91 protein-coding genes, 4 pseudogenes and 1 riboswitch (2 of these 96 only partly in view) are annotated in these 115343 nt (G+C 72.6%); of the genes and pseudogenes, 43 read left to right on the top strand and 52 right to left on the bottom strand.

All coding sequences use genetic code 11. From position 1 onward, the window contains the following. A protein-coding gene (locus MID12_RS15035) for a glycosyl hydrolase family 18 protein (RefSeq protein WP_052482359.1) crosses the window boundary here: on the bottom strand, positions 1–216 show its 5' portion. 717 nt of this gene lie to the left of the window's left edge; 216 of the gene's 933 nt are visible here — the first part of the coding sequence; it begins with the start codon at positions 214–216; the stop codon falls past the left edge of the window. 149 nt (positions 217–365) lie between these two features. Next, complete coding sequence (locus MID12_RS15030; protein ID WP_263167756.1) at positions 366–932, bottom strand: dihydrofolate reductase family protein; 567 nt, start codon at positions 930–932, stop codon at positions 366–368. Between the two features lie 360 nt (positions 933–1292). Between MID12_RS15030 and MID12_RS15025 the strand changes: the two genes are divergently transcribed. The 6 genes from MID12_RS15025 to cpt all read left to right on the top strand — a co-directional run bounded on the left by MID12_RS15025 (position 1293) and on the right by cpt (position 8289). Further along, positions 1293–2057, top strand: a complete 765-nt coding sequence (locus tag MID12_RS15025) for a M15 family metallopeptidase (RefSeq protein WP_040250901.1) — start codon at positions 1293–1295, stop codon at positions 2055–2057. A gap of 346 nt (positions 2058–2403) precedes the next feature. Next, positions 2404–3261, top strand: a complete 858-nt coding sequence (locus MID12_RS15020) for a helix-turn-helix domain-containing protein (RefSeq protein WP_263167753.1) — start codon at positions 2404–2406, stop codon at positions 3259–3261. 259 nt (positions 3262–3520) lie between these two features. Next, positions 3521–4069 (top strand): DUF1062 domain-containing protein, encoded by a 549-nt coding sequence (locus MID12_RS15015; protein WP_263167750.1) that lies wholly within the window; start codon positions 3521–3523, stop codon positions 4067–4069. A 944-nt stretch (positions 4070–5013) separates the two neighbouring features. Continuing rightward, positions 5014–5985, top strand: a complete 972-nt coding sequence (locus MID12_RS15010) for an AAA family ATPase (protein WP_263167748.1) — start codon at positions 5014–5016, stop codon at positions 5983–5985. 14 nt (positions 5986–5999) lie between these two features. Next, on the top strand, positions 6000–7562 hold the full coding sequence (locus MID12_RS15005) for a VWA domain-containing protein (RefSeq protein WP_411577062.1): 1563 nt from the start codon (positions 6000–6002) through the stop codon (positions 7560–7562). Between the two features lie 193 nt (positions 7563–7755). Continuing rightward, on the top strand, positions 7756–8289 hold the full coding sequence (gene cpt / locus MID12_RS15000; RefSeq protein WP_263167746.1) for a chloramphenicol phosphotransferase CPT: 534 nt from the start codon (positions 7756–7758) through the stop codon (positions 8287–8289). A gap of 108 nt (positions 8290–8397) precedes the next feature. Here the strand turns inward: cpt and MID12_RS14995 are convergent, their stop codons facing one another. Then, positions 8398–8784 carry a VOC family protein gene (locus MID12_RS14995; protein ID WP_040250892.1) on the bottom strand — a complete coding sequence of 129 codons (387 nt, stop codon included), beginning with the start codon at positions 8782–8784 and terminating at the stop codon, positions 8398–8400. Then, positions 8781–9074: an ArsR/SmtB family transcription factor gene (locus tag MID12_RS14990; protein ID WP_040250890.1), complete on the bottom strand. Its 294-nt coding sequence runs from the start codon at positions 9072–9074 to the stop codon at positions 8781–8783. Before MID12_RS14990 ends, MID12_RS14995 begins: the two co-directional genes overlap by 4 nt. A 312-nt stretch (positions 9075–9386) precedes the next feature. On the opposite strand from MID12_RS14990, the gene MID12_RS14985 reads away from it, so the two are divergent. Then, a complete protein-coding gene (locus tag MID12_RS14985; protein ID WP_040250887.1) occupies positions 9387–10046 on the top strand; it encodes a peptidoglycan-binding protein in 660 nt (219 codons plus the stop codon). 158 nt (positions 10047–10204) lie between these two features. On the opposite strand, the gene MID12_RS14980 is transcribed toward MID12_RS14985, so the two are convergent. The 3 genes from MID12_RS14980 to MID12_RS14970 all read right to left on the bottom strand — a co-directional run bounded on the left by MID12_RS14980 (position 10205) and on the right by MID12_RS14970 (position 12935). Beyond that, positions 10205–11416, bottom strand: coding sequence for a S8 family peptidase (locus tag MID12_RS14980; RefSeq protein ID WP_040250885.1), 1212 nt, complete (start codon positions 11414–11416; stop codon positions 10205–10207). Positions 11417–11831: 415 nt separating this feature from the next. Then, positions 11832–12452, bottom strand: coding sequence for a MarR family winged helix-turn-helix transcriptional regulator (locus tag MID12_RS14975; protein WP_263167742.1), 621 nt, complete (start codon positions 12450–12452; stop codon positions 11832–11834). Between the two features lie 12 nt (positions 12453–12464). Beyond that, entirely contained in the window at positions 12465–12935 is a 471-nt protein-coding gene (locus tag MID12_RS14970; protein ID WP_263167740.1) for a hypothetical protein, read from the bottom strand. 124 nt (positions 12936–13059) lie between these two features. Here MID12_RS14970 and MID12_RS14965 point away from each other — a divergent pair, with 124 nt between their 5' ends. Beyond that, positions 13060–13314, top strand: coding sequence for a DUF5988 family protein (locus tag MID12_RS14965; RefSeq protein WP_263167717.1), 255 nt, complete (start codon positions 13060–13062; stop codon positions 13312–13314). Positions 13315–13426: 112 nt separating this feature from the next. Here the strand turns inward: MID12_RS14965 and MID12_RS14960 are convergent. Then, a pseudogene (locus MID12_RS14960) lies at positions 13427–13603 on the bottom strand (PH domain-containing protein); the annotation flags it as partial. A 141-nt stretch (positions 13604–13744) separates the two neighbouring features. On the opposite strand from MID12_RS14960, the gene MID12_RS14955 reads away from it, so the two are divergent. Continuing rightward, complete coding sequence (locus MID12_RS14955) at positions 13745–15310, top strand: recombinase family protein (RefSeq protein ID WP_263167715.1); 1566 nt, start codon at positions 13745–13747, stop codon at positions 15308–15310. A gap of 481 nt (positions 15311–15791) precedes the next feature. Here the strand turns inward: MID12_RS14955 and MID12_RS14950 are convergent, their stop codons facing one another. Genes MID12_RS14950 through MID12_RS14930 form a run of 5 tightly spaced genes read right to left on the bottom strand, consistent with a single transcriptional unit; the run spans position 15792 to position 19544 of the window. Then, positions 15792–17168, bottom strand: coding sequence for a replication initiator (locus MID12_RS14950; protein WP_263167713.1), 1377 nt, complete (start codon positions 17166–17168; stop codon positions 15792–15794). 6 nt (positions 17169–17174) lie between these two features. Next, the gene (locus MID12_RS14945) at positions 17175–17369 is read right to left on the bottom strand and encodes a hypothetical protein (RefSeq protein WP_263167711.1); all 195 of its coding nucleotides are present in this window, start codon (positions 17367–17369) and stop codon (positions 17175–17177) included. Next, positions 17366–18718 carry an FtsK/SpoIIIE domain-containing protein gene (locus MID12_RS14940; RefSeq protein ID WP_263167709.1) on the bottom strand — a complete coding sequence of 451 codons (1353 nt, stop codon included), beginning with the start codon at positions 18716–18718 and terminating at the stop codon, positions 17366–17368. The genes MID12_RS14945 and MID12_RS14940 overlap by 4 nt, the downstream gene beginning before the upstream one ends. A gap of 2 nt (positions 18719–18720) precedes the next feature. Beyond that, positions 18721–19185, bottom strand: coding sequence for a hypothetical protein (locus MID12_RS14935; RefSeq protein WP_263167707.1), 465 nt, complete (start codon positions 19183–19185; stop codon positions 18721–18723). Continuing rightward, on the bottom strand, positions 19182–19544 hold the full coding sequence (locus MID12_RS14930; RefSeq protein ID WP_263167705.1) for a hypothetical protein: 363 nt from the start codon (positions 19542–19544) through the stop codon (positions 19182–19184). The genes MID12_RS14935 and MID12_RS14930 overlap by 4 nt, the downstream gene beginning before the upstream one ends. A 192-nt stretch (positions 19545–19736) precedes the next feature. Here MID12_RS14930 and MID12_RS14925 point away from each other — a divergent pair, with 192 nt between their 5' ends. Continuing rightward, positions 19737–20477, top strand: a complete 741-nt coding sequence (locus MID12_RS14925) for a GntR family transcriptional regulator (protein WP_263167703.1) — start codon at positions 19737–19739, stop codon at positions 20475–20477. Between the two features lie 676 nt (positions 20478–21153). On the opposite strand, the gene MID12_RS14920 is transcribed toward MID12_RS14925, so the two are convergent. The 5 genes from MID12_RS14920 to MID12_RS14900 form a co-directional block, all read right to left on the bottom strand. After that, complete coding sequence (locus MID12_RS14920; protein ID WP_263167701.1) at positions 21154–21366, bottom strand: hypothetical protein; 213 nt, start codon at positions 21364–21366, stop codon at positions 21154–21156. 340 nt (positions 21367–21706) lie between these two features. Then, positions 21707–22156: an SH3 domain-containing protein gene (locus MID12_RS14915; RefSeq protein ID WP_263167700.1), complete on the bottom strand. Its 450-nt coding sequence runs from the start codon at positions 22154–22156 to the stop codon at positions 21707–21709. 325 nt (positions 22157–22481) lie between these two features. Further along, positions 22482–22880 carry a hypothetical protein gene (locus tag MID12_RS14910; protein WP_263167698.1) on the bottom strand — a complete coding sequence of 133 codons (399 nt, stop codon included), beginning with the start codon at positions 22878–22880 and terminating at the stop codon, positions 22482–22484. A 140-nt stretch (positions 22881–23020) separates the two neighbouring features. Continuing rightward, on the bottom strand, positions 23021–23815 hold the full coding sequence (locus MID12_RS14905) for a GntR family transcriptional regulator (RefSeq protein ID WP_263167696.1): 795 nt from the start codon (positions 23813–23815) through the stop codon (positions 23021–23023). Positions 23816–24494: 679 nt separating this feature from the next. After that, on the bottom strand, positions 24495–25295 hold the full coding sequence (locus MID12_RS14900) for a phosphotransferase family protein (protein WP_263167695.1): 801 nt from the start codon (positions 25293–25295) through the stop codon (positions 24495–24497). 1208 nt (positions 25296–26503) lie between these two features. Between MID12_RS14900 and MID12_RS14895 the strand changes: the two genes are divergently transcribed. After that, on the top strand, positions 26504–27844 hold the full coding sequence (locus MID12_RS14895; protein WP_263167693.1) for a tetratricopeptide repeat protein: 1341 nt from the start codon (positions 26504–26506) through the stop codon (positions 27842–27844). Between the two features lie 307 nt (positions 27845–28151). Here MID12_RS14895 and MID12_RS14890 read toward each other — a convergent pair. From MID12_RS14890 to MID12_RS14880, 3 genes and pseudogenes are all read right to left on the bottom strand, one after another. Continuing rightward, positions 28152–28352, bottom strand: a pseudogene (locus tag MID12_RS14890) (PH domain-containing protein); the annotation flags it as partial. Positions 28353–28386: 34 nt separating this feature from the next. Next, positions 28387–29415 (bottom strand): EamA family transporter RarD, encoded by a 1029-nt coding sequence (gene rarD / locus MID12_RS14885; protein ID WP_078844977.1) that lies wholly within the window; start codon positions 29413–29415, stop codon positions 28387–28389. A 162-nt stretch (positions 29416–29577) separates the two neighbouring features. Beyond that, positions 29578–32097 (bottom strand): tetratricopeptide repeat protein, encoded by a 2520-nt coding sequence (locus tag MID12_RS14880; RefSeq protein ID WP_263167691.1) that lies wholly within the window; start codon positions 32095–32097, stop codon positions 29578–29580. A 356-nt stretch (positions 32098–32453) separates the two neighbouring features. Between MID12_RS14880 and MID12_RS14875 the strand changes: the two genes are divergently transcribed. Beyond that, positions 32454–35723, top strand: a complete 3270-nt coding sequence (locus MID12_RS14875; RefSeq protein WP_263167689.1) for an AfsR/SARP family transcriptional regulator — start codon at positions 32454–32456, stop codon at positions 35721–35723. 511 nt (positions 35724–36234) lie between these two features. Here MID12_RS14875 and MID12_RS14870 read toward each other — a convergent pair. Both MID12_RS14870 and MID12_RS14865 read right to left on the bottom strand, forming a co-directional pair. Continuing rightward, entirely contained in the window at positions 36235–36807 is a 573-nt protein-coding gene (locus MID12_RS14870) for a hypothetical protein (protein WP_263167688.1), read from the bottom strand. Next, entirely contained in the window at positions 36804–38054 is a 1251-nt protein-coding gene (locus tag MID12_RS14865; protein ID WP_263167686.1) for a hypothetical protein, read from the bottom strand. Before MID12_RS14865 ends, MID12_RS14870 begins: the two co-directional genes overlap by 4 nt. 692 nt (positions 38055–38746) lie before the next feature. Between MID12_RS14865 and cbiE the strand changes: the two genes are divergently transcribed. Beyond that, positions 38747–40183 (top strand): precorrin-6y C5,15-methyltransferase (decarboxylating) subunit CbiE, encoded by a 1437-nt coding sequence (gene cbiE, locus MID12_RS14860; RefSeq protein ID WP_263167684.1) that lies wholly within the window; start codon positions 38747–38749, stop codon positions 40181–40183. Next, positions 40180–40929, top strand: coding sequence for a precorrin-4 C(11)-methyltransferase (cobM, locus tag MID12_RS14855; protein ID WP_263167682.1), 750 nt, complete (start codon positions 40180–40182; stop codon positions 40927–40929). The genes cbiE and cobM overlap by 4 nt, the downstream gene beginning before the upstream one ends. 179 nt (positions 40930–41108) lie before the next feature. Here cobM and MID12_RS14850 read toward each other — a convergent pair whose 3' ends face one another. The 3 genes from MID12_RS14850 to MID12_RS14840 all read right to left on the bottom strand — a co-directional run bounded on the left by MID12_RS14850 (position 41109) and on the right by MID12_RS14840 (position 44816). Next, complete coding sequence (locus MID12_RS14850) at positions 41109–42863, bottom strand: enoyl-CoA hydratase-related protein (protein ID WP_052482352.1); 1755 nt, start codon at positions 42861–42863, stop codon at positions 41109–41111. A gap of 204 nt (positions 42864–43067) precedes the next feature. Further along, positions 43068–44045, bottom strand: a complete 978-nt coding sequence (locus MID12_RS14845) for an aminoglycoside phosphotransferase family protein (protein WP_263167679.1) — start codon at positions 44043–44045, stop codon at positions 43068–43070. A gap of 60 nt (positions 44046–44105) precedes the next feature. Beyond that, on the bottom strand, positions 44106–44816 hold the full coding sequence (locus MID12_RS14840) for a helix-turn-helix domain-containing protein (RefSeq protein ID WP_317633384.1): 711 nt from the start codon (positions 44814–44816) through the stop codon (positions 44106–44108). 203 nt (positions 44817–45019) lie between these two features. Between MID12_RS14840 and MID12_RS14835 the strand changes: the two genes are divergently transcribed. Both MID12_RS14835 and MID12_RS14830 read left to right on the top strand, forming a co-directional pair. Continuing rightward, positions 45020–45418 carry a PPOX class F420-dependent oxidoreductase gene (locus tag MID12_RS14835; RefSeq protein ID WP_263167677.1) on the top strand — a complete coding sequence of 133 codons (399 nt, stop codon included), beginning with the start codon at positions 45020–45022 and terminating at the stop codon, positions 45416–45418. A gap of 97 nt (positions 45419–45515) precedes the next feature. Continuing rightward, on the top strand, positions 45516–46364 hold the full coding sequence (locus tag MID12_RS14830) for an SDR family NAD(P)-dependent oxidoreductase (RefSeq protein WP_263167675.1): 849 nt from the start codon (positions 45516–45518) through the stop codon (positions 46362–46364). Positions 46365–46395: 31 nt separating this feature from the next. On the opposite strand, the gene MID12_RS14825 is transcribed toward MID12_RS14830, so the two are convergent. Further along, complete coding sequence (locus MID12_RS14825) at positions 46396–47511, bottom strand: cobalt-precorrin-5B (C(1))-methyltransferase (RefSeq protein ID WP_263167672.1); 1116 nt, start codon at positions 47509–47511, stop codon at positions 46396–46398. Positions 47512–47528: 17 nt separating this feature from the next. On the opposite strand from MID12_RS14825, the gene MID12_RS14820 reads away from it, so the two are divergent. The 4 genes from MID12_RS14820 (at position 47529) to MID12_RS14805 (ending at position 50885) form a co-directional block, all read left to right on the top strand. Beyond that, on the top strand, positions 47529–48269 hold the full coding sequence (locus MID12_RS14820) for a cobalt-precorrin-6A reductase (protein ID WP_040250862.1): 741 nt from the start codon (positions 47529–47531) through the stop codon (positions 48267–48269). Positions 48270–48416: 147 nt separating this feature from the next. After that, positions 48417–48806, top strand: coding sequence for a PRC-barrel domain containing protein (locus tag MID12_RS14815; RefSeq protein ID WP_263167669.1), 390 nt, complete (start codon positions 48417–48419; stop codon positions 48804–48806). Between the two features lie 83 nt (positions 48807–48889). Then, positions 48890–49963 carry a polyphosphate kinase 2 gene (gene ppk2, locus MID12_RS14810; protein ID WP_263167667.1) on the top strand — a complete coding sequence of 358 codons (1074 nt, stop codon included), beginning with the start codon at positions 48890–48892 and terminating at the stop codon, positions 49961–49963. A 169-nt stretch (positions 49964–50132) separates the two neighbouring features. Further along, the gene (locus MID12_RS14805) at positions 50133–50885 is read left to right on the top strand and encodes a GAF and ANTAR domain-containing protein (protein WP_317633383.1); all 753 of its coding nucleotides are present in this window, start codon (positions 50133–50135) and stop codon (positions 50883–50885) included. Between the two features lie 140 nt (positions 50886–51025). Here the strand turns inward: MID12_RS14805 and MID12_RS14800 are convergent, their stop codons facing one another. Beyond that, on the bottom strand, positions 51026–52099 hold the full coding sequence (locus MID12_RS14800) for a medium chain dehydrogenase/reductase family protein (protein WP_263167664.1): 1074 nt from the start codon (positions 52097–52099) through the stop codon (positions 51026–51028). A 182-nt stretch (positions 52100–52281) separates the two neighbouring features. On the opposite strand from MID12_RS14800, the gene MID12_RS14795 reads away from it, so the two are divergent. Next, on the top strand, positions 52282–52953 hold the full coding sequence (locus MID12_RS14795) for a TetR/AcrR family transcriptional regulator (RefSeq protein WP_263167662.1): 672 nt from the start codon (positions 52282–52284) through the stop codon (positions 52951–52953). Positions 52954–53146: 193 nt separating this feature from the next. Here the strand turns inward: MID12_RS14795 and MID12_RS14790 are convergent, their stop codons facing one another. The 3 genes and pseudogenes from MID12_RS14790 to MID12_RS32470 all read right to left on the bottom strand — a co-directional run. Further along, positions 53147–54787, bottom strand: a complete 1641-nt coding sequence (locus MID12_RS14790; protein WP_078844971.1) for a precorrin-2 C(20)-methyltransferase — start codon at positions 54785–54787, stop codon at positions 53147–53149. Beyond that, the gene (locus tag MID12_RS14785) at positions 54784–55425 is read right to left on the bottom strand and encodes a precorrin-8X methylmutase (RefSeq protein WP_040257220.1); all 642 of its coding nucleotides are present in this window, start codon (positions 55423–55425) and stop codon (positions 54784–54786) included. Before MID12_RS14785 ends, MID12_RS14790 begins: the two co-directional genes overlap by 4 nt. A gap of 1374 nt (positions 55426–56799) precedes the next feature. Further along, positions 56800–57021, bottom strand: a pseudogene (locus MID12_RS32470) (cobalamin biosynthesis protein CobG); the annotation flags it as partial. A 200-nt stretch (positions 57022–57221) separates the two neighbouring features. Further along, positions 57222–57290, top strand: a riboswitch (cobalamin riboswitch). A gap of 54 nt (positions 57291–57344) precedes the next feature. On the opposite strand from MID12_RS32470, the gene cobN reads away from it, so the two are divergent. Continuing rightward, on the top strand, positions 57345–61067 hold the full coding sequence (gene cobN, locus MID12_RS14775; RefSeq protein ID WP_263167659.1) for a cobaltochelatase subunit CobN: 3723 nt from the start codon (positions 57345–57347) through the stop codon (positions 61065–61067). A 68-nt stretch (positions 61068–61135) separates the two neighbouring features. On the opposite strand, the gene MID12_RS14770 is transcribed toward cobN, so the two are convergent. Further along, complete coding sequence (locus MID12_RS14770; protein WP_411576959.1) at positions 61136–63631, bottom strand: glycoside hydrolase family 65 protein; 2496 nt, start codon at positions 63629–63631, stop codon at positions 61136–61138. Between the two features lie 2 nt (positions 63632–63633). Next, a complete protein-coding gene (locus MID12_RS14765) occupies positions 63634–64404 on the bottom strand; it encodes an HAD family hydrolase (protein ID WP_040250855.1) in 771 nt (256 codons plus the stop codon). A gap of 240 nt (positions 64405–64644) precedes the next feature. Between MID12_RS14765 and MID12_RS14760 the strand changes: the two genes are divergently transcribed. Beyond that, positions 64645–64866, top strand: a complete 222-nt coding sequence (locus MID12_RS14760; protein ID WP_040250851.1) for a hypothetical protein — start codon at positions 64645–64647, stop codon at positions 64864–64866. A 193-nt stretch (positions 64867–65059) separates the two neighbouring features. Here MID12_RS14760 and MID12_RS14755 read toward each other — a convergent pair whose 3' ends face one another. After that, on the bottom strand, positions 65060–65263 hold the full coding sequence (locus MID12_RS14755; protein WP_040250848.1) for a cold-shock protein: 204 nt from the start codon (positions 65261–65263) through the stop codon (positions 65060–65062). Between the two features lie 610 nt (positions 65264–65873). Here MID12_RS14755 and MID12_RS14750 point away from each other — a divergent pair. Further along, a complete protein-coding gene (locus MID12_RS14750) occupies positions 65874–66620 on the top strand; it encodes a helix-turn-helix domain-containing protein (RefSeq protein WP_263167655.1) in 747 nt (248 codons plus the stop codon). A gap of 153 nt (positions 66621–66773) precedes the next feature. Beyond that, a complete protein-coding gene (locus tag MID12_RS14745) occupies positions 66774–67130 on the top strand; it encodes a PRC-barrel domain-containing protein (protein WP_040250845.1) in 357 nt (118 codons plus the stop codon). A gap of 67 nt (positions 67131–67197) precedes the next feature. Here the strand turns inward: MID12_RS14745 and MID12_RS14740 are convergent, their stop codons facing one another. Next, positions 67198–67881: a class F sortase gene (locus tag MID12_RS14740; protein WP_411577061.1), complete on the bottom strand. Its 684-nt coding sequence runs from the start codon at positions 67879–67881 to the stop codon at positions 67198–67200. A 175-nt stretch (positions 67882–68056) separates the two neighbouring features. Then, positions 68057–68896: a CHRD domain-containing protein gene (locus MID12_RS14735; RefSeq protein ID WP_040250842.1), complete on the bottom strand. Its 840-nt coding sequence runs from the start codon at positions 68894–68896 to the stop codon at positions 68057–68059. 395 nt (positions 68897–69291) lie between these two features. Here MID12_RS14735 and MID12_RS14730 point away from each other — a divergent pair, with 395 nt between their 5' ends. After that, complete coding sequence (locus MID12_RS14730; protein ID WP_040250838.1) at positions 69292–69612, top strand: chaplin; 321 nt, start codon at positions 69292–69294, stop codon at positions 69610–69612. A gap of 231 nt (positions 69613–69843) precedes the next feature. On the opposite strand, the gene MID12_RS14725 is transcribed toward MID12_RS14730, so the two are convergent. The 6 genes from MID12_RS14725 to MID12_RS14705 form a co-directional block, all read right to left on the bottom strand. Then, positions 69844–70605, bottom strand: a complete 762-nt coding sequence (locus tag MID12_RS14725; protein ID WP_263167647.1) for an SDR family oxidoreductase — start codon at positions 70603–70605, stop codon at positions 69844–69846. 394 nt (positions 70606–70999) lie between these two features. Next, positions 71000–71554, bottom strand: a complete 555-nt coding sequence (locus MID12_RS14720; RefSeq protein WP_040250833.1) for an HAD family acid phosphatase — start codon at positions 71552–71554, stop codon at positions 71000–71002. Between the two features lie 122 nt (positions 71555–71676). Then, on the bottom strand, positions 71677–72405 hold the full coding sequence (locus MID12_RS14715; protein ID WP_263167645.1) for a type 1 glutamine amidotransferase: 729 nt from the start codon (positions 72403–72405) through the stop codon (positions 71677–71679). 216 nt (positions 72406–72621) lie between these two features. Continuing rightward, on the bottom strand, positions 72622–73023 hold the full coding sequence (locus MID12_RS32465; protein ID WP_411576958.1) for a hypothetical protein: 402 nt from the start codon (positions 73021–73023) through the stop codon (positions 72622–72624). Between the two features lie 66 nt (positions 73024–73089). Further along, complete coding sequence (locus tag MID12_RS32460) at positions 73090–73557, bottom strand: alpha/beta hydrolase (protein WP_411576957.1); 468 nt, start codon at positions 73555–73557, stop codon at positions 73090–73092. 305 nt (positions 73558–73862) lie between these two features. Beyond that, positions 73863–75422 carry a PQQ-like beta-propeller repeat protein gene (locus MID12_RS14705; RefSeq protein WP_263167643.1) on the bottom strand — a complete coding sequence of 520 codons (1560 nt, stop codon included), beginning with the start codon at positions 75420–75422 and terminating at the stop codon, positions 73863–73865. Positions 75423–75606: 184 nt separating this feature from the next. Here MID12_RS14705 and MID12_RS14700 point away from each other — a divergent pair, with 184 nt between their 5' ends. After that, on the top strand, positions 75607–76203 hold the full coding sequence (locus MID12_RS14700; protein WP_040250827.1) for a TetR/AcrR family transcriptional regulator: 597 nt from the start codon (positions 75607–75609) through the stop codon (positions 76201–76203). Positions 76204–76242: 39 nt separating this feature from the next. On the opposite strand, the gene MID12_RS14695 is transcribed toward MID12_RS14700, so the two are convergent. Next, a complete protein-coding gene (locus tag MID12_RS14695; RefSeq protein WP_263167642.1) occupies positions 76243–77673 on the bottom strand; it encodes an NAD(P)/FAD-dependent oxidoreductase in 1431 nt (476 codons plus the stop codon). 90 nt (positions 77674–77763) lie between these two features. On the opposite strand from MID12_RS14695, the gene MID12_RS14690 reads away from it, so the two are divergent. After that, a complete protein-coding gene (locus tag MID12_RS14690; RefSeq protein WP_205616937.1) occupies positions 77764–78375 on the top strand; it encodes a helix-turn-helix domain-containing protein in 612 nt (203 codons plus the stop codon). A 103-nt stretch (positions 78376–78478) separates the two neighbouring features. Here the strand turns inward: MID12_RS14690 and MID12_RS14685 are convergent, their stop codons facing one another. The 4 genes and pseudogenes from MID12_RS14685 to MID12_RS14670 form a co-directional block, all read right to left on the bottom strand. Further along, positions 78479–78763, bottom strand: a complete 285-nt coding sequence (locus MID12_RS14685; RefSeq protein ID WP_263173595.1) for a hypothetical protein — start codon at positions 78761–78763, stop codon at positions 78479–78481. 142 nt (positions 78764–78905) lie between these two features. Next, positions 78906–79073 (bottom strand): hypothetical protein, encoded by a 168-nt coding sequence (locus MID12_RS14680; RefSeq protein WP_163011115.1) that lies wholly within the window; start codon positions 79071–79073, stop codon positions 78906–78908. Positions 79074–79407: 334 nt separating this feature from the next. Next, positions 79408–80139: pseudogene (locus MID12_RS14675) on the bottom strand (M56 family metallopeptidase); the annotation flags it as partial. Between the two features lie 6 nt (positions 80140–80145). Further along, a complete protein-coding gene (locus tag MID12_RS14670) occupies positions 80146–80532 on the bottom strand; it encodes a BlaI/MecI/CopY family transcriptional regulator (protein ID WP_040250821.1) in 387 nt (128 codons plus the stop codon). 360 nt (positions 80533–80892) lie between these two features. Between MID12_RS14670 and MID12_RS14665 the strand changes: the two genes are divergently transcribed. From MID12_RS14665 to MID12_RS14640, 6 genes are all read left to right on the top strand, one after another. After that, positions 80893–82527, top strand: a complete 1635-nt coding sequence (locus tag MID12_RS14665) for a PP2C family protein-serine/threonine phosphatase (RefSeq protein WP_052482349.1) — start codon at positions 80893–80895, stop codon at positions 82525–82527. Then, on the top strand, positions 82524–83687 hold the full coding sequence (locus tag MID12_RS14660) for a B12-binding domain-containing protein (protein WP_263167639.1): 1164 nt from the start codon (positions 82524–82526) through the stop codon (positions 83685–83687). Before MID12_RS14665 ends, MID12_RS14660 begins: the two co-directional genes overlap by 4 nt. Further along, entirely contained in the window at positions 83684–84040 is a 357-nt protein-coding gene (locus tag MID12_RS14655; protein WP_040250814.1) for an STAS domain-containing protein, read from the top strand. The genes MID12_RS14660 and MID12_RS14655 overlap by 4 nt, the downstream gene beginning before the upstream one ends. A 211-nt stretch (positions 84041–84251) precedes the next feature. After that, positions 84252–85133, top strand: a complete 882-nt coding sequence (locus MID12_RS14650; protein WP_040250811.1) for a SigB/SigF/SigG family RNA polymerase sigma factor — start codon at positions 84252–84254, stop codon at positions 85131–85133. Positions 85134–85232: 99 nt separating this feature from the next. Further along, positions 85233–85604: an STAS domain-containing protein gene (locus MID12_RS14645; protein ID WP_040250808.1), complete on the top strand. Its 372-nt coding sequence runs from the start codon at positions 85233–85235 to the stop codon at positions 85602–85604. Positions 85605–85744: 140 nt separating this feature from the next. Continuing rightward, a complete protein-coding gene (locus tag MID12_RS14640; RefSeq protein ID WP_063778653.1) occupies positions 85745–86170 on the top strand; it encodes an ATP-binding protein in 426 nt (141 codons plus the stop codon). A gap of 251 nt (positions 86171–86421) precedes the next feature. Here MID12_RS14640 and MID12_RS14635 read toward each other — a convergent pair whose 3' ends face one another. Together MID12_RS14635 and MID12_RS14630 are read right to left on the bottom strand one after the other, a co-directional pair. Next, the gene (locus MID12_RS14635) at positions 86422–87117 is read right to left on the bottom strand and encodes a hypothetical protein (protein WP_263167636.1); all 696 of its coding nucleotides are present in this window, start codon (positions 87115–87117) and stop codon (positions 86422–86424) included. A gap of 170 nt (positions 87118–87287) precedes the next feature. Beyond that, positions 87288–88457 (bottom strand): phospholipase D-like domain-containing protein, encoded by a 1170-nt coding sequence (locus tag MID12_RS14630; protein ID WP_263167634.1) that lies wholly within the window; start codon positions 88455–88457, stop codon positions 87288–87290. Between the two features lie 156 nt (positions 88458–88613). Between MID12_RS14630 and MID12_RS14625 the strand changes: the two genes are divergently transcribed. Next, the gene (locus tag MID12_RS14625) at positions 88614–88856 is read left to right on the top strand and encodes a DUF6411 family protein (RefSeq protein WP_040250799.1); all 243 of its coding nucleotides are present in this window, start codon (positions 88614–88616) and stop codon (positions 88854–88856) included. A 188-nt stretch (positions 88857–89044) separates the two neighbouring features. Continuing rightward, the gene (locus tag MID12_RS14620) at positions 89045–89323 is read left to right on the top strand and encodes a hypothetical protein (RefSeq protein ID WP_040250796.1); all 279 of its coding nucleotides are present in this window, start codon (positions 89045–89047) and stop codon (positions 89321–89323) included. 117 nt (positions 89324–89440) lie between these two features. Here the strand turns inward: MID12_RS14620 and MID12_RS14615 are convergent, their stop codons facing one another. Next, a complete protein-coding gene (locus MID12_RS14615; protein WP_263167631.1) occupies positions 89441–90388 on the bottom strand; it encodes a methionyl-tRNA formyltransferase in 948 nt (315 codons plus the stop codon). Between the two features lie 254 nt (positions 90389–90642). Between MID12_RS14615 and MID12_RS14610 the strand changes: the two genes are divergently transcribed. From MID12_RS14610 to MID12_RS14580, 7 genes are all read left to right on the top strand, one after another. Further along, complete coding sequence (locus tag MID12_RS14610) at positions 90643–91998, top strand: lysine N(6)-hydroxylase/L-ornithine N(5)-oxygenase family protein (protein ID WP_263167629.1); 1356 nt, start codon at positions 90643–90645, stop codon at positions 91996–91998. A gap of 297 nt (positions 91999–92295) precedes the next feature. Beyond that, the gene (locus MID12_RS14605; RefSeq protein ID WP_263167627.1) at positions 92296–93285 is read left to right on the top strand and encodes an iron-siderophore ABC transporter substrate-binding protein; all 990 of its coding nucleotides are present in this window, start codon (positions 92296–92298) and stop codon (positions 93283–93285) included. 230 nt (positions 93286–93515) lie between these two features. Beyond that, the gene (locus tag MID12_RS14600; RefSeq protein WP_263167625.1) at positions 93516–107861 is read left to right on the top strand and encodes a non-ribosomal peptide synthetase; all 14346 of its coding nucleotides are present in this window, start codon (positions 93516–93518) and stop codon (positions 107859–107861) included. A gap of 237 nt (positions 107862–108098) precedes the next feature. Continuing rightward, positions 108099–108356 carry an acyl carrier protein gene (locus MID12_RS14595; RefSeq protein ID WP_040250783.1) on the top strand — a complete coding sequence of 86 codons (258 nt, stop codon included), beginning with the start codon at positions 108099–108101 and terminating at the stop codon, positions 108354–108356. Next, positions 108353–109594, top strand: coding sequence for a beta-ketoacyl-[acyl-carrier-protein] synthase family protein (locus tag MID12_RS14590; protein ID WP_263167623.1), 1242 nt, complete (start codon positions 108353–108355; stop codon positions 109592–109594). The genes MID12_RS14595 and MID12_RS14590 overlap by 4 nt, the downstream gene beginning before the upstream one ends. Then, positions 109587–110552, top strand: a complete 966-nt coding sequence (locus tag MID12_RS14585; protein WP_052482346.1) for an alpha/beta fold hydrolase — start codon at positions 109587–109589, stop codon at positions 110550–110552. The genes MID12_RS14590 and MID12_RS14585 overlap by 8 nt, the downstream gene beginning before the upstream one ends. 63 nt (positions 110553–110615) lie before the next feature. Beyond that, a complete protein-coding gene (locus MID12_RS14580) occupies positions 110616–111602 on the top strand; it encodes a hypothetical protein (RefSeq protein ID WP_263167620.1) in 987 nt (328 codons plus the stop codon). A 61-nt stretch (positions 111603–111663) separates the two neighbouring features. Here MID12_RS14580 and MID12_RS14575 read toward each other — a convergent pair whose 3' ends face one another. Together MID12_RS14575 and MID12_RS14570 are read right to left on the bottom strand one after the other, a co-directional pair. Next, complete coding sequence (locus MID12_RS14575) at positions 111664–113883, bottom strand: ABC transporter transmembrane domain-containing protein (RefSeq protein WP_317633382.1); 2220 nt, start codon at positions 113881–113883, stop codon at positions 111664–111666. Then, positions 113880–115343, bottom strand: partial view of an ABC transporter ATP-binding protein gene (locus MID12_RS14570; RefSeq protein ID WP_263167618.1) — the 3' portion only. It continues 234 nt past the right edge of the window; 1464 of the gene's 1698 nt are visible here — the last part of the coding sequence; the start codon falls outside the window, past its right edge — the gene reads right to left on this strand; it ends in the stop codon at positions 113880–113882. Before MID12_RS14570 ends, MID12_RS14575 begins: the two co-directional genes overlap by 4 nt.

Raw genomic sequence — 115343 nt, 5'->3', positions numbered from 1 at the left:
GGCGACCTCCACATCCGTCGCGATGCCCTTGAGCGGCAGCGGCGAGACGTAGGAGCCGTCCTTGTACTGGGTCTGGTAATACGCGAGGACGTGGGGGGAGTCCGCCTTCGCGGAGGGGGAGTCGGTGGCCGCGTGCGCCGGGCCCAGGGTGAATCCGGCGAGCGCGGAGGCGGTGAGCGCCGCTCCGAGGCCGGACAGGATCCGTCGTCTCTGCATGGGTTCCTCCGTGACGGGTGGGGGACCGCTCCGCCCCGGAGGAAATCCCACCGTGGCGGGCACAGTGGAGAATGTCCCGTATTGAACGGGGACCCTAAAGCGCTTAAGTTGACGGTGTCAATGGGTCGGCAAAGGGCGTTCAGGCGGACTCAGGACGCCGCGGTCCGGTACCGCAGCAGCACGATCCCCGAGGAGAACGGGCGGCACTCGACCAGCCGCAGGCCCGGCGTCGCCCGGGCGTCCGCGAAGAGCCGCTGCCCCTCGCCGCGCACCACCGGATAGACGAACAGACGGTATTCGTCCACGAGGTGACGGGTGATCAGCTCCGGCACCAGGGTCAGGCTGCCGGTGGTCACGATGTCCCGGCCGGGCGTCGACTTCAGGGCCCGCACCTCCTCGGCGACCGGCCCGCGCAGCACGGTGGTCGGCTCCCAGCCCGGTGCGCCCAGGGTGCGCGAGACGACGTACTTGGCGACCTGGTCGAGATAGGCGCTGACGCCGGTGGTGTCCTCCGTCTGCTGCGGCCAGTAGTCCCGCATCTGCTCGAAGGTCCGCCGCCCGACGAGGAATCCGTCCGCGGCCCGCATCTGCTCGTTCAGCGCCTCGGTGACATCGGACATGTCGGCGCCCGCCGCCCCCGCCGGGCCGAACCAGTCCCCGGCGGCGTCGATGACCCCGTCGAGCGTGATGTTCTCGGTGATGACCAGGTCCCGCATGATCGGCTCCCTCATCGCTGCAGGCCGGTGTCCGGCCTCCCCTCCCACGCTGGCACAGACGGCCCCGGACCTCCTGCCGGACGCCGCCGCGCCTCGGCCTCCGCCGCCGGGTGGGGGGAGTTCGCGGGCGCGCGGGGCCGACCTGCGCGGGACGGTGCGTACCCGAGGGGCGTGCGCGGGCGTGCGACCGTGCGCGCCCCTGGTGCGCACTCGCGCCCTCGACCAGGGCTCTTTTGCCCGGATTGACCACCCCTTTCCCCGGCTTGGGTGACTCTTGACATGCCCTTGACACAGCTTCGCAATACCGCCACCCTCGTGCCTCTCTGTCCGGTACCACCGATCGAGTAGAGGCAGCCCCACATGACTTCACGATCTGTCAGAGCGCTGGTGTCGATAGCGGCCGGTGCGGGCCTGATGCTCGCCGCGCCCGCGGTCGTCCCCGCGTCCGCGAGCCCCGCCCCTGTCTCCCAGGCGAAGATCGCCGACGGCTGCTACACCTGGAGCGGCTCCCTCAGCGAGGGCGCCTCCGGCGAGGCGGTGCGCCAGCTCCAGATCCGCGTCGCCGGATACCCCGGCAGCGGCAGCCAGCTCGGCATCGACGGCCAGTTCGGCCCCGCCACCAAGGCCGCCGTGCAGCGCTTCCAGTCGGCGTACGGACTCGCCGCCGACGGCGTCGCGGGCCCCGCGACCTTCAACAAGATCTACGCTCTCCAGGACGACGACTGCACCCCGGTCAACTTCGCCTACGGCGAGCTGAACAACTGCAACTCCGACTGGTCCGGCGGCAAGGTCAGCGCCGCCACGGCCAAGGCCAACGCCCTGGTCACCATGTGGAAGCTCCAGGCCATGCGCCACGCCATGGGCGACAAGCCGATCACCGTCAACGGCGGCTTCCGCAGCGTCGCCTGCAACAGCTCGGTCGGCGGCGCCGCCAACAGCCGCCACATGTACGGCCACGCGGCCGACCTCGGCGCCGGTTCGCAGGGCTTCTGCGCCCTCGCCCAGGCCGCCCGCAACCACGGCTTCACCGAGATCCTCGGCCCGGGCTACCCCGGCCACGACGACCACACCCACGTCGCGGGCGGCGAGGGCCGCTTCTGGTCGGCGCCCAACTGCGGTATCTGACCCACGGCCGTCTGAAGCACGCGCCCCTGGACCACGCCCAGGTCCACGTGCCCCTGCCCGCGCGGCAGGGGCACGTGGACGTTTTCTCGGCAGCGGGCAAGATCGCGTGATCTCTGGAGTCTCTGCGGTCTCGGCGATCTCGGCGGTCTCTGTGCTTTCCGTGATTTCCGTGCTTTCCGTGATTCCCCTGGTCCGGTAATGCGGCTGGTCCTGATAATGCAGGCGGTCCCGGTAATGCATGGATTCCCGCGCATTGCCTTACGCGTCCGCCCGCCCGTCCGTCCCGGCATCCCAGGGACAGAACTGGCCTCCCCACAGAAGTGGCGTGCCCTGGCAGACTTGTCGCATGAGCAGCAGTAAGGCGAATGAGCTGGGCGCCTTCCTCAAAGCGCGCCGGACGGAGGTCAGCCCCCGGAGCGCCGGGCTGCCGGACACCGGTACGAAGCGCCGGGTCACGGGCCTGCGCCGCGAGGAGGTCGCGCTGCTGGCCTCGATCAGCACCGACTACTACACCCGGCTCGAACAGGGCAGGCGCCAGGCCTCCGCGCCGGTGCTCAACGCCCTCGCCCGCGTTCTCCACCTGAGCGACGAGGAGCGGGACTACCTCTTCGAGCTGGCCGGGAAAGAGGCGGCCAAACCGCGCCGCCGGCCCGCTCAGAAGGTCCAGCCCGCGCTGCGGAGAATGCTCGGCGAACTCACCTCCACCCCGGCCCTCGTCCTCGGCCGCCGCATGGACATTCTGGCCTGGAACCCGATGGCCGAGGCGCTGCTCATCGATTTCTCGCAGCTCCCGGAGAAACAGCGCAATTACGCCTGGCTGATCTTCTCCGATCCGGCGATGAGAGCGCTGCACGCGGCGGACTGGAAACGCGTCGCGCACGACTGCGTGGCGATGCTCCGCATGGAGGCCGGGCACCATCCGCAGGACCAGCGGATGGCCCAACTCGTCGGCGAACTCTCCATGCTCGACGACGACTTCCGCCGCTGGTGGGCCGACCACCACGTCACCGCCCGCAGCAGAGGCTCCAAGACGCTGCGCCACCCCCTGGCGGGCGAGCTGACCCTCGACTGGGACGCCCTCGCCTGCGTGAACGACCCCGAACAGCAACTGGTCGTCTGGACCGCCGAACCCGGCACCCCCTCCCACGACGGCCTGCGCATCCTCGCCTCCTGGACCACCACGGGGAGTACGCGGCAGAGCTGAGGTCCGGCCCGCCCGGCTGCGGGCCTGAGGTCGGGTCGGTCCGGCCGGGCGCGTCCGTCCCCCCGGGTGCGGGGAGGCGCGAAAAGCGGTGGAGCGGCGCCGCCGGGCCCCGTTACCGTGCTGCCGAACCGAGTCGTCTGGGCAAGGACGTGCCGTTGTACACCGTGTGAGAACCCCCGAGCGCTGATTCGTCGCGCGCCGCGCCTTCGCGCCGCGCCCCTTTCTGCTGCCGCATTCTCACTGAAACCGGTGTACTTCTGTGCTCAACAGCTGGGTGGTCATGCCCGCCTGCCTGCCTCTCGTCCGCCGCCGCTGCACCACGTGCACGTCCGAACGCTTCCGGGCGAGCGGCAGATTCCGTGTCAACGCCCACCACAAACTCCTCGACGTCTGGCTCCTCGTGCTCTGCACCTCCTGCGGCCAGACCGCGAAGCTCACGGTCCTGGAGCGGCGCAACGTACGCTCCCTGCGACCCGAACTCCTCGACCGGCTGCACGCCAACGACCCCGCCCTGACAGCCGAGTTGCTCCGGGACCCGGTCATGCTGCGCCGCAATCGCGCCGCCCTCGACTGGGACGGCGCCTGGCGTCTCGACACCGGGGGCTCGGATCACCTGGACCGGGAGGTGATCGACATCGCGGTCCGTTTCGCGGCGCCGATCCCCCTCCGGCCGGTGCGACTGATCGCCGAGGGGTGCGGCCTCTCCCGGGCCGAGGTCGAGAGACTCCTCGCGGAGGGGAAGCTCGTCTCGGCGGTCCGGCTGAGCGGCAAGCTCTCCGGCGACTTCACCTTCACGCTCAAGCGCTGAGTTCTCGGGCCTGATGCCTTCTGGACCCGGAAGGCCTGGTAACCCTCGCCGGTGTAGACGCAGTTGCCCTCGGTGTCGGTGTAGACGCCGGTGCTGAGGGCCGAGGCGTCGCTGGTGGGGGCCGTCCTGTCCAGGGCGACGCGCAGGTCGAGGGAGAAGGACTCGTGGGGGCGCACGGCGGTCGTACCCAGGCGGCCGCGGATCTCCTCGGGCTGGTCGACGTCGAGCGGGACGCCGGTCCAGGCGCCGGTGGCGCGGTCCATGTACTGCAGGGTGACGTGGGTGAAGTCGGTGAAGACGTTGTCGTCGTCCACCTGGGAGGCGAAGGCGCGCAGGTCGACCTGCGGGTAGGCGCGGCCGCCGGTGTTCTCCACGTGGAGCGTGAAGGCGTGGAAGCCGCTGCCCGCCACGATCTTCGCGGGGATGCCCGAGAAGCCGGTGCGCAGCGAGCGGTCGAAGGGGTGGCTGCCGTCGTCCTTGCACACCACCTGGCCGCCCGTCGGCGCGGCGGAGGCGGCCGGTGCCGCGAGCAGCACGGCCGGGGCGAGAGCGGCGGTCGCGGCGGCGAGGACCAGGGACGGGCGAAGCTTCATGAGTACCTCAGCGGTAGAAGGGGTCGATGCGTCCGGATCGACCGGCCGGAGGTACGGGCGGTTGTCCCCTGCTGCGGGATCGCGCAGCAGGGGAGCGAGCTGTCGTTGCGCGGCCCTTTTCTGTTCCATCGGCTTTCCCCGCAAGGGAGTTGACGGCCGGTGCGGTCGGCTTCCTTCGGGTGCGGCCCCGGGACGGACCGGGCGTGCCGCGCCCGCTCGCGGCCTCCGGCACCCGGGTGCTTCTTCTCTCCGGTCTCCGGTCCCTCTTCCAGGGCGTCCGCCCCGGGTGCGAGGATCGGTGCCACGGCCACGGAACGGTTCGTGGCGGCGGCCGGGAGGAATGGGCGGCGGATGACTGAGCAGGGACAGGTGGCGGCCGGGTTCTTCGGCTCCGTGGACGAGGTGGCCGCCCGGCTCGCGGAGGTGGGCTATCTGGCCTCGCCCGCCGTGGCGACCACGGTCTACCTCGCCGACCGCCTCGGCAAGCCGCTCCTGGTCGAGGGCCCGGCGGGCGTCGGCAAGACCGAACTGGCCAAGGCGGTCGGGCGGGTGGGATCCGCGCCGCTGACCCGGCTCCAGTGCTACGAGGGCATCGACGAGTCCCGCGCGCTGTACGAGTGGAACCACGCCAAGCAGCTGCTGCGCATCACGGCCGGACGGGAGGCCACCGGCACCGAGGACCCCGCGGGCGGGAGCGCCGGGGGCTGGGACGCCACCCGGGACGACATCTTCAGCGAGGAGTTCCTGCTCGCCCGGCCGCTGCTCACCGCCATCCGCCGCACCGAACCCTCGGTCCTGCTGATCGACGAGATCGACAAGGCCGATGTCGAGGTGGAGGCGCTGCTCCTGGAGGTGCTGAGCGACTTCCAGATCACGGTCCCCGAACTCGGCACCGTCGAGGCCACCCACCGCCCCTTCGTGGTGCTCACCTCCAACGCCAGCCGCGAGCTCTCCGAGGCTCTGCGCAGGCGCTGCCTCTTCCTCCATCTCGACTATCCCGACACCGAGTTGGAGCTGCGCATCGTACGGCTCCAGGTGCCGGGCCTCGACGAGGTCCTGGCCGACTCCGTGGTCCGTACGGTGGCCGCGCTGCGCGCCCTCGGCCTGCGCAAGGCGCCCTCGGTCGCGGAGACCGTCGACTGGGCCCGCACCCTCCTCGCCCTCGGCGCGGACACCCTCGACGAACGCGTGGTGCGCGAGAGCCTGGGCGTGGTGCTCAAGCACCAGGACGACGTGGTCAAGGCGACCGAGAAGCTGATCACCGAGGCGACCGTGGCCACCGGCAACGCCCGCACCGTCGTCCGCCGCCCGGCCGCGGACTGAGCCCGGTGGACCCGGTGGATCCGGCGGCCCAGGGCGCGGCGCGGGGAGCGGACGGTGCGGGCGACCGGCGGGCGGAGGGCCTGGCCGAGCGGCTGACCGGCTTCGTCGGCGCGCTGCGCGGGCACGGCTTCCTGGTCGGGCCCGGCGAGAGCGCGCAGGCGGCCGAGGTCCTCGCCCTCCTCGGGCTCACCGACCGGGAGCGGATGCGGGCCGGTCTGGCCGCCGTCCTGCTCTCCGGGGAGCGCCAACGCTCCGTCTACGACGCGGTGTTCGACCTCTACTTCCCGCTCGGTGTGGGCGCGCCCACCGGGCGGCGCGAGGAGCAGGGGGCCGAGCCCGCGAGCACGGCGGACTCCGCCGCGGACGACTCCCGCACCGAACCGCCCGTACGGAGCGCCGCCGAGGAGCGGGCCCAACTCGCCGCACTGCGCGAGCGGTTGGCCGAGGCGCTGGCGGCGGGCGATCAGGCGGGGCTCGCCCGGCTGGCCCGCGAGGCGGTGGACGGCTTCGGCCGGTACGGCGGCGGCAGCACCGGCAGCGACGGCTGGTCCTCGCACCAGACCCTCGGCCGCCTCCAGCCGGAGACCCTGCTCGCCCGGGTGCTCACCGCGATCCGCTCGGCACGCGCCGCCGGGACCTCCGGAGCCCGGGACGGCGGCGAGGGCACCGGCGCGCTGGCCGGGGACCTGGCCGGGCAGGACTTCACCGCACGCCTGGAGGCGGACGAGATCCGGCGCCTCATCGAGTCCTTCCGCGGCGAGGTGCGGGCCGAGGCGCGGCGCCGGGTCGCGGAGCGGCAGGGCAGGCAGCGGATGGCCCGGCGGGTGATCTCGGGCAGCGTGGACGAGGCCGACTTCCGGCTGAGCGACGCCAAGCGCCGGGCCGAACTCCGGCGCGCCGTCCAGCCGTTGGCCCGCAAGCTCGCCACCCGGCTGGCCGCCCGGCGGCGCCGCGCCGCGCGCGGCACCGTGGATCTGCGCCGCAGCCTGCGGCGTTCGCTGTCCACCGGCGGCGTCCCGCTCGACCTCGCCTACCGGCGCCGCAGGCCCTCCCGCCCGGAGATCGTGCTGCTCTGCGATGTCTCCGGATCGGTCGCCGGGTTCGCGCACTTCACCATGCTCCTGGTGAAGGCGATGCGTGAACAGTTCGGCAAGGTACGGGTGTTCGCCTTCGTCAACCGCACCGACGAGGTGACCCGGCTGGTCGCCGAGACCGACGACGCCGAGGAGCTCGGCACCCGTATCTTCGAGGAGGCCCAGGTCACCGGCTACCACGGCAGCAGCGACTACGGCAGCGCGCTCGGCGAGTTCACCACCCGGTACCTGCGCGAGCTGACCCCGCGCACCAGCGTCCTGATCCTCGGCGACGCCCGCACCAACAACGCCGACCCCAACCGCCCCGCCCTGGCCGTCCTTGCCGAGCACGTCCGCCGCGTCCACTGGCTCAACCCGGAACCGGTCTCCCTCTGGGGCACCGGCGACTCCGCCGCCCTGCGCTACGCCGAACTCGTCGACATGCACTCCTGCCGCAACATCCGCCAACTGGAGGCGCTGGCGGCCCGGTTGCTGCCGGTGTGAGGACGGGGGTGGGGGCGGGGGTGTCGGCGGCCCGTACGCCTGCCAGTCGGCCCATCCGGTCGTCCGTCTGCCGGGCGGCCCGTTCGCGCGTCCGTCCACCTCTTCGCCCGCCCGCCCGCTCGTCCGCCCGTCCGTCGGCCCGCCCGGCGGAAATCGCTTCGCGGGGCCGGGGCTTCGCCCCTACCGTGAGCGGGTGAAGACTCAGGTGATCGTGTTGAACGGGGGCTCCAGCTCCGGCAAGTCCGGGCTCGTACGGTGCCTCCAGGCCGTACTGCCGGATCCGTGGCTCGCCGCCGCCATCGACTCGCTGGTGGAGGCGATGCCGCCCGCACTGCGCGGGACCGAGGGCGGGATCGGTTTCACCGCCGACGGCGGGGTGGAAGTCGGCGCCGCCTTCCGGGAGTTGGAGGGGGCCTGGCGGGAGGGCGTCGCCGCGATGGCGAGAGCCGGGGCCCGGGTCCTCGTCGACGACGTCTTCCTCGGCGGAGCGGACTCCCAGGAGCCGTGGCGCAAGGCACTCGCCGGTCTGGACGTGCTCTGGGTCGGCGTCCGGTGCGAGAGCGCGGTCGCCGAGGGCCGCGAACTCGCCCGCGGGGACCGGGCCCGGGGCATGGCGGCCGCCCAGGCGGAGTCGGTCCACCGGGGCGTGACCTACGACCTGGAGGTGGACACCACCCACTCCGAGTCCCTGGACTGCGCGCGGACGATCGCCGCCCGGGTGCGGTGAGCCGAGGCAGCCAGGGGAGCCGGGAGCACCGGGGAAGCCGGAGTGCCGGGGAAGCCGGAGCACCGGGGAAGCCGGAGTGCCGGGAGCGCCGCGGGTGCCGGGACGGTGCTACCGGCTGTGGACGAGCTGGATCAGATTGCCGCAGGTGTCGTCCAGGACCGCGGTGGTGACCTGGCCCATCTCCAGCGGCTCCTGGGTGAACCGCACACCGAGCCCCCGCAGCCTGCCGAACTCCGCCCGTACGTCGTCCACCGCGAAGGAGGCGGCCGGGATCCCGTCCTCGACCAGCGCCTCCTTGTACGGCCTGACGGCGGGGTGCCCGTCGGGTTCGAGCAGCAGCTCCGTACCGCCCGGGTCCTCGGGCGAGACCACGGTCAGCCACCGGTCCTGGCCGAGCGGCACATCGGCCTTCTTCGCGAAGCCCAGGGTCTCGGTGTAGAAGCGCAGGGCCTTCGCCTGGTCGTCGACGAAGACGCTGGACAGGTGGATTCTCATGGGGTGTCCTTCGGGGGGCTCGGCCTGAGCCACCGGGTCACGATGCGCTCAAGCGGCTGGGCGTGCAGATCGTGGAACTTGTAGCGGCCTTCGCGCCGCGTCCGGACCAGATCCGCGGCTTCCAGTACGGCCAGGTGCTGGCTGACGGCCTGGCGGCTCAGTCCCAGGCCGTGCTTGGTCACCAGGCGGGTGCAGATCTCGAACAGGGACTGCCCGTCGCGCTCCGCCAGTTCGTCGAGTATCCGCCGGCGGGTCGGGTCGGCCAGTGCCTTGAACAGCTCGTCTGCCACGGCCCCACCATAGGCAAGTCGCGGCTTGCCTATCAAGTAGATGAGGATGCCGGGCAAGGGGTACGTACGGGGCCGGACGGGTGCGGTGACGACTCCCCGGCGGGTGGCGGCGAACGGAATTCTTCCCGCTCTTCCCGACATTGGTCGAACCGCTGGCGGCAATCCGGGCGGTGAATCCGTACCCGATCGGCGGGTAAGTGACGTCAAAGCGGCATCTCTTCCTCGGTGGAATTCGGAGGTCCTATCTCCGTGCAATTCCCTTTTCCCGGAAGGCCCTTGACAGTATCTTCATGTACACGCCACCGTGCTTGCATGCGACGTCAGAAGAAAACAGCTCACCTCATGGCTGCCACGGTGGCCGCCGCAGGAGTATTCCTCCTCTCCTCGGCGCCCGCACAGGCAGCGACCTCCGACCCCACCGGCCACGGTCTGCGTGACTTCCAGACGGACCACGGACTCCGCCCCACCGGAACCGTGGACGCATCCACCGCCAAAGCACTGAATGCGGCCCCGGACAGCGAATTGAGAGGCGTGTTCGAAACCGCCGCCGACCTCGACCCGACGCAGCTGGCGAACGCCCGTATCGTCATCGGTGTCGGAAAGGGCGCGAACATTCCGGAGCAGGGCCAGGTCATCGCTCTCATGACCGCCATGCAGGAATCCAAGTTCGTCAACTACACGGTCCCCGTGGACCACGACTCGCTCGGCATCTTCCAGCAGCGTCCCAGCACCGGCTGGGGCACCCCCGAGCAGATCACCGACGTCCCCACCTCCTCCAAGTCCTTCTACGGAGTGGCGCCGTTCGGCAGCAACCCGGGCCTGATCCAGATCGCGGGCTGGGAGACCATGCCGCCCGGTGACGTCTGCCAGGCCGTCCAGCGCTCGGCCTACCCCGACCGCTACGCCCAGTGGGAGCAGTTCGCCCGCGACCTGCTGGCCCAGGAGGGCCCTTCGGTGGACCCGATCCCCTGACCCCTGAGCAGGGCGGAACTGATCCCTGAGCAGGACAGAGCAGAACGACCTGAGCAGGGCAGAACAGAGAGCCGGTCCGGACCTCCCGTGGGGGAGGTCCGGACCGGCTCTCTTGCGTACTACTGCTGCTCACCGCTTCCCGCGGGTCGACCGGGGACTTACTCGACGACCTTGAGGAGCTTGTTCGCGGTGCCCTCGCTCGGGTTGCTGATCTTGTCCGGAGTGGCACCGTCGGTCAGCGCCTTGGCGACGTCGGCCGGGGCGGCGTCCTGGTGGCCGGCCAGGTAGACGGCGGCGGCACCGGTGACGTGCGGGGTGGCCATCGACGTACCGGAGATGGTGTCCGTGGCCTCGTCGTCGGTGTTCCAGGCGGAGGTGATGTCCGAGCCCGGGGCGTAGATGTCGACGGCCTCACCGTAGTTGGAGAAGTCCGACTGCTCGTCCTCCTTGGTCGAGGAGGCGACCGTGATGGCCTCGGGGACGCGGGCGGGCGAACCCTCGGTCGGGGAGGACTCGTTGCCCGCGGCGACCGCGTAGGTCACGCCGGACTCGATCGACTTCTGGACGGCCGCGTCGATGGCCTCGTCCGCGGTGCCGCCGAGGCTCATGTTGGCGACCGAGGGGCCCTCGTGGTTCTCGGTGACCCAGTCGATGCCCGCGACGACCTGCTCGGTGGTGCCCGAACCGCTGTCGTCGAGCACGCGGACGGCGACGACCTTGGCCTTCTTGGCGACACCGTGCTTGGCACCGGCGATGGTGCCCGCGACGTGGGTGCCGTGGCCGTTGCCGTCGTCGGCGTCGTCGTCGTTGTCGATGGCGTCGAAGCCGGAGGAGGCGCGGCCCTCGAAGTCGGAGTGGGTCACCCGCACACCGGTGTCGATGACGTAGGCGGTCACGCCCTCACCCGCGGAGTCCGGGTAGGTGTAGGCGTTGTCCCCGGCCGTGTCCTCCTGGTCGATCCGGTCGATGCCCCAGGACGGGGGGTTCTCCTGGGTCGCCTGGGTGGTGAAGCGGTGGCTCTGGACGACCTTGGCGACCGCGTCGTCGGCGGCGAGGCGGCGGGCCTCGGTCTTGCTGAGGCCGGAGGCCGAGAAGCCGTTGATCGCGGAGTCGAAGCCGCGCTTGAAGGTGCCGCCGTACTCCTTGGCGAGGCCCTTGCCCTCGGAGGCAGCCTTGATCTTGGCGCCGCCCTTGAGCATCACGATGTAGTTGCCGTCGATGGCGCCCTTGGCCTGGGTGCCGTAGACGTCCGCCTCGGCGGGGGCCGAAGCGCCGGCCGGGAGCGCGACGAAGACGCCCGCGGTGAGAGCGCCCGCGGCGGCGACCGCCACGGCTATCTTGCGCTTGCCGACCCGCTTGTGCGTTGCCATGTGCAAAGTCCTTCTGTGGGGTGTGGGGGAGGAAGAACCGGCGTAACTGCCGCTGGACGTCGAACGGTTGACGCCAGGGGTTCGAAACTCTGTCTGATCCGGCGTACAGGACGCAAGACTTGACGTGATGAGTGATCCAGGTCACACCGACATGGGGTTTCTGTCGGACATGCGGCGTACGCCTCTGTGTACGGGGGACAGCGGAGGGTGAGGCGGTGACGGGGAGTTGACTGTTTGCGGTCGGACACTGCGACGGGCGGGGCGGGGGCGCCGACGGGTCGCGGCGGGGGCGGGGCCGGGTCGCGGCCGGGTCGTGGCCGGGTCGTCCGGCGGGTGTCCGGGCCCGGTCGCACGAGGGGGGAACACGACCGGGGAAGGGGTCGCACGACCGGAGAAGGGAGCGGGCGAGGGGGGATCAGGGGTGCGGTCCGCCGAGGCGGCTTTCCAACTGCACGAGCAGTCCGGCGAGGAGCCCGGCGAGCTGTCGCTGTGCCGGGGCCTCGATACCGGAGAGCACCCCGTTCTCGTACCCGAGTTGCTCGGGCAGGACGCCGTCGACGAGTTCGTGTCCCGACTCCGTCAGCCGTACGTGCGCCACCCGGCGGTCGCGGTCGTCGCTGCGGCGCTCGATCAGCCCGCGCTCGGTGAGCTGCTTGAGCCGCTTGGTCACCGCGGCGCCCGAGGAGAAGGTCTCGCGGGTGAGTTCACCGGGGGTCAGCTCGTGCCCGGTCCGCCGCAGCGCGCCCAGCAGGTCGAACTCGGGCCGGGTCAGACCGTACCGCCGCAGCGGAGCGTCCTCGGCATGCTGCACCAGGGCGGCACACCGGTTGAGCCTGCCGATGATCTCCATCGGCCCGGTGTCGATCCCCGGATACGCCGCCCGCCACTGCGCCACCACCGCCGCCACGGTGTCTCCCGCGGGAGCGCTGTCCCCAGTGGGGGCGCCGTCCCCGGGGAGAGCGCTGCCCTCGGCGGGAGCGACGTCCGCTGCGGGAGCGCCGTCCCCCGCGGGAGTGCGGCCGTCTTCCGTCGTCATACGAGAGCGTCCTTATACGAGAGCGTCCTTCACCGACCGGCCTCCGGCCCCGTACGCCCGGCAGCGCTCATGAGACGCGTACGCACGGCAGCGCTCATGAGAGGGGTGCCGCCGCGGCTGTTCGTGCCGGTCCTGCTTTCTGATCACCGCGGCGAGCGTACGGTGTCGGCGCCGCTCGGTGCGCGGCAGGCGGTCCCCGGGCAGCGCCCGCTGCCGCCACTCGTCCGCCGCCGTGTCGGCCGCGGCGCGCAGGGCGACCAGCTCGGCGGCGAGCCGGCGGCGCGCACGGTGGAGTCCGGCGGGATCCGGGGCCGGTACGCCGAGGGCGCGCTCGGCGTCCTCGCAGGCGCGTTCGGTGGAGTCCAGCGCGCTCGCGAAGGTGCCGGTTGCCCATCGGTTGGTGACGAGGGCCATCGGGGTCACGCACAGGGTGCCGAGCCCGTAGTTGCGGGTGATCAGCGACTCGGCGCCGAGGACGAGCACCAGGGTGCACAGGCCAGAGCGAGCGGCCCTCCCGCATCCCCGCATCCCCGTGCCTCTGTCTTCCCCTCCCCGTGCCTTCCAGCCCCCACATGCGTCCGCCCCCGCCCCCGGAGACACTGAGGGCATGGCTGGACAGACTGGAGAGACCGGGAGCGGTGGCCGGGGCAGGGCCGAGAGGGCCGGAAAGGCGGTTCTCGACGGCGGTCCCGCGGAGCTGGACGCGCGGGTGGTCGAGGTCGCCCCCGAGAGCGAGCGGGACCTGAAGATCCGGCACCGCGGCGGCTACGAGCACTTCAAGGCGACGTCGAGACAGGAGGCCTCGTCCGAGGGGCCGCTGCCCGTCTACGAGTGGTGGGAGCGCACGGAGATCGCGGAGTAGCCGCGGAGCAGCCGCGGCGGCGCCCGACAGCCGTCGCCCCGGTGGGCGCTGTGCTCATGGTCGCGGCTACCGCGCCGCGGACGCCGCGGCAGCCGCGCCGCGAACGTCCTGACTACCGCGCCACGAACTGCGTCAGGATCGCCTGCACCTGGTAGATGTCGACGCCCTTGGTGAAGGTCTTCTGGATCGGTGTGGTGCTGCTGGAGATCCAGATCTTCAGCTCGGCGTCGAGGTCGAAGTGGCCCGCGGTCTCCACCGAGAAGTGGCTGATGGAGCGGTACGGAAGAGATCCCTAAGCACACTTCCTAGGGATCTCGGCGCCATGGCATCTACGAGGACGTTTTGGCGTTCGTCGCGCACGGCACGAATGGCTAAACTCGTTTGCTTCCAGCCGAGAGCCCTAGGAACCTTTCTACGAGGGAGGGTTCTTATGGATCAGCCGAAAAAGCCGCCGACGACCGAGTACGACGGATGCGGAAAGTGCATGCTCGGATCACGGCGGCTCTCTCGGAGGAACGACATTTCGAGTAGCCCGACAAAGCAGGCTGAACAAGTAATCGATGCGGTGGAGGCCATCGGGGGCCACGTCATCGGTTGGGCGGATGACTGGGAAGTCTCCGGGGCAACGGATCCGTTTACGCGGCCGGGACTAGGTCCCTGGCTGCGTGATGAAAAGGGTCCTTATTCCGGGATCGTAGGTGCAGCCGTTGACAGGATCGGCCGCAACCAACGTGACGTGCTCAACACGGCGTACGCCATCCACGAAGCTGGCCGTCTATTGGTTACCTATGGCCACGGACCGTGGGACCTGGATGATCCGGCAGACGAAATGCTTTTGTCGATTGAGTCATTCGGGGCTCAAATCGAGTTGCGTTCCATCCAGAGGCGTAACCGCGAAACGACCGTGCGGACGCGAAACCGTGGGGAGCCTTCCGGAAAGGAAAGGTATGGGTATCGCTATAAGCGACTTCCCGGCAGCAGGAAGACCTATGGGTGGGAGCTGGATCCTCACCCGGCATCGGTTCTGCGAAACGTCAAGCGACGCATACTTGCAGACGAGACCGAAACGATCACTCCGTGGACAGAAGCCAGCCGACTTACCCGCGAGCAAGAGCTATCCCCCGAGGATTACCGTGCAGTAATGCATGGGCGGGAACCTAAAGGGCTGCCTTGGTCAGGAAGCATCCTGAAAAAGTACCTGGTGGAAGAGGGGTCACTCGGGTATCTCATGTATAAAGGGCGTCCCGTGCTGGATAAGAACGGTCACCCGATCCAGGTTGCCGAACCTCTCTGGGACGAAGCCACCCGGCAGGCGTTGATCAAGAAGACCAACAAGAGAACGCAGAAAGGAAGGGCGCCCAAAGGTGACTGGCTAAGCACCAGGGTGTCCACATGTGGACAGTGCGGACAGAGGCTAAATGTCGGACGAAGGCCAGCCAAGAAGAGCGACCGCACTAAACAGCGGTATACGCCTACTTACGGTTGCATCGGCAGAGTTCGAGGCTTGCCCGAATCAAAAAACTGCCGCCCCGCGCCCACGATCAATGCTGCATTCCTGGACGAGGAACTAGAGACATGGTTTCTCTCCCGGTATGGAGCCGGGCAAATGATGCGACGAGAGTACGACCCCGGCACCGGAATTGCCGCGAAAATCGCCAAGATCTCGTCAGACCGTACGCGCCTACAAGAGGATCGGAGCGCGGGCCTGTACGAGTCCCCGGAGGACGCGCAATGGTTCCGCAACGAATATGCGCGCATGACGCGTGAGATTGAGGAACTGCGAGAGATGCCGGACCGTACCCCGGGCATGCGCCTTGTTCCCACAGGGAAGACGGTCGAGGACGAGTGGCGGGAATGCACGAGCAACGCCGCGCGGCGGGAAATCCTGTTGGGGTTCGATGTGCGCGTAGCCCTCTACTCCAAGAAGGCAGATAGGCGCATCATCATCACCGGCGCGAATGTGGCGGAACAGCGTCTTTACGTGCAGGCGAGCTGATTTCAGCAGGAAGGGCCCGAGCGGCGTTATGCTCGGGCCCTTCCTGCTGTCACGCTCTTACTGGATGACTATTTGCGCCAGGAAGTATCGGATATAAATCCCTGTCCTTGTCTTGTACTCCACCGGTTTAAGTTGTATCTGCGCTTCGGCTCCGATGAGTTTGGATTGATCGGTGCCATTGTCGATTTCATCTATCAGCATCGTTCTCCTCAGCAGAAAAACTCTCGCGCTTTCGAGTGCGAGAAGTCGGAATGATATCGCCTTAGAGTTCGCGTCGGATATGCGTATCCGTAGGCTGTCGAACGCCGTGAGGACTTCCCATTGGCCTGCCCTCGCATTCGCCAATTGGACTGGAGCGCCGCCGAACCTTTCCGCGATTATCCGTGCGGTGTTGTATTCACGTGTGATGAGTACCCAGTGAGGGGTGACCCTGTTTCGTCCGCCCACTACGGAAATCGGTGAGAACTCTCCGTCCGTTTTGCTAGTCGCCATGAAGTGACTCCGAATACAGAAGTTCTCTCTTTATGCCGCGGATTTGTGACACGTCCTCGGCGATTCCAGCAGCTATCCAGGATTCCGCGGTTGTATGTCCTGATCCCACGTAACGCCATGAGGCCTGTTTTATGGCGCCAGGAGGGGCGGGAAGTTTGTGCCGCGTACGTGCACTGCGGAGGTTTCCGTACGTGGTGCTGTATCTGCGGGATTTGGTGAGGATGTGGCCTCGGTATCCCAGGGTGTGAGCCCAGAGCCTCAGGTTGAGGTCTGCGTATTCCTTGAGGCCACCCAGTCGCCAGGCTGTCGACATGAGCGCGCGTATATGTGGGGAGACCGGGGCGTGTCGTATCTCTGCGTACTCTCGGATCCGGTAGTCGATGCCGGATTCGCTGACTGACTTGGATGTGTATTTGGCGACGTAGGAAGCCACGGCGTCATCGCTGAGCCCGTGGCCGTCCGCTCCGGCGGTGTCGGCCTGGATGGCGTGTGCGTCGATCTGCGGGCCCCATGACACCCGGTACTCGCCTACGGCCGCCGAGTGGGGCGCGGTGACTTCCACGGCCGCAGCAGCGGAGCGCAGGGCGGAGATCAGGAGTTCCGTCGTGGCCCAGGTGGGTGGGGGAGAGGCGGGCCCGTCGGGGCCGTCGAGGCGGATCACCGCGTGCACGTGGACCGCCCCTCGGCGCTGGTACTCGGCGACCTTCGCGAACGAGACGATCAGGTGGTCTCTGAGCCGGGCCTGAGTGATGCCGCCTGCGCGGGCCAGGTGCCGCCGTACCGCGCCGCACCAGCGGTTCCACAGGCGGCCAGCGCAGGCGTGCCAGAGCACGTGTCCGGTGTAGTCGTAGCAGGCGGCGCACACGGGCTGTCCGACGAGGGGATCGGACTCGTCGTGTTCCTTGGTGCAGCTCACCGGGATCCCGTGGTCGCACAGGCCCCCGTCACGTCGAGGGCGGCACGGGCCGTTCGTAGCCCGGTGGACGGGGCCGAAGGAGGGCGCGGTCAGGGTGAGGAAGACGCGGGGACGGTAGCTGACTGCGCTGGTCACGCCCTTGCCGCCGGACAGGCCGGCCCGGATGAGCTGGTAGGTGTCGCCGGAGTGGAGCCAGGAGCAGGGTGGGCAGCGGGACTTGCGGCGGTTGCCGCAGCGGACCGCAAGGCGCCCGGTGGGTTCCTCGTGGGTGTCGTAGTGGGTGAGCACTTCCCCCGACACCGTGTCGAAGGTGGTCGAGGATCCGGCGAGGTAGACGGGGTGGGCGCATCCGCCGATCTGTTTTATCTGCTCGCGCCAGCGGTCGAAGCCCGGTTCGTGGACGAGTCGGATAAGGTCCCGGTCGGTGCGGGAAAGGGTCTGTGTCTGCATGGTGATTCAGCCTCCCGTGAGACCGTCGACCGCGAATACGAATGTCCACCAGACCGGATAGCTGAGGGGGGTCATGGCGAAGAGGTATCCGGCGAAAGCGATGATGATTACTTGGGTCACTTTCACTTCCCGGGATCGGGCGATCATGACCGCGAAGAGAATGAGGAAGGAGTCGATGACGTAAATGGTGTTGTGCGTCATGGGGTGTCTCCTGAAAGGACGGGAGTTCCCGCAGTGAACGGATCGTCCGGGAGTCCGTGCGCGTTGATTGCCGCGATATCCGCAGTGGTGATCAGGTGACTGCGGGCCCTGAGCCATTGCCCGCCCGCTGTCGTGACGGCTACGCCTTGTTCGTCTTCCGTAATGGACTGGGCGACGACCACGGCGTCAGGGTGAATGTCCCCGAGGGTCATTTCCGCGCTTGCTTCGTCGTGTTGCCGGTGGGCGATCCGGCCGCCGAGCTGCGCGCGCAGAGCCGTGACCCGGGGCCCGAGATCGGCACCGACGCGTTGGCCGGAGACGACGAGATGGCAGCCCAGCGCCGCGCCGAGTTGGGCCACACGCAGGAGCAGGGTCCCGCAGCGCTCGGACAGTTCCTTGGACTCCCGGGTGCCGTCCGTGAGGTACAGCTCCGCCACTTCGTCCACCAGGACCACCAGGGGCACCGGCCGTTGCCCGGCGGGCAGTTCCCAGATGTTGCGCACCCGGGCCGTGCGGCAGATGCGGGTACGCGCTTGGATCTCGGTGACCACCGCGTCCAGGAGTTCGGCCGCTTGCGTCGCGTCGGTGGCCAGCGCGGTGAACCTTGCCGACAGGGGGGCCAGCTCCATGCCGCCTTTCAGGTCGATGCCGACCAGGGCGACGGGTTGGGGCGCCAGGTCGCGCACCAGGGCCGACAGGAGTACGGACTTCCCACTACGGGTGGCCCCGGTGATCAGCCAGTGCGGCACCCGCCGAAAGCGCAGCACCCAGGCCCCGCCGTCTTCCAGCCTGCCGACGTCCGCTGTCAGCAGCTCGCCGCTCCCCGCGTCCCGGGGAACTTGGCTGTAGCGGCCGGTGAGGGGGTCCACCGCTGTGACCGTGATCAGGACCTCTCCGCGCCGGGGGGAGATCACCCGCACGCCGTGCACCCGCCATGCGTGTTCCATGGCCGGGGCCGCCGACAGGAACGGGGTGGGCACCTGACCGGCGTGCAGGACCACGCGCAGGCGCAGCCCGGTGCGGGTCGGGCTCGGGAACCCGAGGCGGGGCGGCTTGGGTTTGAGGGCTTGGCCCTGGACCACCAGGTCCCGGCCGACGATGCGCTGAGAGGGCCGCAGGCTCACACTCAGGCCCGTGAGTTGAGCTACCTGTTTCCAGGTGAACAGCAGGCGCAGGGCGACCCGTGGATACCCCAGCAGCCACCACCGCCAGGGCAGTGCCCGCACGCCGTCCAGGCGCCGGGGAACGCGGACTCCCCGAGCGGCGAGGCGGGGTTCCCACCAGCGTTGGGTGAGCACCGCCAGGAGGAACGCCGCAGTCGCGATCCAGATGATCAAGCTGAGCGCCATGGCTAGTCACCCCGCTCGGGCTCGGGGTCGATGCGCGCGTTGAGCCAGCGGGCCCGCGTGGACGCCGCCTCGCCATGCGCAGCGACCATCACCAGGAGCCAGGCCACTTGCTTCAGATCATCGGTCACCGCGAGCAGCGCCTCAGCGCCGACCAGGCTCCTCAGGTCTTTCATGAGCAGCCCGAACTGGCCGTCCGAGCCGAGGAGTTCGGCAGGCTCGGGCACCTTGGAGGCCTCGCCGAGGATGGCGCGCATCTCCCTGGCCATCGCTTCGGCTTCCTCGGCGATCACCGCCGCGCAGGGCCCCTTGCACGCATGCACGGGCGCCTCAGTCCCCGGGGCACGTCCCACCTTGACCGAGGCCCGCTTGCGCCGCAGGAAGTCGATGCCGCAGACCACGCAGGCCACCCCGTCAGCCTGCGTCGCCGACAGGTTCCAGAAGTACCGGTCAAACCCCTCCGTGCTCATTCCGCACCGCCCTTGCGGCCGGACGCTGCCGACTCGGCCCGGGGACCCGGAGCAGCCGTGATCGCTGCCGCCCGCCAAGAGGTTCCGCTACGGCCGTCCACCGTCCAGTCCACCGACCACAGGTCGCGCACCGTCACTACCGCGCCCTCCGTGATGCCTTCCGGCTGGGACCCGGAGACCACCACTTCCAGGACGTCTATCCGCCGCCCTTCCTGCTGACGGACCGCCAGGGCGGTGACCCACTGCAAGGCGCCGTCACGGTCTCGGCGCTGCTGGCCGTCCGGGGTCATCCGGGCCTCAGGAGCCGCCACGCACCGGATCAGCCCCAGGCGCGACGTGTCGACGGGCTTGTTCTGCATCGCACTTCACCTCTCAACTCTTACGGTCTTCCACTCATCCTAATAAGTGGATGTCCGATACTGAGCGGTGACCCCTGACCAGTCAAGCACTTATGCTCACAAGTGCCCTGACAGCCGCGGAGGCGGCTTCCCTCCCGATCCGAGAGGCCCGCCCGGATGACACCCCAAGACCGCATCAGCAGGCCCCTGCCCATGTACATGCAGCTGGCCCAGGAGTTGGCGAAGGCCATCAAGGAAGGCAGGTACGAGCCCGGGGACCGCTTGCCGAGCGAAGCCGAGATGAAGGCCGAGTACGGGGTCAGCCAGGTGACCGTGCGGTCCGCCCTCGACGAGCTGCGCGGCATGGGCCTGATCGTCAAGCGCCATGGGCTGGGGAGCATCGTCCAGGGCGCCCGCGAGGCATCGACCATCGTGGACCGCTCGGCCCAGCGCAGCGGGAAGGTCTGGCGCTTCCCGACCCTCCCGGAACGTGATGGCCCGTCAGTTTCCCGGATGGTCCTCGGTGGTCTGCCGGGGTCCCTGCTCGGCCAGGCGGACCAGGACGCGATCAGCGTCGATCGTCTGCTCTACGACCCCCAGACCGGCACGCGGATGGCGCACCGCCTGATCATCCCCATGGCCACCGCCGCCGAATTCCCGGCTCTGGCCGAGGAGCCGCAGGCCCCGCTGGAAGTGATTTTCCGGCATCTTTCGGCCAAAGGTCCCGTCGAGATCACTGACCACATCGGCGCGCGCATCCCGCTGCCCGACGAGCGCACGGCGCTGGGGCTCACCGACAGCTCGCCTCTGCTCATCACCTATCGCATCGCGGCGGATGCCACCGGCCGCCCGCTCGTCTGCGAGGAACACGCGCTTCCCGCTGCCGGGTCCGTGCTCAAGTACCCCGTCCGGCCCACCCGGTTGGCGAAGTCCCGCGAAGGGGATCCGGCGTAGATTTTCTCTACTTACTCAAGGGCGCGCCTGCGGCGCGCCAGGCGGATCGTGCCGCCCCGGCCGGGCATGCGGCCTCCGGCCGGTCCCGTCCGGTCGGCAGCCGCCTGACACGACGAGCCACGACCCTCATGCGAGAGCCCCCGCGATCACCTCACGCGGGGGCTCCTCTGCGTTCCAGGACAGATCTTGCAGTGGCCTGAGGGGATCTCTCGGCAGCGCCCTCCCGCACTCGGCGGACCACACGCGGGCCCCGACCGGCCGAGCCCGGCAGACGCCGACCGCAGGGCCCCCACCAGCCAGGAAGGCGGCTCCCCCACCCCCGCCCCGGCCCTGAATGCCATCAGGCGTGGCTTGGGCCGGCTCGGGTGCAGGGTGGACCTTGCGGTGCGGCTGTCGACTGCCGCCCGGTGGGGGTGCGCTGGCCGTGGTGCACGTCCACACGGGCTCACACAGGGGGTTCCTCAGGGTCTACGGCTGCACTGCCGCGCATGCGCTTCAGCCACGGCGGACGGGATACCCGGGCCCGTGATCAGGGTGCGGCACCGGCACCCCGCGCACCTGACGAACTCGCCCCGGGCCGTCTCCTCGATCCACACCCGGGCGCCTTCCTGGTTCGCCCACTCCCCACGGCGGGGACGGCGCGCGGGCTGACGACGAGGGCCCCGCGGATTCCGGCCTAACACTGCCCCTCCCTCTGGCGGATCAGGCACCGCACCGCCTGTGCCAGCTTGCGCGCCTCGCCGGGCCGCACCCAGACCACGCTGCATCCCTCACTGCGCACATGAGGCCGGGCCTGCACCAGGTCGACCGACACCCCCAGCTCGGCACAGATCGAATTCAGCTCACGGGCCGCCGCGTCCGCCTCCCGCCACTCCGCGAGGTAGTCCACCCCCGGGACCCATATCGCATCCTCCAGACCCCCCGATCCAGCCGCGCAAGACGGCTCCTCCGTGTCATCGTCCACGATCGTCCTTCTCACCGGGCGCACCACCGATGCCCTGATACCCCGCACCCCGTAGGCGCGAGGTCATCCCCCAGCAGCCAGCAGTCTTGCCCTCAGTTGATGTTGAGCTACCTACCGTCACATGCTCACCCGAGAAACCGCAAGCAAAGTCGGATTGGCATATGCGCGTGGCGCATGTCAAAGCAACCAGACCGGTACACAGCAGACACAGAGCCGGGCGGCCCCGGAAATCCCGAGACCGCCCGGTCTGTTTCTACGTACCCCCTTAGTAGAGGTAGGCCTGCGTCACCCAGCCCGTGTAGCCGGTCGGCAGGCCGCCCGCCGAGGCCGCGGTGAGGGCGACCTTGTTCCAGATCTGCCCCGAGGAGTCCTGGCGGGCCCCGATCAGCCGGACCCCCTCCCCTTCGTAGAGCAGGCCCAGGATGCCGTTGCCGGTACCGGGGCCCGTGCGAACCCTCAGGCCGTCCACGGTCACGTACGCCGAGTCCATGTAGCGGTAGCGGGTGCTCGCGCTACTGCCCCCGACCGGCCCCGGCAGCATCGGGACGCTGTACGACTCCGCACGGCTCTGCGTCTCCGCACGGCTCGCGCCGCCCGCACTGCCCGGACCGAGCGGCGCCTGAATCGCGGACGCCGTCGAGGCCCCCAGCACTCCCAGGCTCAGCGCCGAAGCCGCCGCCACCATGCCCGCCCGCACCGCAACCCGCTTGTCCATACGCATAACTGATCCTCCGTCAGATGACGCGGGTGGACGCAGGCCGACCGGACGCCGGTCCGTCACCCACCCGACTGAGAGCCATCCTGCGGTCAAGGGCATATGCGGTCAACCACTTATCCTAATGAGTTGGTTCCTGACGCACCGCCAGGACCGAGGGGACACCGACCGCGAGATGCCGCCCGCCCGCAGCGAAGCAGGCAGGCGGCACTCATCCGCATCCCCGGCGAGGAGCCGACCCCCGGCACAGCAGGGTGCGCAGCCTCAGGCCCGTGCACCGGAGCGCCGGTCGAGGCCGCCGCCCAGTACGCGAGGCAGGCACCGCCTACGCGTCGCGGTCCCGATTCCTCCTGGCTGCGAAATCGCGTATGTCCACCACAGGAGCCGGAGCACGCAGAGAAACCCGGTCCAAGAAATCGGCCTGTTCCGCAACCCTCTCGGCCAGCGCTTCCCATTCCGGATCATGCACATTCCACGAATGCTCGCCGAAATGATCCCGGAAGAAATCGCAAGCCACATTGTCACCCGGCTCACACCAGGGAACCGGTTCGCAGCGTACGGGAATCCCTTCATCCCAGCGCGCCCACAGAGCAACCACCGGGTCACACCCCCACTCGTCCCAGACCTGATCGGCATGAGGCCCCTCATGCCAGATCTGCAATTCGCACCGCAGCAAGGGAAACGGCTCAGGCGAACCCCATTCCCCCACATCCTGAAGACTCACATGCGGATGCTCAAGAAGGACACTGCGCCACAGGGTATCCCGGGGCATGATCCCTACTGCTTTGCACTGCCTCATAGGATTCCCCGAATTTCGCGATTCGACTGCATGACGAGTTGAACACAAGGGACTGGATCGAATCTCTAACCCGATGACACCGGCTCGCCGGTATGCCGAGGGCCGACAACCACAGGCCCCGCGCCTTTCCTGCCACCCTTGATGACAAGCCCCTGCCGGACCAGCTCCCCCACCACCCATTCCCATCGGCGGCAACTGAGGGTCAGTTCTTGCCGCAGATCCGTCACGTTCCTGAGACTCTCACCGGCCGGATAAGTGCCGTCAGTAATACGCGATCTCACGGTTTCCAGTGCGTGATAGGTGACTCCGAAGAACGGATTATCGGGCGCCTTCACCCACACCCCGACGTGCCGCCTGATATCAATCAGACCCTCGGTTCGAAGTTTTTTACACTCGGCGCGCATCAGACTGTGACCCACGCCGTAATGCGTTTCGAGCCAGCCCTGCGTATAGACCCGCCCTTTTTCCAGGTGCCCTTTTTTGATGTCGGCACGGATGGTCCGGGCGAAATCAAGTTCCGGGCCCCGAACCGCCGTGAGATCACTCCCTTTCAGGATCACCGAGATTTCCTCGGGCAGTGGCGGAACCTCAGAAGGGACACGCAGAACGACCGGGCGAATTCTCTGGCTGGTTGGCCTGCTCAGATATCCGTCACACATCAAAGATTGTGCCGCCCGCCTCGGCGTTTGCCGTGAGACGTCGAAAGTTCCGGCGAACACGACGTAATTGGGGATCGATGATCCGACACGGTAAACATTCCCGGCTATGCACCACCGCATCACGTGCCTGATCATCTCGGCCGAATTCTTGTAACCGCAGCGCTGAAAAAGCAGCGGACCGCCCCGGTATTCCCTCTTCACGCTACTCCTTTCCCTATCCGAGAGCCGAAGCCACTCAATGCGGCACTGTGCAGCATTCGAGGCCCCAGACTCTTCCCCTTTTTCCCCGCCGAAAATGAAGGGCCCCGAATGCGGCATGGGGGCTGCATTCGAGGCCCTTCCACCCTTGTCCCGTCTTCTTCTGCATCACGGCGGGGACTCGTGACGTCGCAGACGGAACGGAACAAGGGAGCTACCCCCAGATACCGAGCACCCCCCGTTGCTCCGACACCTGGGTATGCCAGAACGGATCCCGGACCCGGTAACCGGCATGGGCCATAAACGCTGTCGTCTCCGGGACCCTCATGTGCAAGGGTCGGTCCGCAGAATGCTGGGGAAGGCACGTCACCACGGGCCAGCCCCGACAGTGAAAGAAATCCTTGTACCCGTCATCCTCCATGAACACTTGCCATCCCGGGAGTATCAAATCCGAAACGGCAAGCCCGTGCCCTCTTCGCCTCTGCGCACATGTGGCCAGAAAGGCAAGGTTCTGGTCCATGATCTCGCCCGCAACAACAGGAGAAATGAACCGACTAGCCGAAAGGCGAAGTGTCAGTTCGTCGAAATAGGACGGACTTACCAAGTCCTCTCCCAGGAGTTCCATCCCTACGAGGTTTCCCATGCGTGACCCTCCTTCCTTTCCCCGGTCATCCGACCGCGCTCATTCCACGAGGGAGCGAAAACGGAGATTGCCCTTCCATGCCGCCTGTTCCCCCATGGCATGGTCCCGGTGACAACACACCACACGAATAAAGGCATCCACCGCACTCGGCTCGGCCTGACGCCAGCTGGGAAACTCCTCCATCCACGCCTGTGCCTCGCGTGCGTTGTGCCCGGCCTCCATCAGGCGCACGGCTGTATTCGCCACATCCACCCAGGCCGGGCCCCGCGCAGGCATAGCCCAATCCACCACATACGCGGTATTCTCCCGCCCCCTGTCCGTGACAAGGATGTTGAGGGGATTCGTATCCGTGTGAAGGAGCGAATTCCCCACAAGAAGACCCCTCTCCCTCTCGGTCGCGAAGCGGCTGTAGCGCTCCCACAGACCGGGAAGATGAACCGACCGGGGCGTGAGAATTCCCCCCATGGTCCGCAGGACCCTGCTCACGGGATCCAGATCCAAACTGCCCGGGCCCAAGTCGGCGTGCCACCCGTCCACGTAGGAGAAGACCAGCGCCACCCACTGACCGACGACAAACCGCGCCAGCAGAGGAGGCCCTACCCTCCTCTGCGACACCAAAGGCGCCAAAGCACGCTCGAATTCGCTCCCGGTCACCTGAGCGGCATTCGAGAACCGTACCGCCTTCAAAAAGACTTTGGAACGGGACGTAGTCACCACCATGGCCGCAGAGCAGTTCAGCCCGTACTCGACCTCAGACCACCGAACCATCAGACCGAACCGCGCAACGAACTCCTCACGCAGTTGCAACGGAAGGCCTTTCCAGGGCACACGCTCTTCCATATCCAACCTCACGTGCCAGCGAAATACGGGGTGACTCTCAGCGATAGGGTTTGCCCTTCCAGCGGTGCCACTGGTGAGCCCGAACCCAACATTTGGTGTTGTTCCAGGGGACCCACAGAAGCGTGACCGCAGGCCCCCTGGCGCACTGACAGGGCAGACGAACTCACCCTTCAGCACAGCCGGATTTCAATCCGGCTCCCCGGCGGCTGCGATTCCCTCAACAGCCCCGAGGGGTCTTTTCTAGCTCTACCCCCTCCAGGTGTGGCCGCAGTCGAAGCAGAGCCCCTGGCCCTTACTCTCGTCGTAAAACGCATTGCGACCACAACTCGGGCAAGAGACCTGCGCCACGATGATTCTCCCTAAGTCAGAAAACGCGGAATTCGAATGTTCCGCAAACAATTGGATTCGAGGGAACTAATGGAAGTCGCCCGGGAAACTCAGCGGCGCGGCAGACGCACCCCTGCCCGAGTCGCCGTCAGGCTGGAAGGCCTGAGAGGTGCCCGCTCCCCTGACGCCCGCCTCAACCCGCTGTGCCGTCGTGGCCACGCGAAGCTCACTGGGCAAGGCCTTCCACTCGTAGCCACCACAGGGCGGCCGCAGGCAGAGGTTTGCCTTGTCACGGTCGTCCACCAGGCGGCCGACCCGTCGAGTGGGGACGTGATACACCCACGTCCCCACCGGGTACGTCATGGACTCCGAGGTCACGACAACTCCCCATGCGAGTAGGCGAACTGAGCACCCGCCCACGCGGCGACACCAAGGCAGCCGGGTGTGAGGGTGAGGGTGGGGGCGGGCCCCGCCAAGGCCGTTCTCCCGGCGGGGCCCTCTCACTGGTGAACGCGCCAGCGAGGAGCAGACCCCAGAAGCACCCCGAGGAGGTGGGGTACTGCGGGGTCCATCTCGGTCGCCGTCCCCCAGGCAGACGACCGAGAGCTAAGAGACCGGGTCAGGACGCCACAAAGCCGTAAACGACGATGGCGGGCAACCCGAGGAGGAGAAGCAGGAGGAAGAGGGCGCTAATCAACGCCCCATCGATGGTGATCCGAACAAGTCTCATGCCGTTCCCTCCACGTCTGCACTCCTTGCGCCGCCGGCCCCGAGCGGTCGGTGCTCGCACAAGGAAACCGTCCGACCACACACAGCGGTACCGTTGGGAAGGGGGCGAGAGTTAAGAGCGTTAAGTGCTCAGAGCACGGGAGTTGGGGCAAGTGACGACACGACAGCCGAACAGTGGACTCGAACGCTTGTTCCGCGAGAGCGGGTGGACCCTGCGGCAGTTCGCCCAAGAGGTGAACCGCATCGGGACCGAACGCGGAACCCCTCTGAAGTATCAACAGCCCTCAACCCACCAATGGCTGAACGGTCACCTACCGAAGGAATCCGTCCGACCGCTGATTGTGGAAGCGCTCGCCCGCAAGCTGTTACGGCCCATCACCCACGCCGAGGTGGGTTTTCCAGCGCCCCCGGAAGAGTCGAACAGCCATCCCACTACGGTGGAAGGGCTTATTGACCTCGGAAGGCAAGACATGGACCCCTCACGCCGAAGCATCCTAAGCGCAGGACTATTCTCCGTGGCGCTCACTGTTCCCGGATGGCCAGACGTCGTGGGTCGTATGGAGGCAGTTCAGACTGGAAAGATTCAGCGCATAGGGATGGCCGATGTGGATATGGTCATCGCAATGACAGAGCGCGTATCGGACCTGGACGACCAATTCGGAGGAAGGCATGCCCGTCCGATGGCTGCGGCGTTTCTCGTAAACACGGTCGCGCCCTACCTTCGTGCCGATGCCACAGATGAAGTCCGGAAGGCGATGATGTCGGCCGCTTCCGATCTCTGCTACCTCACCGGATATATGGCGGTGGACGAGGGAGTTCACGGCCTAGCGCAACAGTATTACCTGAAGGCGCTTGAGCTAGCAGGCGCTTCAGAAGACCATCTCACCTACTGCACCACGCTACGAGGAATGAGTGTCCAAGCCGTTGATCTACGGCATGGGAAGGCCGCAATGCGTCTCGCCGATGCCGCCGCCTCTGCATCACCGCAGGCTGGCCCGCGAATGCGTGCCTTCTTGGCCGGTCAACAAGCACATGCATCGGCGCAGATTGGAGAGCGGAAAAATGCGTTGATGTACCTCCAAGAGGCTGAAGTAGCGATGGAAAAGGCCGAATCACAGACAAAGACTTTCGGCTCATACAACCCGTCTTCGTTGACTTACCATGCAGGCCAGGTTCGCTATGAACTTGGAGATGTTCGCGGATCGGTCAAAGAATTGGAAGAGTCCGACAAGTTGCGGCACGGAACCTTCAAGAGGAACCGAATTCGCTATCTCTCGATGCTTGCTGAACGCCAACTGGAAATCGGCCACCTTGAAAACGCGTGCGCTACATGGGCGAAAGTGGTGGAGATTTACCCTCATGTGCAATCAGGGCAGTGCGACCAGAGTATTTCACGGATGCAAGCGCGGATCCGTCCCTACCTGAAGAATCAAGCCGCCCGGAATCTATATGAGCATGCACGTCTTATTGCACCATCATCGGTGACGGTTTAATCCGAATACTGCAATAACCCTGCATCTCGTCGCCCAGATATAGGGAACAAGTGCGGGACTACATGACAATGTGAGGTCAGCCCCGAGAATCCGAATTATCAGTGGCGGACACAGGGATGATCAAGACGGTGCGGACGCTCAACAGGAGGCTCAAGCCGGAGCTAGGCAAGCCGCCCGCATGTCGCGGGAGCGCCAAGGGAGGAACGGGCCGCAACGGCGGCAGGCTTGAGGCAGTCACTCTGAATCGTCCCAGGTCAGAAGGGGTCTGGGTGATCTGCGTCAGGAAGTATGTTTAGGCAGTCTTGCTGTAGGGCACCGAGTGGTACTCGACCTTCTTGCCGGTCACCCCCTGCTTGTCGACGAGGATCAGGCGGCGGTCGGTGAAGAGGAGGGTGTCGCGGATCAACTGGTAGGCGCCGTAGATCTGTTCACCCTGGCCGAGGAGGCGGGCGTACTCCTGTGCGGCCTTGCCCGGGTCGACGGTGTGCGCGTTTCCGAACAGTGCCATGGTGCGGTCCCCACCTCGTGAAATTACCGGTTCGTCAGACCTTATCCCGGTCGCCGGACGGCTTCGCCTCCTGCTCCCCGGGTCCTTCCGGGGCGGGATCCTCCGGCCGGAGCGCGGCCTGCGGGAGGCCGCTGTCCTGGAGGGCCAGTTCCCGGGCCAGCTGCTCCACCCGGGCCCGGTTGCCGCGGGCGGTGCGCAGCGCGTCCCAGGTGAGGACCACCAGCGCCAGCCAGACGAGCCCGAACCCGGCCCAGCGCTCGGGCGGCATCTCCTCGTGGAAGTAGAGGATGCCGAGCAGGAACTGCAGGACCGGCGCGAGGTACTGGAGCAGGCCGAGGGTGGACAGCGGCACCCGGATCGCGGCGGCGCCGAAGCACACCAGCGGGACGGCGGTGACGAGTCCGGTGCAGGCGAGCAGTACGGCGTGCCCCGGGCCCTCGGTGTGGAAGGTGACCTCGCCCCGGGAACCGAGCCAGAAGAGGTAGCCGAGCGCGGGCAGGAAGAGCACCGCGGTCTCCGCGGCGAGCGATTCGAGTCCGCCGAGTCCGGCCTTCTTCTTGACGAAGCCGTACGCCGCGAAGGAGAAGGCGAGGACGAGGGAGATCCACGGCGGCCTGCCGTAGCCGATCGTGAGCACCAGGACGGCCGCGAAGCCGGTGCCGACCGCCGCCCACTGCGCGGGCCGCAGACGTTCCTTGAGAAGTAGGACACCCAGGGCAATTGTCACAAGTGGGTTGATGAAGTAGCCGAGCGAGGCCTCGACCACATGGCCGGAGTTGACCGCCCAGATGTAGATGCCCCAGTTCACGGAGATGGTGGCCGCGCCGATCGTCACCAGGCCGAGCTTGCGCGGCGCCCGCAGCAGCTCACCGGCCCAGGCCCAGCGCCGCAGCGCGAGCAGTCCCGCCGCCACCACGACCAGCGACCAGGTCATCCGGTGGGCGAGGATCTCGGTCGCCCCGGCGGGTTCGAGGACCGGCCAGAACAGGGGGACGAGCCCCCACAGCACATAGGCCGCGATCCCGTTCAGCAGCCCGACCCGCTGCTCGCCCTTCGCCCGCACGGCCCCTCCTCGGCTCACCGGCGCCCCACCCTCCGGCGGAGGACGCGCCCCGCTCGACGGTAACGGCGCCGGAGGCAGCTGTCATGTGTGTTCCGCATTATGGTCGTGACGGGATGCGGGGCGCGGGGACTCCCGGTGGCGCGTTCGGTGTCGGGCGTGGCCTCAGCCGCCGCCACGGGGAAACCGGGGGTCCGCCCGGAGCCGGGCCGCGTCCTTCGGGCTGGTGGTGTCGAAGAGCGCGGCGGCCCGTACGAAGTGCTCCGCGGCGGCGTCCGGCTCGCCCAGCTCGGTCAGGCTCAGGCCGAGCATCTCCAGGGTCCTGGCCTGCCAGTGCAGGGCGCCGGACTCCTCGAACACCCCCAGCGCGCCGTGGAGTTCGGCCAGGCCCCCGGCATCCCGCTCCGCGCGCACCCGGGCCCGGCCGAGGAAGGCGCGGGCCCGCGCGACATTGTGCGCGTCGTCCACCGAGGCCAGCGTCCGCCGCGACTCCTCGAAGCGGGCGACGGCGCGGGGAGCGTCCCCGTCGGCCAGCGCGACCTCGCCCTGGAGGGTGAGGACCAGGCCGACCCCCCGGACATAGCCGCACTCCTCCCAGAGGGCGCGGGCCTCGCGCAGGTACTCCTCGGCCCGGTCCAGCCGCCCGGCCTCGTAGCAGCAGGCCCCGAGTCCGAGCAGCGACTGGCCCGCGTCGCGCCGGTCGCCCGCGGACCGTGCCGCGTCGAGTGCCTCCTCGTACCAGGCCAGCGCCTCGTCCAGTTTCCCGGCCGCGCTCAGTCCGATGGCACCCGAGGTGAGCAGCTGCCGGAAGGCGGGCGCGCTGCCGTCGAGGCGCGCGGCGTCCCGGCCGATCTCATGGGCCTCGATCCACAGGTCGTAGTGGCGGACGTTCAGGAAGTACGGCCACATCGCGTCGACCAGCTGCCAGGCGCCGGCGTGCCAGCCGCGGGCGACGGACTCCCTTACGCAGGCGACGAGTTCGAGCCGGTGGCCCTCCAGCCAGGCCAGCGCCTGCCGCTCGCCGTCGAAGCGGGGGAGGGCCTCCGGCTCGCACGGGTACGCGTAGGTGCGGGGCAGCACCGCCTGGGCGGGCGTCAGCAGCCGCTGGGCGGTGGAGGCGGCGGCCAGGTGCCAGTCCACCGCGCGGCGGACGGTCCCGGTGCGCGACTCCGCCGAGTCGAGCCGCTCCGCGGTCTCGCGCGCATGGACCCGCACCAGGTCGTGGAACCGGTAGCGGCCGGACTCGTCGTCCTCGACCAGATTGGCCTCCATGAGTTCGTCGAGCACTTCCTCGCTCTGATGCGCCGTCAGCTCGCTTATACAGGCGATGAGTTGACTGTCGTAGGTGAGGAGCGGGAGCGCGCCGAGGCGGCGGTAGAGGAGCGCGGCGCCCTGACCGAGGGCGTCGTAGGACGCGTCGAGCGCGTTCCGCACGGGGTGGACTCCTTCTGCGTGGAGGGCGGTGAGCGGCCCGGACTCATGGGCGAGGGCCTCGGCCAGTACGCGGATGGGCTGGCGGGGCCGGGAGGCGAGCCGCGCCGAGGCGAGCGAGACGGCGAGCGGCAGCCCGGCGCACAGGTCCACCACCCGCTGGGCCGCCTCGGGTTCGCGGGCGACGCGCTCCCCGCCGATCACCCGGCTGAGCAGGGCGTGTCCCGCCTCGGCGCCCAGCGGCCGCAGTACGTGGGAGCGGGCGCCGTCGACCAGGAGCCCGGTCAGCCGCTGGCGGCTGGTCACCACGACCACGCTGCCCGTGCCGCCCGGTATCAACGGCCTGGCCTGGGCCGCGGTGAGCGCGTTGTCGAGCAGCAGGGCGAGCCGTCGGCCCGCGGTCATCGAACGCCACAGCGAGATCTGCTCGGCCTCCCCCGCGGGAACCGAGGCGGCCCCGAGGGAGCGCAGCAGGAGGCCGAGGGCCACGGTCGGCGGCAGCGCGCCCTGCAGCGTGTCGCCCCGCAGATCCACGTACAACTGCCCGTCAGGACAGGCCTGTTCACCTATCGCCCGCAGCCATGCGGTGGCGAGCGAGGTCTTGCCGACCCCGGCGGGCCCGCTGAGGACGAGCAGCAGAGGGGCGTCCGGCAGGGGAGCGGCGAGCAGCCGGTCGAAGAGGCCCAAGTCCTCGGCCCGTCCGGTGAAGTGCGAAGTGGTGGGCGGGAGTTGGCGGGGCGCGATCGCCTCGGGAGCGGCAGGCCCGGCCGCTCGCGGCGCCGCGTGGACGTGCACGCTGTGCAGATGGACGGGCCCGGTGATCCGGCCCGCCTGCACCACGGGGCCGTACTGCTGCGAGTCGCCGGTGACGGTGTTGTGCACGCGGCTCGGGGGTGGCTCGTCCGCGGGATGCGGGGCGTCCCCCGACTCGGGGGTGCCATGGCCGGGTTCCGGCGGCGGGACCTCATCCGCCCCCGTGGGCAGGGAAGTTGCGCCGGTGCGGCGGATCAGGTCCCCGAGCCGCTGCTCGGTTGCGGGGTGCTGGGTCGCCGTGGCGAGCAGCGCCGCCGCGAACGCAGCCGGGATGCCGCCGTCGGGAGCAGACCTGGCCCGCACCCATAACTCCCCTAAGGCCGCGTCCGGTTGGGTGCGGTCGAGGTCGGCGGCGAGTTCGTCGAGCCCGGTCCGTGCCTCTCGGGACCCGTGCGGCGGCGGGGCCCCGTCCGGGCCGAGGCCGCCCAGGGCCCGTGACACCAGCCCCAGGACCTCGCGAAGACTGACCGGTTGCATGCGTCCCCCCGGATCGGCAGAGCCCTCTGTGTGGTGCTGACGTCAACGCGTGCGAAACAGGAGCCGGTGTTCTCTCTGACTCTTCCCCTCAACCGGTCATTTACATGATCGGTTACGGACAATACTGGTCCGGCTCCGGAAGAAACTCGGCCATCTGGCGGGCGCAATACGGCAGCGAACGGCTCCTTCTCGCGCCGTGCCGTCTGGTAACCGCCCCTGGGCCCGTGGCATGCTCGTCAATTCCTGAACAGCCGTATCTGCACTGCGACTTCATCTGATCGCCCGCCTCACGGGATCACGGATCATGGGGAGTGACGCCGGTGGAACTCTTACTGCTGGGGCCGGTCGAGCTGAGTGCGGCCGGGGCGACCCACTCGTTCAGCGCGGGGAAAGAGGAACGGCTCGTCGTGAGCCTCGCCCTCAATATCGGGCGGCTGCTCACCGTCGACACCCTGATCGACCGGCTCTGGGACGGTGATCCTCCCGACCACGCCCGCTCCAGTGTGCATACCCATGTCTCGCGCCTGCGCCGGAAGTTGAAAGAGGCGGGAGCGCCCCCGGGAGCGCAGCCGCTCATCCGCCGCAATCATGCGTACGGATTAGAGGAATCGTTCATCTCCGTCGATTACCTCGGATTCCGCAGACTCATCGAGCAGGCGCGCACCGCGGCCTCCCGGGGCGAGGACGAGCGCGTGGTCGAGCTGCTGAGCACGGCGCGTGCCCTGTGGCGCGGCGAGGCACTGGCCGGGATGGACGGCCTCTGGCCGAAGCGGGTGCGGCGCGAGTTCGCGGAGAAGCACGCCGACGCCGTACTGACCCAGAGCGCCGCCTGCCTGCGCCTCGGCCGCTACCCCGACCTCGTCCCCGACCTCACGGAACTGTCCCAGCAGGAACCGGAGGACGAAGTCCTCGGTCTCCAGCTGATGTTGAGCCTCTACGGAGCGGGCCGCTACTCCGACGCGATGCGCGTCCACCAGCGCATCAGCAGCGTCCTGCGCAGCGAACACGGCACCCCGCCCGGCCCGCGCCTCGCCCGCCTGCACGAGGACATGCTGCGGCGCAGGCCGGTGGAGGAGCTGGTGCGGGAGTGCTTGGGGGAGCGGGGCGCGGCGGGGGGTGCGAGGGAGGCGGAGACGGTTCCGCGGGAGGCACCCCTGCCCGGGGAGCACGAGGCGCGCACGCCGGCTCCTCCCCGGGACCCGGCCGCCCGGTCCGCCGTCCGGGACGTGCCGAAGGCGCTGCCGCCCTATGCGCGCGTGATCGGCCGGAGCCGCGAACTGGACGCGATCACCGGCGAGTTGAGCGAGGTCGGCAACGCCGGGGGCACCGTGGTGGTGACCGGCACCGCGGGGGTGGGCAAGTCGGCGCTCGCGGTGCAGGCGGCGCGCCTCCTGGCCGAGCGGTACCCGGACGGCGAGCTGTACCTCAACCTCCGTACCTACTCCGGGTCCCAGCCGCCGCTGGACCCCGAGGAGGCCCTCGCCACCCTGCTGCGCATGCTGCTCGGCCATGAGCACCCCGTCCCGCACACGCTCGCCGAACTCACCGCGATGTGGCGCTCCTCGCTCGCCCGGCTGCGCTGTGTGGTGGTCCTGGACGACGCCAAGGACGCCGCACACATCGGCTCGCTGCTGCCGGGAGACTCCACCTCGCTCATGCTGGTCACCAGCCGCCGCCGGATCGGCGGGCTCCCGCGGGCGCTCAATGTGGCCCTGGAGCTCCTGGAACCGCAGGACGCCATCGCGATGTTCCGGGAGATCGTCGGCCCCGAGCGCACCCAGGACATCGCCGTGGTCGCCAGGATCGTGCGCCTCTGCGGCTATCTGCCGCTGGCGATCGACCTCGCCGGGCACCGCCTCCGCGGCCGGCCCGCCTGGAACCTCGGCGCCCTCGGCGAACGCCTGGAGCGCCATCCGGGGCGGCTGCACGAACTCCGCGACTCGGACCGGCAGGTGGAACGCGCCCTCGCCATGTCCTACGAGGCCCTCACGCCCACCGAGCAGTCGGCCTTCCGCCTCCTGAGCCTGCACCCCGGCGCCGAGTTCTCGCTCGGTGCGGCGGCGGCCCTGCTGGACCGTGCGGAACCGCAGGCGGAGCCCCTCGTGGACGAACTCCTCACCACCCACCTGCTGCAGGAGGCCGAGGCGGACCGGTACCACTACCTGGATCTGCTGGGGGAGTTCGCCCGCTCACTGGTCCAGCGGCACGACTCCGCCGAGGAGCAGGAAGCCGCGATGCTCCGGCTGCTCGCCTTCTACGGAAGGGCAGTTGCCCAGGCGGACCTGAGCGCCCATCCGCACACCTGGCGTCCCCCGGCCGACCCGTACTCCCCGACCGGCCGACCCGGGCCCCTGCCCTTCGCCACCACCGCCCAGGCGGCCCGGACCTGGCTCCGGAAGGAGCGTGGCACCCTTCTCGCCCTGGTCCAGTACGCGCGGACGCGGGGCGACACCGACACCGCGGTCTTCCTCGCCCAGCATCTCTTCGCCTCGCTCGACGAGGACGGCCGCTGGGGAGAGGCCCGCGCCCTCGCCGAACTGAGCGCGGACCACTGGCGGGCGCGCGGCCGGACCGCCCCGCTCTGCCGCGCGCTGCTGGTACTGAGCGGTGCGCTGATGCAGCTCAGTGATTACCCGCAGGCGCGCAGAACCGCCGAGGAAGTGCTCTCCCTCTCCCGCGCCCAGGAGATCAGCGTCGCCGAGGGAGAAGCCTTGAGAATTCTCGGGGTTCTCCAATGGCACCAGGGAGCCTTCGCCCCGGCGATCGAATTCTTCGAGGCCGCACTGCCGATCAAGAAGGCGACGGGAACCGCGATCGAGACGGCGAGGATACTCAACAACATCGCCATCTCGTCAAACTATCTCGGTCGGTACGAGGAGGCTCTCAGCTCTTTGGGGGCCGCTATCGAGGAATTCCGTCGAGCGGGGGACACGAAGGCGGTGGGGTCGGCTCTGAGCAATAAGGCGACTTTCCATATGGACCGTGAGGACAACGAGCTGGCCCGGGAATGCCTGGAAGAAGCGATACCGCTTCTGGAAGCGTCGGGGAATCTTTACGAGAGCGCCACCGCGCGCGCGAACATGGCAGATCTGCTCGTGAAATTCGGGGAGCCCTCGAAGGCTCTTCCGGTATATCGGGAGAGCCTCGCCATACACCGGGAATCCGGCGACCAGAAGAGCCAGGTGAACTGTCTGAACGGTCTGGGCGCGTCCTACTTCGCCCTGGAGCGCCACGAGGAGGCGCTCGATCAGTACCGCGCCTCGATCCGCCTGGCCCAGGACCTGGGCGCCACCCACTACGAGATCGTCGCCCGGATCGGTGCGGGGCGGACGATGCATTCCCTGGGCCGGGTTTCCGATGCCTTCGACATGCTGGCCACCGCTGTCGCTCTCGCGCGCCGGGTGGGAGAGGCCGACGAACAGGTGCGGGCGCTCGCGCATTTCGCCCGTTTCCTGCGGGCGGAGAATAATATGCGCGAGGCATATGTCAGAGTCATAGGAGCCCTTGATGTACTGGGAAGTCGCACTCATCCAGATCGGGAATACTTGCTGCGGGTGCGCGGAGAGTTACATCAGGTGAGCACCGAGTGAGCCGCCGGGATTCGCCACTCCGCGCCACCTCGGGGGCGTTACCGAGGACGTGAGTCGGCATGATAAGAATTCGCTCCGAGCAGTTCGATCTATGCTTTTCTGGAGCGAGAGTTGCCGAACCGTGGGGTGCGCATTTCCCGGACGGTCGTCCTTTTCCCTTTCCTCGTGGCGGGTGTGGTGTCCGGGTCGCCGACGGAGGGTCGAATACCGTACGCCTCCGTGCAGAGCCTCGGTGACCCGTCCGGTGCGGGGCGCGTGGAGGATGTCTCGTGGCGTTTCTCCGTCGATGTGGCTGCTGCGGAGGGGGTGCCCGCCCGGAGGGTGGTGGCCTCGGCCTGCATTCCGATGTTCAAGAAGTCCGGGACGGGCGGCGCGGCGACGGCGATGACAGAGGAAGGCATTTTGAGGTGTCCATGTAAGGAATGGAGGCGGGTCGCGTAGCTGCCGACCCGCCTCTTCCGCGAATTCTCCGCGCGGCTCGCGTTTCACCTCGCGTGCCCCATCCGCTGCCTCACTCCAGCAGCGTGACTCTCTCCCTTCCTTGCAGACGCCGCCCGGTGGTCAGCCAGCCGTGGAGGCAGGACGGAAGCAGCAGTCGCGCTGTCGCCGACGTGAACGACCCGCTTTCCAGGCGGAGTTCATGGAGCGACGGCATTCCCCGGTACATCCCGGTGCCCCGGACGGCCACCGCCCATCCATGCGCCGCGGGGGCCGCCGCCAGCAGGCAGCCGGGGTGGTCGCGCAGCAGTTGTCCTGCCGAACTGCGCGCCTGGGCACAGGGGTTGACCTCCAGCAGCGCCAGTACGTCGGCCTGGGCAAGGCCGTCCAGGTCGGCGTGTGCGTGAGGCTCGGACGTGGTGACGGAGAGATGGATGTCGAGGGGTGCGTCCGACTCCGGTAGGGCCCGCTCCCACGGCTCGCCCCGGGAAGGGTCCGGACGCGTGAGCGTCGCGACCAGCCCGAACCCGTCCACGCGGGCCCCGAGAGCCCTGAGGCCGCGCGCTTCCGCCTCCCGTACGAGTGTCCGCACCCGCCCGTCCGGCACCCCCTCCCCCAGCAGACGCACCGCCACGAACCCGCTCACGCCGACACCTCCCAAGCCGCCCCCGATGCGCCCGGTCCCGACCACTCCGGCGGGCGTACCGGCAGTGGCAGGCGGGCCGTGGCGGGTTCGTGGGCGGGCTGGCCGAGGCCCAGGGCGAGGTAGAGGACGCGGCGCATGCGGCGGGCGAACTCGCCCGGGCAGGAGGTCAGTCGGGCCGCGATCGCCGCGTACTCCTCGCGCCGGTACTGCGAGGCGGCGTAGGCCAGTTGCTCGGGGAGCGGGGTCGATCCCGTCAGGGCGGGGGCCGTTGCCGCGAGGGTGGCGGCGGGGGAGTCCGGGTTGATCTCCCCCTCCGGCGAACTCGCCAGCAGAATGGGCGCGTTGGTGAGCGTGGCGTAGACGGACAGGCTGCCGTGATCGCCCAGTATGTGATCGGAGGCGACCAGCAGGCTCCGCCACTCCGCCTCCGGGGGCAGTACGGCGATACCGCGCCGCACGCAGGCCGCGAGCCAGGCGGACACCTGGTAACGCCCGTGCCAGGCGAAGACGTTGGGGTGGAGCAGCACCGCGGTGCGGAAGCGGTCCTTTGGGAGTTCGGCGGCGAGCCGGGGGAGCAGGGTCTCCGCCTTGGCGAAGGCGGAGTGCGGGCCCCAGGTGGAGAGGAACAGGACCAGCTTCTCGTCGGCGCGCAGTCCCAGGGCCTCGCGGTAGGCGGCGCGGTGCGGGAGGCTCGCCGTGACCCGGTCGCACACCGGGTCCCCGACCACCCGCGTGATCGGCAGGGCCTCCGGGCAGCTGCGGGCCAGACCCCGCAGCTCCTCGGTGTGCGGGATGGTGAGCGCGGCCGGCAGGGTGGCCCCGTCCGGCATCACGTCCTTCCTGCGCAGCCCCGGGATTCCGTCCTCCTCCGGTCCGAGGCCGCTGATCCGCTTCACGTACCCGGCGCCGTGCGACAGGGCCACCAGCGGGGCGTCCACCTCGCTCACCCCGCGCGGCCCCGCGGCCAGCGCCAGGTCGAAGCGCTCCCGGGTCGCCTCCTCCCAGGGCACCACCGCACTGCCCAACTCGCGCAGGGCGTACGGCACTTCGCCACTGAAGACATGCGGCGGCGCGGTGAAGAGCACCTGCACCCGGAAGTCGCCCTCGAACAGGGCCAGTACATCGCGCATCCGCTTGAGGTAGGTGAGGGAGTGGACGATGGCGAGTACGCGCTTCTGCCCGGGGAGGGTGAGCCACTGACGGCCCCCCGGGCTCCCTTCCTCGGCTGTCGCGTGAGATCGGTTCATGTCCCCCGTGTCCCTTCTCTGAAGTACCGCTTGACGGAGGCCTGTTGGCCCCCGTGCCTGACGGGCGCCCCCGTTCTCGGGCGCCGGTGAAGGGACTGTCACCGCGCGCCCGCACAGAGCTCGTATGAGGAACTGTCAGAAACCTTGCACGGAACCTGCGTTCAGGCGCCGACCTCGGTCGTGCGCCCCCGCTCGGGGTGTTCGGCTGCCCCGTTTCAGTGAGGGCGGGGGTGTGCCGAGGGAGGCCTTCCGCCGAGGTGGAGTGGGGGCGGTGAGGCGGGAGAGGACGCTGCGGTGGGCGGTGGCCGTACCGGGCGGTCCGCTTGCAGGAGGCGTATGCCCTTGTCAGGTGAGGTGCCCGGCTTCGGGGCCCTTGCACCGCCGGGAATTCCGCGTACGGGCGCACGGGTGGCAATGGGAGCACTTCGGGCGTGCGGGGTCGCGCGGTACGGGCGGAGGGCGCGATCCGGTGGAGGAGCGGGGAGGGCGGGGCGCGCCGCCGATCGGGGGAGCGAGCCGGTCCCGCCCCGGCGCCGGGCTCGGCGCCCCGCCCGCCCGGGACCGAGAACCGACTGGCCAGTAAAGTGCGGTTGCCTGCCCTTTGCCCCTCCTGCCCCGCTGACCCTGCCGTTCCTCTCCCTTCTCCCGCTTCCCCTCTCCCGTCCCCCCCCGTCTTCTTCGAGGTGCCCGCAGTGACTCCCTCAGTTCCCTCCGTGCCGGTGGTGACCGTGGCCGGGATCGGGGCCGACGGCTGGGAAGGGCTGCCCGGGGCGGCGCGGGCGGCGCTGCTGGACGCCGAGGTGCTGCTCGGCGGGGCGCGGCAGCTGGCCCTGCTGCCGCCGGAGTGCCGAGGGGAACGGGTGGCCTGGCCCTCGCCGCTGCGGCCCGCGGTGCCGGGGCTGCTGGAACGGTATGCGGGTCGCCGGGTCGCCGTACTGGCCAGTGGGGACCCGCTGTTCTACGGGATCGGGCGGACGCTGGCCGAGGTGCTGGGGGCGGAGGCGGTCGCGGCCGGGGCGCTGCGGGTGCTGCCGCATCCCTCCTCGGTGTCCTATGCCTGCGCCCGGCTCGGCTGGGCGGTGGAGGAGACCGCGACGGTCACCCTCGTGGGGCGCCCGCTCGCCGGGCTCGCCGCCGCGCTGCACCCCGGGCGGCGGCTGCTCGTCCTGAGCGCGGGGGCGGCGACCCCGGCCGAGGTGGCCGCCCTGCTGCGGGACCGCGGCTTCGGGCCGAGCCGGATACGGGTACTGGAGCAGCTCGGGGGCGAGAAGGAACGTACCGGGCCGGAGCGTACGGCCCAGGAGTGGGCGGAGCCGCTCGGGGATCCGCTCAATCTGGTGGCCGTGGAGTGCCGCAGGGCGGCGGAGGCACTGCCGCTCGGTGCGGTGCCGGGGCTGCCGGACGCGGCGTACGCGCACGACGGGCAGCTCACCAAGCGCCATGTGCGGGCCGCCACGCTGGCCGTCCTCGCGCCGGAACCCGGCGAACTGCTCTGGGACATCGGCGGTGGCTCGGGCTCGATCGGCATCGAGTGGATGCGTACGCATCCCTCCTGCCGCGCCGTCTGCGTCGAACGCGACCCGGCCCGCGCCGAGCGCATCCGCGCCAACGCCGAGCATCTCGGTGTCCCCGGGCTCCAGGTCGTGACCGGTGCCGCACCTGAGGCGCTTGCTCAACTCCCCTCCCCCGATGCGGTGTTCATCGGCGGCGGTCTCACCGCTCCCGGGCTGCTCGACGCCTGCTGGCAGGCGCTGCCGCCCGGCGCCCGCCTGGTCGCCAACACGGTCACCCTGGAGTCCGAGGCCCTGCTCACCGAGTGCTACCGGCGGCACGGCGGCGACCTCGTGCGGCTGGCCGTCGCGCACGCCGCGCCGGTGGGCGGCTTCACGGGCTGGCGGCAGGCGATGCCGGTGACGCAGTGGTCGGTACGCAAGCCTTCGGCGCCGCCCGGTTCCGCGTCCTCCACCCCCGGTGTCCGTCCCCGGGTGGAGAACCGGCCCGCACCGGAGGTGGAGAACCCGCCCCCGCCCAGTGAGGAGCCGCCCGGAAGCAGCACCCCGGACCCCTCCGCCACCCGCTCCACCCCTGACTCGCCCTCGACCTCGACCCCTCCGGGAGCAGGCGCATGACCGTGTACTTCATCGGCGCGGGGCCCGGCGCCGCCGACCTGATCACCCTGCGCGGCGCCCGCACCCTCGCCGCCTGCCGGGTCTGCCTGTACGCCGGCAGCCTCGTCCCGCGCGAACTCCTCGCCGAGTGCCCGCCGGGCGCCCGCCTGGTGGACACCGCGCGGCTCGATCTGGACGAGATCACCGCCGAACTGGTCCGCGCGCACGCCGAGGGCCACGACGTGGCGCGGCTGCACTCGGGCGATCCCTCCGTCTTCAGCGCGATGGCCGAGCAGATGCGGCGACTGGACGCGGCGGACATCCCGTACGAGGTGGTGCCGGGGGTGCCCGCCTTCGCCGCCGCGGCCGCCGCGCTCGGGCGGGAGCTGACGGTGCCGACGGTGGGCCAGACGGTCATCCTCACCCGGGTCGCCCAGCAGGCCACGGCGATGCCGGAGGGCGAGGACCTGGCCACCCTCGGCCGCAGCGGTGCCCTGCTGGTCCTGCATCTGGCGGCGCGTTACGTGGACCGGGTGGCCGCCGAACTGGAGCCGCACTACGGGGCCGACTGCCCGGCCGCCGTCGTCGCGATGGCCAGCCGCCCCGAGGAACTGGTGCTGCGCGGCACGCTGGCCGACATCGCCGCCCAGGTGAAGGAGGCGGGCGTGGTCCGTACCGCCGTGATCATGGTCGGCCGCACCCTGGGCGCCGAACAGTTCGGGGACAGCTACCTGTACTCACCGGACCGGGCGCGGCACGACTGCTGAGCCGCGGCACCCGGGGATCCGGGCACCCGGGCACCCGGGGATCCGGGGATCCGGGGATCCGGGGATCCGGGGATCCGGGGATCCGGGGATCCGGGGATCCGGGGATCCGGGGATCCGGGGATCCGGGGATTGTTGAACGATCCCCTCGCTCACTCCGCCCCGCCCCCCACCCCCCCCCCTCACCCCACCGGCGCCGCCACCCGCAGTGCCCCCGGAAGCGCCATCGGTCCCGAGCCCGAGCCGGCCAGCGGGCGCGGGCTCCCCGTCCCCGGTGTCTTGTGGACGAAGGCCGTGCGCAGGGCGTGGTACGGGGCCTCCGGGTCGAAGAAGGTGCGGCGCATGTGCTCCAGTTCCTCGCGGCGGTAGTCCGCGAGGGGGCGGGCGGTCTCGTCGCGCTGCCGGGCCGCGGCCTTGTCGCTGATCCTGCGGTGCAGGTCGAGGGAGCCGGCCAGGGCGGCGGCCAACTGCTCGACCTCGTAGGGGAAGTCCTCGGGGGCGACGGGGAAGAGCCGGTCGGCGAGGCCCAGGCGCAGGGCGCTCACCGCGGTGACCGGTTCCGCCCGCTCCATCAGCTCGGCCGCCATGGCGGGGCCGACCCGGCGCGGCAGCGTGTACGTCCAGAACTCGGAGCCGTACAGGCCCATCCGGCGGTAGTGCGGGTTGAGGACGGCGCCGCCGCGGCACCAGACCTCGTCGGCGGCGAGGGCGAGCAGGGCGCCACCGGCGGCGGCGTTCCCGCCGAGGGCGGCGACGACCATCCGGTCGGTGGTCCGCAGGATCGCCTCGACCAGGTCGTCCATGGCGTTGATGTTGGCCCAGGACTCCTGGCCGGGGTCGGCGGCGTGCTCGATGACGCCCAGGTGGATGCCGTTGGAGAAGAAGTCGCGGGGCGCGCCGAGGACCAGGACGTCGGTGGGCCGGGTGAGGGCGAACCGGTAGGCGGCGAGCAGGCGGCGGCAGTGCGCGGTGCTCATCGCGCCGCCGGGGAAGCCGAACCAGAGGTAGCCGATGGTGCCGTCCTGCCGGTAGCGGATGTCCGACCAGGTGCGGCGGTGGGCCGGCAGTTCCAGGGCGGCGGGCATCGGCGGCAGCGCGTCCGCCGCCTCACCGAGGGCGAGGGCGGCCGGGAGCTTGAAGGTCCGCGGGCCGCCGGGCATCCGCCGGGCCCGCAGTTCGGGGATCCACACCGCCCCGTCGACCGTGGCCCGGCACACCGCCCCGGCGCGGGTGGCGAGGAGTTCGCCGGGTTCGCCGCGCAGCCGGTCCTCGGGCCACCCGCCGTGCAGGTAGAACTCCTCGCCGTGCAGCGCGTCGAGGACCCCGGGCTGGGAGTCGGCCGCGCGCAGCTTGCGTACGACGGTCCCGGTCGGGTCGGCGGACCAGTCGATACGGCGCTGGGCCTGCCGGAACCAGTCGCGCCAGACGACCTGCACGGAGTCCGCGCCCGCCCCGCTCTGCGGCTGCGGCCGGTGGCTGCCGCCGGCGAAGCGCTCCACGGCGAGCAGCACGGCGCGTACCGCGGCGTCGGAGGCCTCGCCCCGGTACAGGTCGCTCTTGGAGACCGGCGGCACGTCGAAGGGCACCTCGGCCCAGACGTCCCCGGCGTCCAGCTCGGCCCCGGCCTGGAGGACGGTGACGCCCCACCGCCGGGCCCCGGTGTGCAGCGCCCAGTCGAGCGCCGAGGGGCCGCGGTCGCCGAGCGGCCCCGGGTGGACGATCAGGCAGGGGCAGGCGGACCAGATGTCCTCGGGCAGGGGGGTGCGCAGCATCGGGGCGACGATCAGCTGGGGCGCCGTCTCCCGGACGGCCGCGCGCACCGCCTCCTCGCCGTGCGAGGCGAGGACGACGTCCACCCGGTGGCCGTGGTCGGTGAGTTCCGCGTACATCCGCTGGCAGAGACTGTTGAAGGCGCTGGCGACGAGCAGGACAAACATGGGACCGCTTTCCGGGGCCGGCACACCGGGCCGGTAACCCCCGGCCCGGCGAAGGACATCGACGGATCGTCACACCAATGCGGCCGGGCCGCGCGGCAGGCTGGCCGGATGCGCCGGTATTTCCGCCGGTCGGGCGAGGAAGGTGCGGCCGGGCGGGGGAACGGCCGCGGTGCGCCGGGCTGAGGCGGGGCCTTGCGGGTCGGGTCAGGCTTCCCCGGACCCGCACTCCGCCAGCACCGCCCGGATCACGTGGCGGGCGTTCTCCGCCATCGCCGGGTTCCCGGTGCGGTGGTGGGGCAGCGCGATCAGGGCCTGGGAGAGGGTGCGGGCCCGGCCGCGGACCCAGGTCGCCTCGTCGGCGCCGAGGGTCTCGCGGAAGACCTCGCGCGCCCCGGCGGGCAGCAGGTTCCACGCCGGGAACAGGTCGCAGGCCGGGTCGCCCCGCCCCGTGCAGCCGAAGTCGATCACCGCGGTCAGCCGCCCGTCCGCCACCAGGAGATTGCCCGGCATCAGGTCGGCGTGCAGCCAGACCGGCTCCCCCGCCGGTCCGGGCGCGCGCAGCGCCTCCTGCCAGACGGCGGTCACGGCCGCGCAGTCCACACCTTCCTCGGGCAGCGCTCGCAGCGCCTCGATCGCGGCCCGGGTGGCGCCGTCGAGCGAGGCCAGCGGCCCGCCGCGATACGCCGCCGGTGCCCCCGGCAGCTCCACCCGCCGCATCGCCGCCACGAACTCGCCCAGCTCCCGGGCCAGTTGTACGGCTCCGCCCGGCGCCCCCGCCTCGGGATGCCGCCCCGGCAGCCACCGGTGCACCGACCACGGCCAGGGGTAGCCCGCGGCGGGCTCCCCGGCGCCCAGCACCTCGGGTACGGCCACGGGCAGCAGGGGCGCGAGGCGCGGCAGCCACTCCTGCTCCCGGGTCACGTCCTCGGCGCCGTCCGCCCGCAGCGGCAGCCGTACGACCAGGTCGGGGCCGAGCCGGAACATCGCGTTGACCGTGCCGCCGGACGGCACCCGCGCCACCGGGAGCCCCGCCCACCGCGGGAACCGCCCGGCGATCAGCCGCCGGACGAGGGCCTCGTCGAGGGGAGGGGTGCTGTGGCTCAGCGAATTCCCGGCGTGCGCAGGGGAGTTGGCGGGGGTGTCCGCGGGGGAGGTCGCGGGGGTCTTCCTGGGGGTGCTCATGGGGCGCCATCCGACCGCCGGAGGGCGGGCGCGGTCAACGGGTTTCCGGGCGGGGCGGGTTCAGGGGGTCCCCGGGGCTCCACCCGGGTCGATGCCGCCGAGTCCGCCGAGTCCGCCGAGTCCGCCGATGCCCCCGATGCCGCCGAGCCCGCTCAGCCCGTCGAGTCCACTGAGCCCGCGGGTCCTGTCGAGTCCGCCGGTCCCGTCGGGTCCGCCGCTTCCGCCGGTGCCACCGCTTCCGCCGATCCCGGTGAACAGGGTCCGCGTCACCATGTCGGCGCCCCGCTCCGGGGTCAGTTCCGGCATCTCCAGGGAGGCGAGGGTGGTGAGGTGGACGAGGAGGGTGCGTGCCCAGCCGCCGGGGAGGCCGGGGCGTACCGCGCCTTCGCGTACCGCCCGCTCGAAGAAGGCGTCGAGGTGGCCGAGGAGCCGGTCGAGGCGGGCCCGCGCCTCCGCGTCCTGGACCTGGCGCAGGTCCACCGGCCACTTCCTGGTGGCGGTGATGATGCCCTCCGCGTAGCGGTGCAGGGCCACGGCCACGGGTGCCTCGTCGAGGCGGGCGCGGGCGACGACCTCCTCGCAGGCGTCGAGCTTGGCCGTGTGCACGGCGGCCATCAGCGCCTCGCGGGTCGGGAAACGGCGGTAGACGGTGCGCCGGTCGACGCCGGCCGCCCGCGCGATCGCCGCGATGCTCGTCCCGGGGTCGCGCGCGAGGAGGCGGGCGCCGGTCCCGAGGACCGCGTCCAGATTGCGTGCCGCGTCAGCTCTCATCGTGAGCGGAGCTTAGGCAGGGGCGGCAGCAGTGAGCCAGCTGCAAGAGGAAATGCCCCACACACCTTGCCAATCTGGCGGTAAGTGTCACATGCTTGTGGCAGTTGAAGTATGGCGCCCTCCTCGCCGTCGCCTGCGAGGGGTCGAGGTCGTCGAACGCTGATCCGGGGGTGTGCGCGGTGGTGTCGGTGAGTCCGGTCCGGATGTCCGAGAAGCTGAAGGAGGTCCTCGATTCCCGGGTCTTCGTCACGGTGGCGACCCTGCGCCCCGACGGCAGCCCGCACCAGTCGGTGGTCTGGGTGGGGCGGCGCGGCGGGAGCCTCTTCTTCGTGACCGGCGTCGACAAGGTCAAGATCCGCAATCTGCGGCGCGACCCCCGGCTCAGCGTGGCGGTCAACCCGCCCGAGGATCCCTACGGTTACGCCGTGCTCAGCGGCACCGCCCGCTTCGAGAGCGCGGGCAGCCGCGAACGGATGGACGAGCTCGCCCTGAAGTACAGCGGCAAGGTCTACGCCGAGCACCACCCGGAGTCGTACGCCGTCCTCCCGGAGCTGGTCACCGTCTACCTCGCCCCCGAGCGCATCGCGGCCCGCTTCCTGTGAGCCCGCGGACCACGCCACCCCGCGCAGGAAGCCACAGAGGCAGTCGCAGAAGCAGTCGCAGAGGCAGTCGCGGAGACAGCAGGAGGAGCGGCGGACGATGAGGACGTATGTCATCACCGGCGGTACGGACGGCATCGGCCGGGCGCTCGCCGATACGTATCTGGAGCGCGGGCAGGAGGTGGTGGCCGTCGGGCGCGGTGCGGAGAAGGGGGCGGACTGGCTGGCGGCGGCGCGGCGGCGGGGCGCGGCCGGGCGGGCGCACTTCCTCCGCGCCGATCTGGGCCTGGTGGCGGAGAACCGGGCGCTGGTGGCGAGGCTGCGGGAGTCCTTCGCGCGGATCGACGCCCTGGTGCTCTGCGCCCGGCACTTCCGCAGCGACCGGCTGGTCACGGCCGAGGGCCTGGAGTACACCTTCGCGCACTTCTGCCTGAGCCGCTTCCTGCTCGGCCACGGGCTCGCGGAGCTGCTCGAAGCCGCCCCGGAACCGGTCCTGCTCAATGTCGCGGGGCCCGGCGGCGGGGCGCCGGTCCACTGGGACGACCTCCAACTCGCCCGGAACTACGACGGCTTGACCGCCCTCGCCCAGGGCGGGCGGCTCAACGACCTGCTCGGCGCCGGCTTCCACGCGGCCCGCCCCGGCAGCCCGGTGCGGTACGTCCTCTTCCACCCGGGGGTGGTGCGCACCGGCTTCTCGGGGCAGTACACCCCCGAGGCAGGAGCCCAGGTGGAGGCCATGCGCCGGTCCGCTCCACCCGTGGAGGAGGCGGTGCCCCCGCTCCACCGGGTCCTCGACCACCCGCCCGCCGCCCCGCTGTCCGCCTTCGTACGGGGTGAACCGCTCGACCCCTACGCGCCGTACGGGCCCGAGCGCACCGCCGAGGAGGCGCGGCGGCTGCACCGGTACACGCAGGAGCTGCTGGCGGCACGGGGGTTCGGGCAGCCGTAGGCAGGGTGAGGGGCTCGCGACAACCAGCCGTTCAGCGCACCCCGCTGCGGCCCACCACCGTGCCCGCCCGGTCGATGCAGAGCACGTCGACCGCGATCGGGGCGCCGCGCAGTACGGACAGCGCCTCGTCCCGGGCCGCGACCGCGACCAGGTCGCCGAGCGGGACCCCGGCGGCGGCGCACAACTGGAGTGCGCCGAGGCCGGTGTTGGCGCCGGCGACCTCGGCGGCCAGGGACGCGTCGGCGCCGCCGCGGCGGGCGAGTCCGGCGAGGAAGCCCTTGTCGACCTGGGAGCGGGCGGAGTGCAGGTCCAGGTGCCCGGCGGCGAGTTTGGAGAGCTTGGCGAAGCCGCCGCAGAGCGTCAGGCGGTCGACCGGGTGGCGGCGCAGGTACTTCAGGACCGCGCCCGCGAAGTCGCCCATGTCGAGCAGGGCGTCCTCGGGCAGCGCGTAGGCGGCGGCCGCGGTCCGCTCCGAGGTGGAGCCGGTGCACCCGGCCACATGGGTGCGCCCGGCGGCCCGCGCCACGTCCACCCCGCGGCGGATGGAGTCGATCCACGCCGAGCAGGAGTAGGGCACCACGATGCCGGTGGTCCCCAGGATGGAGAGGCCGCCGAGGATGCCCAGGCGGGGGTTCCAGGTGGAGCGGGCCAGCTCCTCCCCGTGGTCGACGGAGACCTCCACCCGCACATCGCCGGACCCCCGGTACCGCGCGGCGACCGCGGCCAGGTGCTCGGTGATCATCCGGCGCGGCACCGGGTTCACCGCCGGTTCGCCGACCGCGAGCGGCAGCCCGGGGCGGGTGACCGTGCCGACGCCGGGGCCCGCCGCGAAGCGCACGCCCGAACCCGCGGGCCCCGGGCGCACCGCCGCCCGTACCAGCGCCCCGTGGGTGACGTCCGGGTCGTCCCCGGCGTCCTTGACCACGCCCGCCGCGGCCCAGCCCGCGCCCCGGTCCTCCACCGCCAGGGCGAAGGCGGGGGTCTGGCCCTTCGGCAGCGTGATGGTCACCGGGTCCGGGAAGTCGCCGGTCAGCAGCGCGGTGTACGCGGCGGTCGCCGCCGCGGTCGCGCAGGCACCGGTCGTCCAGCCGGGCCGCAGACCGGTGTGCTTGAGTTGGGCGCCGCGCCCGCCGCCGTCACCGCTCATGAGAGGACCCGGACCCCGTGCATGTACTGATCCTCGGCGGTACGACCGAGGCCCGCCGCCTCGCCGAACGGCTGCACGGCGAGCCGGGGCAGCGCGTCACCAGCTCGCTCGCGGGGCGGGTGGCCAGCCCCCGGCTGCCCCCGGGCGAGGTGCGCGTCGGCGGCTTCGGGGGCGCGGCGGGGCTCGCCGGATGGCTGCGCGCACACCGGGTGGACCTGCTCATCGACGCCACCCACCCTTTCGCCCGGACCATGAGTTTCCACGCGGCGACGGCCGCCGCCACCGCCCATGTTCCCCTGCTCGCCCTGCGCCGCCCCGGCTGGGTCGCGGGTCCGGGCGACGACTGGCGGCCGGTCCCCTCGCTGGCGGCCGCCGCGGAGCTGCTCGGCGGGGGCCTCGGCAGCCGCGTCTTCCTCACCACCGGGCGGATGGGCCTGGCCGCCTTCGCCCCGCTCGCCTCCACCTGGTTCCTCCTCCGCTCGGTGGACGCCCCCGAGCCGCCGCTCCCCCCGCGGGCGGAGGTGCTCCTGGACCGGGGCCCCTTCAGCCTCGACGGGGAGCGCGCGCTGCTGCGCCGCCACCGCATCGACGCCCTGGTCACCAAGGACAGCGGCGGCACCGCCACCGCCCCGAAGCTCACCGCCGCCCGCGAGGCCGGTGTCCCGGTCGTCCTGGTGCGCCGCCCGCCGGTGCCCGAGGGCGTACCGGTGGTGCCGGGGGTGGCGGAGGCGGTGGAGTGGGTGCGGGAGCGGCGGTAGCGGCCGGACGCGCGCGAACGGGGGAGCCTTCCGGGTGGACGGGGCGGGTTTGCGGCGGGACGGGGCGGACAAACGGAACAGCGGCCGGGAGGATGCGCGGTGCGGTCCGCACCCTTCTCCGGGCCGTCACGCCGTGGAGGTCAGCTCATGAGCAACACCGTCTGGGGCTATGGATCCGGCTCGGGTCACGTGGCCGACGCCGATCTGACGGGGTACGAGGTCGAGGCCGAGGACGGGCCAATCGGCAAGGTCGACAAGCACTCCGACGAGGCCGGCGCCCAGTGGATCGTCGTCGACACCGGGGTGTGGATCTTCGGCAAGGAGGTGCTCATCCCCGCCGGAGCCGTCAAGCTGGTCGACCTGGAGGCCTTCCGCATCGAGGTGGGCCTCACCCGGGAGCAGATCAAGGCCGCCCCCGAGTTCACGCGGGACAAGCACCTCGGCGACCCCGAGTACCACGAGCAGCTCGGCGTCCACTACGGCCCGTACCTGCCCGGCTTCCCGGGGCCCGGCCCGGGCTCGGGGCCCGCGATCTGAGGGCCGCCGGCCGCGCGCCGGCAAAGGAGCGGTAGGGCGGGCGAGGTCCGCGAAGGGAGCGGAGGGAGGCGAGAGGGACGGGAATGGACGACGAGGACCTGCTCGACGGGCTCCAGGTGGACGACGCCCGCCCGGAGCGTCCGGTGCTGCTCGACGAGCAGGGCCGGGCGCTGCGCACCTGGCGGGAGAACTATCCGTACACCGAGAAACTCCGCCGCAAGGAGTACGAGCGCCGCAAACGCATTCTGCAGATCGAACTGCTCAAGCTGCAGCGCTCGGTGAAGACGCGGAAGCAGCGGGTCGTGGTCCTCTGCGAAGGGCGCGACGCCGCCGGAAAGGGCGGCACGATCAAGCGCTTCACCGAGCGGCTGAATCCCCGTACCACCCGCACCGTCGCCCTCGACAAGCCGACCGAGCGGGAGTCGGGCCAGTGGTACTTCCAGCGCTATGTGGAGCAGCTTCCGTCCGCCGGGGAGATCGTCTTCTTCGACCGGTCCTGGTACAACAGGGCCGGGGTCGAGCCGGTGATGGGCTTCTGCACGCCCGAGCAGCACCAGCGGTTCCTGGAGCAGGCGCCGCTCTTCGAGAAGATGCTCACGGACGACGGAATCGTCCTCGTCAAATTCTGGTTCTCCGTCTCGCGCAATGAGCAGAAATCCCGTTTCGCGATCCGCCGGGTGGACCCGGTGCGCCAGTGGAAACTCTCGCCCACGGATATCGCCTCGCTCGATCTGTGGGATTCCTATACCGACGCCAAGGTGCGGATGTTCCGGGCCACGGACATGCCGTACGCGCCCTGGACCGTGGTCAAGAGCAACGACAAGCGCCGCGGCCGCCTGGAGGCGATGCGGCATCTGCTGCTCCGCCTCGACTACGAGGCGAAGGACACGGAGGCGGTCGGCGAGGCCGATCCCCTGATCATCGGACCCGCCGACACCCTCCTGGAACCGGGCGAGAGCGCGACGGACCTCTCGCCCAGCAAGCTCGCCGAACACCAGGAGGGGCCGGGGCAGCATCCGGACGGGGAGGAGCCGGAGGGCGAGCGGGCGGGCGGCGAGCAACCGTCCGGTGCGCACGCGGACGACGAGCACGCGGACGGCGAGCACGCGCACGGCGAGGATCCGCACCGCCGCGAGGACCCGCCCGACGAGCGGTAGCGCGGTCGCGGCCGGGGAAGCCCGGAACTCGCCCCGGCCACCGGTGACTTCACCGCCGCCCGCGCCCGGCACCCCTACCCCCCTCCGGTGCGATCCGGCCGCGACCGGGACCCGGGCCGAAGACGGCCGGCCCACCGCGTGGATGCGGTGAAGGCGGCGTGAAAGGCTGGTGCCCGAGGGGCTGTGGTCGGCGGCGAACCGGGAGAAGAAGGCCATGGGAGAGCAGCGCAGTGGGGAAGAGCTGGCGGTCGCGGTGGCACGCATGTCCCGGACCCTGCTGGCACAGCCCTCCGTACAGAGCACTCTCGACGAGATCGTCCGGCACGCCGTGGACCTCGTGGAGGGCTGCGAGGAGGCGGGCGTCCTGGAGCTGGACCGGGGCTCCGAGGTCCGCACCCTGGCGGCCAGCAGCGATCTGGTGATCGCCTCCGACCGCGCCCAGCAGGACGCGGGCGAGGGGCCCTGCTTCGACGCCGCGCGCAGGCTCCACGAGGCGTACCGCATCGCGGACATGAGCGAGAGCCAGTCCCGCTGGGCGCGCTACGCCCCCCGGGCGCGGGAGCTGGGGGTCGGCAGCATGATGGGCTTCCTGCTGTGGACCGAGGAGGGGACGCTCGGCGCGCTGGACATGTACTCCTCCCGGCCGCGGGCCTTCACCGACTCCTCCGAGAACGCCGGGTGGATCCTCGCCTCCCACGCGGCCGTCGCCCTCTCCAGCGCGCGCAGCACCGCCCAGCTGCACACCGCGATGGCGACCCGCAGCGAGATCGGGGAGGCCCTCGGCATCATCATGGAGCGCTACAAGGTCACCGGCGACCAGGCCTGGGACGTCCTCAAGGAGAGCTCCCAGCAGCAGAACATCAAGCTCCGGGATGTCGCGCACACCATCGTCACGACGGGTGAGATCCCGGGGGCGCGGTAGCGGCGCTGCTCTCCAACAGCCGCCCGAGCGGGTGAGGTTGACGACCACTCAGGACGACTGCCGCGCAAGCGGGTTGTCCGCGGCTGGAACTGCGACCGTATTCAACACCGGTTCTGTGCCGACGAGTTACGCCACGTCGGCTACGGGACGAGGACGACCTTCCCCGCCACCGTCCCCGACTCCGCGAGGCGCAGGGCCTCGGCGGTGCGGGCGAGGGGGAGCCGGGCGGCGATCCGGGGGCTGATCTCGCCGCGCTGGAGGGCCCCGAAGACCTGGCCGAGGTCGGCGCGGAGGCGGGCCCGGAAGCGGCTTTTGGCGAGCGCCCGGCCGGCCCAGACGTTGTAGAAGCAGGCGCGGCGGCGGTTCGGCAGGGCGTTCCAGAGCCATACCCGGCCGAGCAGTCTGAGGATCGGCCACTGCTGGGAGCCTTCCGCGTCGCGGGTGGCGGCGCTGCCGTAGCAGACCAGGGTGCCGCCGGGGGCGAGCAGGCCCCAGGAGTCGACCGCGCTCCGCTCGCCGAGGTGGTCGAAGACGGCGTCCACTCCCTCGGGGGCGAGCGCGCGGACCCGGGCGGCGAGGTCTCCGGCGCGGTAGTCGAGAGGGGCCACGCCCTGGGCGCGCAGGGCCTCGTGGTGGCGTGCGGAGGCGGTGCCGATCACCTCCGCGCCCGCGGCCAGGGCGAGTTGGACCAGGACCGAGCCGACACCGCCGTTGGCGCCGTGCACCAGGACGGTCCCCCCGGCGCGGACCCGGGCCCTGCGGTGCAGCATCTGCCAGGCGGTGATGCCGTTCACCACCAGGGTCTCCGCCTCCGGGGCGCCGATCCCCTCGGGCACCGCCACCACGTCGGCGGCGTCGATCGGCAGATGGCTGGCCCAGCCGCCGGTCTTGACCAGGGCGGCCACCCGGGTGCCGGTCAGCGCCGGGTCGACGCCCGCGCCGGTGGACTGCACCCGGCCGACCAGGTCGTAGCCGGGGACGAAGGGGAACGGCGGCTGGTCGAAGTAGCGGCCGCGGCGCATCTGCTGCTCGGCGAAGGAGACCCCGGTCGCCTCCATCCGGACGAGCACCTGACCAGGGCCCGGCTCGGGCACGGCCCCGTACCGGATCTCCAGTCCCTCCGGCTCGACCTTGCCCGGCAGGACGACCTCGACGAGTCCTCCGGGGTGCGGGGCGGGTCCGGTTGCCTGAGCGTCGGGTCCTTCTGCGGTCATGGCGGTCTCCCTCGCCCCGTCGCGGACGGGGTCGCTGCTGCGGACGGGCGGTCGGTTATCGCTCATCGCTTTAGTGAGAAGGTATAACTCACGATCGCTGGGAGTCAATAACGTGAGTGATAGCCTCTAACTCGCACCTCGCCGGGCATCCTTCCGGCGGCGAGCAGGGAGAGGGGCGGAGCATGGCCGGGCCGGGCGCACCGCGTACGGAGAGTCCTCGCGAGCGGTACCGCAGCCAGGTGCGGGCCGAGGTCAAGGAGCGGGCCTGGGAGCAGATGGCCGAGGCGGGGGCGTCAGCGCTCTCGCTGAACGCGATCGCCAAGCAGATGGGCATGAGCGGGCCCGCCCTCTACCGGTACTTCGCCAGCCGCGACGACCTGATCACCGCGCTCATCCGGGACGCCTACCGGAGCCTCGCCGACACCGTCCGCACCGCGTACGCGAGCGGAGAGGGGACGGGGGACGCCCCCCTCGCCCGGATCGCGCACGCCCTGCGCGGGTGGGCGCTGGCCGACCCGCAGCGGTACTTCCTCGTGTACGGCACGCCCGTCCCCGGCTACCACGCGCCCGAGGACATCACCGCGATCGCCGACGAGATCATGACGACGCTGCTCGACGCCTGCCCCGCGCCGCCCGCGGACCGCCCCGCGACCCCCTTCGAGACCCACCTCGCGGACCACCGGCAGTGGGCGGAGGGCCACCCCGCCCCGCCCGCCGCGCTGCGCCGCGCCCTGTCCTTCTGGACCCGGCTGCACGGCGTGCTCTCCCTCGAACTCGCGGGCCACTTCGGCGGGATGGGCCTGGACCCCGCCCAGCTCTTCGCCGCCGAACTGGACGGACTGCTGGCACCCTGAGTCCGCTTCAGCTACCAACTCGCCGTGCAATCAGGTGAGTTGCTTCCGCCGTGGCCCCCGCCCCCGTCAACTCGCCGCGGAACTGTACGAGTTGTTCGCGCGGCCTACGCGAGGCCGGGCCGTACGAGAGGCGAGCCCACCCGAGGACGTCACCCGGGGGAGGCCCCCGGGAAGCCGCCCGGAGGAGGGTGCCCTACCCCTCCGGATACCACCGCGGCGTCCACACCGCCCGCTCGATCGGGCCGCCTGCCCCGGGCGCCGCCGCCCCGCCCCGGTCCGCGACCCGGGTTCGGGAGGAGCCCACGAGGAGCAGGGTGCGCATGTCGACCTCGGTGGGTTCGAGGTCGGCGAGGCGCAGGACGCGTACCGACTCCTCGGGGCCGCCGATGTCGCGGGCGACCACCACCGGGGTGTCCGGGGCCCGGTGCTCCAGGAGCAGTTCCTTGGCCTTGCCGACCTGCCAAGTCCGGCTGCGGGAACCGGGGTTGTAGAGCGCGAGCACCAGGTCCGCGGAGGCCGCCGCGGCCAGCCGGGCCGCGATCACCTCCCAGGGCTTGAGGCGGTCGGAGAGGGAGAGGGTGGCGTAGTCGTGGCCGAGGGGCGCGCCGACCCGGGCGGCCGCGGCGTTGGCGGCCGTCACCCCGGGCAGCACCCGCACCGGTACGTCCGCGTAGGCCTCCTGGGCGGCGGCCTCCAGGACGGCGGTGGCCATCGCGAAGACGCCCGGGTCGCCGCCGGAGACCACCGCGACCCGGTGCCCGCGCCGGGCCAGGTCGAGGGCGAACTCGGCGCGCTCGGACTCCACCTTGTTGTCCGAGCCGTGCCGCCGCTGGCCCGGGCGCTGCGGCACCCGGTCCAGGTAGGTGGTGTAGCCGACCAGGTCGTCGGCGGCGGAGAGGGCGCCCCGGGTCTCCGGGGTGAGCCAGCGCGCGCCCGCGGGGCCGGTGCCGACGACCACCACCTCGCCCCGCGCGCGCGGCACCGGCGAGGACCGCTGCTCCGGCAGCGGGGCCACCCTGCTGGGCAGCACGGCCACCGAGAAGTAGGGCACCGAGTCGGGGTCGATGTCCGTGAAGGCGCCGGTGCGTTCGCCGTCCATGGTGGCGCGCTCCACATAGCGCGCCTCCTCCAGACGGCCCGTGCGCTCCAGCGCCCGGCGCACGGCCGGGAAGGTGCGCCCCAGCTTCATCACCACCGCGGAGTCGGCCGCCGCGAGCCGGGCCGTCAGCTCCTCCTCCGGCAGGGTGCCGGGGATGACGGTCAGCGTCTCCTCGCCCTCGGTGAGCGGTGTGCCGAGCCGGGCCGCCGCCGCGCTGAGCGAGGTGACGCCGGGGATCACCTCGGTCGGGTAGCGGTGCGCGAGGCGCTTGTGCATGTGCTGGTAGGAGCCGTAGAAGAGGGGGTCGCCCTCGGCGAGCACGGCGACCGTGCGGCCCGCGTCCAGGTGGGCGGCGAGCCGGGCGGAGGCCTCCTCGTAGAAGTCGTCGAGGGCGCCGCGGTAGCCGCCGGGGTGGTCGGTGGTCTCCACGGTGAGCGGGTACATCAGCCGCTCCTCGATGTGCTCGGGCCGCAGATGCCGGTCCGCGATCCGGCGGGCGATCGAGCGCCCGTGCCGCGCCGAGTGGTACGCCACCACGTCCGCCTCCGCGATGACCTCCACCGCGCGCACGGTCAGCAGCGAGGGATCGCCGGGGCCGAGGCCCACGCCGTACAGCTTGCCGGTACGGGCCCCGGGCTCCCTCAACTCCCCTGCCGCGCCTCTCTGTTCGGCGTCCCCGGTCTCCGCGGACCCGTCCACTTCGCCACCGCTCACGCCTGCTCGCCCCTCGCTCATTCCTGCTCGCTCGCGATCGCGTTGAGGGCGGCGGCGGCCATCGCGCTGCCGCCGCGCCGGCCGCGGACCACCAGGTACTCCAGACCGAGCGGGGAGGCGGCCAGGGCGTCCTTGGACTCCGCGGCGCCGATGAAGCCGACCGGTACGCCGATGACGGCCGCCGGTCGGGGCGCCCCCTCGGCGATCATCTCCAGGAGCCGGAAGAGCGCGGTCGGCGCGTTGCCGACCGCGACCACCGCGCCGTCCAGGCGCTCCCGCCACAGTTCGAGGGCGGCGGCGCTGCGGGTGGTGCCCGACTCGGCGGCGAGCGACGGCACTTCGGGGGCGGAGAGGGTGCAGAGCACCTCGTTGTCCGCGGGCAGCCGCTTGCGGGTCACCCCGGAGGCGACCATCTGCGCGTCGCACAGGATCGGCGCCCCGGCGCGCAGCGCCTGGCGGGCGCGGGCCACCACCCGCGGCGAGTAGGCGAGATCGCCGACCAGATCGGTCATCCCGCAGGCGTGGATCATCCGCACCGCGACCCGGCCGACGTCCTCGGGCAGCCCCGCGAGATCCGCCTCGGCCCTGATGGTGGCAAAGGAGCGGCGGTATATCTCGGCGCCGTCCTTCTCGTACTCGAACACGGTGCTCTCGCTCATCTCGAAGCCCCGGTCCTCGGCGCGAGGGCCCGGGGGTATGGGTGGTGGGGGTGCCGCCGCGGGGGTACGGGGCGGGGGCGCGCTCCGGCGCACGGTGCGGGCCGAGGTGATCGCCCCGCGGAGCCCGTCTCCGGTGTCCGGCACCGTGCAGCGCAGGTCGGGAAGGCCGCTCCGGCGCACGCTCACCTCGTACGCCCCCTCCGCGCGGGCGAGGACGTCGACGAAGTCGCCCGCCGGGTGGCCGCAGCGCCGCTCGCACCCGGACCAGTACACCGGCAGTCCCCGGCCGGGCGCGGGCAGCGCCTCCGCGCGGACGTCCGCCCGGGATTTCCCGCAGCCGGGGCGGCCGGTGCAGGCGCCGACGTGCAGCCAGGGCGAGTCGGGAGCGGTCGTCAGCCCGGCGGCGGCCAGCGCGGCGAGCCGTTCCCCGGCCTCGCGGCGGGTGAGTCCCGGCACCAGTACGGAGCGCCAGGGCGTGAGCCGCACCTCGCGCGCGGGCGCGGACAGCAGCGCGCGCCACTGCGCCGGGCCCAGCCGACCGAAGGGCGCCCCGGCGACCACCGTGCAGCTGCCGTCGGCGGCCTCCAGGATCCCGGGCAGGGGACCGGCGGCCGCGGCTCCGGGCACGGGGGCTCCGTGGGCCGCCGCCGCGGATCCGCCCCCGCACGCCGCCGCCTCGGGCCCGTTCCCGTACGCCGCCTCGATCCCGTAGGCCGACTCGTTCCCGTACGCGGACCTCTTCTCGTACGCGGACCTGTCCCCGTACGGCCCGTCCCCGTACGACCTGTCCTGGTACGCCGACCTGTCCTCGTACGCCGACCCGTCCTCGTACACCGCCCCGGACCCGGCAGCCGACTCCGCGCTCTCCACCGCCCGCGCCGGAATTCCCGCTGCCCGCAGGTACTCCCCGAGCGGCAGGTCCTGGCCCGGCGGCAGGTCCCGTACCCGCCAGGCGCCGTTGCCCGCCGCCCCGGCCGCCGTGAGGAAGGCGCGGGCGGCGGCGAGGGCCGCGCGGGGGGCCTCGGTGGCCGGGATCCGGAATGACAAGTTTCCTGCCTGTACGAGGGCTTCGTCGGCGGGAGTTGCGAGCAAGCTCACATCGGCGCCGAGGGTGAGGACATCGCCGCGGCCGTCGTCGAGGGCGAACAGGAAGCGGCCGGAAAGGGCCGCGGTCCAGTCCTCGGCGCACAGCAGCGCGTCCAGCTCGCGGGCCCACAACTGGGCGTCGGCCGAGCCGAGTCGGTCGAGTCCGGCGGCGGGGGAGGCGACGATGTTGCGTACCCGCTCGTGCCGCTCGGAGGGGAGCAGGCCCGCCTCGTGCAGCAGGGCGGCCAGTTCGGCGCCGCAGCCGCCGTCGAGCCCGCGCAGCTCGGCGTTGCCGCGCGAGGTGACGCTCAGGCTCCCGTCCCCGAGGCGTTCGGCGGCCGCGCCCAGAACCCGTGCCTGACGCACCGTCAAAACTCCACCGGGCAAGCGGAGTCGGGCGAGGAAGCCGTCGTCCGCGCGGTGCAGGCGCAGCGCGCCGGGGCAGGCGTCGCCCCGCGTCCTGGAGGGAGCCTCGCCCGTACGTGAGGAAGGTGTCGAAAGGGGCGGCATGGCGGCGAGCATACCCACGGCCCCGACCGGCGGCTTTGGCCCGCTCGGCGGCCGGAACCCGCGCCCGGCGCCCGGCGGTGCGGTGACGAAGGCCCCACCGACAAGTCGGCCACCGGGGACTTACTATGCCTGCGGCGGGCCGCCTGGTCCGTCGACGGCAACGGGCCCGGCGACCGCAAGCGGAAGACGGGCCCCGACGCGAGGAAGCCGGTGCGAATCCGGCACGGTCCCGCCACTGTGAGCCCGGTCCCCGGGCGAGTCAGGAACTCCGCCGTCCGACACCAGCCCGGGGCGTGGACACCCCGAGGAAGGCCAGACGCCGCATGCCGCACGCGCCCGAGGACCAGCCCCGCGAGACCGCCGACGAGATCCGCGAGCCCTCCGCGAGCGGCGGCGGGGCCCCCGCCCCGGACGGCCCCGGCGGGATCCTGCTCCTGTCGACCTCCGACACCGACCTGCTGAGCGCCCGCGCCGCCGAGGGCCCGGTGCGCTACCGGTTCGCCAACCCCTCCCGCCTGCCCCTGGAGGAGCTGCCCGCGCTCCTCGCGGGCACCGGCCTGGTCGTGGTCCGCCTGCTCGGCGGCGTCCGCGCCTGGCAGGAGGGCCTGGACATCCTGCTCGCGGGGGACCGCCCCGTGGTGGTGCTCACCGGTGAACAGGCCCCGGACGCCCAGCTGATGGCGGCTTCCACGGTCCCGGTCGGCATCGCCGCCGAGGCGCACGCCTACCTCGCGCACGGCGGCCCGGCCAACCTCGGCCAGCTCGCCCGCTTCCTCTCCGACACCGTGCTGCTCACCGGCCACGGCTTCGATCCGCCTGCCCCGGCGCCGAGTTGGGGCCCGCTGGAGCGCACCCCGCGGGAGGCTTCCGGCACCGAGGGCACCCGCCCCACGGTCGCCGTCCTCTACTACCGCGCCCACCACATGAGCGGCAACACCGCCTTCGTGGACGCCCTGTGCGGCGCGATCGAGGAGGCGGGCGCCACCGCGAAGGCCCTGTACGTGGCCTCGCTGCGGGTGCCCGAGCCGGAGCTGATCGAGGAGTTGCGCACCGCCGACGCGCTGGTGACCACCGTGCTCGCGGCCGGGGGCACCAAGCCCGCCGAGGCCTCCGCGGGCGGCGACGAGGAGGCCTGGGACGCGGGCGCGCTCGCCGGACTCGACGTGCCGATCCTCCAGGCCCTGTGCCTGACCGGCTCCCGCGCCGCCTGGGAGGAGAACGACGAGGGCGTCTCGCCGCTGGACGCGGCCACCCAGATCGCGGTGCCCGAGTTCGACGGCCGGCTGATCACCGTCCCCTTCTCCTTCAAGGAGATCGACGAGGACGGGCTGCCCGCCTACGTCCCCGACCCCGAGCGCGCCGCCCGGGTCGCCGGGATCGCGGTGCGCCACGCCCGCCTGCGGCACGTACCGGCCGCCGAGAAGCGCCTCGCCCTGGTGCTCTCCGCCTACCCGACCAAGCACTCCCGGATCGGCAATGCGGTCGGCCTCGACACCCCCGCGAGCGCGGTCGCCCTGCTGCGCCGACTGCGCGCCGAGGGCTACGACTTCGGGCCCGAGGAGGACATCCCCGGCCTGGTCTCCGGCGACGGCGACGAGCTGATCCGCGCGCTCATCGAGGCGGGCGGCCACGACCAGGACTGGCTCACCGAGGAGCAGCTCGCCAAGAACCCGGTGCGCATCCCGGCCGCCGACTACACGCGCTGGTACGCCACCCTGCCCGAGGAGCTGCGCAGCGCCGTCGAGGAGCACTGGGGGCCGCCGCCCGGCGAGATGTTCGTGGACCGCAGCGCCAACCCGGAGGGCGACATCGTGCTCGCGGCCCTGAGGCGCGGGAATCTGCTGATCGTCATCCAGCCCCCGCGCGGCTTCGGCGAGAACCCGATCGCGATCTACCACGACCCCGATCTGCCGCCCTCGCACCACTACTTGGCCGCCTACCGCTGGATCGCCGCCCCGGCCGCCGACGGCGGCTTCGGCGCGGACGCCATGGTCCACCTCGGCAAGCACGGCAACCTGGAGTGGCTGCCCGGCAAGAACGCCGGGCTCTCGGCGGCCTGCGCCCCCGACGCCGCCCTCGGCGATCTGCCGCTCGTCTACCCCTTCCTGGTCAACGACCCCGGCGAGGGCACCCAGGCCAAGCGCCGGGTGCACGCCACCCTGATCGACCACCTCGTCCCGCCGATGGCCCGCGCCGAGTCCTACGGCGACATCGCCCGCCTTGAGCAACTCCTCGACGAGTACGCCCAGATCAGCTCCATGGACCCGGCGAAGCTGCCCGCCATCCGCGCCCAGATCTGGACCCTCATCCAGGCCGCGAAGCTCGACCACGACCTCGGCCTCGACGACCGCCCCGACGACGACGGCTTCGACGACTTCCTGCTGCACGTCGACGGCTGGCTCTGCGAGGTCAAGGACGCCCAGATCCGCGACGGTCTGCACGTCCTCGGCAACCCGCCCGCCGGGGGCGCCCATGTCGACCTGGTCCTGGCTATTTTGAGGGCCCGTCAGATCTGGGGCGGCACCACGGCCCTGCCCGGACTGCGCGAGGCGCTCGGCCTGGACGAGTCGGCGGCGACCCGTACCACCGCCGACGCGGCCGAGGCGCGGGCGCGCGCCCTGGTGGAGGCGATGGAGGCGGCGGGCTGGGACCCGGCCGCGGCCGCCGAGGTGGGCGCCGAGCACGGTGAACAGGCCGTCGCCATCCTGGAGTTCGCCGCCCGCGAGGTCGTCCCCCGGCTCGCCGCGACCACCGCCGAACTGGACCACGCCGTGCACGCGCTCAGCGGCGGCTTCGTGCCCGCCGGGCCCTCCGGGTCCCCGCTGCGCGGCCTGGTCAACGTCCTGCCGACCGGCCGCAACTTCTACTCCGTGGACCCGAAGGCGGTCCCCTCCCGGCTCGCCTGGGAGACCGGACAGGCCCTCGCCGACTCCCTCCTGGAGCGCTACCGCACCGACAACGGCGACTGGCCCGTCTCGGTCGGCCTCTCGCTGTGGGGCACCAGCGCGATGCGCACCGCGGGCGACGACATCGCCGAGGCACTCGCGCTGCTCGGCATCCGCCCGGTCTGGGACGACGCCTCCCGCCGGGTGACCGGCCTGGAGGCCATCCCCCACGAGGAGTTGGGCCGCCCGCGGATCGATGTCACGCTGCGCATCTCCGGCTTCTTCCGGGACGCCTTCCCGCACACCATCGGCCTGCTCGACGACGCGGTACGCCTCGCCGCCTCCCTCGACGAGCCCGCGGAGCACAACCACGTCCGCGCCCACGCGCAGGCCGACCTCGCGGCGGGCGCCGACGAACGCCGGGCCACCACCCGCATCTTCGGCTCCCGGCCCGGTACGTACGGGGCGGGCCTGCTCCAGCTCATCGACTCCCGGGACTGGCGCACCGACGCCGACCTCGCGGAGGTCTACACGGTCTGGGGCGGCTACGCCTACGGCCGCGAACTCGACGGCCGCCCGGCCCGCGAGGAGATGGAGACCGCGTACAAGCGGATCGCGGTGGCCGCGAAGAACACCGACACCCGCGAGCACGACATCGCCGACTCGGACGACTACTTCCAGTACCACGGCGGCATGGTGGCCACCGTCCGCGCCCTGCGCGGCACCGCCCCCGAGGCCTATATCGGCGACTCCACCCGCCCCGAGACGGTCCGCACCCGCACCCTGGTCGAGGAGACCTCCCGGGTCTTCCGCGCCCGGGTGGTCAACCCCAAGTGGATCGAGGCGATGCGCCGCCACGGCTACAAGGGTGCCTTCGAACTCGCCGCCACCGTGGACTACTTGTTCGGCTACGACGCCACCACCGGCGTGGTCGCCGACTGGATGTACGACAAGCTCACCGAGACCTACGTCCTGGACCCGGCCAACCGCGCCTTCCTCCAGGAGGCCAACCCCTGGGCCCTGCACGGCATCGCGGAACGCCTCCTGGAGGCCGAGTCGCGCGGCATGTGGGAGAAGCCGGACGCGGCCGTGCTCGAAGCGCTGCGCCAGGTGTACCTGGAGACCGAGGGCAACCTGGAGGGCGAGGCGGGGGAGGAGTGAGCGCCCGGAGCCGACGGGGGGCGCGCTGAGGGGCGTGGTGCAGAGGGCTGGCCCCAAGTCGCCCTCCCTCAGCGCCCGTTGACCTCCACCCAGGGTGCCGTCCCCGGCTCCACGAGCATCTCGCGCCGGCCGACCCGCACCCGCAGCGGGCGGGGGCTCGCGGCGGACAGCGCGACCTGGACGCGGTTCCTGCGCAGCCGCAGCTTCACCTCGCCGTACTCCGCGAGCCGGAAGCCGATCGCGAACTTGGAGAGCTGCGGCAGCGGCGCGGGGGCCAACCACAGGGCCCCGTCGCGCACTTCGAGACCCGGCAGCCCCCGCTGGACCAGGTCGAGGGTGCCGCCCATCGCGCCCAGGTGGATGCCCTCGCCGGTGGTGCCGCCCTGGAGGTCGGCCACGTCCCCGGCGAGGGCCTCCTCGCAGTAGCGCCAGGCCTCGGCGCGGCGGGCGCGGGCGAGGATCCAGGCGTGCACCACCGCGCTCAGGGTGGAGCCGTGGCTGGTGCGGGCCAGGTAGTAGTCGACGGTGCGGTGCCAGCGCGCCTCGTCGAGTACGTAGCCCAACTGCGTGAAGAGGGCGGCGAGTTCGGTGGGCGGGAAGAGGTAGCCGAGCATCAGCACATCGGCCTGCTTGGAGGCCTGGTAGCGGTTGGGGCTGTCGCCCTCCGCCTCCAGGATCCGGTCCAGGCGCCGGATGTCCCCGTACCGGGCGCGCAGCCCCTCCCAGTCCAGCGGGGCCAGCCTCTCGTAGCCGCTGAACTGGCTGATCACGCCCTCGTGGTGCGGCAGGTGGAGCAGCCGCGAGACCTCCTCCCACCGGGCCCGCTCCATCTCGGTCAAGTCGAGGCGTTCGCAGAGGAGTTGGCGCTCGCGGGCAGGCAGCAGGGCGTAGGTCTCGCGGGCGCGGGCGAGGACCCAGGCCGCGGTGGCGTTGGTGTAGGCGTTGTCGTCGAGGCCGGGCAGGGGCGCGTCCGGGTAGCCGTCGTGGTACTCGTCGGGGCCGACCACCCCGCGGATCCGGTAGCGGCCGAGCCCGGGGTCGAAGCGCGCCAGCGAGGACCAGAAGCGCGCGATCCCCCAGAGCATCTCCGCGCCCTGGGTGACGAGGAAGTCCCGGTCGCCGGTGGACTGCCAGTACCGCCAGATGTTGTACGCGACGGCGGAGCCCACATGGTGCTGGAGCCGGGAGTGGTCCGGCAGCCAGCGGCCCGAGCGCGGGTTGAGGTGCATCTCCTGGGTCTCCTCGCGCCCCTCGCTGCCGCTCTGCCAGGGGAACATCGCCCCGTCGAGCCCCTTCTCCCGCGCCGCCCGGCAGGCCGCGGGCAGCCGCCGGTACCGGTAGCCGAGCAGCGCCCTGGAGACCTCGGGGAAGTGCAGGTTGAGGTAGGGCAGCACGAACAGCTCGTCCCAGAAGACATGGCCCCGGTAGGCCTCGCCGTGCAGCCCCCGCGCCGGTACGCCCGCGTCCAGGGCGGCGGTGTGCGGCGAGAGGGTCCCGAGGAGGTGGAAGCGGTGCAGCCGCAGGATGCGTCCGGCCCGGCCCCGCACCTCCAGCGGGGTGCGCTGCCACAGGCCCTCCCAGGCCCGCCGGTGCGCGGCGAGCAGCACCCCGAAGTCGGCTGCCCCGGCGGCCAGTCGGGCAACCTCCCGGTCCTGTTCCGCCGCTTGCTCCCGCGCGGTGGACAGCGCGACCGTCTTGTCCACGAAGACCGTCACCCCTGCCCGTACCGGCAGCGAGAGCTCCTGGAACACCTGCCGCTCGCCGGTGACGGTCCGCACCGCCTCCGCGGGCACCGGCGAGGCCACCGCCCGCGTCCGCCGGTTGCCGTTGCGCCCGCCGCCAGTGCCCCCGTTTCCCTCAACCGGCGTGCCGGGTACGTGCGTTCCGGCCCGGGTGCGGGCGGCCAGGGCGAGGTGGATGCCGGAGGCGTTGGTGCGGCAGGTGAGGGTGACGGTGTCCTCGGCGGCGGTGCCGGTGCGCCAGTCGCGCAGATGGTGGCCCGCCAGATCGCGGTAGCGGGGCACGCCCGCGTTGCGTACGTCGCCGTCGATCCCGCTGCGCACCTCCAGCGTCCCGGACCAGCCCTCGGGGGTGAACTCGGTGCGCTGGACGGCGAGATGGGGATCCCCCATGTGCACAAAGCGGAGGTGACGCACCGTCAGGCGCCGCCCGGCCCCGTCCTCGTACACCGTCTCCCGGGTCAGGGTGCCGTGCCGCATGTCGAGGGTCTGGCGGTGGCCGCGCAGTTCCGGGCCGTCCGGGGTGAGCCAGTCGCCGGGGGGTGCCCCGGCCGGGCGCATCCGGTAGCGCAGCGGCAGCCAGTCGGGGAGGTTGACCATGTCCTCGTTCTCCACCTCCCTGGCCCCGGGCCCCTGACCGACACGGGAGGTCAGCCGGTTGTAGACGCCCGCCGCGTAGGTGCCGGGGTAGTGCACCTCGCCCGCCGGGGTCTCCGAGGCGGCCCCGCGGGTGGCGAAGACGCCGTTGCCCAGCGTGCAGATCGACTCCCGCAGCGTCTCCTCGGCGGGGTCGTAGCCCTCGTACGTCCAGGTCCAGGCGGGCACCGTCAGCCGCTCCCGGGCCGGGCCGGGTCGGGGTCGAGCAGGGCGGCCAGGTCGGTCACCACCAGGTCGGCGCCGTGCTCGCGCAGTTCGGCGGCGCTGGTCGGGCCGAGGGTGCGGTCCACCCCGACGACCAGGCCGAAGCCGCCGCGCCGCCCCGCGGCCACCCCGGCGAGGGCGTCCTCCACCACCGCGCACTCGCCCGGCGCCGCGCCCAGTCGGCGGGCCGCCTCCAGGAAGAGCGCCGGGTCGGGCTTGCCGGGCAGGCCGAGCCGCCGGGCCTCCTCGCCGTCCACGGTCTCGCGCAGCAGCCCGCGCAGCCGCGCCCCGGCGAGGAACTCCCGCGCGTGCCGGGAGGCGGAGACCGCGGCGCAGGGCACCCCGGCGACGTAGAGGGCCTTCAGGAGCCGCACCGAACCGGGGTAGGCGGGGACGCCGGGGCCGCGCAGCCGCTCGCGGAGGAGTTGCTCCTTGCGGGCGGCGACCGCGGCGACCGAGCCGGTGCCGGGGGCCTCGTCCGACGCGCCCGGCGGCAGGCCGAGGTCACGGGAGGCGAGGAAGGCGGCGGCCCCGTCGAGGCGGGACCTGCCGTCCACGTAGCGGCGGTAGTCCTCGACGGCGTCGAAGGGGCGCGGGTCACCGGCCGCCCGCAGGCAGGCGTCGAAGGCGGTCTTCCAGGTGGCGGCGTGCAGCCAGGCGGAGTCGGTGAGCACCCCGTCGGTGTCCAGGACCACCGCGCGCAGGGGGGCGAGGTGGCGGGACAGGGCCACTGCCATGCCCGTCTCCCTTCGCCGGAGTCCTCCCGCGGCGCACCGGGAGTCCTCCCATGGCAGCACGGCTCACGGGGGGACGGCACCTTGTGGGCGGCCGGGGGCGGCGGGGTGCGGGCCGTCGGGAACGGCGTCGCGGAGGTCCCGCCGCTCGCTGCGCGGGGGCCGCCGCCCGGGCGTCGTGTCCAATCTGCAGCCCGCGGACCGGACCCTTCCGGCTCGCGGCGGCGCATACTGGAGGACACGATGACGAAGCCCTCCGCGCCGCGGCGCCACCTGTCCACCAGCCCCTTCAAAGCTCCCGTCGCCTCCCCCGTCAAGGAGTTCGCGCTCGGCGACCGGGTCTCCCACGACCAGTTCGGCCTGGGCAGAGTCCTGCACGTCGAGGACCAGGTCGCTCTGCTCGTCGACTTCGGCGCGGCCCAGGTGCGGGTCGCCAGCCCGTACACGCGTCTGCACAAGCTCTGAGGCCGGCGCGCGCCGGGCGGCGGTCCGGCCGGCGCGCGGACGGCAGGCGGCAGCGCCCGCCGGACAACGGAACCGCCGGACAACGGAACCGCCGGACAACGGAACCGCCGGACAACGGAAACGGGGCCCGCACCACGAAGGTGCGGGCCCCGTTCACGCGGGAGCGGATCCCGCGGAAACCACCGAGCCTGGATCAGGCGGGGAGGATGTTCTCCGCCTGCGGGCCCTTCTGGCCCTGGGTGACGTCGAAGGTCACCTTCTGGCCCTCCTGGAGCTCACGGAAGCCCGAGGTGGCGATGTTCGAGTAGTGGGCGAAGACGTCGGCGCCGCCACCGTCCTGCGCGATGAAGCCGAAGCCCTTTTCCGAGTTGAACCACTTCACGGTTCCAGTAGCCATGTCATTCTCCTGAATGGGGCAGTGTCGAAAATCCGCACTTCACGGATTCCTCGTCGCCGCATTGAGCCCCACTCCGGAAACGGCCACCCGGTACGGAAGAGACTCCCGGATCCGTTGTGTCCACCGGCAAAACAAAATAATGCGCCCGAAGGGATAGTCCTGTCAGGCGCACATAAAGTTCATGGGTACCAAAACTGCAACCCGGCGAGCGTAGCACGTCCTCGTGGTGGCGCCGCATTCTTCTCCGCCGGGCGCGGCATCCGGCCCGCGGAACGGTCGCCTCCCTTTGGCGCAGGTCAGCGGCGGTCGGGGCGGCTCGGGGGCGGGTCCCTCCGCTCCGGCCGCCGGGCGCGGAGGGGGGAATTTCCGGTGCCGTACCGGAAATTTCTTCCGTCGTGCGGGTGACGGGCGGACGCCCGCCCGCGCCCCGGCCGGAGGGTCCGGCCCTCCCGCCCGCGCCCGGATCCCCGCCCGGACGGGCGCCTGCCCGCCGGGCCCGCGCGGCGGTCCTCCGCAGGCGCCCGCGGCGGCGAGGCCCCAAGGTGGTGAGGGCGGCCGGGGCCTCAGTACCCCGGGGCCGCCAGGGCGAGACGTACCGGGGAGCAGGCACGTGACAGAGCAGACACCGAGCGGGGGCGAGACGGCCCGCGCGGGCGCGCACGCCGGAGCGCCGGACGAGGGGCTCGCCCTCAGCCGGAGCGACCTGGGCCGCCGGGTCCGCGCCCGCCGCGAGGCGCTGGGCCTCAGCCGGGAGGCGGTGGCCGAGCGGGCGGGCTCGGCGCCCGGCTACCTCCAGTACCTGGAGGACCACTCGGCACGGCCCAGTTCGGGGCTGCTGCTGCGGCTCGCGCACGTCCTGCGCACCTCGGTGGCCGAGCTGGTCGGCGGCACCGCCGAACTCCCCGCCGGGATCGGCCGGGCCGGGCGCCACCCCGAACTCCTCGTCCTCTCGGCCGCCGAGAGCCTCTCGCTGCTCGACGGCCACGGGGTCGGCCGGATCGCGGTGACCCGGGAGGGCGCGCCCGCCATCGCCGTCGTCAACTACACGGTCCGGGACCGCACGGTGGCCTTCCGCACCGAGCGCGGCGGCCCGCTCGCCGCCGTCGCCGGGCAGGAGGCCGCCTTCGAGGCCGACCACCTCGACGAGGCGCGCAGCGAGGGCTGGAGCGTCCTGGTCACCGGTACCGCCCGCGAGGTCACCGAGGAGGCGGAGGCACGGGCCTGGGACGCCGCGGAGTTCTCGGCACCCTGGGCGGGCGGCGACCGCCCCCAGTGGATCGCCCTGCCCGCCGAACGCGTCACCGGCCGCCGCATCCGCGTACCGGGCACCTCCGGCGGGGGATCGGCGCCGGGATGACCGGGAAATCCAGAGAATCCGGGTGATCCGGGGTATCCGGGAGATTCGGGGTACCCGGGACCGTGGAAGACCGGGAGCCGCCGAGAGCCGAAAGCCCGGGCCGAGGACCGAGAAGCGATCGGGAACCGACCGAGAACCGTAGGAGCGGACATCATGGTGCATGCCGGGGACATCCGGGAGTGGCGGGGTTACGACGTGGTCGACTCCGACGGCAAGAAGATCGGCACCCTGGAGGCGGTCTACGTGGACACGGCCTCCGACGAGCCCTCCTTCGCGACCGTCACGGTCGGCCTGCCCCTCCAGCGCAAGCTGGTCTTCGTACCGCTGGCCGAGGCGGTCCTCGGCCCCGTCTACGTGAAGGTGCCGTACGACCGGAAACTCGTCCGCGAGGCCCCCTCGATCGACACCGACGGCGAACTCCTCGCCACCGAGGAGCCCGCCGTCTTCGCCCACTACGAGCTGCCGTACGCCACCGGCAGCGGCGGCGAACGGCGGCTCGCCCGCCGCTGAGGCACCCGGAACGCGGGGCGCCCCCGGGCCGTACGGCACCCCTCGGCCGTACAGCCCGGGGGCGCGGTCAGGAGTGGCTGCCCGTCAGCCGGGCGTAGACCACGACGTTGTCGGCGTAGCGGTGGTCGGCCTCCGAGTAGGTGCCGCCGCAGGTGATCAGGCGCAGCCCGGCGTGGTCCAGGTTCCGGTAGACCTCGATGGTGGGGAACTTCGCCTTGGTGTAGCGGGCGACGCGTTCGACGGTGAACTCGGCGGTGCGGCCGTCCTCGCGCGCGACGTCCACGCGGTCGCCCGGGTCGAGGTCCGCCAGGCGGAAGAAGACCGCGGGCGCGCCGTCCCAGGTGACGTGCCCGGCGATCACGGCCGGGCCCTGCGCGCCGGGCGCCGGGCCAGGCCGGTACCAGCCCGCCCTGGCCGGGTCGCGCGGCGTCTCCATGGCCCGGCGGCCGTCCAGGCCGAGGCTCTCCAGCGAGGAGGACACCTTCAGCTTCGGCACGCTGACCCGGACCGGCGGCGAGGACGGCAGCGGCGGCGTCCGCTTCCCCTCCGGCTCCGGCGCCGTGGACGAGCGGCCGGGAGCGGGGTCCCGCGCACCGGGCTCCCCGGACTCGCCGCCGGGGGAGCCCGGGACGGTGACGGTGGCCCCGGGCTTGTCGACCGCCTCGGGCGGGGCGGGCTGCTGGTCCCGCAGCCCGAGGGCGAGCAGTCCGCCACCGGCGGCCAGCAGCGCGAGGGCCGGCGCGAGCACCAGCCGCCGCCGGGGGCCGCGGCGAGCGGGCCCGGGCTCACACGCCTCCGACGGCCCCGGTGTCTCCGGCGCCCCCGGTATCTCAGGCGGCTCCGGCTGCTCCGGTATGTCCGGCATCTCTGCTCACCCGTCCTTCAGCGCTCGCTCGCCGCTCGTCCCGGTCCCTCGGCCTCCGTGCTCAGTGGCGGTCCGTACGGGCCTCGGCGGTGCGCTGGTGGTTCCTGCGGTTCACGGCGAAGAGTCCGGCCGCGGCGAGGAGGGCCGCGCCGCCGCCCGCGAGGAGGCCGGGGGACTCGATGCCCTGGGTGCCGCCCGAGCCCGTCTCGACGCCGCCGGAGGGCATCGAGCCGACCGCCGCGCCCTTGACCATGCCGCAGTCCGCGGGGGCGGTGGCCTCCTGCGGGAGCTTCGGGTCGAGCTCGCTCTTGCCCTTGCCGAAGTCGTACTTGCCGTCGCCGTTCGGGTCGATGCCGTGCTGGACGACGTGCAGGTCCTTGATGTGGTCCACGACGTCCTGCGAGACGGTCAGGGTGCGCTCGTACGAGACCTTGCCGTCCTTGTCCGCGGCGGGCATCCGGTCGACGGCGAGACCGCTGTCCTTGGAGGTGTCGCCCTTGGTGGTCAGCGAGATGTTGATGTCGCCGTAGGCGGGCAGGCCCTCGGCGGTGGTGGTGATGCCGTCGCCGTTCTTGTCGGCGCTCGCGTCCGGGCAGTGGAAGTCGTGGCCGTCGGTGGAGCCGTGGATGTGCTGGGCGTGCGGCTGGCCCGGTACCAGGCCGGAGGCCTCGATCTTCACGGTGAGCTTCGTGCCGTCGAGGCTGAGCATGGCCGTTCCGGAGGCGCCCGAGTCGTTCAGCTGCTCCAGGTTGATCTGGTACGCCTGCGAACCCTTCGCCGCGGCGGCTTCCTTGTGCCCGCCGTGTCCTTCGTGGGCGAGGGCGGGGGCGGCGGCGGCGAGGGTCAGGGCGGCGGGCAGCGCCAGGAAGGCGGAGAGGCGGGCTGTGCGGTGGCCTGTCACGGAAATGCACCTCGATGCTGAGGGTGCGTCCGGCTCGTCCCGGGCCGGGCGCGCGGTGGTACCTCTGACAGCGGGTATTCGGTCCCGATCCCCCGGCGGATTGGTGTGAATCTGTCAACCACCGCCTCCCGCCCGCCCGATGCGGTCCTGACCCCGGCCGCCCGGTCTGCCGGTACGTCAGCTTGTGTCCTGCTTCGTCCACTTGGTGGCCGCGGGTTCATCCGATGGGGTTGCCGTCCCCCGTGCGGCCAATCCCGCCCCTCCTCACCGGCGAATGACGACAGCAACCGCAGGTTCGCACCGCCGCCCGCGCGGATCCGGTCCGTACGGGCCGCGGTGGCGGAACCCGCAGCCGAGAAGAAGCGATCGAGAAATCGAGAATTGAGGAATCAAGGATGTTCCGTGTGATCAAGAGCGCCGGTCTCGTGGTCGCGGCCGGTGCCGCGCTGATCGGTGGCGCCACCGCCGCCACCGCCGACTCGGGCGCCGAGGCCGAGGCCTACGCCTCGCACTCCCCGGGCGTGCTCTCCGGCAACGTGGTGCAGGTGCCGATCGACATCCCGATCAACGTCTGCGGCAACAGCGTCAACGTCATCGCCGCGCTCAACCCGACCGCGGGCAACGTCTGCGTCAACGGCGACATCGACCGCCACGGCGACAAGGACCACCACGACGACAAGGACCGCCACGGCGACTACGCGGGATACGAGCGCTGAGGCGCTGAGCACCGCCCCGCACGTTCGGAGACAGGCCGGGCCCGGCACCGCCCCGCAGGGGGAGGCGCCGGGCCCGGCCATGTGCGGATCCGCCGCCGGCCCGGGTCCACCGCGGGCCCGCGCGTACGGCGGCGGGCTCCCGTACGGCCGCGGACTTCCGTACGGCGGCGGACGCCCGTACGGCTTCCGGTTCCCGTACGGCGCCCGGCACCCGTCCGGGCCCCGGAAGGCTCAGCTCACCCGCTCCGCGAGGAACTCCTCCCAGGTGCGCTTGCCGACGTCGTTGCCCTCCAGGGCCAGGTTCTCGCCCGCGCGGTAGGACTTGCCGGCCTTGCCGGGCATCCGCATCCCCATCATCGGGCGCTTCTTGCCGCGGGCCAGGAGGTAGCTGGTGGCCAGCTCGCGCATGCCGTAGACCTTCGGGCCCGCCAGCTCGCGCACCATGCCCTGCGGCTTGCCGAGGGTCAGATCGGCGAGGCGGGCGGCCACCTCGCGGGAGTCGACCGGCTGGAAGCGCAGCCCGCCCGGGCAGGGGACCACCGGCATCTTGGTCATCTTCTCGACCACGGTCAGGATCAGGTCGTTGAACTGCGAGGCACGCAGGATGGTCCAGGGCAGGCCGGAGTCGATGATGGCCTGCTCGGCAGCGTGCTGCTGCTTCAGCCAGGCCACCGGGACGCGGTCCGCGCCGATCACGGAGATGTAGACGACGTGCTTGACGCCGGAGTTCTTCGCGGCGGCCATCAGATGCGCGGTCGCCTTGTCGTCGCCCTTGGGGCCGCCCGCGAGGTGCAGCAGGATCTCGACGTCCTTCAGCGCGGGCTCGATCCCCTCGCCCTTGAGCAGATCGACGCTGACATGCTCGATGCCCGGGCTGTTCTCCTTGGGGTGGCGGCTGAGGATCCTCACGTCACGGCCCGCTTCGCGCAGGAGCGGTACGACGTGGCTGCCCAGGGTGCCGGTGCCACCGGTGACCAGGATGGGTGACGTCATGGCTTCTCCAAAGTCGCTCGGCCGGGAGTCGCTCTCCCGGTCAGATCAGCTTGGTTCCGTCTCTCTGCACCAGTGACGTATGGGGCGGGGAGAGTGTGACGGGCACGCGTGGGCGACTACGGGAACGGGTGTTCTCCGGGGAAGGGAGGCACCGCTCATTCCGGCGGGCGGGCGGGCGGCCGAGGTCGGGTGCGGCCCGGTTCGGCGAGCAGGCCACCAAGGCGGGGGAGGGGAAGAGGGGGCCGCTGGACCGGTGAGGTGCTGCCCACTCGTCGAGAAGCAGCGCGGATGTCTTCGGTGCCGTCACCGCCGCCGCGGTACGCGGCGACTTCGCGACCCCGGGGGCCTGAGCCGCGGGCCCCCGGGGTCGCTTCTCCGGTTCGGCCGCTCCGGCTCAGCTCAGTTCGCCGTAGTCGGGCAGGTCGTAGGTGCGCTCGCTGTGGCCGCCCTCCAGGTCGTGGGTGTGGTTACCGATGTTGGCGGTGATGGTGTACCCCTCGCCTTCCAGCCGGATACGGCAGTTGGTCTTGATCTCGGCGGTGCTGGAGCCGTCGACATCACCCACCATGCAGAGGTTGTCGACGGGGTAGCCGGCCGACCGCAGTTCGTCGATGGTCGCCTCGCGGCTGTCGTTGTCGCGCGCGGTGACGAAGGAGACGGCGCTGCCCTGCTTCTTGGCCTCCTCGACGAGCGCCAGCATCGAGGGGATGGCCTTTCCCCGCTCGTAGTGCGTCTGCATCGTGGTGTTGTCGATGTCCAGCACCAGCGTCGTCTTCTCGTCCGCGGGAAGCCGGTCGGCGAGGTACTCCTGTGCCGGGGCGACGCGGGCGTCCACGTCCGCCAGCCATTCCTCCTGGGTCGGCAGGGCGCTCGCCGCGCCGGTGGCCAGGGCCACCGTGGCCGACGCCGCGGCAAGAGCACCGATCCCGCGGATGACACGCTTTCTCATGACCGCTCCTTCGCTGGGGTGGGGGGGGAAGCGAACGGCCGAGACGCTACCTCTTGGGTGGTGGTGCGGTTAAGGTCCGGCTCTGGTGTTGTTCGGCCGGTCTGTGCCATGGCACAGACCGGTCAGGCGCCGCCCCGCCGCTCCCGCGCCAACACCCCGAAGTTCGCCACCAATTGGCGCGCCGCCCGGGCGGAGTCCGGCTCCGACTCCTCGGCGTGGGAACGGAGTCGGGCCAGGTCGAGGCCGTCCGCGCCGAGGGCGGCCTCGGACCAGTGGGCGAGGCGGTCGGCGCCCACCTCGGGGTGGAACTGCACACCCCAGGCGGCCTCGCCGAGCCGGAAGGCCTGTACGGGGCAGGGCGCGCTCTGAGCCAAGTGGACCGCGCCGGGCGGGAGTTCGGTGATCTGGTCGCGGTGGTTCTGGATCGCGGGGAAGACCGGGGGCAGGCCGTCCAGGAGCGGGTCGGCCGCGGCCTCGGGGCGCAGGGTGATCCGGCAGGAACCGCGTTCGGGTGTGCCGTGGGAGCCGAGGACGGTACCGCCGTGGGCCGCGGCGAGGACCTGGGCGCCGAGGCAGATGCCGAGGAGCGGGACGCCCTGGTCCACCGCGCGCCGGGCGAGGAGCCGCTCGGCGGGCAGCCAGGGGTGGCGGGTGTCGTCGTCGGGGAGGAAGCCGCCGCCGAGCAGGACGACCGCCGCGTACCCCGCCGGGTCGTCCACCGCCTCGGCGCCCTCGGCCTCGACCGCGGTCAGCCCCTCCTCGCGCAGCCAGGGAAGCAGTCGGCCGGGTCCGCTGCGGGGGCTGTTGCGGACGACGAGGACACGGGGTGCGGCGGGGTGGTGCGCAGACATCCGGACACCCTACGGGGCGGGGGGAGACGGGGCAGGGCACGAGGTGGAGGGAGAGGTGGAGAGAGGCGGGCCGGGGCGCGGAGGAGGCGGCGCATCGGATCGCTGGTGTGGTGGGCGGCTCCCGTATCGGGACCGCCCACCACGAGGTGGTGTCAGAGGTGCTGCTCGTAGCTCACCAGAGGTGCTGCTCGTAGCTCAGAGGTGCTTCTCCGTGGCTCAGAGGTGCTTCTCGTAGAAGGGGACGAGGTGGCTCAGTGCCTCCTCGACCGGCCCGGGCCGGTCGTAGAGGTCGTAGTGCGACGCGCCTTCGACGACGACGAGTTCCTTCTCCTCGGAGGCGGCGCGGCCGTAGATCTCGAAGCCGGCGCGGTAGGAGCCGAAGCCGCCCGGCCGGTCCCCGATCACGATGCACAGCGGCTGGGTCAGCAGCACCTCGGCCCGGTCGAAGGCATCCCAGTTGGCCAGGGCCGCCTGGCGCGAGAAGCGGAAGCTGGTCGCGCCGTTGGGCGCGCCACCACGACCGGTCTTGTAGTAGTCGGTCGCCTCGCACAGGTCGATCTCGGTGAGACCGGCCTCCTCGGCCGCCTCGGGCGACGCGGGGAGCAGGTCGTTGACCACGCCGTCCGCTCCGCGGGCCTCGGCCGTGCGCTGAGCACCGATGGCCTCCAGCGCGGCGACGGGGTCTTAGTCCACGAAGCCCTCCCGCATCAGGCGGCCGACATTGGCGGCGGCGACGGTGCCGAGCGCCTTGATCCGGCGCTCCGTCATCGTGGCATTGACGGCGTAGCCGCCTCCGCCGCAGATTCCCAGGACACCGATGCGGCTCTCGTCCACGTAGGGCTGCGTGACCAGATGGTCGATCACGTAACTGAAATCGCCCACCCGGAAGCCGGGGTCCTCGGTGAACCGCGGTTCGCCGCCGCTGGCGCCCTGGAAACTGGCGTCGAACGCCACCACGACGAATCCCTGCCGGGCCAGCGCCGTGCCGTAGACCGTGCCCGAGGTCTGCTCCTTGCAGCTGCCGGTCGGGTGGGCGCTGATGATCACGGGGTACTTCTGGGTCTCGTCGAATCCCGGCGGAAAGTAGATGTCCGCCGCGATGTCCCAAGCCAAGCCCTTGATACGGACCGGCTTGACGTTGTCGTCGGTCATGTCGTCGTCTCCTCGGGGAGGGGGGTACTCCCACTGGTGCCACCTGCGAGCGATCGGTACGGGGTGCCCGCCTGTTCTCGCCGGGCAGCAGCAATTCCGGATCGCCGGACGGGTGTTTGTTCTTCGACGGCCGCGCAATTCCCGCGGGCCACGCATTCGAGGCTGGCACGCGCCGCACACACCTGCAATGGGACATTCTTGTCCCCGGCCAATTCCGTCCTGGGACAGAATTGGCCCCCCTCACGAAAGGGCCCCCACGCCGTAGGGAATGCACTTACCCGGGCGGCAGCGGCGGCAGAAGCGCCTCAGGCCCCCGGCCCGAACCCGTACGCCAGATGCTGCTTGACGCTGCCGCCCGCCGGGTCGCCGAGCAGCGGGCTGCCGACGTACAGCCTGCCGTGGGTGAAGCGGAGGTCGGCGTACTCGGGGCTCAGGCCGATCGGGCCGTCGGGGGAGGTCAGGAGGGTCTCCTGGGTGCCCTTGCGGGGGTCGACCGAGACCACGGAGACGTCGGTGCCGCTCTTGTAGGCGAGCAGGCGGGGGCCGTCCATCCGCAGTGGCAGCAGGGTGTTGCCGTCGCCCGCCTCGAAGCGGTCGCGGGTGGGCTTTCCGTCGGCGAGGGAGAAGGAGACGATCTCGTTCCAGTAGCCCTTGCCGTGGGCGCGGCTCCTGGTGGGCACGTAGAGGCGGTCGTTGCCGACGGCGAGCGAGCGGCAGCTCTGCGCGATCTCGGCGCCCCGGCAGGAGTGCTGGAACCTGTCGTCCTTGAGCGCGATCCGGTAGCGGAGCCTGCCGCGCGCGTCCAGGGAGAGGACGTCGTCGACGCCGGTGAGCGAGGCGGTCCCGGTGTCCACGCCGAGGACCACGGGGTCGGTGGAGAGCACCTTGGGCGCGGTGGTGCCCGCGGGCAGCCGGTACCGCCACGCGTTCCTGCCGGTGTCCGGGTCGATCAGATGCGCCTCGAACTTCCGCTTCCCGAACGGCCCGCAGACCCGTACGGCGACCAGCCGCGGCCCGCCGCCGTAGCCGCGGTCGCCGCATTCGCCGACCTCCGGCTCCCAGCGCAGGCTGCCGTCGGCGAGGTCGAAGCCCGCGCCGCCGCGGATGCCCCCGGCGGCGACGGTGTCCTTGCTGATGACGACCTGGTCGAACGGCGTCTTGCGGGACTGGTATTCGGCGGTGAAGGACGTCGACCAGACCGTCTTGCCGGTGTCGAGGTCGAAGGCGAGGACCTCGGTGCAGGGCGCGGGGTAGCCGCGGTCGTCGAGCGGCTTGTCCTGGACGACCACCGCCGCGATGTTGCCCTTGCCGACCTGCGGAGAGCCCCCGCAGGAGGCGCCCTTGAGCGGCAGCGACCAGAGCTTCTCGCCGGTGGCCGCCGCGTACCCGGTGATCTCCCGTACCGAGGTCTTCGCGTAGACCCGCTCGGTCAGCCAGGAGCCCTCGGCCTTCCAGGTCGTCTGCTTCGTCACGCTGCCCGGGATCTTGGGGAACTCCGGCACCAGGGTGTGCATGAGGGTGGCCGCGGTGGGGTCGGCGGGTGCCTTCTCCTGCGGCTTCTGCTGTGCGGCGCCCGGGAGTTGGCCCTCCCCGGAGGGCTTGGCCCGGGGGCTGCCACCGTCCTTGCCGCGGTCCGCGAGCAGGTACCAGGTGCCGCCCGCGATCAGCACGGCCAGCGCGAGTACGGCCGCGAGGAGGACCGCCGGGCGCCCGCCGCGGCGCGGGCCGCCTCCGGGGGGTGTCCCCCCGGGCTGCGTCAGCGGGGGCGGCGGGCCGAAGGCGCCCTGCGGGGGCGGGCCGAAGGAGCCGCCCGGCGGGGGTCCGGCGGGCGGGGGTGGGACGGGTGCGGAATCGTGCGCGTTCATGGCGGCGAAAATAGGCCAGTTGACGATTCATCGGAGGCATTTTCTAGAAAAGTTCTCCAAACTGTTTCTGTGCGGTTCTGTTCTAGGCTGTGCGGCATGAGTGAGGAAAGCGGAACCCGGAAGTCAGGACAGGGGGCCGCGGCGGCACGCGGTGGTCCACGGGCGCGGGGGTGGGCGGTAGGCGATGTCGCCTAAACAGCAGCGCGGCGAGGCCACCGTCGACCGCATCCTGGACACCGCCCTGCGGGTCTACGCCGCCTCGGGCCAGCAGGGCTTCACCGTCAACGCGGTCACCAAGGCGGGCGGCGTCAGCTTCGGCAGCCTCTACCACCACTTCGGCAGCTTCGACGGACTCGCGGCGGCCCTCTACACCCGATGTATGGAGGAGCTCTTCGACGCGATGACCGCCGCCGTCGTCCGCTCCCGCACCGCACGCACCGGCGTACGGGCCCTGGTCCGGGCCTACTTGGACTTCACCATCGAGCACCGGGAGGCCGCCCTCTTCCTGCACGCCTCCTCCTACTCCGGCTACCTCTCCGCCCACGCCCGGCAGATCCGCGAGGCCCGGGACGCCAAACTCGCCCCGATCAGCGCTTGGTTGGAGCCCCGCGTCCGCCGCGGCGAACTCGCCCCCCTGCCCCCGCAACTCATCGAGATCATGGTCATGGGCCCCGTCGCCGAGGCCGCCCGCCGCTCCCTGTCCAGCACCTACGACGTGGACCTGAACCAGGTCGCACGCCTGCTGCCGGACGCGATCTGGCAGTCGTTGCGGCCGGAGTGAGGGCGGAACTCCCTTTGCGGGGCGCTGTGTTCGCCGGGTTCAGAGGCCGTGGCGGCGGTCCCCCGTCACCAGCGCGCTGACGCGGGCCTCGGACGCCGCCGAGAACGGTGCGCGGTGGGCGGCGACCGCGCGGCGGGTCTCCTCGGCGATCAGGTCCGCGTTGATCTGGGCGGCCGCCGCCGCTCCCGCCGCCGCGGAGGCGCCGACCTGGGCGGAGAGATCGGCCGCATTGCCCGCGACCCAGACGCCCGGCACCTCGGTACGGCCCAGCGCGTCGGCGGGCAGGTAGCTGCCCGCGCCGCCGGGATGCTCCACGGCCCGCAGCCCGAGCCCCGCCAGGAAGCCGACCCGCGCCGACATCGGCGCCGCGACGGCCAGCACCTCGCGCGCGAGGACCCGCCCGTCCTTCAGCCGCAGCCCGGTCAGCCGGTCCCCGGTGACCTCCAGGCCCGCCACCTCGCCGTCCACCACGCGGATCCCGCGCGCGGCCAGCTGCGCCGCCTGCTCCTCGTCCGGCTGCGGCGTGCCCTGGGTGAAGAGGGTGACGTCCGCGCTCCACTGCCGGAACATCAGCGCCTGGTGCACCGCCATCGGCCCCACGGCAAGCACCCCGACGGCCCGGTCCCGCACCTCCCAGCCGTGGCAGTACGGGCAGTGCACCACATCCCTGCCCCACCGCTCCCGCAGCCCGGGCAGACTCGGCAACTCGTCCACCAGGCCGGTGGCCACCAGCAGACGGCGCGCGGTGACGGTACGGCCGTCGGTCAGTACGAGGGTGAAGGGGGACGGGGCCGGGTTGTTCCGGCTGTTCGGGGTGTCGCGGGTGTTCGGAGTCTCCCGGCCGTTGGGAGTGTCCCGGCTGTTCGGAGTGTCCCGGCTGTCCGGGGCGCCCGGATCGGTCGGCCTGTCCGGGTGGCTCGGCCTGTCCGGATCGGTCGGCCTGTCCGGGTGGCTCGGCCCGTCCGCATGGCTTCGCCCGTCCGGACTGCTCGGCCCGTCCGGACTGCTCGGCCCGTCCGGACTGCTCGGGCCGTCCGGTTCCTCGTGCGTGGGGCGCGTGGCGGTGGCCACCTCGCCGGGGACCACCTGCCCGCCGTAGCGGCGGACCTCCGCTCTGCCGCGCGCGAGCAGCTCGCGGGGGCTGATCCCGTCCAGGCCCAGCAGTCCGTGCACCCCGGCGGCCGGGGCGTTGCGCGGTGCGCCCGCGTCCAGCACCACCACCGAGCGCCGCGCCCTGGCCAGCATCAGGCCCGCACTCAGCCCGGCGGCACCACCGCCGACCACGACCACGTCGTAGCCGTCCCGCAGCTCGTCGGGGGTCTCCGCCGCTGCCGCCCCGGTGATCTCCCGTGCCGTCGACTCGGCCGTCGACTCGGCCGTCAGCTCGGCCGTCAGCTCGGCCGTCATCTCGGCCGCCCGCCGGGTCGCCCGCGGTGCCGCCCCCTGGGTCGTCTTCTCGTTCTCGGTCATCGTGACCACCTCCACGACGACCATGCGAGCGTGCTGCCGATGCCGCAAAGAACCTTGCTGTTCTGGCAAACTTCCCGCATGGCGCCCGACATGACGCAAGACAGTGATCTCGACCGGACCCTCACCGCGGTCGGCCCCCGGCTGCGTGCGCTGCGCAGGCAGCGGGAGGTCACGTTGGCCGATCTCTCCCGGAGCACCGGTATCTCGGTGAGCACCCTCTCCCGGCTGGAGTCCGGCGACCGCCGCCCCAACCTCGAACTCCTGCTCCCGCTCGCCCGGGCCCACGGCGTCACCCTCGACGAACTCGTCGGCGCCCCGCCCACCGGCGACCCGCGCATCCATCTGCGCCCGCTGACCCGGCACGGCATGACGATGGTGCCCCTGACCCGCCGGGCCGGCGGCATCCAGGCGTACAAACTGGTGATCCCGGCGGGCAGCAACCGCAGGGAGCCCGACCCGAAGACCCACGAGGGCTACGAGTGGCTCTACGTGCTCAACGGCCGCCTCCGAGTCCTGCTGGGCGAAAGGGACTTGACGCTCACCCCCGGCGAGGCCGCCGAGTTCGACACCCGCGTCCCGCACTGGTTCGGCGGCGCCGATGCCCAACCGGTGGAATTCCTCAGCCTGTTCGGCAGCCAGGGGGAACGGGCGCATCTGCGGGCGCGGCCCAAGTCGGTGCGGACGGAGGGGAGTTCGGCCTGAGAGCGGGTCATGTCGATGCCCGCTGGCTGGTCCGCCCGGCCGCCGATGCATCACCCGCTGGAAGCGGCCCGTGGACTACCGCCTGGACCGGGCCGCCGACTCCTCAGCGGTTGCCCAGCGCCCGTGAAGCCAGCCAGGCCCCGTACGCCGCGAGGCCGAGGGTGCCGAGGCGGCGGGTGCGGGGGCTGGTGAGGGCGAGGCCCAGGGCGAGTTCGGTGGCGCCGTTGCGGTAGATCCACTGGCGGGTGTCCTGGGGGAACACCTTGGCGGACAGGGGCTCGAAGGCCGCGGGGACGGCGAAGTGGGCGGCGCCGGTTCCGGCGAGGGCGAGGCCGAGGAGGCGGTTCTTGGAACCCTTGGTGTTCGGGGAGTTCTTGGAGCCGGACATGCGGGGCCTTCCCTGGAGGGGCCGGGGGCGGGGCGGGCGGTCGCGGGACCGCTCGGCTGCGAGGAGTCTATCCAGGGGTGCCAATGGTTGGGAGTGCGAAGAATCTCACGTGCGGGCCCGCGGTCCGTACGAGCACCGTGCCTCACATCGGCGTAGCCGCCTTCAGGAGGAGGAGCATGGTCATCGTCGAACTCGCCGAGGACATCGCGGAGATGGCCGTGCCCACCGCCGCGCCGTAGGCGGCGAGACCGATGGCGCTGAAGACGGACGGGCGCCGGGAGGCGGGCGCCGGTGCGAGCAGCGCGGCCACCCGGCGCGGCACTGGCCCGGGAGCGGCGAACCCGGGGAAGCCGGGGAAGCCGGGGAAGCCAGAAGAACCGGCGAACCCGGGGAAGCCGGAAGAACCAGCCGAGCCGAGAAGGCCGAGAAAGCCGGGGAAGCCAGCAGAACCGGCAATCCCGCTGAACCCGGAAGACCCACCCGAGCCAGTAGTACCAGGAAAGCCGGAAGCCCCCGCGAACCCGGGAAAGACCGGACCACCCGAAAACCCCGACCCCGATCCCAGCCCTAGCCCCCGACCCCGACCCCAGCCCCGACCCCAGCCCCGACCCCGACCCCGACCCCGACCCCGACCCCAGCCCCGACCCCGCCCCCACGCCCCCCTCCCGTCCCGCCAGCGCCGCCTTGCCGATGGCGCGGGCGAGGGTGCGGCGGTTGCCGATGGTCTGGGCGGCAGTTTCGTCGGCCCAGCGTTCGGTGGCGTACTCGACGGCGGCGCGCAGGGGGCGCAGGAAGGGGTTGGCGCGGGCGGCGAGTTGGACCGCGAGGAGGTAGCGGTGGTGGTGGGCGGCGAGGTGGGCGCGTTCGTGGGCGAAGAGGGCGCGGCGCTCGGGGGCGTCGAGGGAGCGCAGGATGCCGGTGGTCGCGAGGACCCGGCCGGGGGCGCCGGCGGTGCCGGGCAGGGCGTAGGCGTAGGGGGCGGGGTCCGGGAGGACGGCGACGGTGCGGCCGGGGAGTCCGTGCAGGGCGCGGTGGGCGCGCAGGCGCAGTTCGCGGCGGCCGCGCAGCAGGCGGGCGCAGGACAGGGCGAGGACGAGCAGGGCCGGGATGGAGACCTTGCCCGCGATCTCGTCGCAGGGGACGGCCGCGCGTACCTCGGGGTCCGACCAGCCGTCCGGCAGGGGGTTGCCGGGGAGTTGGGCGGTGCCGACGACCACCAGGAGGGCCAGGCACAGGGTGCTGCAGGCCGCCATGACCGCGGCCACCGCGGTCAGCAGGCGGGTGGCGGTCCGCGGGTGGAGGCGCTGCTCGGCGAGGCGCGCGACCGGCCAGGCGGTCAGCGGGAGGACGAGCGGGAGGAAGACGAAGACCCCCATCGGACGTCAGCCCTCCCGCTGGTCCTCGGCCTGCCGCAGCAGTTCGCGCAGCAGTCGCTCGTCCTCGGCGGGGAGCGCGGTGACGAAGCTGGCGAGGACCGCGCCGCGGTCGGCCTCGCTATTGAGCACCTTGTGCATGCGGTGCGCGGCGAGGCCGGCGATGTCGGCGGCCGGGGTCCACAGGAAGGAGCGTCCCGAGCGCTCCCGGGTGACCACGCCCTTGGCGAGCAGCCGCGTCAGGATGGTGACGACGGTGGTGTACGCGAGCCCGCCGCCCAGCTGCTCCTTGAGCCAGCCCGCCGTACGGGGGCCGTCCGCGGAGCGCAGGGCCGACAGGACCAGCACTTCCAGTTCGCCCTGCCTCCTGCGGGAACGCTGCCCCTCGCCGGTCATCCCCCGGTCCCCTTCCCGCCTGTGGCCGATCCGCCGGTGCGCCCCGCGGCCGCCGTGCCGGTGCCCCTCTCGCGGGGCCTCGCACCCGGTGTGCGACCTCACACCTTATAGAGGGGAGGACGGCCCCTCGGATGTCCGGCGGCCCGGCACCGGCCCCCGGAGCGGCCCCCGACCCCGCCGTGACCTGGGCCGACCTGCGACTCTTGCCGCCCGGCAAGTGTTCCGCGATAGTGGCCTGATCAGGACTTCCTCCTCGCGGGGAGGTCCCGGGACGCAGGAGTTCCGCTCCCACGGAAGTCCTGCCACGCTGGAGTTCCCCTCTTACGGAAGGCGGCAGCCCCCGGCTACGGGGCGACCCCATTGCAGGCATCAAGCAGCGGTTCCCAGGATGTGGACCGGGCCCCCTCCGGTCCGGCACAGGCCTGGCGGAACGCGCCGTGCCCCGTCGTCGTCGCCACCGGCGGCGGCGACCTCGCGGACCTCAACGGCGCCGCGGAACTCCTCCTCGCCGGGGCCCGCCCCGGCACCGCGCTCACCGACACCGGACTGCACTGGCTCGCCGAGGCGCACCGCGCACCCGGGCCCGTGCCGCGGTCCGGCCCGGTCGGCGGCCGGGTCGGGGAGCGCAGCTTCGCCGCGTACGCGACCGGCGGCGACGGCGGGGAGACCGTCTGGTGGCTGCTGGACGACACCGAGGAGCGGGCGGCGCGGACCGCGCTGCGGGACGAGCGGGAGCGCTCCGACTTCCTCGCGAGCGCCTCGGACGAACTGCTCGCCTCCCTCAACGTCGACCGCTCCATGGAGACCATCGCGCGGCTCAGCGCCCGCCACCTCGCCGACGCAGCCGTGGTCGTCGCCCCGGCGAGCGGCCGGTGGCTGCCGGTGACCTACGCGGACTCCTCCGGCGAGGTCACCTTCCGGCGGCTCGGTGCGCAGGCGGAGGACGTGCCGGGGCTGCGCGAGGCGCTCCAGGGCTTCCCGCCGGTGCCCTCGCGCTGGATCGACCCGGGCGCCCTGCCCGACTGGGCGGTGCCCGAGGGCTTCGCGGGGCCGGTCGGCTCGGTGGTGGTCACGCCGCTGCCGGGGCACGGGGTGCCCGCGGGCGCGCTGATCCTGCTGCGCCGCAGCGGGCCCGCCGCCTTCAGCGACGGCGAGGAGACCTTCGCCCGGCTCTTCGCGACCCGGGCCGGGGCCGCGCTCTCCGCCGCCTCCCTCTACTCCGAGCAGGCCCGCGTCACCCGCACCCTGATGCGGGACCTGCTGCCGCCGCGGCTGCACCAGGTGCACGGGGTGGAGTTCGCGGGCGGCTACCGCGCCGCCGAGCACCGCGAGCGGGTCGGCGGCGACTTCTACGACGTGCACCCGGGCGGCGCCGAGGACGAGGAGTCCTTCGTGGTGCTCGGCGACGTCTGCGGCAAGGGGCTCGACGCCGCGGTGCTCACCGGCAAGATCCGCAACACCCTGCACGCCCTGCTGCCGCTCGCGGGCGACCACGACCGGGTGCTCAACCTGCTCAACGACGCCCTGCTCAGCCTCCAGGACACCCGCTTCGCCACCCTCGTGCTCGCCTCCGCGGTACGGGACGGCGAGCGGGTGCGGCTGCGGCTGACCAGTGCCGGGCACCCGGCGCCGCTGCTGGTGCGCGCGGACGGCCGGGTGGAGCCCGCGGACACCCACGGCAGCCTGGTCGGCGTGCTGCCCGCGGTGCGCAGCGTCACCGCCGAGGTCAGCCTCGCGCCCGGCGAGACCTGCCTGCTCTACACGGACGGGATCACCGAGGCGCGCGGCGGCCCCTTCGGGGACGAACTCTTCGGTGAGGAGCGCCTGCAGGAGGCCCTCACCGAGTGCGGGGGCATGCCCGCCGAGGCGGTGGTCGAGCGGGTCCAGATGCTCGCCGCCCAGTGGACCGGCGGCGGGCGCAAGGACGACATGGCGGTCGTCGCCGTCACCGCCCCCTACCCGGGCGGCGGCCCCGGCGAGCGGGCCGGGCGATGAGCACCGGTCCGCGCACGGCGGGGCCGGCCGGGGCCCCGCACTCCCCGCCCGCCGGGGCCGACGGCCTCGAAGCGGCCCGTACCCGGCTGTGGGACGCCGTCCGCGTCCGGGACGCCGAGGGCGCCGTCGCGGCCGTGCACGCGCCCCTGGAGCAGGGGTACGACCTGGAGTCCGTCCTGCTCGACGTGATCGCCCCGGTGCAGGCGCGGGTCGGGCGCGAGTGGGCCGGGAACCGGATGACGGTGGCCGAGGAGCACGCCGCGACCGCCCTCAACGACCGGGTGGTCGGGGCGCTTTCGGCGCACCCGGCGGCCCGGCCCGGGGCCCCGCGCGGCCGGGTGGCGGTGGCCTGCGTGGACGGCGAGTGGCACGCGCTGCCCGCCCGGCTGCTCGCGGAGGTGCTGCGGCTGCGCGGCTGGGAGGTCGACTTCCTCGGCGCGCACGTGCCCTCCGCCCACCTGGTGGACCATCTGCACACCACCGGCCCCGACGCGGTCGCCCTCTCCTCCTCGCTGGCCACCCGGCTGCCCACCGCGCACGCCGCCGTCACCGCCTGCCAGGCCATCGGCGTCCCGGTCCTGGTCGGCGGGGCCGCCTTCGGCGCCGAGGGGCAGTACGCCCGGCTGATCGGCGCGGACGCCTGGGCGCCGGACGCCCGGGGCGCGGCCGGGCTGCTCGCCGCCGGGCTGCCGCGGCCGGTGCCCAAGGGCGCGGGCCAGCCGGTGGACGCGCTGCCGTATCTGGCGGACCAGGAGTACACCATGGTCGGCCGGACGCGGCCCCGGCTCGTCCGGCAGGTCATGGGCGGTCTGGAGACGCGCTTCCCGGCGATGGCGGAGTACGGCAGCGCGCAGCGGCAGCGCACCGCCGAGGACCTGGCGCATGTGGTCGACTTCCTGGCCGCGGCCCTCTACACCGACGACGACCGGCTCTTCGGTGACTTCCTGGTCTGGACGGCCGGGGTGCTCAACTCCCGTGGCGTGCCCGACCGTTCGCTCGATCCGGCGCTGGAGCTGCTCGCCGGGATCCTCCAGGACTTCCCGCGCAGCAACCGCATCCTCGCCGCCGGGCTGAAGTCCCTGGCCGCCGCCCGCGGCACCGCGGACGGAAGCCGCGGCCGTACCACCGAGAACCACCCGGAGACCGAAGAGCCCGTATGACCTCTCTGCCGACCCCCGCCTTCGCGCTGCGGTCCCATACCGAGGGCCCGCGGCACGTCCGCCTGAGCGTCACGGGCGAACTCGACTACGAGACCGCCGACGAACTGCTCGCCGAGGCGCGCGGACTGCTCGCCGGGCACCCCGAACTCACCACGCTGCGACTGGACTTCGCCTCCCTGGACAGCTGCGACTCGATGGGCCTGTCCGCGCTGTTGATGGTGCACCGCGAGTGCACCGCCGCCCGGGTCCGGCTGCACCTGGACGAGCGCCCGCCCGCCTTCGAGCGCCTGCTGCGGGTCACCGGCACGCTGGCCCATCTGACGGGCGAGGAGCCGGACCCGCCGCCCGGCTGAGGTCCGCGTACCAGAGCCCGTACGAGAGGTCCCGTACGAGAGGCCCCGTACCGCAGGCCGCACGGAATCCGCGTACCGAATGCCCGGAATGCGGGCGCCTGTTGGGGTCTGGCGCCCCGGAAGATGAGACCTGGCTCACATGCATCATCGGGCGACTCGGGGGCACAACGGATGCAGAGATCGATTGGACGGTCGCGAACGGAGCAGCACCATGGTGATCAGCGAGACACGTGCCGGGCAGGTCCTCACTGACGGCGAGGCGGGAGTGCGCGAGGCGCTGCCGGTCGTCGACGACCCGCGCAGCACGGCACCCGCGGACGCCCGTGAGCTGAGCCGCCTCTTCTTCGCCCGGCTCCGCGAACTGGAGGAGGGCACGCCCGAGTACCAGTACGCGCGCAACACCCTGATCGAACTCAACATGGGACTCGTGCACTTCGGGGTCCGGCGCTTCCGCAGCGGCGCCGTGGAGACCGAGGACATGGTCCAGGTCGGCATGATCGGGATGATCAAGGCCATCGACCGCTTCGACCTGAGCCGCGAGGTGGAGTTCGTCACCTTCGCGATGCCGTACATCACCGGCGAGATCAAGCGGTTCTTCCGGGACGCCACCTGGGCGCTGCACGTGCCGCGCAGGCTCCAGGAGCGGCGCCAGGAACTCGCCCGCGCCCAGGACGACTTGATCGCCCTGCTCGGCCGCGCCCCGCGCACCGCGGAGCTGGCCGAGGTCATGCAGATCCCGGAGAAGGAGGTCGCCGAGGCGCAGCGCGCGGCCAACGGCTACCACACCCAGTCCCTGGACGCCCCGATCGGCTCCGAGGGGATGCACCGCGCGGACCGCCCGCTGAGCGAGATGGTCGGCGGCGAGGACCCCGCGTACGAGCTGATCGAGAACTGCCACGCGCTCGGCCCGCTCCTTGCCGAACTGGCCCCGCGGGAGCAGGAGATCCTGCGGATGCGGTTCGCCGAGGAGCTGACCCAGGCGCAGATCGGGGAGCGGATCGGCGTCTCGCAGATGCAGGTCTCGCGGCTGCTGACCCGCACGCTGGGCCGGCTGCGCAGGCAGCTCCTGATCGACGAGTCGCCGCGCGTCTGAGCGGCGCCGGGCCGGTCCGGCGGGCCGGTGGGACATGCGAATATTTCGGTACCTGGGCCGGACCGTGCCCACGGTGAGCGGTCGGGGCTTGGGGAGAGCATGTACGGCGATCCGGAGATCGTGACGTCCGATGTCACCCGGGCTTCCGGGGAACGCGTCCTGCTGGTGGCGGTCCGCGGCGATGTGGACTACGACAACGGGGGCGCCCTGGAGAAGGTCCTGCGGGAGCGTCCCGAGGGCACCGAGCACCTCGTGCTCGACCTCTCGGGCACGGGCTTCGCGGACTCGACGATCCTGCACCTGCTCCTGGACGCCCAGCGCGCGCACCGCGCCGAGGGCGGCTCCCTGGTGCTCGCCGGGCCCTTCTCGGACATCGTGCAGCGGCTCTTCCAGGTCACCGGGACGCTGACCTTCTTCACCGTCGCGGGGAGCGTGGACGAGGCCATGGATCTCTTCGGCGCGGAGCAGTGAGTCCGGTGGATCCGGTGAGTCGGGTGAGAGCGGCCGGGGCTGCCGGGGCAGCCGTGGCAACGGGGGACGCGGCCGGTCCGCGGACCGGGGAGACAGCCGGACCGGGCCTGGGGCCGCGGAGACGAGCAGGGGAGAGCGGCATGACGGGGGAGCGCATGTGTACGGGTGAGGTGACGGTGGTGCCGCAGCGAGGCCGGGCGGTGCCCGCGAGCGCCGCGGAGGCCCGTCAGGAGGTCGAATTCCTGCTCTACGACAGGTATCTGACCGGTTCGGCTGCCGCCCGGCAGTCCTCCACCGACGCCCTCCTGGTCACCTCGGAGCTGGTGACCAACGCGCTCGTCCACGGCGGCGGACTGACCGGCTTCCGGGCCGAACTGGCCCCCGGCGGCCTGCGGCTCACCGCCCAGGACCGCAGCGCCGAGCTGCCCCGGCTGCGCAGCGAGCCCCGCGACCTGCTGCCCGGCGGCTACGGCTGGCCGCTGATCTGCCGCCTCGCCCAGGAGATCACCCTGCGCCTGCTGCCCGGCGGCGGCAAGCAGATCAGCCTCTTCCTGCCGCTGGACTGAGCCCGCGCGCCCGGCGGCGCTCCCGCGCATCCGGCGGCCGCTTCCGCATGCCTCTGCGCTCTCGCATGCCTCTGCGCTCTCGCATGCCTCTGCGCTCTCGCGCGCCTCTGCGCTCCCGCGCCCCGGGGTGGTGCCTCTGCGCCCGGGGCGCCGCGCGGCGGGACCCGGCGCCAGGAGCCGGGCCGCCCGCTCCCGCCGGACAGGCCTGCTCCTGAGCTGCTCCGGACGAGCCCGCTCCCGCCTGACCTGCCCTAACAGACCTGCTGGGGGCCGGAGTTCTCGGTTCCCACCCGGCCGACGGCGGTCTCGTCGCCGAGTCCGGTGCCCGCGGCGTGGCCGATGTAGCAGGAGTACTTGGTCTTGTTGATCACTTCGAGGTGGATGTGGGCGCCGGTGTCGCCGTTGACCTGGTAGCAGGAGGAGTAGCGGAAGCGGCCGGTCTGCCCGAGGCGGGTCCAGGGGCCCACGGTCGCGCCCACCGCGATCTCCTCGGGCTTCTGGTCGACGTGCATCACGTCCGCCCGGCCCACCACCGTGCCGGTGGCGTCGTCGACCGCCTCCAGGCCGATGCGCCAGCCGCCGTCGGCGAGGTCGCCGGTGGCGCAGCCGGGGGCGACGGTGACCACGTGCACCGAGACCGGGTTCCCGGCCGCGGTCTTGCTGCCGAAGGGGGAGACCACGGTGGCGCCCGGGTTCTGGTAGATGTCCACCGCCCAGTCGTTCAGATAGCCCCAGTTGGAGAAGACCCGGTGGTGGGAGGAGGGCGGTGCCTCGCCGAACCGGTCCCAGGTGGAGGCGCCCTGGATCGGCGGGTACACAGTGACCGTGTCGGCGGCGAGCCGCGGCTGCGCGCCGGAGGCGGCCGGGGAGGGCGGCGCGCTCAGCAGGACCGCGCAGGTGCCGAGGGCGGCGGCGAGGGTGACACGGGCGGGGGTCAGGAGTCTCACGAGTCTCCGGGTGTGGGGGGCGGGAGAGCCGTCGGGGGCGGCGGCCGCGTGGGGACGCGTCCGCGGCCGCCCGGCGGTCGTGCGGTGACGGGTGATTCAAACACTGTCGTCGTGTCCATGCCAGACCGCGCACGGACCGCGGCGCCGGGCCCGCCGCCTCACCGGCCGCCTCAGAGGTAGCGGCGGATCGGGCGTACCGCGAGCTCCCGGGCGCGCTGCGCGAGCGGGCGCGTGCGCCAGCGCGCGGGGTCGATCCGGGCGCTGTTGCCGAGGTCCTCCGCGAAGTGCGCGTCGAGGGTGGCGGTCAGCCCGGAGTCGATGACGGCGAGCATGACCTCCTCGTCGTGGTCCAGGGAGCGGCGGTTGAAGTTGGTCGAGCCGACCAGCGAGACCTCTCCGTCCACGGTGATCACCTTGGTGTGCAGCATCGTCGGCTGGTACTGCCAGATGCTCACCCCGCAGTCGAGCAGCGCCCCGTAGTGGTGCTGTCCGGCGAGCTGGCAGACCCGCTTGTCGGTGTACGGGCCCGGCAGCAGGATCTCCACCTCGACCCCGCGCCGGGCGGTGGCGCACAGCAGCTCGACGAAGTAGTGGTCCGGCGCGAAGTAGGCGGTGGCGAGCCGGAACCGGCGCTCGGCGGACTCCAGGACCACCCGGAGCAGGGTCTGCATGTCCTGCCAGCCGAAGCTCGCCGAGCCGCGGACCACCTGCACCACCGCGTCCCCGGCCGGGGGCAGTTCGACGAAGCGGTCCCGGGAGTCGAAGAGGGTCTCGTGGCACTCGGCCCAGTTCTGCGCGAAGGCGGCGGCCAGCCCGTCCACGGCGGGGCCCCGGACCTCCACATGGGTGTCCCGCCACTCCTTCGGCCCGCGGGCGTCGCCGCACCACTCCTCGGCGATGCCGACGCCGCCGGTGAAGGCCTGCCGCTCGTCGACCACCAGGACCTTGCGGTGGCAGCGGTGGTTCTGCTTCAGCGGGGAGATCCAGGCGGGCCGCCGGAACCAGGAGACGTCCACCCCGGCGCGCGCCATCAGATCGAGCTGGTCCTGCTCGATGAGGCGGCTGCCGAAGCCGTCGAGCAGCAGCCGCACCCGCAGTCCGGCGCGGGCCCGGTCGGCGAGGGCCTCGGCGAACTCGCGGGCGATGCCGCCGGTCCAGTAGACGAAGGTCATCATGTCGACGGTGTGCTCGGCGGCGCGGATGGCCGCCAGCATCGCGGGGAAGATCTCGTCGCCGTTGCGCAGCGGCCGGACGCTGTTGCCCTCGGTCGCCGCGATGCCGATCAGCCGCTCCAGGCGGCGTCTTATCTCGGTTCCGGGCGGGGTCTCGGTACTGGTCATGCGGTCCTCGGGCTTCTTCGGGGAGAGGGTGGGGCGCGATCCGCCCGCGGTCCGTCTTGTTTCCGGGTACGCGGCGGGGGCAGCCGATGAATGCCGAACGGCAACGGTTCGCCCGGCACACAGTAGCCAGCGGAGCCGTGAGAGAGGACGGACATCATGATCATTATCGGAATTGTGGGCATCTGCCTGGTTCTGCTCGTCCTCGCCTTCCTGATGCCGCGCCTCTCGCGGCACCCGGAGCGGGGCACCCAGAAGGCCCTCGGCCTGGGCACCCGGACCGGCGGCAAGGCGCCGGGCCCGCTCGGCCGCCTGCTGAGCAAGCCCTTCCGCAGCAGCCAGAAGGCGGTGGGCCGCAGCGGCTCGGCCGGCCGACGGGGCCGCGGCAAGCTGCCCTTCTGACCTTCCGCGGGACCCGCCCCGCAGGCCTTCCGCGGGACCTGCCCGCGACTCCGGGCCCTTGAGCGCCCGGCACCACCCCCCTGGGGGTGGCCTGACTTCGTACCTGACCCCGCGGCACCGAGTACGGTGCGGCGAAACCGTGCCGATGGGCCGCCGAGGCGGCGGGCACGGCGAACGAGAGGACTTCGATGCAGCCCCTGACCGAGCAAGTGGAACTCGACTTCACGGACGAACTCCGGGCCAGAGCGGGCCTCTTCGCCGATGAGCACGTGGGCCTGTGGGTGGCCGTCACCGCACCCAACACGGTCAACCTCGGCGGCGCCCGCTCCGCCGAGGTCCTGCAGGCCGCGGCCGACTGGCTGGCCGCGGACGAGAGCGCCGAGGTGACCGCCCTCGCCTGGTCCCGCAGCCCCGAGGACCCGCCGCTGCGCCTGAGCATGCGGCTCGCCCAGGCCCCGGCGAAGTAGCCGCCCCGGCCCGCCCGCGCCCGGCGCCCCGCCCGCGCCGATCACGCGTCGAGCCCCGGCCCGCCTCCTCCGGGAAGCGTGCCGGGGCTCGGACGCGTCGGCCCGTTCCGGTGCCGGTCAGGGGCGGTTGACGAGATAGCCGCCCATCGCGGTGAAGTACTCGGTGGCGGGCAGCTCGCGGCCGTCCTCGGTGCGGACCCGGGTGATCGCGAGCCCGTGGTTGCGCCCGGTGCGTGCGTCCGCCCCGGCGACGATCACCACGCCCTCGCCCTCGCGGTAGAAGATCCGCCCGGGGGTGCCGCCGTAACGGCCCTCGGAGACCTGGGCGGTGAGCACGTCGAGCCGCTTGCCCTTGTGGAAGGTGTACGCGCTCGGGTACGGGGCGGACTGGGCGCGCACCAGGCGGTCCAGGTCCGCCGCGGGCCAGGTCCAGTCGAGGCGGCTGTCCTCGGCGGCGCGCTTGTGGAAGAAGCTGGCCTGGGACCGGTCCTGCCGGGTGAACTCGCTCTCGCCCGCGGCGATCCGGGCGAGCGCGCCGGTGGTGACCGGGGCGATCAGCTCGACGGTCTTGTGGAAGAGGTCGGTGGCGGTGTCCCGCGGGCCGACCTCCACCGCCTGCTGGAGGACGATGTCCCCGGCGTCCAGGGTGTCGTCCATCATGTGGGCGGTGACGCCGACTTCGGGCTCGCCGTTGATCAGCGCCCAGATCAGCGGGGAGAAGCCCGCGTACTTCGGCAGCAGCGAGTCGTGGACGTTCAGGGTGCCGTGGCGGGGCAGGCCGAAGATGCGCGGCGGGATCCAGGTGCGCCAGTTGTTGGCGACGATGATGTCCGGGTCGGCTTCCTTCAGCCGGGCGAACAGCTCCTCGTCGTCGGGGCGGTTGCGGATCAGGACCGGGACGCCGTTCTCCTCGGCGAGGTCGGCGACCGAGTCGCTCCAGATCTTCTCGTAGGCGTGCTCGCTCTTGGGGTGGGTCACCACCATGACGACGTCGTGTTCGGAGTCCAGAAGGGCTCGCAGGGTGCGGTGCCCCCAGGTCTGATATCCGAACATGACGACCCGCATGGGGGGTTCCTCCTCTGGGCAGGGATTGGTCGGCGCCCAGTAAAGCAAGGCTTACCTTAGCCTGCAATGCCGCGTGACTGAGGCGGAGTTCACGTCCGGCCGTGCCGCTTGACCGGTTTGTCCCGTCGACACTCCACGAGGTTAAGCTTAGGCTTACCTAAGTCCCGGGGGTGTGCGGTGTCGAGCCGCCATGCCCTCGGACGCATGCCCCCTTCCCCCGCGCCGAAAGCGGCTGCCCGCATGATGGGAGTGACATGTCTCAGGCTCTTCCTGGCGACGATGCACCGTTGATCCACGACCTCATAGGGATCGGCTTCGGCCCCTCCAACGTGGCCATGGCGATCGCGCTCAGCGAGCACAACGCACGCGTCGGAAGGCAGGAGGCGGTCACTGCTCACTTCTTCGAGCGGCAGCCGAACTTCGGCTGGCACCGCGGCATGCTGATCGACGACGCGACCATGCAGGTGTCCTTCCTCAAGGACCTGGTGACACTGCGCAACCCGGCCAGCGAGTACAGCTTCCTGTGCTATCTGCAGAGCAAGGGGCGTCTGGTCGACTTCGTCAACCACAAGAACCTCTTCCCGCTGCGGGTGGAGTTCCACGACTACTTCGAGTGGGCCGCGGCCAAGGCCGACGACATGGTCTCGTACGGGCACCAGGTGGTCTCCGTCGAGCCGGTGGAGCGGGACGGCGTCGTCGAGTACCTGGACGTGACCTCCCGCTGCGGCGAGGAGCTGGTCGTCCACCGGGCCCGCAACCTCGTCGTCGGCACCGGGCTCACCCCCAAGATGCCCGAGGGCGTCGCCCGCGGCGAGCGGATCTGGCACACCTCCGACCTGCTGCGGAAGGTGGACGCCCTGGAGGGCACCGAGCCCACCCGCTTCCTGGTCGTCGGCGCCGGGCAGAGCGCCGCGGAGAACGTGGCCTATCTGCACCGCCGCTTCCCCACCGCCGAGGTCTGCGCCGTCTTCTCGCGCTACGGCTACAGCCCCGCCGACGACAGCGCCTTCGCCAACCGGATCTTCGACCCGGCCGCGGTGGACGACTACTTCACCGCGCCGGAGGCGGTCAAGCGCAAGCTGATGGACTACCACGGCAACACCAACTACGCCGTGGTGGACATCGACTTGATCGACGACCTCTACAAGCAGGCCTACCGGGAGAGTGTGCTCGGCACCGAGCGGCTGCGCTTCCACAACGTCTCCCGGCTCACCGAGGTGCTGGCCGGGCCCGACAAGGTCCGCGCCACCGTCGAGTCCCTGGTCACCGGCGAGAAGACGCCGCTGGACGCCGATGTGGTGGTGTACGCCACGGGGTACGAGCCCGCCGACGGTCTGGCCCTGCTCGGTGAGGTCGCCGAGCGCTGCCGGCGCGACGAGGCCGGCCGGGTCCGGGTCGAGCGCGACTACCGGGTGGCGACCGATCCCGCGCTGCGCTGCGGCATCTACCTCCAGGGCGGCACCGAGCACACCCACGGCATCACCTCCTCGCTGCTGTCCAACACCGCGATCCGGGTCGGCGAGATCCTCGACTCGATCCTGGAGCGGGGCCTGAAGTCCGCCTCCGACGAGGCCCGTCCGGTCGTGGACGGCATCAGCACCGCGCGCTGACCCCCGCTGTCCTTCCGGGGCGCACCGCCCAACCGGCGTGCCCCGCCTCCTGGTTCACCGTCCCCACGGGTCCGCCGAGCCGCCCGGCCCGGCACCTCGCTGAGCCGCAGCCCCCCGCAGCACCACCACCCCCTGGAGAGCCGCCCCGCGCGCCGGGGCTACTCTCACCGCCGCGCGCCGCCCGCTCGCGCTGCCGTCCGGCAGCCCGGCGGCGCAGTGAACTCCCCGAAAGGAAACAACGTGTCCCAAGGCACACCCGTGCTGACGCGGTTCGCGAGATACCTCCCGAAAGCGGCCGTGGCCGTGACCGCCGCGCTCGCGCTGACCGCCTGCGGGGGCGGCTCCGACGACTCCGGCTCCGAGGGGTCCAAGGACCCCAAGGGCGGCTCCAGTTCGGGGGCCTTCCCGGTCACCGTGGAGCACAAGTACGGCTCCACGAAGATCGACAAGGCGCCGGAGAAGGTCGTCACCCTCGGCCTCTCGGACCAGGACACCGTGCTCGCGCTCGGCATCAAGCCGGTCGGCTCGGTGGACTGGTTCAAGGAGCGCCCGTACGGCAAGTGGCCCTGGACCAAGGCGAAGTGGGGCTCCGAGACGCCGCAGATCGTCGGCGAGCGCGACGAGTTCAACATGGAGAAGATCGCCTCCCTCAAGCCGGACCTGGTCATCGCCCAGTACTCCGGCATGAAGAAGGAGCAGTACGAGACGCTCTCCAAGTTCACCAAGGTCGTCGCGCAGCCCAAGGGGCACCCGGACTACGCCGCCCCCTGGAAGGTGATGACCCGTCAGATCGGCAAGTCGCTCGGCAAGGACGCCGAGACCGAGAAGCTGATCAAGGGCATCGACGCGCGGTTCAAGAAGGTGCGCACCGAGCACCCCGAGTTCGCCAAGATGACGCTGGCCGTCGCGGACAGCTTCGAGGCGGGCAAGTACAGCGCCTTCACCAAGACCGACCCGAAGGCGATCTTCTTCGAGGAGTTCGGCTTCAAGCTCAAGCCCGAGGTCGACAAGCTCGCCCAACCCGGCATGAACGCGGCCGAGTTGAGCGCCGAGAAGCTGAGCGTCCTGGACACCGACCGGCTGGTCTGGGTCACCTCCAGCACCGAGGCCGACGAGCGCATCCAGGGCGAGGCGCTCTACAAGAAGCTGAAGGTCCACCAGGAAAAGCGCGACCTGTTCGTGCCCTACCAGGGCCCCGACATCGGCGCGGCCTTCTCCTTCAACACCGTCCTGTCGATCCCGTACGCGATCGACGAGATCCTGCCGCTGCTGACCGCCATCAAGTAGCCGCGGCCGCCCTCAGGCACCGGAAGACCGGCTGCCGGTGGCGAACTCCCGCGTAGGACAGGGGAGTTCGTTACCGGTACGCCCGGCGGGGCCGGCACGGCAGCACCGTGCGGCCCCGCCGAGCCGCGCCCGCCGCCCCACGCGGGCACCCACCCGCACCACGCGCACCACCCCGCACCACCGCACCCCCACCTCCTCGCCACCGCACCACCAGAGAAGGGCCCCCGAAGATGTCTGACGCCGCGCCGGACCGGACCGCCACCGCCGGAACTCCCCTCACCGGCGGGCAGTCGGGCATCTGGCTCGCCCAGCAGATCGAGCCGGACAGCACGGCCTTCCACATCTCCTTCGTCCTCGAACTGAACGGCGAGGTCGACCTGGAGCGCCTGACCGCGGCCGTCCGGGGGGCGGTCGACCAGGCCGAGGCCCTGCACGTCCGCATCGAGGACCACGGGCGGGGGCCCCGGCAGACCGTCGCGCGCCGGGAGTTCGAGGTGCCCGTGCTCGACTTCCGCGCGGAGGCGGATCCGGCCGCGGCGGCCCGCGACTGGCAGGAGGCCGAGCGGAGCCGGCCGGTGGACCTCGCCGCCGGGCCGCTGTTCGCGCAGGCGGTGCTGCGGGTCGGCGACCGGCGGGTGCTCTGGTACCAGCGCTACCACCACCTCGTCCTGGACGGCATGGGCGTCGCCCTGCTCACCCGCCGCGCCGGACAGCTCTACACCGACGGCGAGCAGGCCCCCGCCCCGGCCGACTGGTCCCTGTCCGGGCTCCTCGACGCCGAGGCCGACTACCGGGCCTCCGCGGCGTACACCGAGGACCGCGCCTACTGGCAGCGGACCCTGGCGGACCGCCCCGAGCCGGTACGGCTCGTCGAGCGCGGCCACGCCCCGATGTCCCGCCGGCTGCGCACCACCACCGAACTCACCGCCGGGGACCTGGAGTTGCTCGGCGCCGCCGCCCGGCGCGCCGGGGTCCGGCCGTCCCGGCTGCTGCTCGCCTCCGTCGCCGCCTATCTGCACCGGGTCAGCGGCGCCCAGGACCTCGTCCTCGGGCTGCCGATCCCGGCCCGGCAGGACGCCGTCTCGGCGACGGTGCCCGGCATGGTCTCCAATATCGTCCCGCTGCGGATCGCCGCCCGGCCCGGCACCACCGGCGCCGCACTCGTCGCCGAGGTGGGCCGCGCCGTCTCCGCAGCGGTACGGCACGGGCGCTACCGCGCCGAGGAGCTGGCCAAGGAACTCGGCCTGACCGAGGGCGTACCCGAACTGGTCGGGCCGACCGTCAACATCATGCCGCGCGCGGAGGACCTGCGGTTCGCCGACCACGAGGCCGACATCCACCCCGCCTGGCTCGGCCCGGTCAGCGACCTCGCGGTCAACTTCGCCGAGTGCGACGGCGGCAACGGCGTCCGCCTGCACCTCGACGCGGACGCGGACCTCTGCGACGAGCAGCAGCTCCGCGCCCACCAGGACCGGTTCCTGCGGCTGCTGCGCGCCTTCCTCACCGACCCGGACCTGCCGCTCGGCCACCTGGAGCTGACCTCCGCCGCCGAACGCACCGTCCTGCTCGACGAGTTCGGCCTCGCGCCGCACGAGTCGCCCGAACTCACCTGGCCCGCCGCCTTCGAGGAGCGGGTGCGCCGCGCCCCCGGGTCCACCGCCCTGGTCTTCGAGGACCAGGAGCTGAGCTACGCGGAGCTGAACGCCGCCGCCAACCGCCTTGCCCGGCTGCTGACTTCACGCGGCGTGGGCGCCGAGGACATCGTCGGCATCGCCCTGCCCCGCACCCCCGAACTCGTGGTCGCGCTGCTCGCGGTGATGAAGGCGGGCGCCGCCTATCTGCCGCTCGACGCCGACCACCCCCGCGAGCGCCTCGCCTATATGCTCGCCGACGCCGGTGCCCGCACCGTGGTCACCGTCCGCGGACTCGCCGGTGACCTGCCCGCCGAGCCCGGGCCCGCCCTGGTGCTGCTCGACGAGGAGGCCACCGCCGCCGAGCGCGCCGCCCAGGACCCCTCCGACCTCGGGCTCCCGCTGCCGCTGGACCGGGCCGCGTACGTCATCTACACCTCCGGGTCCACCGGGCGGCCCAAAGGCGTCGTGGTCAGCCATGACGGCATCGGCAGCCTGATCGCGACCGCCGCCGAGCGCCTCGGCGTGGACGCCTCCAGCCGGGTGGCGCAGTTCGCCTCGGTCGGCTTCGACGTGACCGTCTGGGACCTGGTGATGTCGCTGTGCGCGGGCGGCCGGGTGGTCCTGGTGCCCACCGAGCGCCGCGTCGCCGGGCCCGCGCTCACCACCTACCTGGAGCGGCACGGCGCCACCCATATGATCCTGCCGCCCTCGCTGGTCTCCGCGCTGCCGCGGGAGTGCCGCCTGCCCGAGGGCGCCGTCCTCGTCGTCGGCACCGAGGCCGTGCCGAGCGAGCTGATCGCCCGCTGGTCCGACCGGCTCCAGGTGGTCGTCGCCTACGGACTCACCGAGGCGAGCGTCAACTCCACCCTCTGGCGCGCCGAGGCGGGCCGCCCCGGCCCCGCCCCGATCGGCATACCCGACCCCAACACCCGTGCGTACGTACTGGATTCGGCGCTGCGGCCGGTGCCGGTCGGCAGCGAGGGCGAGCTGTACGTGGCCGGACGCGGACTCGCCCGCGGCTACCTCGGGCGGCCCGGGCTGAGCGCCGGGCGCTTCGTCGCCGACCCCTTCGGCGCGCCCGGCAGCCGGATGTACCGCACCGGCGACCGGGTCCGCTGGAACGCGGCGGGCGAGCTCGACTTCCTCGGCCGCGCCGACGGGCAGATCAAGATCCGCGGCCACCGCATCGAACCCGGCGAGGTGGAGAGCGCCTTCATGGCCTGCCCCGGGATCGCCCAGGCCGGGGTCCTGGTCCGCGAGGACCACCGCGGCGTCAAGCGCCTGGTCGCCTACCTGGTCACCGGCGGCGAGGAACGCGAGGCGGGCGAGGCCGCGGTGGCCGCCGCCCGCGCCGATGTGGCCGCCACCCTGCCCGACCACCTGGTGCCCACCGCGGTGGTCGTCCTGGACCGCCCGCTGCCGCTGACCCCCAACGGCAAGCTGGACACCGCCGCCCTGCCCGCGCCCCGCTGGACCGCGCTCAGCGGCGCCGACGCCCCGACGGGCCCCGCCGAGACCGCCCTGGCCGCGCTCTTCGCCGAGGTCCTCGCCCTGCCCTCGGTCGGCGTGCACGACAGCTTCTTCGAGCTGGGCGGCGACAGCATCGTCGCCCTCCAGCTGGTCAACCGCGCCCGCGAGGCCGGTTATCTGCTCAGCCCCCGCGAGGTCTTCCGGCAGCGCACGGTCTCCGCGCTCGCCCGCACCGCAGCGCGCGCCCCCGAGCGGGCCGCCGCCCCCGCCCTCCGCCTCGACGAGGACGCCCTGCCGGTCTCCCCGCTCCAGGAGGGCTTCTTCTTCCACGCCTCCTTCGAGCCCGAGGCCGCCGACCTCTACCTGGTGCAGGAGGTCCTCGACCTCGCGGGCGAGATCGACCCGGGGCGGCTGCGCGGCGCCCTCCAACTCCTCCTGGACCGGCACCCCTTGCTGCGCGCCGCCTTCCGGCAGCTGCCCGGCGGCCGGGTCGTGCAGCGCCTCGCGCCCGGGGCCGAGCTGCCCTGGCGGGAGGCCGACACCCGCGAACGCGCCCTGGCGGAGATCCTCGCCGCCGACCGCGCCGAGGGCTTCGACCTGGCCCGGCCCCCGCTGCTGCGCGCCACCCTGATCCGGGACGGGCAGCGCCACCGGCTGCTGCTCACCCTGCACCACATCATCGCCGACGGCTGGTCCGTCGCCGTGCTCCTGCGCGAACTGCACACCGCCTACCGGGGCGGGGCCCTGCCCGCCCCCGCCGACCCGGGCGGCTATCTGTCCTGGCTCGCGGGCCGGGACCGCGAGGCGGCGCGCGAGGCCTGGCGCACCGCGCTCGCGGAGCTGCCGGAACCCGCCAGGCTGCCCCAACTCACCGCCACCGAGGGGGAGAAGGCGCCCGCCCGCCCCCGGCAGGTGGACGCCCGGCTGCCCGCGGAGCTGAGCACCGCGCTCGCCGCCTACGCCCGCCGGGAGGGACTGACCCTCAGCACTGTGGTGCACGGGCTGTGGGGCGTCCTGCTCGGCGGACTCACCGGCGGCGACGACCTCCTCTTCGGCAGCACGGTCTCCGGACGCACCACCGAGGTCGCCCGACTCGACTCCGCCGTCGGCCTGTTCATCAACACCGTGCCCGCGCGGGTGCGGCTGCGCGCCGGGGAGAGCCTGACCGGGCTGCTGCACCGGGTGCAGGACGACCACGCGGCGCTCCTGGAGCACCAGCACCTCGGCCTCGCCGAGATCCAGCGCCTCGTCGCGCCCGGCGGCGGTGAACTCTTCGACACCCTGGTCGTGTTCGAGAACTTCCCGGCCGCGGAGCCCTCCGGCGCCCAGGACCCGGACGCCCTGCGGGTGACCGGCGTCGAGGTGCACGACGCGGTGCACTACCCCCTCGCGCTCATCGTCGAGCCGGGCGGGACGGACCGCGCGGACCTGCGGCTGCGCCTGAAGTACGACGCCGCCCGCCTGGACCAGCGCGATGTCGCGGTGCTGGCGAGCCGCTACACCGCCCTGCTGCGCACCCTGGTCGCCGAGCCCGAACTCCCTCTTGCCCGGGTCGACTTGCTCTCCGTCCGCGAGCGGGACCGGCTCGGCGAACTCAACGCCACCGCCCGCCCGGTGCTCCCCGCCACCCTCGCCTCGCTCTTCACCGCGCAGGCGTCCCGCACCCCGGAGGCCACCGCCGTGGTCTTCGAGGGCACGACGCTGACCTACGCCGAACTCGACGCCCGTGCGGAGGAGTTGGCCCGGCGGCTGCGGGCCGGGGGCGCCGGTCCGGAGAGCTTCGTCGGGGTCGCGGTGCCGCGTTCGGCCGAGCTGATGGTCGCCCTGCTGGGGGTGCTCAAGTCGGGCGCCGCCTATCTGCCACTCGACCTGGACTACCCGGCCGAGCGGGTCGCCTTCATGCTCACCGACTCCGGCGCCCGCACCGTGGTCACCACCGCCGGGGCGGCCGGACGGCTCCCGGAGGTGCCGGGCCTGGACACCCTCGTACTCGACGGGCCCGGTGCGGACAGGAACGCTATGGGCGGATCCGGTGCGGACGGGAACGCTGCGGACGGGGCCCCGGCGGAGGCGGGAGTGCCCGCCGCCCCGCACCACCCCGCCTATCTGATCTACACCTCCGGCTCCACCGGCCGCCCCAAGGGCGTCGTCGTCACCCATGAGGCGATCGCCAACCGGCTCGCCTGGATGCAGGGGGAGTACGGACTCGGCGCCGGGGACCGGGTGCTGCAGAAGACGCCGTCCAGCTTCGACGTCTCGGTCTGGGAGTTCTTCTGGCCGCTCGCCGAGGGCGCAGCCGTCGTCCTCGCCCGGCCCGAGGGGCACCGCGACCCCTCCTACCTCGCCGGTCTGATCGCGGCCGAGCGGATCACCACCCTGCACTTCGTGCCCTCCATGCTGGGCGCCTTCCTCCAGGTGATGGAGGCCGAGGGCGAGCCCGCCTGGGCGGCGAGCCTGAGCCGGGTGTTCTGCAGCGGCGAGGCGCTGAGCGGCGCCGACGCCCGGCGCTGGCGGCAGCTGACCTCCCGCGGCGGCCGCACCCCGGTCCCGCTGCACAACCTCTACGGGCCCACCGAGGCCGCCGTGGACGTCACCTACTTCCCCTGCGCGGCGGGGGAGGACGCCGGGGCGGCGAGCCTGCCCATCGGGCGGCCGGTGTGGAACACCCGGCTGCATGTCCTCGACCCCTTCCTGCGGCCCGTCCCGGACGGGGTGCCGGGCGAGCTGTACCTCGCCGGAATCCAGCTGGCCCGCGCCTACCACGACCGGCCGGGCCTGACCGCCGGGCGCTTCGTGGCCGACCCCTTCGGCGGTCCCGGGGAGCGGATGTACCGCACCGGTGACCTGGTGCGGCGGCGCGCGGACGGCGCCGTGGAGTACCTGGGCCGCACCGACCGGCAGGTCAAGATCCGCGGCAACCGGGTCGAACTCCCGGAGATCGAGGCGGCGTTGGCCGGTCTGCCGGGGGTGGCCCGGGCCGCCGTGATCGTCCGCGAGGGCGCGCTCGCCGGATACGCGGTGCCCGCGCCCGGCGCCGGACTCGACCCCGAGGAGCTGCGCGCCGCCCTCGCCGCGGCGCTGCCCGCCGCGCTGGTGCCGAACGCCGTCCTGGTGCTCGGCGAACTCCCGCTCACCGCCAGCGGAAAGCTCGACCAGAACGCGCTGCCCGCGCCCTCCCACGCGCCCCGGGCGGGCGGCCGCGCGCCGCGGGACGCCCGCGAGCAGCTGCTCTGCGAGGTCTTCGCGGCTGTGCTCGGGGTGGACGGCATCGGCGCCGAGGACGACTTCTTCGTGCTCGGCGGCGACAGCCTCACCTCCATCGCCGTCGCCACCGGGGCCCGCGAACGCGGACTGCCGCTCAGCCCGCGCGAGGTCTTCACCCACCGGACCCCGGCCGCGCTCGCCGCCGCCCTCGCGGAGGCGGAGGCCCAAGCGGCCCCGGCACAGCCCGAGTCGGGAGCCTCGGACGCCGTCACCGTCTCCGCCGCCGACGCCGGAGCCGCGGCCACCGCGCTCCGGGCGATGCTCGCGCAGCAGGAGCAGTCCGGCGCGGCCGTCGACCCGGCGCTGCGCGCCCTCCTCGACCAGCTGAACGCGGGGGCCCCGGCAGCCCCGGAGCCCGCAACGCCCGCCCCACTGGGCGGACTTGAGCTGACCGAGGAGGAGCGGGCCCGGGTCGCCGAGGTGGCCGGGCTGCCGCTCGCCGACCTCTGGCCGCTCTCCCCGCTCCAGGAGGGCATGTACTTCCACGCCACCTACGACGCGGGCGAGGCGCTCGACGTCTACCTCTCCCAGGAGACCCTGGACTTCGACCGCCGGGTCGACCCGGACCGGCTGCGCGCCGCCTGCCGGAGCCTGCTCGACCGCAACCTCAGCCTGCGCGCCGGATTCACCAGCGACGGACTGCCGCGCCCGGTGCAGTTCCTGGTCGAGGGCGCCGAAATCCCGCTGCACGAGGAGGACTTGACCGGCCTCGGCGCCGAGGAGGCGGACGCCAGGGTCGCCGGACTGCTCGCCGCCGACCGGCGCCGCCGCTTCGACCTCTCCGCGCCCCCGCTGTGCCGACTGCTCCTGCTGCGGCTGCCGGACGGCCGGGATCGCCTGGTCGTCACCCACCACCTCATCCTCTGGGACGGCTGGTCCGCCTGGCTGTTCCTGGAGGAGCTGTTCACCCTCTACGAGCGCGCCGGGGACGCCACCGGCCTTGCCCCGCGCGGCAGTTACCGCGACTACCTGGCCTGGCTCGACGAGCAGGATGCGGGCGAGGCGCTGGCCGCCTGGCGCACCGCGCTCGCCGGTTTCGAGGAGCCGACGCTGCTCGCCCCGACGGGCCGGGACAGCGGCCCGGTGATCCCGGTCGACCACGAGTCCGTACTCGACGAGGCGACCGGCGACCGGCTGCGCGCCGCCGTCCGGCGCCACGGGCTCACCCTCAACAGCGTGCTCAACGCGGCCTGGGGCCTGGTGCTCTCGGCGCTGACCGGCCGCGCGGACGTCGTCTTCGGCACCGCGGTCGCCGGCCGCCCCGCCGAGGTCCCCGAGGTCGGCGGCATCATCGGCATGTTCCTCAACACGGTGCCCGCCCGCGTCGCCCTCGACCCCGCCGAACCGCTGCCCGCCCTCCTGCGCAGGCTCCAGTCGGAGCGCGCCGCCGTGATGCCCTACGAGTACGTGGGGCTCGGCACGCTCCAGCAGGAGACCGGCCACCGGCGCCTCTTCGACACGCTGTTCGTGCTGCGCTCGGCGGACGGCGAGGACCGGGCGGCGGCGCTGCGCGAGCGGCACGGCATCACCGGGGTCTCCAATGTGGACGGCACCCACTTCCCGCTCACCCTGATCGTCACCCCGGGCACCCGGCTGCGGGTCACCCTCGCCGCCCGGCCCGACCACTTCGACGCGGCCGCCGCGGGCACCATCCTGGCCCGCTTCACCGCCGTCCTGGAGCGCCTCACCGAGGCCCTCGCGGCGCCGGACGCCGAGGCGGCCCGTACCGTCGGGCTCGATCTGCTGCTGCCCGCCGAGCGGCGCGCCCTGCTCACCGAGGGGGCCGCCGCCCGGGAGCCGGTGCCGGACGAGACCATCGCCGACCTGCTCGCCGCGCAGGCCGCCCGCACCCCGGACGAGGTGGCCGTCGTCTTCGGCGAGCAGGCCCTCAGCTACGCCGAACTCGACGCCCGGATCAACAAGTTGGCCCGGCTGCTGCTGGCCAGGGGCGCCGGTCCCGAGCAGGCGGTGGCGCTGGCGCTGCCGCGCTCCCTGGACATGGTCTGCGCCCTCTTCGCGGTGCTGCGCACCGGCGCCGCCTATCTGCCGCTCGACCTGGACCACCCGGCCGAGCGGCTGCGCCTGATGATCGAGGACACCCGCCCCCTGTGCCTGCTCTCCACGGCCGCCACCGCACCCTCGCTGCGCGGGGCCGAGGGCCCGCTCGCCCCTGAACTCCTGCTCGATGACGCCGAGTCGACCGAGGAGCTGGCCGCCCTCTCCGGCGCGGAGATCGCCGACGCGGAGCGGCCCGCCTTCGCCCGCGGGGTGCCCGGACGCCTGGAGCACCCGGCGTACGTGATCTACACCTCCGGCTCCACCGGCCGGCCCAAGGGCGTCGTCACCCCGTACCGCGGGCTGACGAACATGCAGCTCAACCACCAGAAGGAGATCTTCGACCCGGCCATCGCCGCGGCGGGCGGACGGCGGCTGCGGATCGCGCACACCGTCTCCTTCGCCTTCGACATGTCCTGGGAGGAGCTGCTCTGGCTGGTCGAGGGCCATGAGGTGCACGTCTGCGACGAGGAACTGCGCCGGGACGCCGAGGCGCTCGTCGCCTACTGCGACCGGCACCGCGTCGATGTCGTCAACGTGACCCCGACCTACGCCCAACTCCTCATCGAGGAAGGGCTGCTGGAGCAGGACGTGAAGCGCGGGCGGCACCGTCCGGCCCTGGTGCTGCTCGGCGGCGAGGCCGTCTCGGAGACCGTGTGGAGCAGGCTGCGGGACACCGAGGGCACCTACGGCTACAACCTGTACGGGCCCACCGAGTACACGATCAACACCCTGGGCGGCTCCACCACCGACAGCGCGAGCCCCACCGTGGGCCTGCCCATCCGCGCCACCCGCGCGCACATCCTGGACACCATGCTGCGCCCGGTCCCGCCGGGCAGCCCCGGTGAGCTGTACATCGCCGGGGTGGGCCTGGCCCGCGGCTACCACGACCGCCTGGCGCTGACCGCCGAGCGCTTCGTCGCCGATCCCTTCGGGGAGCCCGGCGAGCGGATGTACCGCACCGGTGACCTGGTGCGCCGCCGCCCGGACGGGCAGCTGGACTTCCTCGGCCGCACCGACGACCAGGTGAAGATCCGCGGCTACCGGGTCGAACTCGGCGAGATATCCGCCGCGTTGACCTCGCACCCGGGGATCGCGCACGCCGCCGTGGTGGTCGCCCCGCACGCCGGGACCAAGCGACTGGTCGGTTATCTGGTGCCCGAGGAGGGCGCCCCGGCGGGCGAGGAACTGCTCACCGCGCTCCGCGCCCACCTGAAGACCCTGCTGCCCGACTACATGGTCCCGGCCGCCCTGGTCACCGTGCCCACCCTGCCGCTGACCGTCAACGGCAAGCTCGACACCAAGGCGCTGCCCGCCCCGGAGTTCGGCCAGGGCGGCACCAGCCGCCCGCCGCGCACCCCGCAGGAGGAGACCCTCTGCGGGCTCTACGCCGAGGTGCTCGGCCTGCCCGCGGGCAGCGTCGGCATCGACAGCGACTTCTTCGACCTCGGCGGCCACTCGCTGCTCGCCACCCGCCTGGTCAGCCGCGCCCGTACCGCGCTTGAGGCGGAGCTCGCGATCCGGGACCTCTTCGAGGCGCCCACCGTCGCCGAGCTGGCCGAGCGGGTGGCCCGCGCGGGCGGCGCGGCCCGTCCCGCGCTGACCGCCGGGGAGCGCCCCGGTGAACTCCCGCTCTCCTACGCCCAGCAGCGGCTGTGGGTGATCCAGCAGATCGAGGGCGCCTCCGCCGCGTACAACTTCCCGCTGGTGATGCGGCTGCGCGGACCGCTCGACCCGGCCGCCTGGCGGGCCGCGCTCGGGGACCTGACGGGGCGTCATGAGGCCCTGCGGACCCTCTTCACCGAGCGCGAGGGGCAGGTCTTCCAGACCATCCTGCCCACCGCGGACGCCCAGCCGGTGGTGGAGCACCTGCCCGCCACCGAGGCGGAACTGCCCGCCCTGGTCGACGCCGCGGTCAACCGGCCCTTCGACCTCTCGGCCGAACTCCCGCTGCGGGCCACGGTCTTCGAGGTCGGCCCGGAGGACCACCTGGTCGTCCTGCTGCTGCACCACATCACCACCGACGAGTGGTCCGACCGCCCCTTCCTGCGCGATCTGGCCACCGCCTACCGGGCCCGGCTCGCGGGCGGCGCCCCCGCCTGGGAGCCGCTGGCCGTCCAGTACGCCGACTACGCGCTCTGGCAGCACCGGCTGCTCGGCGATCCGGCGCGCCCGGAGAGCCTGGCCGCCCGCCAACTCGACTACTGGGAGCGGTCCTTGGCCGGGGCGCCGGAGGAGCTGGAACTCCCCACCGACCGCCCGCGCCCGGCCCGCCCGGCCTTCACCGGCGCCGAACTCGACCTCGCCTTCCCGGCCGAGGTGCACGAGGGCCTCAAGCGGCTCGCCCGGGAGAGCGGCGCCAGCATGTTCATGGTGGTCCACGCGGCGGTCGCCGCACTGCTGCACCGCCTCGGCGCCGGCAGCGACCTCCCGCTCGGCGCGCCCATCGCGGGCCGCGGCGACGAGGCCCTGGACGAGCTGGTCGGCTTCTTCGTCAACACCCTGGTCCTGCGCACCGATGTGAGCGGCGACCCCTCCTTCACCGAACTCCTCGGCCGCGTACGGGAATTGGACCTGGCGGCCTTCTCGCACGCGGATGTGCCCTTCGAGTCGGTCGTGGAGCGGATCAACCCGACCCGCTCGCTCTCCCGCAACCCGCTCTTCCAGGTCATGGTCGGCTACCACGCCCGCGGCGGCGAGGACGTCCGACTGCCGGGCCTGCAGGCGGAGTACGTGCCCTTCCGGGTCCGCAACGCCAAGTTCGACCTGGTCTTCAGCTTCACCGAACGGCTCGGTACGGACGGCGACCCGGGCGCCCTCGGCTGCCGCCTGGAGTACGCCGACGAACTCTTCGACCACGCCACCGCCGAACGCCTCGGCGCCCGGCTGCGGCACCTGCTCGCCGCCCTGGTCGCGGCACCCGGCGCACCCCTGTCCCGTACCGAGATCCTCGCCGAGGGCGAACGGGAGCTGGTGCTCGGGGAGTTCAACGCCACCGCGCGGGAGGTCGCCGAGGAGTCGCTGCCCGCGCAGTTCGCCCGGCAGCTGGCCGCGCGGCCGGAGGCGCTCGCCGTCACCGGCCCCGACCGCTCGCTGAGCTACGCCGCACTGGAGGCGCGCGCCAACCGGATCGCCCGGCTGCTCGCCGCCCGGGGCGTCGGCACCGAGAGCGTGGTCGGGGTGGCCGTGCCCCGCAGCACCGACATGGTGGCCACCGTGCTCGGCGTGCTCAAGCTCGGCGCCGCCTTCCTGCCGCTCGACCTGGTCCACCCCGCCGACCGGCTCAGCTATATGACGAAGGACTCCGGGGCGGCGCTGATCGTCGGCACCGAGCAGGTCGCCGGGAAGATCCCCGAGGTGGCGGGCGTGCCCGTGCTGCTGCTCGACGCCCCCGGGACCGCCGCCGAGCTGGACGGGCTGTCCGGCGAGGCACCGGCCACCGCCCCGATCCCGCTGGACCGCGCCGCCTACGTCATCTACACCTCCGGCTCCACCGGGCGCCCCAAGGGCGTCGTCGTGCCGCACGAGGGCATCGCCAGCCTGGTGGCCACCGCGGTCGACCGGATGGGCCTGCGGGCCGACAGCCATGTCCTGCAGTTCGCCTCCATCGGCTTCGACGTCTTCGTCTTCGAGCTGGCCATGGCGCTCTGCCACGGCGGGCGCCTCGTCCTGATCACCGAGGAGGCCCGGGTCGCGGGCGCGGCCCTGACCGACTTCCTCGCCGCCGAGCGGATCACCCATATGATCCTGCCGCCGTCCCTGGTCTCCGCCCTGCCGCCGGGCTGCCAACTCCCGGACGGATCCACCGTGTTGGTCGGCACCGAGACCGTGCCCCCGGACCTCTTCGCCCGCTTCGGCGAGCGTGCGCACCTGATCTGCGCGTACGGACTGACCGAGGCCACCGTCAACTCCACGCTCTGGCCCGCCAGGGAGCACGGCGGACTGCCCTCGGGCCGGGTCCCGATCGGCCGCCCCGACCCCAACACCCGGGCGTACGTGCTCGACGAGAACCTGCGGCCGGTGCCGCCCGGGGTGGCCGGCGAGCTGTACATCGCCGGGCGCGGACTCGCCCGGGGCTACCTCGGCAAGGCCGCGCTGACCTCCGAGCGCTTCCTCGCCGACCCCTTCGGGGCGCCCGGCAGTCGGATGTACCGCACCGGGGACCGGGCGCGCTGGGCCGCCGACGGCAACCTCGACTTCCTCGGCCGGGTCGACACCCAGGTGAAGATCCGCGGCTTCCGTATCGAACTCGGCGAGATCGAGGCGGCGTTGGCAGCGCACCCCTCGGTCGCCCAGGCCAGCGTGGTCGCCGACCGGGACGCCGACATCGTGCGCCTCGTCGGCTACGCCGTGCCGGAGTCCGGCGCCGCGCTCGACCCCGGGGCCCTGCGCGCCCATGTCGCGGGCCTGGTACCGGAGTACATGGTCCCCGCCCTGGTGGTGCCGCTGGTCGGGCCGCTGCCGCTGACCGCCAACGGCAAGGTCGACCGCAAGGCGCTGCCCGCGCCCGACTGGTCGGAGCTGACCGGCGACGCCCGGCCCGCCACCGGCACCCAGGCCCGGCTGGCCGCGCTCTTCGGCGAGATCCTCGGCCTGGCAGACGTCGGCGTGCACGACAACTTCTTCGCCCTGGGCGGCCATTCGATGGCCTCGATGCGGCTGCTCGGCCGGATCCGCGCCGAGTTCGGCGTCGAGCTGCGCATCCGCGACATCTTCGACGCGCTCACCGTCGCGGGCATCGCGGCCAAGGTCGAGGGCGCCTCGGCCTCCCGACCCCCGCTGCGGGCGGCCGGGGACACCGGCGGTGACCCGGGCGCGGACCGGCCGCTGGCCCCGGTGCAGCACTGGCAGTGGGAGGCGTACCGGGCCGCCCCGGCCTTCGACCACGCCCTGGTGCTGCGCTCGCCGGGCGGCCTCGACGCCGGGGCGCTGTCCGCCGCGCTCTCCGATGTGACGGGGCGTCATGAACCGCTGCGTACCGCCTTCTCGGTGGACGCGGGCGGCGCGGTCTCCCCCCGGGCCGTGGCGGCTCCGGTGCTCGCCGTGGAGGAGTGCGCGGGTGACCTGGACGCACGGGTCGCCCAACTCGCCCTGGAGGCACCGGACCTGGAGCGGGAGGCGCCGCTGCGCGCCCGCCTGCTCACCGCGGCCGACGGCAGCCAGGCGGTCCTGCTCACCCTGCACTACCTCGCCGTGGACGAGTGGTCGGTGGTCCCCCTCTTCCGCGACCTCAGCACCGCCTACGCCGCCCGCAGCCGGGGGAGCGCCCCCGAGTGGCCGCCGCTTCCGGTCTCGTACGGGGACTACAGCCGCTGGGCCCGCGAGGTCCTGGGCGACCCGGCCGACCCGGAGAGCCGCGCCGCCCGCCAACTCGACTACTGGCGGCGGACCTTGGCGGGCATTCCGGCCCGACTGGCGCTGCCCTCGGGCGGATCCGGTACGGAGGCGGAGGGCGATCGCGCCCCCGAGGCGGCCGAACGGCCCGTCAGCCACGTCGCCTTCACCCTCGACGCGGAGCTGCACGCCGAGGTGGACCGGCTCGCCCGCGCCACCGGCACCAGCATGTTCATGGTGCTGCACTCGGCGCTTGCGGCCGTGCTCACCGCGCACGGGGCGGGCACCGACCTGCCGATCGGCACCATGGTCGCGGGCCGCACCGACGACCAACTCGCCGATCTGGTGGGCTGCTTCCTCAACACCGTCGTACTGCGCACCGACACCGCGGGGGACCCCTCCTTCGCCGCGCTCCTCGGCCGGGTGCGGGAGACCACCCTCTCCGCGCTCGACCAGCAGGAGGTCCCCTTCGACGAGGTGGTCCGCGCCACCGCACTGCCGCCGCGCGGACCCCAGGTCATGGTGATCCACCACGAACAGGCCGACCTGGCACGGCTGGAGGGCGGCATGGGCGACCTGCTCGCGGTGCCCACCGCCTCGGCCCGCGCCGAACTCGCCCTCAGCTTCTACGAGCCGCGCGGCGAGGGCCCGGTGCACTGCGCCCTGCTGCACGCCACCGCGCTGCTCGGCACCGCCGAGGCGGAGCGGCTCACGGGCGAACTCCTCGCCGTACTGCGGACGGTGGCGGCCGACCCCGGTCTGCCGCTCTCGGAGGTGACCAGCACCGCACGCGGCACCGGCCCGGAGCACACCGGCTAGGCGGTGTCTTCACACTCCCCTCGTCGCCCGGAGGGCGGCGTCGCGGCGTCCGGTGCGGCGAGACGTGCGTGCCAGGCGTCGCGGCGCGGAGGGGAGTGTTGAGGCAGGCCCTGGCGGCCACCCGATCGGGTCACGTGCCGGGGCGGCGCGTGACCCGGTGCCGCCCGCCGCGTTCTGCACCTTAGTCGGCCGGAGCAGGCCGGCCGGTCGTGGTCGTGCAGACAGGTGGAGAGCTCAATGGATCTCGCGCAGCAGGGCGCCGGTACCGTCGCGGAGCAGCTCGGCGAGGTGGTGGCGCGCAACTTCGGCGTCGATCCCCGCGAGACACCCGAGGACACGCCCCTGCACGGGCTGCGCCTGGACTCCCTGGCCCTGGAGGAGCTGCGGCTGCTCGTGGAGGACCGGTTCGGCATCGACCTCGACGATGTGGAGCTGACCACCCGCGACAGCTACGGGCAGCTGGTGGCCGCCGTCCACGGCAAGACCTCGGCATGACCGCGCCGGGCACGCCCTTCCCGGTGGCCGTCACCGGCCTCGGGATGGTCACCGCCGCGGGCCTGGACGCCGCGCGCACCTGGCGGTCCGTCACCACCGCCACCGCGCCCACCGGCATCACGCACCCCGAGGAACTGCGCGAACTGCCCTGCGACTTCTTCTACGCCGCCCATGAGCTGGACGTGGACGCGCACCTCGGGGTGGCCGCCCGGCGCCTGATGGACCGGGTCGCGCAGCTGGCCGTGATCGCGGCCCGCGAGGCCGTCGCCGACGCCGGTCTGGACACCGCCTCCTGGGACGGCGCCCGGGTCGCGGTGGTCATCGGCTCGGCCCACGGCGGACTCCCCTTCTACGACCGGCAGGCCGCCGTGCTCGCCGAACGCGGCGCCCGCCGGGTCTCCCCGATGGTCTCCGTGCTCAGCACCCTGAACGGGCCCACCGGCAGCGTCTGCCGCGACCTGGACGCCCGCGGCCCGAGCCTCTCGCTCTCCACCGCCTGCGCCTCCGGCACCGACGCCATCGGCACCGCCTACCAGATGCTCCGCGCGGACATGTGCGACCTCGCGCTCGCGGGCGGCGCCGAGTCGGCCCTCTCCCGGCTGCTCGTCGCCAGCGGCTGCCAGATGAAGGCGATGAGCACCCGCCGCGAGAACCCGGCCGCCGCGGTGCGCCCCTTCGACGCCGACCGGGACGGCTTCGTCACCGGCGAGGGCGCCGGACTGCTCGTCCTGGAACGCCCCGAGCACGCCGCGGCGCGCGGTGCGAAGGCCCGCGCCCACCTCATGGGGTACGGCTCCACCAACGACGCCTACGCGCCGGTGGCCCCCGAACCCGACGGCCGGGGACTGGAACGCGCCCTGCGCACCGCGCTCGCCGCGGCCGGGCTGAGCGGCGCGGACCTCGGGCACATCAACGCGCACGGCACCTCCACCGCGCTCAACGACCTCGTCGAGTCCCGGGTGCTCCACCGGGTGTGCGGGGAGGGCCCGTTGGTCACCTCCACCAAGGCGATGACCGGCCACACCCTGGGCGCCTGCGGCGGCATCGAGACCGCGCTCACGGTGCTCGCGCTGCAGCACCGGCTCGTGCCCCCGACGGTCAACCTGGACGCCCAGGACCCGGAGATCCCGGTCGAGGTGGTCGCCAAGGCGGCCCGCGCCGCGGACCTGGAGTGCGCGGCCAAGACCTCCCTCGGCTTCGGCGGCCACAACGCGGCGCTGGTCCTCACCCGTGCCTGAGCCGCCCGCGGCCGAGGGCCCCGGCCCGGCCCCCGCACCCCGAAGAGCCGCGCCCGAGGAAGTCGTCCGCACCCTGACCGTGGACGGACTGCGCTACGCCTACCGGCGGCTGCCCCACCCCGCCCCGCTCACCGACCCGGTGCTCGTCCTCGGCGGCGCGCGGCAGGGCATGTACGGCTGGACGCGGATCGAGGAACTGCTCGGCCCGGTCACCGAGGTGATCACCGCCGACCTGCCGGGCATGGGCCGCGCCGACGCCCTGCGCCCCGGCGACGACAACCTGCTGCTCTGCCGCGCCGTCGAGCGGCTCATGGACGAGCTGGGCCCCGCCCCGCTCGGCATCTTCGGCTACTCGCACGGCGCCTCGCTCGCCTTCACCTGCGCCCAGCGGCGGCCGGAGCGCGTCGCCCGCCTACTGCTCGGCGGCGTCCCGTACGGCACCACCGAGGCGGAGCGCGCCTACTGGGTGGCCACCGTCGACGAGCTGGCCGCCGGGCGCCCCGAGGAGTTCGCCACCCGGGTCGCCGAGGGCATGCTCTGCACCGACCCGGCCCGCCATGTCCACCGCCGCCGCCTCGCCTACAACTACGTACGCCGACTGCATCTGTACGAGGTGGCCCGCAGGCCGGACGCCGCGGCCGAGCTGTACCGCTCGCTGCGGCGGGCGCTGCCCCTGGACGGCGGGCTGACCGGCGTCCCCACCCTGGTCTTCTGCGGCGAACACGACAACCTCACCCCGCCGCACCGCCAGCGCGCCTTCGCCGCCACCATCGCGGGCAGCGCCTTCACCACCCTCGCGGACTCCGACCACTGGGTCGTGCTCGAACGCGGGGACGCCGTCGCGGAGTTGGCGTACGAGTTCTTCGCGGGGGCGGCCGGTACCCCCGCCGGGGAGGCCGTGCCGCTGCCGGAGCCCCGGCAGAAGGAGATTGCCGGGCCCCGCGTCGGGCGGCACTGAGCGCGCGGCACGGTTTCCGGTGCCCGGGCGGCCGGGCACGCTGCTTGCAAGAGGTGGTGGCTCATGGCGGAGAACGGAGCGGGACCCAGTCTCCAGGTGATCGGTGCCGCGCGGGTGGCCTTCACCCAGCAGCCTTTCACCGGGCGGCAGTTGGTGTACTACGCGATCAGCTCCACCGGGCCGCGGGGCAGCCTGGGCTGGGACGCCGTACGCGGTCTGGCCACCGAGTGGGCGCGGTGGCAGGCGGCGGAGGAGCGCTTCCACGCGGAGGTCCGGGAGGCCTGGGAGGCCTACCGGGCGGCGGTGCCCGAGGGGGCCGCCCGCCTGCTGCCCGGGGCGCGGCGGCGGTCCGCGCGGGCCGAGGAGCGCATGAGCCGGGCCCTCGACGAGGCCGAGGAGCGGTACCGGCCGGTGCGCGAGGAGCTCGAACGCCGCCTGGCCCGCCACGAGCGCGAGGAGCGCCGCGCCCGGGAGGAGCGCGCCCACCACTGGGAGGCCGAACGCCTCGCCGCCCGGGAGCGCGAGCGGGTCCGCCGGGAACGCGCGGACCGCTGCTCGGCCCTCGCGGTACGGCCGCTGTGGGGCTGGCGGCTCGACGAGAGCGGCGAGACCGCGTACGTCCACCGGCACGATGTGGACCCCGCCGAGGCACCGCCCGCCGGTACCCGTGGCTCCACGCGGCCCTGGTGCGCCTACGACCTGGAGGACCAGCTGCTGCGGCTCGGCGCGGAGGGCACCCGGCGGCTCGTCTGGGACCAGGCGGCCAGGGAGGCCGTCGTGGTGGAGTGCTCGACGCCCCGGGACCCGATGGCCTTCGAGGAGTGGTGGGCCACCGTCACCCGCCGCCGCTGGACCTCCTCCCAGCTCATCCCACCACCCGAGCCGCCCGCCCCCGACCCCGGCACCTCACCGCACGCGCACGGCCCTTCGGGCTCCGACTACGGCGGAACCGGCGGGACCGGCGGAACCGGCGGGGACTTCGGAGGCGGGCACGGCGGCCACGGAGGCGGGTGGAGCGGCGGGCACGGGGGCGGCTTCGGGGGGTTCTAGGGGCTGCCGGGGCGGGAAGCCGGGAGGCCGGTTGCCACGGTCAGACCTCGGCCGCCCCGGCTCAGTCCTCGGCGGCCACCGGCTCGCGCTCCGCGGCTCCGGGGTCCGAAGGCGCGGACGCGGGCGGGGACTTGGCCGCTTCCGGTTCCGAAGCCGCCGACCGCGTTGCCGACTTGGCCGCTTCCAGGACCGAATCCGTACGCTCCTCACCTGACTTGGCCGCGCCCGGCTCCGAAGCCACGGATTTCGCAGCCGACTTGGCCGCACTCGGCTCCGAAGCCACGGACTCCGAAGCAGACTTGGCCGTACCCGGCGTCGAAGTCGCCGACCCCGAAGCCGACTTGGCCACCCCCGGCTCCGATGCCCCCGCCTGCTCCGGCACCACGCCCGATCCCTCGCCCCCCTTGCGGCTGTCCGACCAGGCGGCCCAGAGGGCGGCGTAGCGGCCCCCCGCCGCGACCAGTTGCTCATGGGTGCCGGTCTCGACGACGCGGCCGCGGTCCAGGACGACGACGCGGTCGGCGGTCGCGGCCTGGGGGAGGCGGTGCGCCACCAGCAGCCCGGTGCGGCCCTCGAGGGCGCGCAGCGCGGCGGCCTCCAGGACGCGGGCGCCCGCGCTGCCCGCGTCGGCGGTGGCCTCGTCCAGGATGGCGATCGGCGGATCCGCGAGGACCAGCCGGGCCAGCGCCAGGTGCTGGGCCTGGGTGACGGTGAGCCGGTGGCCGCCCTCGCCGACGACGGTGTCCAGGCCCTCGGGCAGGGCGCTGACCCAGTCCAGGGCGTCCACCGTGGTGAGCGCGGCGCGCAGTTCCTCCTCGGTGGCCCCGGGCCGGGCGAGCCGCAGGTCCTCGGCGAGCGGTCCGGCGAAGACGTGCACCTCCTGGCTGATGAGGGTCACGGCCTGCCGGATGCCCGCCGGGCCCAGTTCGCCGGTGCCGGTGCCGCCGAGGCGGATGGTCCCGGCGGACGGCTGGTGGACGCCCGCGATCAGCTTGGCCAGCGTGGTCTTGCCCGCGCCGCTCGCGCCGACCAGCGCGATCCGCTCCCCGCCGGCCACCTTCAGGTCGACCCCTTCGAGCACCGGGTGGCCGGAGACGTAGGAGTAGCCGAGGCCGGACACCTCGACGGTGCCGTCCACCGGGCGGGGCGCGTCCTCGGGGCCGGACTCGCCCGCGAGCGAGGAGACCCCGACCAGGCGGGCGAGGCTGGCGCCCGCCGACTGGGCGTCGTCGATGAGGAAGAGGGCGGCGTTGATCGGGTTGAACAGGCTGTGGAAGTACAGGGCGGCCGCGGTCGCCGTACCGATGCTGACCGTCTCCCGGTCGACCAGCCAGAAGCCGGTGACCAGGACCGCGGACAGGCCGATGAACTCGGCGAGGTTGAGCCGGGAGAAGAAGCCGGTGACCACCCGGGTGCCGCGCACCGCGAGGTCGACGGCGGACTGCGAGCGCCGCGCCACCAGCGCGGTGTGCGCCTCGTTGAGCCGGAAGGCGCGCACCGTGCGCACCCCGCCCATGCTGTCGAGGAGCTGGTGCTGGAGCGCGCCGGTCGCCACCCGGTGGGCGGCGTACACGGGCGCGGCACGGCGCAGATACCACCGTACGGACAGCCACTGGACCGGCATCGCCAGCAGCGCGGCGAGCAGGAAGCGCCAGTCCAGTACGGCGAGGCCGACCAGGGTGAGCAGGATCGTCAGGGTCGAGCGGGCGAACTCGGGCAGCGCCTGGCGCACCGACTTCGCGATCTTCGAGACATCGCCGGTGACCCGGGAGACCAGGTCGCCGGAGCCCGCCTCCTCCACGCGTTCCAGGGGCAGCCGCAGGGCGCGTTCGATGAACCGCTCGCGCAGCGCGGCGAGTACGGTCTCGCCGAGCCGGGCCACCAGGGAGCTGCCGAGCGCGGTGGCGCCGCCGCGCACCAGGGCGACCACGACCAGCAGCACCATCGGCAGGTGCAGGGAGCCGGTGCCCCGGTCCTCCACCACCAGGTCGACGATGTGCCCGAGCAGCGGCGCGGTCAGCAGTCCGATGCCGGTGCCCGCGACCAGGACGCCGACCGCGCCGCAGGCGAGCAGGCGGTGCCCGCGCAGCATGCCGCGGACCGCGGCCAGGGTCTCGGCGCCGCTCGCGGTCGGCAGCAGGGTGCGCTCGGGGGACTTCGCCGGATCGCTCATCGTGGGGTCGGTCCGTTCCTCGCCGCGGGGCGGTACGTCCTCGGACAGGGGCTGGGGTTCGGTGGACCGCGCGGAAGGGGGCGCGGTGGTGTCGCGGCCGGTGCTCATGCCAGCACCGCCGCCCGGTAGGAGGCGTCCTCGGCGACGAGCCGGGCGTGCGGGCCCTCGTTGCTGACCGTGCCGCCGTCGAGCACGACCACCCGGTCGGTCACCGCGAGCAGCGCCGGGCTGGTGGTGACCAGGACCGTGGTGCGGCCCCGGCGGATCTCGCGCAGCCGGGCGGCGATCCGGGACTCGGTGACCGTGTCCACCGCCGTCGACGGGTCGTGCAGCACCAGGACGGGCCGGTCGGCGGCCAACGCGCGGGCCAGCGCGACGCGTTGGCGCTGACCGCCGGAGAGGGAGCGGCCGCGCTCGGCGAGCACGGTGTCCAGGCCCTCGGGCAGCAGGGCGGCCACGTCGTCCGCCGCCGAGGCCGCGAGGGCGGGGGCGATCTCCTCGGGGCCCGCCCCGGTTCCGGCGCGGACGTTGTCGAGCAGGCTGGTCTCGAAGAGGTCCGCGTCGTGCGGGGCGACCAGGACGAGGCGGCGCAGCGCGTCCGGGTCGAGCCCGGTCAGCGGGACCCCGTCGAGGCTGAGGCTGCCCTCCTCGGGGTCCGTCTCCCGGGCCAGGCAGCGCAGCAGGGCGCCCGCCACGGCCGGGTCCCGGGCCACGACGCCGGTGAGGCTGCCGGGCGCGAGGTCGAGGTCGAGTCCGCGCAGCGCCCCGTGGCTCACTCCGCTCAGGCGGATGCTCCCGGCGACCGGCTCGGGGACGCTGGCGCCGCCCGGCTCCACGGCGGCGGGCGAGGCGAGCACCTCCTCGATGCGGCGGGCCGAGGCGCGGCCCTGGGCGTACTCGGCGTTGACGTAGGTGAGCAGCTGGAAGGGGCCGATGAGGAACTGCGCGAGGCCGACGGCGGCGACGAGTTCACCGACGCTGATGTCGCCCCGCATCGCGAGGTAGGCGCCCGCGAGGCCGATGAGCGCGATGAAGACGCCGGTGAGGGAGAGCACGGCGCCCTCGTGTCCGGCGCGGCTGCGGGCGGCGCGCAGCGCGGCGCCGAGCGAGTCCTGGCTGGTGCCGCGGTACCGGGCGACGGCGGCCGACTCGGCGCCCATGCCCTTGAGTACGCGCAGCCCGGCGACCAGGTCGGCGGCGACCCCGGAGGCGTGCGCGGCGCGGTCCTGCTCGGTCTCGCTGCGGCGCTCCAGGGGCCGGCTGATGCGGTGGCCGAGCCAGAGCAGCGGCGGGATGCCGAGCAGCACGAGCAGGCCGAGCGGTACCGAGATGCGCAGCAGCAGCACCGCGCTCAGCGCGAGCGCGGCCAGCGCGGCCGTCCCGTAGGGCAGCACGCCCGCGGCGGCGCCCACGCGCTTGGCGTCGTTGGTGGCGATGCTGGTGAGCGCGCCGGGCAGCCGGTCGGCGTCGGCGCCGCCGCGCGGGTCCAGGACCCGGGTGCTCAGCTCCAGGCGCAGGGCGTGCGCGGCGCGTTCGGCGGCGGCCTCGGTGATCCGCGCGCAGATCCG

The organism is Streptomyces sp. SCSIO ZS0520 (genome assembly GCF_025643355.1).
Lineage (GTDB): Bacteria > Actinomycetota > Actinomycetes > Streptomycetales > Streptomycetaceae > Streptomyces > Streptomyces physcomitrii.
The sequence above is the reverse complement of the archived record's forward strand: the minus strand, read 5'-3'. Positions and strand labels throughout refer to the sequence as shown.

Coding starts and splice junctions, on each gene's coding strand:
- MID12_RS14850 (WP_052482352.1), bottom strand. CDS start 42,863: ATGTTTGTCCTGCTCGTCGCCAGCGCCTTCAACAGTCTCTGCCAGCGG.
- MID12_RS14930 (WP_263167705.1), bottom strand. CDS start 19,544: ATGCAGAACAAGCCCGTCGACACGTCGCGCCTGGGGCTGATCCGGTGC.
- MID12_RS14580 (WP_263167620.1), top strand. CDS start 110,616: ATGGCGGAGAACGGAGCGGGACCCAGTCTCCAGGTGATCGGTGCCGCG.
- MID12_RS14845 (WP_263167679.1), bottom strand. CDS start 44,045: ATGAGCACCCCCAGGAAGACCCCCGCGACCTCCCCCGCGGACACCCCC.
- MID12_RS14815 (WP_263167669.1), top strand. CDS start 48,417: ATGAGCAACACCGTCTGGGGCTATGGATCCGGCTCGGGTCACGTGGCC.
- MID12_RS14715 (WP_263167645.1), bottom strand. CDS start 72,405: ATGTCTGCGCACCACCCCGCCGCACCCCGTGTCCTCGTCGTCCGCAAC.
- MID12_RS14590 (WP_263167623.1), top strand. CDS start 108,353: ATGACCGCGCCGGGCACGCCCTTCCCGGTGGCCGTCACCGGCCTCGGG.
- MID12_RS14965 (WP_263167717.1), top strand. CDS start 13,060: ATGGCTGGACAGACTGGAGAGACCGGGAGCGGTGGCCGGGGCAGGGCC.
- MID12_RS14660 (WP_263167639.1), top strand. CDS start 82,524: ATGAGCACCGGTCCGCGCACGGCGGGGCCGGCCGGGGCCCCGCACTCC.
- MID12_RS14615 (WP_263167631.1), bottom strand. CDS start 90,388: ATGCGGGTCGTCATGTTCGGATATCAGACCTGGGGGCACCGCACCCTG.
- ppk2 (WP_263167667.1), top strand. CDS start 48,890: ATGGACGACGAGGACCTGCTCGACGGGCTCCAGGTGGACGACGCCCGC.
- MID12_RS14840 (WP_317633384.1), bottom strand. CDS start 44,816: ATGAGAGCTGACGCGGCACGCAATCTGGACGCGGTCCTCGGGACCGGC.
- MID12_RS14575 (WP_317633382.1), bottom strand. CDS start 113,883: ATGAGCACCGGCCGCGACACCACCGCGCCCCCTTCCGCGCGGTCCACC.
- MID12_RS15010 (WP_263167748.1), top strand. CDS start 5,014: ATGACTGAGCAGGGACAGGTGGCGGCCGGGTTCTTCGGCTCCGTGGAC.
- MID12_RS14690 (WP_205616937.1), top strand. CDS start 77,764: ATGACGCAAGACAGTGATCTCGACCGGACCCTCACCGCGGTCGGCCCC.
- MID12_RS14720 (WP_040250833.1), bottom strand. CDS start 71,554: ATGAGAAAGCGTGTCATCCGCGGGATCGGTGCTCTTGCCGCGGCGTCG.
- MID12_RS14955 (WP_263167715.1), top strand. CDS start 13,745: ATGGATCAGCCGAAAAAGCCGCCGACGACCGAGTACGACGGATGCGGA.
- MID12_RS14670 (WP_040250821.1), bottom strand. CDS start 80,532: ATGACCGGCGAGGGGCAGCGTTCCCGCAGGAGGCAGGGCGAACTGGAA.
- MID12_RS15020 (WP_263167753.1), top strand. CDS start 2,404: ATGAGCAGCAGTAAGGCGAATGAGCTGGGCGCCTTCCTCAAAGCGCGC.
- MID12_RS15025 (WP_040250901.1), top strand. CDS start 1,293: ATGACTTCACGATCTGTCAGAGCGCTGGTGTCGATAGCGGCCGGTGCG.
- MID12_RS14730 (WP_040250838.1), top strand. CDS start 69,292: ATGTTCCGTGTGATCAAGAGCGCCGGTCTCGTGGTCGCGGCCGGTGCC.
- MID12_RS14760 (WP_040250851.1), top strand. CDS start 64,645: ATGACGAAGCCCTCCGCGCCGCGGCGCCACCTGTCCACCAGCCCCTTC.
- MID12_RS14625 (WP_040250799.1), top strand. CDS start 88,614: ATGATCATTATCGGAATTGTGGGCATCTGCCTGGTTCTGCTCGTCCTC.
- MID12_RS14685 (WP_263173595.1), bottom strand. CDS start 78,763: ATGTCCGGCTCCAAGAACTCCCCGAACACCAAGGGTTCCAAGAACCGC.
- MID12_RS14640 (WP_063778653.1), top strand. CDS start 85,745: ATGACGGGGGAGCGCATGTGTACGGGTGAGGTGACGGTGGTGCCGCAG.
- cobM (WP_263167682.1), top strand. CDS start 40,180: ATGACCGTGTACTTCATCGGCGCGGGGCCCGGCGCCGCCGACCTGATC.
- cobN (WP_263167659.1), top strand. CDS start 57,345: ATGCCGCACGCGCCCGAGGACCAGCCCCGCGAGACCGCCGACGAGATC.
- MID12_RS14610 (WP_263167629.1), top strand. CDS start 90,643: ATGTCTCAGGCTCTTCCTGGCGACGATGCACCGTTGATCCACGACCTC.
- MID12_RS14705 (WP_263167643.1), bottom strand. CDS start 75,422: ATGAACGCGCACGATTCCGCACCCGTCCCACCCCCGCCCGCCGGACCC.
- MID12_RS14650 (WP_040250811.1), top strand. CDS start 84,252: ATGGTGATCAGCGAGACACGTGCCGGGCAGGTCCTCACTGACGGCGAG.
- MID12_RS14725 (WP_263167647.1), bottom strand. CDS start 70,605: ATGACGTCACCCATCCTGGTCACCGGTGGCACCGGCACCCTGGGCAGC.
- MID12_RS14950 (WP_263167713.1), bottom strand. CDS start 17,168: ATGCAGACACAGACCCTTTCCCGCACCGACCGGGACCTTATCCGACTC.
- MID12_RS14980 (WP_040250885.1), bottom strand. CDS start 11,416: ATGGCAACGCACAAGCGGGTCGGCAAGCGCAAGATAGCCGTGGCGGTC.
- MID12_RS14915 (WP_263167700.1), bottom strand. CDS start 22,156: ATGGACAAGCGGGTTGCGGTGCGGGCGGGCATGGTGGCGGCGGCTTCG.
- MID12_RS14865 (WP_263167686.1), bottom strand. CDS start 38,054: ATGAACCGATCTCACGCGACAGCCGAGGAAGGGAGCCCGGGGGGCCGT.
- MID12_RS14630 (WP_263167634.1), bottom strand. CDS start 88,457: ATGACCAGTACCGAGACCCCGCCCGGAACCGAGATAAGACGCCGCCTG.
- MID12_RS14925 (WP_263167703.1), top strand. CDS start 19,737: ATGTACATGCAGCTGGCCCAGGAGTTGGCGAAGGCCATCAAGGAAGGC.
- MID12_RS14785 (WP_040257220.1), bottom strand. CDS start 55,425: ATGAGCGAGAGCACCGTGTTCGAGTACGAGAAGGACGGCGCCGAGATA.
- MID12_RS14745 (WP_040250845.1), top strand. CDS start 66,774: ATGGTGCATGCCGGGGACATCCGGGAGTGGCGGGGTTACGACGTGGTC.
- MID12_RS32460 (WP_411576957.1), bottom strand. CDS start 73,557: ATGACCGACGACAACGTCAAGCCGGTCCGTATCAAGGGCTTGGCTTGG.
- MID12_RS14935 (WP_263167707.1), bottom strand. CDS start 19,185: ATGAGCACGGAGGGGTTTGACCGGTACTTCTGGAACCTGTCGGCGACG.
- MID12_RS14655 (WP_040250814.1), top strand. CDS start 83,684: ATGACCTCTCTGCCGACCCCCGCCTTCGCGCTGCGGTCCCATACCGAG.
- MID12_RS14985 (WP_040250887.1), top strand. CDS start 9,387: ATGCGACGTCAGAAGAAAACAGCTCACCTCATGGCTGCCACGGTGGCC.
- MID12_RS14695 (WP_263167642.1), bottom strand. CDS start 77,673: ATGACCGAGAACGAGAAGACGACCCAGGGGGCGGCACCGCGGGCGACC.
- MID12_RS14830 (WP_263167675.1), top strand. CDS start 45,516: ATGAGGACGTATGTCATCACCGGCGGTACGGACGGCATCGGCCGGGCG.
- MID12_RS14995 (WP_040250892.1), bottom strand. CDS start 8,784: ATGAGAATCCACCTGTCCAGCGTCTTCGTCGACGACCAGGCGAAGGCC.
- MID12_RS14645 (WP_040250808.1), top strand. CDS start 85,233: ATGTACGGCGATCCGGAGATCGTGACGTCCGATGTCACCCGGGCTTCC.
- MID12_RS14795 (WP_263167662.1), top strand. CDS start 52,282: ATGGCCGGGCCGGGCGCACCGCGTACGGAGAGTCCTCGCGAGCGGTAC.
- MID12_RS14600 (WP_263167625.1), top strand. CDS start 93,516: ATGTCTGACGCCGCGCCGGACCGGACCGCCACCGCCGGAACTCCCCTC.
- MID12_RS14835 (WP_263167677.1), top strand. CDS start 45,020: ATGTCCGAGAAGCTGAAGGAGGTCCTCGATTCCCGGGTCTTCGTCACG.
- MID12_RS14940 (WP_263167709.1), bottom strand. CDS start 18,718: ATGGCGCTCAGCTTGATCATCTGGATCGCGACTGCGGCGTTCCTCCTG.
- MID12_RS14755 (WP_040250848.1), bottom strand. CDS start 65,263: ATGGCTACTGGAACCGTGAAGTGGTTCAACTCGGAAAAGGGCTTCGGC.
- MID12_RS14765 (WP_040250855.1), bottom strand. CDS start 64,404: ATGGCAGTGGCCCTGTCCCGCCACCTCGCCCCCCTGCGCGCGGTGGTC.
- MID12_RS14790 (WP_078844971.1), bottom strand. CDS start 54,787: ATGAGCGAGGGGCGAGCAGGCGTGAGCGGTGGCGAAGTGGACGGGTCC.
- MID12_RS15030 (WP_263167756.1), bottom strand. CDS start 932: ATGCGGGACCTGGTCATCACCGAGAACATCACGCTCGACGGGGTCATC.
- MID12_RS14900 (WP_263167695.1), bottom strand. CDS start 25,295: ATGGAAGAGCGTGTGCCCTGGAAAGGCCTTCCGTTGCAACTGCGTGAG.
- MID12_RS14825 (WP_263167672.1), bottom strand. CDS start 47,511: ATGAGCGGTGACGGCGGCGGGCGCGGCGCCCAACTCAAGCACACCGGT.
- MID12_RS14945 (WP_263167711.1), bottom strand. CDS start 17,369: ATGACGCACAACACCATTTACGTCATCGACTCCTTCCTCATTCTCTTC.
- MID12_RS14700 (WP_040250827.1), top strand. CDS start 75,607: ATGTCGCCTAAACAGCAGCGCGGCGAGGCCACCGTCGACCGCATCCTG.
- MID12_RS14595 (WP_040250783.1), top strand. CDS start 108,099: ATGGATCTCGCGCAGCAGGGCGCCGGTACCGTCGCGGAGCAGCTCGGC.
- MID12_RS14975 (WP_263167742.1), bottom strand. CDS start 12,452: ATGACGACGGAAGACGGCCGCACTCCCGCGGGGGACGGCGCTCCCGCA.
- MID12_RS14800 (WP_263167664.1), bottom strand. CDS start 52,099: ATGACCGCAGAAGGACCCGACGCTCAGGCAACCGGACCCGCCCCGCAC.
- MID12_RS14620 (WP_040250796.1), top strand. CDS start 89,045: ATGCAGCCCCTGACCGAGCAAGTGGAACTCGACTTCACGGACGAACTC.